Annotated in this window: 106 protein-coding genes, 2 tRNA genes and 2 pseudogenes (2 of these 110 running past the window's edge); 51 read left to right on the forward strand and 59 right to left on the reverse strand. The window is 67.3% G+C overall.

The window, feature by feature from the left end:
• Positions 1-1,101, forward strand: the 3' portion of a protein-coding gene (gene pknB, locus AC5Y46_RS09320; protein WP_499990825.1) for a Stk1 family PASTA domain-containing Ser/Thr kinase. It extends 777 nt beyond the left edge of the window; the window shows 1,101 of its 1,878 coding nt (coding positions 778-1,878); its start codon lies off the left edge, out of view; its stop codon occupies positions 1,099-1,101.
• On the opposite strand, the gene AC5Y46_RS09325 is transcribed toward pknB, so the two are convergent.
• Together AC5Y46_RS09325 and AC5Y46_RS09330 are read right to left on the reverse strand one after the other, a co-directional pair.
• Positions 1,079-1,786, reverse strand: coding sequence for an aminodeoxychorismate/anthranilate synthase component II (locus tag AC5Y46_RS09325; RefSeq protein WP_499990827.1), 708 nt, complete (start codon positions 1,784-1,786; stop codon positions 1,079-1,081). The two genes, pknB and AC5Y46_RS09325, sit on opposite strands and share 23 nt — an antisense overlap.
• A gap of 35 nt (positions 1,787-1,821) precedes the next feature.
• Positions 1,822-2,577, reverse strand: a complete 756-nt coding sequence (locus AC5Y46_RS09330) for a DUF881 domain-containing protein (RefSeq protein WP_499942989.1) — start codon at positions 2,575-2,577, stop codon at positions 1,822-1,824.
• Positions 2,578-2,734: 157 nt separating this feature from the next.
• Between AC5Y46_RS09330 and crgA the strand changes: the two genes are divergently transcribed.
• Both crgA and AC5Y46_RS09340 read left to right on the forward strand, forming a co-directional pair.
• Complete coding sequence (gene crgA / locus AC5Y46_RS09335) at positions 2,735-3,016, forward strand: cell division protein CrgA (protein WP_499942990.1); 282 nt, start codon at positions 2,735-2,737, stop codon at positions 3,014-3,016.
• Positions 3,017-3,171: 155 nt separating this feature from the next.
• Complete coding sequence (locus AC5Y46_RS09340; RefSeq protein ID WP_499990828.1) at positions 3,172-3,585, forward strand: PH domain-containing protein; 414 nt, start codon at positions 3,172-3,174, stop codon at positions 3,583-3,585.
• Between the two features lie 88 nt (positions 3,586-3,673).
• Here AC5Y46_RS09340 and AC5Y46_RS09345 read toward each other — a convergent pair whose 3' ends face one another.
• Complete coding sequence (locus AC5Y46_RS09345) at positions 3,674-4,222, reverse strand: peptidylprolyl isomerase (protein WP_499942993.1); 549 nt, start codon at positions 4,220-4,222, stop codon at positions 3,674-3,676.
• Positions 4,223-4,342: 120 nt separating this feature from the next.
• Between AC5Y46_RS09345 and cwsA the strand changes: the two genes are divergently transcribed.
• Positions 4,343-4,783, forward strand: coding sequence for a cell wall synthesis protein CwsA (gene cwsA, locus AC5Y46_RS09350; RefSeq protein ID WP_499942994.1), 441 nt, complete (start codon positions 4,343-4,345; stop codon positions 4,781-4,783).
• Positions 4,784-4,886: 103 nt separating this feature from the next.
• Here the strand turns inward: cwsA and AC5Y46_RS09355 are convergent, their stop codons facing one another.
• Complete coding sequence (locus tag AC5Y46_RS09355; protein WP_499990831.1) at positions 4,887-5,804, reverse strand: TIGR03619 family F420-dependent LLM class oxidoreductase; 918 nt, start codon at positions 5,802-5,804, stop codon at positions 4,887-4,889.
• Positions 5,805-5,891: 87 nt separating this feature from the next.
• Here AC5Y46_RS09355 and AC5Y46_RS09360 point away from each other — a divergent pair, with 87 nt between their 5' ends.
• Positions 5,892-6,245: a VOC family protein gene (locus AC5Y46_RS09360; protein WP_499990834.1), complete on the forward strand. Its 354-nt coding sequence runs from the start codon at positions 5,892-5,894 to the stop codon at positions 6,243-6,245.
• A gap of 20 nt (positions 6,246-6,265) precedes the next feature.
• Here the strand turns inward: AC5Y46_RS09360 and AC5Y46_RS09365 are convergent.
• The 9 genes from AC5Y46_RS09365 to dnaA all read right to left on the reverse strand — a co-directional run bounded on the left by AC5Y46_RS09365 (position 6,266) and on the right by dnaA (position 18,501).
• Positions 6,266-6,338, reverse strand: a tRNA-Ala gene (locus AC5Y46_RS09365).
• 162 nt (positions 6,339-6,500) lie between these two features.
• Positions 6,501-6,574, reverse strand: a tRNA-Ile gene (locus tag AC5Y46_RS09370).
• Between the two features lie 59 nt (positions 6,575-6,633).
• Entirely contained in the window at positions 6,634-7,497 is an 864-nt protein-coding gene (locus AC5Y46_RS09375) for a DUF3566 domain-containing protein (RefSeq protein ID WP_499943000.1), read from the reverse strand.
• Between the two features lie 71 nt (positions 7,498-7,568).
• On the reverse strand, positions 7,569-11,339 hold the full coding sequence (gene gyrA, locus AC5Y46_RS09380) for an intein-containing DNA gyrase subunit A (RefSeq protein WP_499943002.1): 3,771 nt from the start codon (positions 11,337-11,339) through the stop codon (positions 7,569-7,571).
• A gap of 36 nt (positions 11,340-11,375) precedes the next feature.
• A complete protein-coding gene (gyrB, locus tag AC5Y46_RS09385; RefSeq protein WP_499990835.1) occupies positions 11,376-13,409 on the reverse strand; it encodes a DNA topoisomerase (ATP-hydrolyzing) subunit B in 2,034 nt (677 codons plus the stop codon).
• Positions 13,410-13,629: 220 nt separating this feature from the next.
• Positions 13,630-14,184, reverse strand: a complete 555-nt coding sequence (locus AC5Y46_RS09390) for a DUF721 family protein (protein ID WP_499943004.1) — start codon at positions 14,182-14,184, stop codon at positions 13,630-13,632.
• The gene (gene recF / locus AC5Y46_RS09395; RefSeq protein WP_499990927.1) at positions 14,181-15,320 is read right to left on the reverse strand and encodes a DNA replication/repair protein RecF; all 1,140 of its coding nucleotides are present in this window, start codon (positions 15,318-15,320) and stop codon (positions 14,181-14,183) included. Before recF ends, AC5Y46_RS09390 begins: the two co-directional genes overlap by 4 nt.
• A gap of 17 nt (positions 15,321-15,337) precedes the next feature.
• A complete protein-coding gene (dnaN, locus tag AC5Y46_RS09400) occupies positions 15,338-16,534 on the reverse strand; it encodes a DNA polymerase III subunit beta (RefSeq protein ID WP_499943008.1) in 1,197 nt (398 codons plus the stop codon).
• Between the two features lie 497 nt (positions 16,535-17,031).
• Positions 17,032-18,501, reverse strand: a complete 1,470-nt coding sequence (dnaA, locus tag AC5Y46_RS09405) for a chromosomal replication initiator protein DnaA (RefSeq protein WP_499990837.1) — start codon at positions 18,499-18,501, stop codon at positions 17,032-17,034.
• A 529-nt stretch (positions 18,502-19,030) separates the two neighbouring features.
• Here dnaA and rpmH point away from each other — a divergent pair.
• The 9 genes from rpmH to AC5Y46_RS09450 all read left to right on the forward strand — a co-directional run bounded on the left by rpmH (position 19,031) and on the right by AC5Y46_RS09450 (position 25,542).
• The gene (rpmH, locus tag AC5Y46_RS09410) at positions 19,031-19,174 is read left to right on the forward strand and encodes a 50S ribosomal protein L34 (RefSeq protein ID WP_180916038.1); all 144 of its coding nucleotides are present in this window, start codon (positions 19,031-19,033) and stop codon (positions 19,172-19,174) included.
• Positions 19,175-19,197: 23 nt separating this feature from the next.
• Positions 19,198-19,572: a ribonuclease P protein component gene (gene rnpA, locus AC5Y46_RS09415; RefSeq protein WP_499990839.1), complete on the forward strand. Its 375-nt coding sequence runs from the start codon at positions 19,198-19,200 to the stop codon at positions 19,570-19,572.
• A 65-nt stretch (positions 19,573-19,637) separates the two neighbouring features.
• Positions 19,638-19,886 (forward strand): membrane protein insertion efficiency factor YidD, encoded by a 249-nt coding sequence (yidD, locus tag AC5Y46_RS09420; protein WP_499943168.1) that lies wholly within the window; start codon positions 19,638-19,640, stop codon positions 19,884-19,886.
• Positions 19,870-20,985 (forward strand): membrane protein insertase YidC, encoded by a 1,116-nt coding sequence (gene yidC / locus AC5Y46_RS09425; RefSeq protein WP_499943011.1) that lies wholly within the window; start codon positions 19,870-19,872, stop codon positions 20,983-20,985. The genes yidD and yidC overlap by 17 nt, the downstream gene beginning before the upstream one ends.
• A 94-nt stretch (positions 20,986-21,079) precedes the next feature.
• The gene (locus AC5Y46_RS09430; RefSeq protein ID WP_499943012.1) at positions 21,080-21,634 is read left to right on the forward strand and encodes a Jag family protein; all 555 of its coding nucleotides are present in this window, start codon (positions 21,080-21,082) and stop codon (positions 21,632-21,634) included.
• A gap of 82 nt (positions 21,635-21,716) precedes the next feature.
• On the forward strand, positions 21,717-22,448 hold the full coding sequence (gene rsmG / locus AC5Y46_RS09435; protein WP_499990841.1) for a 16S rRNA (guanine(527)-N(7))-methyltransferase RsmG: 732 nt from the start codon (positions 21,717-21,719) through the stop codon (positions 22,446-22,448).
• Positions 22,445-23,482, forward strand: coding sequence for a ParA family protein (locus tag AC5Y46_RS09440; protein ID WP_499990843.1), 1,038 nt, complete (start codon positions 22,445-22,447; stop codon positions 23,480-23,482). Before rsmG ends, AC5Y46_RS09440 begins: the two co-directional genes overlap by 4 nt.
• A gap of 3 nt (positions 23,483-23,485) precedes the next feature.
• Positions 23,486-24,469: a ParB/RepB/Spo0J family partition protein gene (locus AC5Y46_RS09445; protein WP_499943015.1), complete on the forward strand. Its 984-nt coding sequence runs from the start codon at positions 23,486-23,488 to the stop codon at positions 24,467-24,469.
• A gap of 314 nt (positions 24,470-24,783) precedes the next feature.
• The gene (locus AC5Y46_RS09450) at positions 24,784-25,542 is read left to right on the forward strand and encodes an acetyltransferase (protein WP_499943016.1); all 759 of its coding nucleotides are present in this window, start codon (positions 24,784-24,786) and stop codon (positions 25,540-25,542) included.
• Positions 25,543-25,562: 20 nt separating this feature from the next.
• Here the strand turns inward: AC5Y46_RS09450 and AC5Y46_RS09455 are convergent, their stop codons facing one another.
• From AC5Y46_RS09455 to AC5Y46_RS09490, 8 genes are all read right to left on the reverse strand, one after another.
• Positions 25,563-26,789 (reverse strand): N-acetylmuramoyl-L-alanine amidase, encoded by a 1,227-nt coding sequence (locus tag AC5Y46_RS09455; RefSeq protein WP_499943017.1) that lies wholly within the window; start codon positions 26,787-26,789, stop codon positions 25,563-25,565.
• A 167-nt stretch (positions 26,790-26,956) separates the two neighbouring features.
• Complete coding sequence (trxA, locus tag AC5Y46_RS09460; protein WP_499943018.1) at positions 26,957-27,310, reverse strand: thioredoxin; 354 nt, start codon at positions 27,308-27,310, stop codon at positions 26,957-26,959.
• Positions 27,307-28,299 (reverse strand): thioredoxin-disulfide reductase, encoded by a 993-nt coding sequence (gene trxB, locus AC5Y46_RS09465; RefSeq protein WP_499990845.1) that lies wholly within the window; start codon positions 28,297-28,299, stop codon positions 27,307-27,309. Before trxB ends, trxA begins: the two co-directional genes overlap by 4 nt.
• A gap of 115 nt (positions 28,300-28,414) precedes the next feature.
• Complete coding sequence (locus AC5Y46_RS09470; RefSeq protein WP_499990846.1) at positions 28,415-29,104, reverse strand: RsmA family anti-sigma factor; 690 nt, start codon at positions 29,102-29,104, stop codon at positions 28,415-28,417.
• A gap of 104 nt (positions 29,105-29,208) precedes the next feature.
• A complete protein-coding gene (sigM, locus tag AC5Y46_RS09475; protein WP_499990847.1) occupies positions 29,209-29,781 on the reverse strand; it encodes an RNA polymerase sigma factor SigM in 573 nt (190 codons plus the stop codon).
• Positions 29,782-29,818: 37 nt separating this feature from the next.
• Positions 29,819-33,463 (reverse strand): murein biosynthesis integral membrane protein MurJ, encoded by a 3,645-nt coding sequence (gene murJ, locus AC5Y46_RS09480; RefSeq protein WP_499943022.1) that lies wholly within the window; start codon positions 33,461-33,463, stop codon positions 29,819-29,821.
• Positions 33,460-35,847 (reverse strand): DUF6049 family protein, encoded by a 2,388-nt coding sequence (locus AC5Y46_RS09485; RefSeq protein ID WP_499943023.1) that lies wholly within the window; start codon positions 35,845-35,847, stop codon positions 33,460-33,462. Before AC5Y46_RS09485 ends, murJ begins: the two co-directional genes overlap by 4 nt.
• Entirely contained in the window at positions 35,844-36,578 is a 735-nt protein-coding gene (locus AC5Y46_RS09490; RefSeq protein ID WP_499990849.1) for an NUDIX hydrolase, read from the reverse strand. The genes AC5Y46_RS09485 and AC5Y46_RS09490 overlap by 4 nt, the downstream gene beginning before the upstream one ends.
• Before the next feature lie 322 nt (positions 36,579-36,900).
• Between AC5Y46_RS09490 and AC5Y46_RS09495 the strand changes: the two genes are divergently transcribed.
• The 12 genes from AC5Y46_RS09495 to eccA (AC5Y46_RS09550) all read left to right on the forward strand — a co-directional run bounded on the left by AC5Y46_RS09495 (position 36,901) and on the right by eccA (AC5Y46_RS09550) (position 48,890).
• Entirely contained in the window at positions 36,901-38,340 is a 1,440-nt protein-coding gene (locus AC5Y46_RS09495; RefSeq protein WP_499990850.1) for a CCA tRNA nucleotidyltransferase, read from the forward strand.
• A gap of 42 nt (positions 38,341-38,382) precedes the next feature.
• Positions 38,383-38,616, forward strand: a complete 234-nt coding sequence (locus AC5Y46_RS09500; protein WP_499990851.1) for a type II toxin-antitoxin system Phd/YefM family antitoxin — start codon at positions 38,383-38,385, stop codon at positions 38,614-38,616.
• Positions 38,613-39,014, forward strand: coding sequence for a type II toxin-antitoxin system VapC family toxin (locus AC5Y46_RS09505; protein ID WP_499990852.1), 402 nt, complete (start codon positions 38,613-38,615; stop codon positions 39,012-39,014). The genes AC5Y46_RS09500 and AC5Y46_RS09505 overlap by 4 nt, the downstream gene beginning before the upstream one ends.
• A gap of 45 nt (positions 39,015-39,059) precedes the next feature.
• Positions 39,060-39,569 carry a pullulanase gene (locus tag AC5Y46_RS09510; protein ID WP_499990854.1) on the forward strand — a complete coding sequence of 170 codons (510 nt, stop codon included), beginning with the start codon at positions 39,060-39,062 and terminating at the stop codon, positions 39,567-39,569.
• Positions 39,570-39,767: 198 nt separating this feature from the next.
• Entirely contained in the window at positions 39,768-40,094 is a 327-nt protein-coding gene (locus AC5Y46_RS09515; protein ID WP_499943029.1) for a WXG100 family type VII secretion target, read from the forward strand.
• 57 nt (positions 40,095-40,151) lie between these two features.
• Positions 40,152-40,442, forward strand: coding sequence for a WXG100 family type VII secretion target (locus AC5Y46_RS09520; protein ID WP_499943030.1), 291 nt, complete (start codon positions 40,152-40,154; stop codon positions 40,440-40,442).
• 62 nt (positions 40,443-40,504) lie between these two features.
• On the forward strand, positions 40,505-41,338 hold the full coding sequence (locus AC5Y46_RS09525; protein ID WP_499990856.1) for an ESX secretion-associated protein EspG: 834 nt from the start codon (positions 40,505-40,507) through the stop codon (positions 41,336-41,338).
• 35 nt (positions 41,339-41,373) lie between these two features.
• Positions 41,374-42,387, forward strand: coding sequence for a MinD/ParA family ATP-binding protein (locus tag AC5Y46_RS09530; protein WP_499943032.1), 1,014 nt, complete (start codon positions 41,374-41,376; stop codon positions 42,385-42,387).
• Entirely contained in the window at positions 42,387-43,868 is a 1,482-nt protein-coding gene (eccD, locus tag AC5Y46_RS09535; protein ID WP_499943033.1) for a type VII secretion integral membrane protein EccD, read from the forward strand. Before AC5Y46_RS09530 ends, eccD (AC5Y46_RS09535) begins: the two co-directional genes overlap by 1 nt.
• The gene (mycP, locus tag AC5Y46_RS09540; RefSeq protein WP_499943034.1) at positions 43,865-45,511 is read left to right on the forward strand and encodes a type VII secretion-associated serine protease mycosin; all 1,647 of its coding nucleotides are present in this window, start codon (positions 43,865-43,867) and stop codon (positions 45,509-45,511) included. The genes eccD (AC5Y46_RS09535) and mycP (AC5Y46_RS09540) overlap by 4 nt, the downstream gene beginning before the upstream one ends.
• Positions 45,508-47,046: a type VII secretion protein EccE gene (gene eccE, locus AC5Y46_RS09545; protein WP_499943035.1), complete on the forward strand. Its 1,539-nt coding sequence runs from the start codon at positions 45,508-45,510 to the stop codon at positions 47,044-47,046. The genes mycP (AC5Y46_RS09540) and eccE (AC5Y46_RS09545) overlap by 4 nt, the downstream gene beginning before the upstream one ends.
• The gene (gene eccA / locus AC5Y46_RS09550; protein ID WP_499943036.1) at positions 47,043-48,890 is read left to right on the forward strand and encodes a type VII secretion AAA-ATPase EccA; all 1,848 of its coding nucleotides are present in this window, start codon (positions 47,043-47,045) and stop codon (positions 48,888-48,890) included. The genes eccE (AC5Y46_RS09545) and eccA (AC5Y46_RS09550) overlap by 4 nt, the downstream gene beginning before the upstream one ends.
• Positions 48,891-48,901: 11 nt before the next feature.
• Here eccA (AC5Y46_RS09550) and AC5Y46_RS09555 read toward each other — a convergent pair whose 3' ends face one another.
• The 4 genes from AC5Y46_RS09555 to AC5Y46_RS09570 form a co-directional block, all read right to left on the reverse strand.
• Positions 48,902-49,294 (reverse strand): type II toxin-antitoxin system VapC family toxin, encoded by a 393-nt coding sequence (locus AC5Y46_RS09555; protein ID WP_499943037.1) that lies wholly within the window; start codon positions 49,292-49,294, stop codon positions 48,902-48,904.
• The gene (locus AC5Y46_RS09560; protein WP_499943038.1) at positions 49,291-49,560 is read right to left on the reverse strand and encodes a type II toxin-antitoxin system VapB family antitoxin; all 270 of its coding nucleotides are present in this window, start codon (positions 49,558-49,560) and stop codon (positions 49,291-49,293) included. The genes AC5Y46_RS09555 and AC5Y46_RS09560 overlap by 4 nt, the downstream gene beginning before the upstream one ends.
• A 32-nt stretch (positions 49,561-49,592) precedes the next feature.
• Positions 49,593-50,768, reverse strand: coding sequence for a thiolase family protein (locus AC5Y46_RS09565; RefSeq protein ID WP_499990859.1), 1,176 nt, complete (start codon positions 50,766-50,768; stop codon positions 49,593-49,595).
• A 302-nt stretch (positions 50,769-51,070) separates the two neighbouring features.
• Entirely contained in the window at positions 51,071-51,409 is a 339-nt protein-coding gene (locus AC5Y46_RS09570; protein ID WP_499990861.1) for a hypothetical protein, read from the reverse strand.
• Between the two features lie 229 nt (positions 51,410-51,638).
• Here AC5Y46_RS09570 and mycP (AC5Y46_RS09575) point away from each other — a divergent pair, with 229 nt between their 5' ends.
• The 6 genes from mycP (AC5Y46_RS09575) (at position 51,639) to AC5Y46_RS09600 (ending at position 59,518) form a co-directional block, all read left to right on the forward strand.
• Positions 51,639-52,991 carry a type VII secretion-associated serine protease mycosin gene (mycP, locus tag AC5Y46_RS09575; protein WP_499990863.1) on the forward strand — a complete coding sequence of 451 codons (1,353 nt, stop codon included), beginning with the start codon at positions 51,639-51,641 and terminating at the stop codon, positions 52,989-52,991.
• Positions 52,988-54,376 (forward strand): type VII secretion protein EccE, encoded by a 1,389-nt coding sequence (gene eccE, locus AC5Y46_RS09580; protein WP_499943042.1) that lies wholly within the window; start codon positions 52,988-52,990, stop codon positions 54,374-54,376. The genes mycP (AC5Y46_RS09575) and eccE (AC5Y46_RS09580) overlap by 4 nt, the downstream gene beginning before the upstream one ends.
• 80 nt (positions 54,377-54,456) lie before the next feature.
• Positions 54,457-55,860, forward strand: a complete 1,404-nt coding sequence (gene espB, locus AC5Y46_RS09585) for an EspB family ESX-1 secretion system-associated protein (RefSeq protein ID WP_499943043.1) — start codon at positions 54,457-54,459, stop codon at positions 55,858-55,860.
• 5 nt (positions 55,861-55,865) lie between these two features.
• Positions 55,866-56,204 carry a YbaB/EbfC family nucleoid-associated protein gene (locus tag AC5Y46_RS09590; protein ID WP_499943169.1) on the forward strand — a complete coding sequence of 113 codons (339 nt, stop codon included), beginning with the start codon at positions 55,866-55,868 and terminating at the stop codon, positions 56,202-56,204.
• A 124-nt stretch (positions 56,205-56,328) separates the two neighbouring features.
• Positions 56,329-58,629 (forward strand): EspK C-terminal domain-containing protein, encoded by a 2,301-nt coding sequence (locus tag AC5Y46_RS09595; RefSeq protein WP_499943044.1) that lies wholly within the window; start codon positions 56,329-56,331, stop codon positions 58,627-58,629.
• 91 nt (positions 58,630-58,720) lie between these two features.
• Positions 58,721-59,518 (forward strand): hypothetical protein, encoded by a 798-nt coding sequence (locus tag AC5Y46_RS09600; protein WP_499990867.1) that lies wholly within the window; start codon positions 58,721-58,723, stop codon positions 59,516-59,518.
• Between the two features lie 30 nt (positions 59,519-59,548).
• Here the strand turns inward: AC5Y46_RS09600 and eccD (AC5Y46_RS09605) are convergent, their stop codons facing one another.
• The 14 genes from eccD (AC5Y46_RS09605) to AC5Y46_RS09670 all read right to left on the reverse strand — a co-directional run bounded on the left by eccD (AC5Y46_RS09605) (position 59,549) and on the right by AC5Y46_RS09670 (position 76,872).
• The gene (gene eccD / locus AC5Y46_RS09605; protein WP_499943046.1) at positions 59,549-61,084 is read right to left on the reverse strand and encodes a type VII secretion integral membrane protein EccD; all 1,536 of its coding nucleotides are present in this window, start codon (positions 61,082-61,084) and stop codon (positions 59,549-59,551) included.
• Positions 61,081-63,174, reverse strand: coding sequence for a MinD/ParA family ATP-binding protein (locus AC5Y46_RS09610; protein ID WP_499943047.1), 2,094 nt, complete (start codon positions 63,172-63,174; stop codon positions 61,081-61,083). The genes eccD (AC5Y46_RS09605) and AC5Y46_RS09610 overlap by 4 nt, the downstream gene beginning before the upstream one ends.
• A gap of 116 nt (positions 63,175-63,290) precedes the next feature.
• Positions 63,291-63,578: a WXG100 family type VII secretion target gene (locus tag AC5Y46_RS09615; RefSeq protein WP_499943048.1), complete on the reverse strand. Its 288-nt coding sequence runs from the start codon at positions 63,576-63,578 to the stop codon at positions 63,291-63,293.
• Between the two features lie 39 nt (positions 63,579-63,617).
• Positions 63,618-63,920 carry a type VII secretion system ESX-1 WXG100 family target CFP-10 gene (gene esxB, locus AC5Y46_RS09620; protein ID WP_036362402.1) on the reverse strand — a complete coding sequence of 101 codons (303 nt, stop codon included), beginning with the start codon at positions 63,918-63,920 and terminating at the stop codon, positions 63,618-63,620.
• A gap of 100 nt (positions 63,921-64,020) precedes the next feature.
• A complete protein-coding gene (locus AC5Y46_RS09625; RefSeq protein WP_499943049.1) occupies positions 64,021-65,127 on the reverse strand; it encodes a PPE family protein in 1,107 nt (368 codons plus the stop codon).
• 203 nt (positions 65,128-65,330) lie between these two features.
• On the reverse strand, positions 65,331-67,085 hold the full coding sequence (gene eccCb, locus AC5Y46_RS09630) for a type VII secretion protein EccCb (protein ID WP_499943050.1): 1,755 nt from the start codon (positions 67,083-67,085) through the stop codon (positions 65,331-65,333).
• Positions 67,082-69,325 carry a type VII secretion protein EccCa gene (gene eccCa, locus AC5Y46_RS09635; RefSeq protein WP_499943051.1) on the reverse strand — a complete coding sequence of 748 codons (2,244 nt, stop codon included), beginning with the start codon at positions 69,323-69,325 and terminating at the stop codon, positions 67,082-67,084. The genes eccCb and eccCa overlap by 4 nt, the downstream gene beginning before the upstream one ends.
• 13 nt (positions 69,326-69,338) lie before the next feature.
• Complete coding sequence (gene eccB, locus AC5Y46_RS09640) at positions 69,339-70,784, reverse strand: type VII secretion protein EccB (protein ID WP_499943052.1); 1,446 nt, start codon at positions 70,782-70,784, stop codon at positions 69,339-69,341.
• A 3-nt stretch (positions 70,785-70,787) separates the two neighbouring features.
• Positions 70,788-72,509, reverse strand: coding sequence for a type VII secretion AAA-ATPase EccA (eccA, locus tag AC5Y46_RS09645; RefSeq protein WP_499943053.1), 1,722 nt, complete (start codon positions 72,507-72,509; stop codon positions 70,788-70,790).
• Positions 72,506-73,057, reverse strand: a complete 552-nt coding sequence (locus tag AC5Y46_RS09650; RefSeq protein ID WP_499943054.1) for a DUF2694 domain-containing protein — start codon at positions 73,055-73,057, stop codon at positions 72,506-72,508. The genes eccA (AC5Y46_RS09645) and AC5Y46_RS09650 overlap by 4 nt, the downstream gene beginning before the upstream one ends.
• Before the next feature lie 27 nt (positions 73,058-73,084).
• On the reverse strand, positions 73,085-73,945 hold the full coding sequence (locus AC5Y46_RS09655; RefSeq protein ID WP_499943055.1) for an ESX secretion-associated protein EspG: 861 nt from the start codon (positions 73,943-73,945) through the stop codon (positions 73,085-73,087).
• Between the two features lie 2 nt (positions 73,946-73,947).
• Entirely contained in the window at positions 73,948-74,256 is a 309-nt protein-coding gene (locus AC5Y46_RS09660) for an ESX-1 secretion-associated protein (protein WP_499943056.1), read from the reverse strand.
• A gap of 88 nt (positions 74,257-74,344) precedes the next feature.
• Entirely contained in the window at positions 74,345-75,586 is a 1,242-nt protein-coding gene (locus AC5Y46_RS09665) for an EspA/EspE family type VII secretion system effector (protein ID WP_499943057.1), read from the reverse strand.
• A gap of 206 nt (positions 75,587-75,792) precedes the next feature.
• Complete coding sequence (locus AC5Y46_RS09670; RefSeq protein WP_499943170.1) at positions 75,793-76,872, reverse strand: helix-turn-helix domain-containing protein; 1,080 nt, start codon at positions 76,870-76,872, stop codon at positions 75,793-75,795.
• A 435-nt stretch (positions 76,873-77,307) separates the two neighbouring features.
• Here AC5Y46_RS09670 and AC5Y46_RS09675 point away from each other — a divergent pair, with 435 nt between their 5' ends.
• Complete coding sequence (locus tag AC5Y46_RS09675) at positions 77,308-77,598, forward strand: WhiB family transcriptional regulator (RefSeq protein WP_499943058.1); 291 nt, start codon at positions 77,308-77,310, stop codon at positions 77,596-77,598.
• 22 nt (positions 77,599-77,620) lie between these two features.
• On the opposite strand, the gene AC5Y46_RS09680 is transcribed toward AC5Y46_RS09675, so the two are convergent.
• Positions 77,621-79,135 (reverse strand): MinD/ParA family ATP-binding protein, encoded by a 1,515-nt coding sequence (locus AC5Y46_RS09680; protein ID WP_499943171.1) that lies wholly within the window; start codon positions 79,133-79,135, stop codon positions 77,621-77,623.
• A gap of 875 nt (positions 79,136-80,010) precedes the next feature.
• On the opposite strand from AC5Y46_RS09680, the gene gltB reads away from it, so the two are divergent.
• Together gltB and AC5Y46_RS09690 are read left to right on the forward strand one after the other, a co-directional pair.
• A complete protein-coding gene (gltB, locus tag AC5Y46_RS09685) occupies positions 80,011-84,594 on the forward strand; it encodes a glutamate synthase large subunit (protein ID WP_499943059.1) in 4,584 nt (1,527 codons plus the stop codon).
• Entirely contained in the window at positions 84,587-86,053 is a 1,467-nt protein-coding gene (locus AC5Y46_RS09690) for a glutamate synthase subunit beta (RefSeq protein ID WP_499943060.1), read from the forward strand. Before gltB ends, AC5Y46_RS09690 begins: the two co-directional genes overlap by 8 nt.
• A 320-nt stretch (positions 86,054-86,373) precedes the next feature.
• Here AC5Y46_RS09690 and AC5Y46_RS09695 read toward each other — a convergent pair whose 3' ends face one another.
• Positions 86,374-87,222 carry an LLM class F420-dependent oxidoreductase gene (locus tag AC5Y46_RS09695; protein WP_499943061.1) on the reverse strand — a complete coding sequence of 283 codons (849 nt, stop codon included), beginning with the start codon at positions 87,220-87,222 and terminating at the stop codon, positions 86,374-86,376.
• Between the two features lie 39 nt (positions 87,223-87,261).
• Between AC5Y46_RS09695 and AC5Y46_RS09700 the strand changes: the two genes are divergently transcribed.
• Positions 87,262-87,687 (forward strand): hypothetical protein, encoded by a 426-nt coding sequence (locus AC5Y46_RS09700; RefSeq protein ID WP_499943062.1) that lies wholly within the window; start codon positions 87,262-87,264, stop codon positions 87,685-87,687.
• A complete protein-coding gene (locus AC5Y46_RS09705) occupies positions 87,687-88,697 on the forward strand; it encodes a PHP domain-containing protein (protein WP_499943063.1) in 1,011 nt (336 codons plus the stop codon). Before AC5Y46_RS09700 ends, AC5Y46_RS09705 begins: the two co-directional genes overlap by 1 nt.
• Here the strand turns inward: AC5Y46_RS09705 and dinB are convergent.
• Positions 88,694-89,893 (reverse strand): DNA polymerase IV, encoded by a 1,200-nt coding sequence (gene dinB / locus AC5Y46_RS09710; protein ID WP_499990880.1) that lies wholly within the window; start codon positions 89,891-89,893, stop codon positions 88,694-88,696. The two genes, AC5Y46_RS09705 and dinB, sit on opposite strands and share 4 nt — an antisense overlap.
• A gap of 119 nt (positions 89,894-90,012) precedes the next feature.
• Between dinB and AC5Y46_RS09715 the strand changes: the two are divergent.
• The 3 genes and pseudogenes from AC5Y46_RS09715 to AC5Y46_RS09725 all read left to right on the forward strand — a co-directional run.
• Positions 90,013-90,111 (forward strand): annotated as a pseudogene (locus tag AC5Y46_RS09715) (DUF2510 domain-containing protein); the annotation flags it as partial.
• 108 nt (positions 90,112-90,219) lie between these two features.
• Positions 90,220-90,762 (forward strand): hypothetical protein, encoded by a 543-nt coding sequence (locus AC5Y46_RS09720; RefSeq protein ID WP_499943176.1) that lies wholly within the window; start codon positions 90,220-90,222, stop codon positions 90,760-90,762.
• A gap of 50 nt (positions 90,763-90,812) precedes the next feature.
• Entirely contained in the window at positions 90,813-92,282 is a 1,470-nt protein-coding gene (locus tag AC5Y46_RS09725; RefSeq protein WP_499943065.1) for a flavin-containing monooxygenase, read from the forward strand.
• Between the two features lie 10 nt (positions 92,283-92,292).
• On the opposite strand, the gene rraA is transcribed toward AC5Y46_RS09725, so the two are convergent.
• The 8 genes from rraA to AC5Y46_RS09765 all read right to left on the reverse strand — a co-directional run bounded on the left by rraA (position 92,293) and on the right by AC5Y46_RS09765 (position 96,838).
• Entirely contained in the window at positions 92,293-92,778 is a 486-nt protein-coding gene (rraA, locus tag AC5Y46_RS09730; protein WP_499943066.1) for a ribonuclease E activity regulator RraA, read from the reverse strand.
• A gap of 8 nt (positions 92,779-92,786) precedes the next feature.
• Positions 92,787-93,248, reverse strand: coding sequence for an Rv3852 family protein (locus tag AC5Y46_RS09735; protein WP_499943067.1), 462 nt, complete (start codon positions 93,246-93,248; stop codon positions 92,787-92,789).
• Between the two features lie 80 nt (positions 93,249-93,328).
• Positions 93,329-93,505, reverse strand: coding sequence for a hypothetical protein (locus AC5Y46_RS09740; protein WP_499990886.1), 177 nt, complete (start codon positions 93,503-93,505; stop codon positions 93,329-93,331).
• Between the two features lie 7 nt (positions 93,506-93,512).
• Positions 93,513-94,169 carry a DUF6474 family protein gene (locus AC5Y46_RS09745; RefSeq protein WP_499943069.1) on the reverse strand — a complete coding sequence of 219 codons (657 nt, stop codon included), beginning with the start codon at positions 94,167-94,169 and terminating at the stop codon, positions 93,513-93,515.
• 99 nt (positions 94,170-94,268) lie between these two features.
• The gene (locus tag AC5Y46_RS09750) at positions 94,269-94,667 is read right to left on the reverse strand and encodes a transcriptional regulator (protein WP_499943070.1); all 399 of its coding nucleotides are present in this window, start codon (positions 94,665-94,667) and stop codon (positions 94,269-94,271) included.
• A 561-nt stretch (positions 94,668-95,228) separates the two neighbouring features.
• Entirely contained in the window at positions 95,229-95,762 is a 534-nt protein-coding gene (locus AC5Y46_RS09755; RefSeq protein ID WP_499943071.1) for a peptidase, read from the reverse strand.
• Positions 95,763-95,934: 172 nt separating this feature from the next.
• On the reverse strand, positions 95,935-96,558 hold the full coding sequence (locus tag AC5Y46_RS09760; protein ID WP_499990888.1) for a superoxide dismutase: 624 nt from the start codon (positions 96,556-96,558) through the stop codon (positions 95,935-95,937).
• Between the two features lie 127 nt (positions 96,559-96,685).
• Entirely contained in the window at positions 96,686-96,838 is a 153-nt protein-coding gene (locus tag AC5Y46_RS09765) for a hypothetical protein (protein ID WP_499990890.1), read from the reverse strand.
• Positions 96,839-97,262: 424 nt separating this feature from the next.
• On the opposite strand from AC5Y46_RS09765, the gene AC5Y46_RS09770 reads away from it, so the two are divergent.
• Positions 97,263-98,297, forward strand: a complete 1,035-nt coding sequence (locus tag AC5Y46_RS09770) for a DUF4328 domain-containing protein (RefSeq protein ID WP_499990894.1) — start codon at positions 97,263-97,265, stop codon at positions 98,295-98,297.
• A gap of 4 nt (positions 98,298-98,301) precedes the next feature.
• Complete coding sequence (locus AC5Y46_RS09775) at positions 98,302-99,120, forward strand: glycerophosphodiester phosphodiesterase (protein WP_499943075.1); 819 nt, start codon at positions 98,302-98,304, stop codon at positions 99,118-99,120.
• Here the strand turns inward: AC5Y46_RS09775 and AC5Y46_RS09780 are convergent.
• The 3 genes from AC5Y46_RS09780 to AC5Y46_RS09790 all read right to left on the reverse strand — a co-directional run bounded on the left by AC5Y46_RS09780 (position 99,117) and on the right by AC5Y46_RS09790 (position 101,782).
• Positions 99,117-99,671, reverse strand: coding sequence for a ferritin (locus tag AC5Y46_RS09780; RefSeq protein ID WP_499990895.1), 555 nt, complete (start codon positions 99,669-99,671; stop codon positions 99,117-99,119). The two genes, AC5Y46_RS09775 and AC5Y46_RS09780, sit on opposite strands and share 4 nt — an antisense overlap.
• Positions 99,672-99,811: 140 nt before the next feature.
• Positions 99,812-100,948, reverse strand: coding sequence for an LCP family protein (locus AC5Y46_RS09785; protein WP_499990897.1), 1,137 nt, complete (start codon positions 100,946-100,948; stop codon positions 99,812-99,814).
• A gap of 48 nt (positions 100,949-100,996) precedes the next feature.
• A complete protein-coding gene (locus tag AC5Y46_RS09790) occupies positions 100,997-101,782 on the reverse strand; it encodes a DUF2470 domain-containing protein (protein WP_499990898.1) in 786 nt (261 codons plus the stop codon).
• A 97-nt stretch (positions 101,783-101,879) separates the two neighbouring features.
• On the opposite strand from AC5Y46_RS09790, the gene pheA reads away from it, so the two are divergent.
• Both pheA and AC5Y46_RS09800 read left to right on the forward strand, forming a co-directional pair.
• Complete coding sequence (pheA, locus tag AC5Y46_RS09795) at positions 101,880-102,803, forward strand: prephenate dehydratase (RefSeq protein ID WP_499990899.1); 924 nt, start codon at positions 101,880-101,882, stop codon at positions 102,801-102,803.
• A gap of 2 nt (positions 102,804-102,805) precedes the next feature.
• On the forward strand, positions 102,806-103,516 hold the full coding sequence (locus AC5Y46_RS09800; RefSeq protein ID WP_499990900.1) for a histidine phosphatase family protein: 711 nt from the start codon (positions 102,806-102,808) through the stop codon (positions 103,514-103,516).
• Here AC5Y46_RS09800 and AC5Y46_RS09805 read toward each other — a convergent pair.
• From AC5Y46_RS09805 to AC5Y46_RS09815, 3 genes and pseudogenes are all read right to left on the reverse strand, one after another.
• Positions 103,493-103,705, reverse strand: a complete 213-nt coding sequence (locus tag AC5Y46_RS09805) for a hypothetical protein (RefSeq protein ID WP_499943081.1) — start codon at positions 103,703-103,705, stop codon at positions 103,493-103,495. The genes AC5Y46_RS09800 and AC5Y46_RS09805 overlap by 24 nt on opposite strands.
• A pseudogene (locus AC5Y46_RS09810) lies at positions 103,702-104,119 on the reverse strand (metallopeptidase family protein). Before AC5Y46_RS09810 ends, AC5Y46_RS09805 begins: the two are co-directional and overlap by 4 nt.
• A 4-nt stretch (positions 104,120-104,123) precedes the next feature.
• Positions 104,124-105,542, reverse strand: coding sequence for a septum formation family protein (locus tag AC5Y46_RS09815; protein ID WP_499990901.1), 1,419 nt, complete (start codon positions 105,540-105,542; stop codon positions 104,124-104,126).
• 89 nt (positions 105,543-105,631) lie between these two features.
• On the opposite strand from AC5Y46_RS09815, the gene serS reads away from it, so the two are divergent.
• Both serS and AC5Y46_RS09825 read left to right on the forward strand, forming a co-directional pair.
• The gene (gene serS, locus AC5Y46_RS09820) at positions 105,632-106,891 is read left to right on the forward strand and encodes a serine--tRNA ligase (protein ID WP_499990902.1); all 1,260 of its coding nucleotides are present in this window, start codon (positions 105,632-105,634) and stop codon (positions 106,889-106,891) included.
• 87 nt (positions 106,892-106,978) lie between these two features.
• On the forward strand, positions 106,979-108,115 hold the full coding sequence (locus AC5Y46_RS09825) for a GGDEF domain-containing protein (protein ID WP_499990903.1): 1,137 nt from the start codon (positions 106,979-106,981) through the stop codon (positions 108,113-108,115).
• Here AC5Y46_RS09825 and AC5Y46_RS09830 read toward each other — a convergent pair.
• Entirely contained in the window at positions 108,112-108,606 is a 495-nt protein-coding gene (locus tag AC5Y46_RS09830) for a DUF2834 domain-containing protein (RefSeq protein ID WP_499990905.1), read from the reverse strand. The two genes, AC5Y46_RS09825 and AC5Y46_RS09830, sit on opposite strands and share 4 nt — an antisense overlap.
• Before the next feature lie 72 nt (positions 108,607-108,678).
• Between AC5Y46_RS09830 and AC5Y46_RS09835 the strand changes: the two genes are divergently transcribed.
• Positions 108,679-109,290: a TetR/AcrR family transcriptional regulator gene (locus tag AC5Y46_RS09835; protein ID WP_499943086.1), complete on the forward strand. Its 612-nt coding sequence runs from the start codon at positions 108,679-108,681 to the stop codon at positions 109,288-109,290.
• A 60-nt stretch (positions 109,291-109,350) separates the two neighbouring features.
• Positions 109,351-110,931 carry a phytoene desaturase family protein gene (locus AC5Y46_RS09840; RefSeq protein WP_499990906.1) on the forward strand — a complete coding sequence of 527 codons (1,581 nt, stop codon included), beginning with the start codon at positions 109,351-109,353 and terminating at the stop codon, positions 110,929-110,931.
• 65 nt (positions 110,932-110,996) lie between these two features.
• Here AC5Y46_RS09840 and AC5Y46_RS09845 read toward each other — a convergent pair whose 3' ends face one another.
• Positions 110,997-111,335, reverse strand: coding sequence for a hypothetical protein (locus AC5Y46_RS09845; RefSeq protein ID WP_499990907.1), 339 nt, complete (start codon positions 111,333-111,335; stop codon positions 110,997-110,999).
• On the reverse strand, positions 111,332-112,882 hold the full coding sequence (locus AC5Y46_RS09850) for a Rieske 2Fe-2S domain-containing protein (RefSeq protein ID WP_499990908.1): 1,551 nt from the start codon (positions 112,880-112,882) through the stop codon (positions 111,332-111,334). The genes AC5Y46_RS09845 and AC5Y46_RS09850 overlap by 4 nt, the downstream gene beginning before the upstream one ends.
• A 98-nt stretch (positions 112,883-112,980) precedes the next feature.
• Here AC5Y46_RS09850 and AC5Y46_RS09855 point away from each other — a divergent pair, with 98 nt between their 5' ends.
• The 3 genes in view from AC5Y46_RS09855 to AC5Y46_RS09865 are tightly spaced (at most 32 nt apart) and all read left to right on the forward strand, a layout consistent with a single transcriptional unit that may run on beyond the window.
• The gene (locus tag AC5Y46_RS09855) at positions 112,981-113,754 is read left to right on the forward strand and encodes a lysophospholipid acyltransferase family protein (RefSeq protein WP_499943090.1); all 774 of its coding nucleotides are present in this window, start codon (positions 112,981-112,983) and stop codon (positions 113,752-113,754) included.
• Between the two features lie 3 nt (positions 113,755-113,757).
• Entirely contained in the window at positions 113,758-114,501 is a 744-nt protein-coding gene (locus AC5Y46_RS09860; protein ID WP_499943091.1) for a lysophospholipid acyltransferase family protein, read from the forward strand.
• Between the two features lie 32 nt (positions 114,502-114,533).
• Positions 114,534-114,708, forward strand: the 5' portion of a protein-coding gene (locus tag AC5Y46_RS09865) for a lysophospholipid acyltransferase family protein (RefSeq protein WP_499943092.1). It continues 629 nt past the right edge of the window; only the first 175 of its 804 coding nucleotides appear in the window; its start codon is at positions 114,534-114,536; its stop codon lies beyond the right edge, outside the window.

Here is a 114,708-nt window from a genome sequence, read left to right on the forward strand (position 1 = left end):
GAGAACCGGTACCAGACCGCCGCCGAAATGCGCACCGACCTGGTCCGCGTGCACAACGGCGAGGCGCCCGAGGCTCCCAAGGTGCTCACCGGCGCCGAGCGCAAGGCATTCATGTCCTCCTCGGGTCCCGGCCACGGCGGTCCGCGGACCGACCCGCTGCCCCGGCAGAACTTCGACGAGTCCGACACCGGCGGTGGTGCCTCGGTGGGCCGCTGGATCGCCGTGGTCGCGGTGCTGGCGGTGCTGACGATCGCGGTCACCATCGCCATCAACACCTTCGGCGGCAACACCCGCAAGGTCCAGGTTCCCGACGTGCGCGGACAGGCATCCGCCGACGCGATCGCCGCGCTGCAGAACAAGGGCTTCAAGACGCGCACCCAGCAAAGGCCCGACTCGACGATCCTGCCTGACCATGTGATCGGCACCGACCCCGTCGCCAACGCGTCGGTGGGCGCCGGCGACGAGATCACCGTCAACGTTTCGACCGGTCCCGAGCAGCGCGAAGTGCCCGACGTGTCGTCGCTGACCTATGCCGAAGCGGTCAAGAAACTCACCGCCGCCGGCTTCAGCAAGTTCAAGGAAGCCAAGTCGCCGTCGACCGCCGAGCAAGCCGGCAAAGTGATCGGCACCAACCCGCCGGCCAATCAGACCCAGGCGATCACCAACGTGATCACCATCATCATCGGCTCGGGTCCGGAGACCAAGCAGATTCCCGACGTCGCGGGCCAGACCGTGGAGATGGCGCAGCGCAACCTCACCGTCTACGGGTTCTCGAAGTTCAGTCAGTCGTTTGTGGACAGCCCCCGCACCGCCGGCGACGTGATCTCCACCAATCCGCCCGCAGGCACCACGGTGCCGGTCGATTCGGTCATCGAATTGCAGGTGTCCAAGGGCAATCAATTCGTGATGCCCGACCTGTCCGGGATGTTCTGGACGGACGCCGAGCCCCGGCTGCGGGCGCTGGGCTGGACCGGGTTACTGGACAAAGGCCCCGACGTGGACGCCGGTGGCGCCCAGCACAACAAGGTCGTCTACCAGAGCCCGCCGGCCGGTACGGGAGTGAACCGCGACGGCGTGATCACGCTGAAGTTCGGTCAGTAGCCCCGGCCTGACCGGCCACCTCGGCCGGGAAATGCGGCCGCACCGCGGTGAGGACCTCGTTTTCCAGTCGGCGCACCAACGTGTCGTCGCGCGCCCAGCCGCAGTAGGCCAGCCAGTTGGCCAGCATCCGGTGACCGCCTTCGGTCAGGATCGATTCGGGGTGGAACTGGACGCCGTGGATGGGCAGCGCGGTGTGCCGCACGGCCATGATCACGCCGCTGGGGGTGTGCGCGATCGCCTCCAGCTCGGTTGGCAGCGACTCCGGCAGGATGGTCAGGGAGTGGTAGCGCGTTGCGGTGAAGGGATCCGGAAGTCCTTGCAGCACACCGGCATTGGTGTGGATGACGCTGCTGGTCTTGCCGTGCAGCAACTCCGGTGCGCGGTCGACGGTGGCCCCGAACGCCACCCCGATCGCCTGGTGTCCGAGGCATACCCCGAGCAGCGGCGTGCCGGCCGCGGCGCAGGCATGGACCATGCTGATCGAGGCGCCCGCGCGCTCGGGGGTGCCGGGGCCGGGACTGAGCAGCACACCGTCGAAGTCGGTGGCGACGGTCTCGGGGCCTTCGGCCCCGGTGAGTCGCGCGTCGTCGTTGCGCCACACGGCGGCCTCGACGCCCAGCTGACCCAGGTACTGGACCAGGTTGAACACGAAGCTGTCGTAGTTGTCGACGACCAGAATCCGCACCGTGACAGGTTACCGCCCGGGTCCGATGACCGTTGTCAGTAGCCGATCGGCCCCATCGGCTTCGCGTAGTGCAGGCGGACCGGTTCGGCATGGCCGACGATCTGGACGTCGGGCTTGACGTCCTCGCGATAACCGAGCCCGAACCGCACCACGTACTGCTTGTACAGCGTGACCAGAGGAGCGGCGGCCAGGGCGTTCTGCATTGCGGTGGCGTTGCCGATCGCGGTGATCGAATAGGGCGGGCTGTAGGTACGGCCGTTGAGCAGCAGCGTGTTTCCGACGCAGCGCACCACCGAGGTGGCGATGATGCGCTGGTCCTGCATCTGGATCGCCTCCGCCCCCGCGCTCCACAGCGCGTTGAGGACCCCGTCGATGTCCTGCTGGTGCACGACCAGGTCGTCCGGAGTCGCGTCGCGGGGGAACCGGCCGTTGGCGTCGCGCTGCGCGTCGTTGAGGACGACCACGAGGCCGGGCCCGTGCACCGGATTCATGTCGGCTTCGCCGGCCAGCTCGGCGGCCCGCCGCAACATCGCGCGCAGCGCGGTGTCCGCGGAGCGGCCGTGCGCGGTGTCGAGCTTGCCAGTCAACTCCTCCCGTTCGGCGTCCAACCGGATCACCGAAGCCCGGGCCTCACGCACCAGGTCGACCAGGCGCGGCGCGTCGCTGCGGCGGATCTCGCTGCCGCCGGACACTCCGTGCGTCGCGGCCAGCAGCACCCCGGCCAGCAGACACACCACCGGGACGCCGAAGCGCCACGGCGACCGGCGCTGGTCGGCTCGCTGATCGGCCAAGGCTGTCTCCGTCTCCTGGTCGTGGCTGCCGGTGAGCTAATCTCGTACCCGAGATCCGCCTGCAGCTGCAACCGTAATCGTTGCACTTGTCCCGTTCGTTCGATTACCAGTCGCTTCGTTCGATTACCACTCGCTCGTCCAATATCAGAGGTAGCAAATGCCGAAGTCCAAGGTCCGCAAGAAGAACGACTTCACCGTCAGTGCGGTAAGCCGCACCCCGGTGAAGGTCAAGGTCGGGCCGTCGAGCGTGTGGTTCGTTTGCCTGTTCATCGGTCTGATGCTGATCGGCCTGGTGTGGCTGATGGTTTTCCAGCTGGCGGCGTACGGGCCGCAGGCCCCGGCTGCCCTGCACTGGATGGCTGAACTGGGTCCGTGGAACTACGCGATCGCGTTCGCCTTCATGATCACCGGGTTGTTGCTGACGATGCGTTGGCACTGACCGTCAGCGCAGGCGTAATGGATTCATGTCGTGTGCGTCGTGTTAGCACGCCAGCAACCATCCGGACACCCAATCACACGCGTGTGATTCATCCCCACTGTTGATAGCTGCTGTGGATAACCGTATCCGTGGTGGTGAAAGGGTCCAAAGAGGGCATGCAGCAAACTGAATGGTCGCCGCGTACCGCCGGAATCGCAGCGTGCGGCGTTGGCGGTGCGATACTAGCTATCGCCGCTGTGACCCTGGTCACAGATCCTCCGGGGCGTTTCATCGCCGGAGTTGCCGCGGTGGGTCTGCTGCTGTTTGCCGGCGCGTCGTGGCGGGCGCGACCCAAGCTGGCAATCACCGCCGACGCCCTGCTGGTGCGCGGTTGGTTCCGCACCCAGGTACTGCGCCGCGAGATGATCGAGATCATCAAGATCAGCGAGTTCCGCCGGCACGGGCGCCGGGTGCGGCTACTGGAGATCGAGACCGTCGGCGGGGGGCTGATCGTGCTGTCCCGATGGGACCTGGGCACCGACCCGCTGGAGGTACTCGACGCGCTCACCGACGCCGGCTACGCCGGTTAAGCCGGTCGGGGCCACGTTTCGGCCGAGCAGACGCAAAAGCACCCGATTTGGCCGGTCTAAGGGGGCTTTTGCGTCTGCTCGGCAGGGTTCAGGAGATGGTGATGGACTCGATCGCGACCGCTTCGAGGGGGCGGTCGCTGCCGTCGGTGGCCGTCGACGCGATCGCGTCCACGACGCGCTGCGACTCCGGGTCGACGACCTCGCCGAAGATGGTGTGCCGCCTGTTCAGGTGCGGGGTCGGGCCGACGGTGATGAAGAACTGCGAGCCGTTGGTGCCCGGGCCGGCGTTGGCCATCGCAAGCAGGTAGGGCCGGTCGAACTGCAACTCGGGGTGGAACTCGTCGGCGAACTTGTAGCCCGGGCCGCCGCGCCCGGTGCCGGTGGGGTCGCCGCCCTGGATCATGAAGCCCCGGATCACCCGGTGGAACACCGCGCCGTCGTAGAACGGTCCCGACGGCCCGCCCGACGCGTTCTGGGTCGAGTACTCCTTGGTGCCTTGCGCCAGGCCGACGAAGTTGGCGACGGTCTTGGGCGCGTGGTTGCCGAACAGGGCGACCTTGATGTCTCCCTTGTTGGTGTGCAGCGTGGCGCTGGCGGTCTGATTAGGGCTGTTGGTCACGGGATCACAGTCTGCCATCACCCGCGGTTCGCGCGTCAGCCGGTGCCACTGGCATCTGTTTGATGTCGGTACTGGCTCGACGACCCGGTACCTGATAGGACTGCGTAGGACTCGAGCGGTAGACAGAGAGGCGGCGCGATGAGCGTGAAGTCCGACGGCACGGTCGCATCCGGGCTGACCCCCCGGGAGCGGCTGACCAGAGGCCTGACCTACTCGACGGTGGGACCGGTGGATGTCACCCGCGGCCTCGTCGGGCTCGGGGCGCAGGGCACCCGGTCGACCGCGACGGAGATTCGTCGCCGCTACCGGGAGGGCCGGCTGGCCCGCGAACTCGCCGCGGCCCAGGAGACGATCGGCCAGGAGCTGGCAGCCGCCCAGGAAGTCGTCGCCAACTTGCCGCAGCTGCTGCAGGAGGCCCGCCGTAATCAGCGCCGCAGCAAGAAGCCCTGGGTGATCGCGGGTGCCGCTGGTGTCGCGGTCCTGGCCGCCGGTGGTATCGCGTTCAGCATCGTGCGCCGCTCGTCGCGTCCGGACCCGTCGCCCCTTCCGCCCAGCGTCGACGTCCAACCCCGTCCGTAGTCGCTGCCGCGGCCCAGGCGAGGGGCCGCAAAATGTACGGCGAAGCACCGGTTTTCTGACATTTTGGGGACCCTCGCGCACTCAGCCTCGCCGACGATGCCCGTCACAGGTGCGGTTTGACGTCCTCGGCCACCCACTGCGCGTAGTCCAGATACTCCTGAACTCCCCGCACCCGCGGGACCGGCACCGAGCTGTACGTGACGCCCTGCGCGGCAAGCCAACTCAGCCGGTCGATAAGTTCGGCGGCGCTCTTTCCGGCGCGCGCATCGGGGTCGTCGCGCACCACATGTCCTTCGCCGACACGGTTGGTCCCCAAGCCGTGCACGACGTCGAAGGCGCGGCCGTCGTAGCCGGGCTGGGACTTGATGAACTCGATCCGTTCGGCGATGTGGTGCGGCGGCGTCAGAAAGCACCACCACCCGGTGGCGAAGCGGGCCGCGCGACGCAACGCGGCGTCGGAGTCGCCGCCGATCCACACCGGAAGATGCGGCCGCTGAACGGGTTTGGGTTCGAAGGCCACGTCGCGGAAGGACACGTACCGGCCGTCGAAGCTGGGGCTGTCGCTGGTCCATAACTCGAGGATGGCGGCCAGATATTCGTCGGCCATCCGGCCCCGCTCGTGAAACGGGACTCCGAGCAATTCGAATTCGGGCTTCAGCCAACCGATGCCGAAGGTGACCGTGATGCGCCCGCCGCTCATCCAGTCGGCGGTGGCCAGGGCCTTGGCGAGCACGATGGGATGCTGCAGCGGCAGCAGGGTGACCGCTGAGCTGAGCCGGATCCGGTCGGTGGCGCCGGCGAGGTAGGCCTGCGCCACCGTGGACTGCAGGAAATGCGGGCCGGACAGTTCGACGTGCTCGGTGGGTATGACGTAGTGCTCGGGCACCGCGATCATGTCGTAGCCCCACTGGTCCGCGTATTTGGCCATCCGGGTCTGCTCGGCGCCGGTCACGTCGGCTTCCCACGGTTGCATCATGGCTTTGAGCCGCATGGTGTGGGGGAGCGGGAACAGTAATTTCACAGCCGCGACGTCCTTTCCCGGACCGAGTGACTCTCGGCCCTGGCCGGTGCATTGTCTACCCGTACAGGATGGCCATGAGGAGGCCCAATGAGCGAGCACGATGTACGCATGATCATGCTGTCGACCGACGATCTGGACGAATCGATCCGGTTCTACAGCGAGACGCTTGGGATGGCGGTCAAGTTTCGCGACGGAACCCATTTCGCGGCGTTGGACGGCGGATCGGTGACGCTGGCGCTGGCGACCGCGGTGGACCATCCGATCCCCGGCCAGGTCGTCGTCGGGATCAAGACCGATGACGTCGACGCCGCGGCGAAAGCCGTCGAGGCCAGTGGCGGCGGCATCGTGAACGGTCCGTACGACGACGCGCACGAGCGGCGGGCCGTGGTCTATGACAACAAGGGCAACGGATTGGTGTTCTACAGTCCGCTGAGGCGCTGAACAGCTGCTTCGAAAATTTGTGGAGCCTAGGGGAATCGAACCCCTGACACCCGCCTTGCAAAGGCGGTGCTCTACCAACTGAGCTAAGGCCCCTCTGGGTGACCGGGTGGGTGATCAGAGGTTGGGTCGGGCGCCACGTGCCAGACTTCGACATCGCGCCGCGAGCGGACTACCGCCGCAGTCGCCGCGCCGAGGGCGGCGGTTACTGCCAGCGGCAATGCCAACTTCACACGACGTCTTGACGGGCTCATGTCGTGGGCCTAGGAGGACTCGAACCTCCGACCTCTTCGTTATCAGCGAAGCGCTCTAACCGCCTGAGCTATAGGCCCGTACTGCGCGTACGGCCGAGCAGCGAGATTACCGCACCGGCCGCCCGACTCCCAAAACGCTAATCCCGATCCGCCAGTGTGACTTCGATACCGCCGATCAGATCGGTCGTCAGGTTGTAGACGAACGCGGCGATCGTGGCCATCGCGGTCATCAGCACGATGTTGACCAACCCGATCAGCACGGCCCCCCCGAAGATGGTGCCGCTGGAGACGAGTTCGCCGCTGCTGCCGCTGGTGTTGTTCAGCAGGTCGCCGACGTTGCTGTTGAGCTTGGCCCACACACCCATACCGCCGAGCACCAGATAGAGGAACGCGACCGCGATCATCCACACGAAGAACAACGCCACCGACAGCAGCAGCGACACCTTCAAGGTGCTCCACGGGTCGATCCGGCGGATCTGCATGCTGGCCCGTACCGGCCCCCGCGCCCGGCGGGACCCGACGGCGACCCGAGACTCCCGCGCCTCACCGCTGGACCGGCGGGTGCCCGACGAGGTGGCGGTGTCCGAGCTGCGCTCGGAAGTGGATTTGTTCGACGTCGCCCGCGGGATCGGCCCGGACAGGTCGGGCAGTTCGCTGGCGTACGCCTCGTTGGGTGAATTCTCGCTACGCACTGCTTGGGCCTCCGCCTGTGAGCCGGTGGTCGGGGCCGACCCTCCGGAGATGAAGCGATTCAGCCGCGCCTCGGGATTGGTGGGCGGGCGGACATCGGTGGGCCGGTCGGCCGCGGGCCGTGGCCCCGATTGGGATCCGGATTGGGACGAGGCTCGAGCAGCTCCGCGCTGCCAGGGCGGCGGATCGCCGGCATCCGGCACGCGGCCCGGTCCGGTCGTGGCTCGGTGTGCGCCGGCACGTTCACCGGACCCGTCCCCGTTCGGGTTGTCACCCGGGCTGGGTGCACCCGGCTCGTTCGGTGAACTCACCCCGACTCCTAACGTGTGTTCTCGAGTAGCCGAGTCTATGCCGGGTCGGCAGGGCGCCGATCCACCGCCCGCTAGGTGGCCGAACCCTCGTCGCTTTCGCCGTTCTCCTCCGCGCCTTCCTCGGCGTTGCGGGCGATGGCCAGCAGCGTGTCGCCTTCACCCAGGTTCATCAGGCGGACACCCTTGGTCTGGCGTCCCGCCTTGCGCACCTGGCGGGCCGTGGTCCGGATGACGCCGCCACCGGAGGTGATCGCGTAGAGCTCGCTCTCGTCGTCGACGATCAAAGCGCCGACCAGTCGGCCGCGCCGCCGGTCGTACATGATGGTCAGCACACCCTTGCCGCCGCGGCCCTGCACCGGGTACTCCTCGATCCCGGTGCGTTTGGCGTAACCGCCCGCGGTGGCCACCAGCAGATAGGTGCCTTCGCGGACCACGTTCAGCGACAGCAGCCGGTCGTCGGCGTTGAACCGCATGCCCTGTACGCCGGAGGTGGCGCGGCCCATCGGTCGCAGCGCCTCGTCGGTCGCCGAGAACCGGATGGATTGCCCGTTCGCCGACACCAGCAACAAGTCGTCGTCTGCCGAGCACAGCACGGCCCCGACGAGTTCGTCTTCGCCGCGCAAGTTGACCGCGACGATGCCGCCTGAGCGGTTGGAGTCGAAGTCGGTGAGTCGGGACTTCTTCACCAGGCCGTTGCGGGTGGCCAGTACCAGGTACGGCGCGTCTTCGTAACTCTTGATCTGGATGACCTGGGCGATGCGCTCCTCCGGCTGGAACGCCAGCAGGTTGGCGACGTGCTGGCCGCGCGCCGTGCGCAGCGCCTCGGGCAATTCGTAGGCCTTCGCCCGATATACCCGGCCCTGGGTGGTGAAGAACAGGATCCAGTCATGGGTCGAGCAGACGAAGAAGTGTCGCACGATGTCGTCTTGCTTGAGTCCGGCACCTTGCACGCCCTTGCCGCCGCGCTTTTGGCTGCGGTACAGATCGGTCTTGGTGCGCTTGGCGTAGCCGGTTTCGGTGATGGTGACGACGACGTCCTCACGCGCGATCAGGTCCTCGTCGCTGACGTCGCCGTCGGCGGCGACGATCCGGGTGCGACGGTCGTCGCCGTGTTTTTGCACAATCTCGTCGAGCTCTCCCCTTACGATGCCGCGCTGCCGTTCGGGTTTGGCGAGAATGTCTTCCAGGTCGGCGATTTCGGCTTCGATCTTGGCCAGGTCATCGACGATGCGCTGCCGTTCCAGCGCGGCCAGCCGGCGCAGCTGCATGTCCAGGATGGCCTGGGCCTGGATCTCGTCGATGTCGAGCAGTTCGATCAGGCCCTGGCGGGCGACGTCGACGGTCTCCGATGCCCGGATGAGCGCGATGACTTCGTCCAGCGCGTCCAGCGCCTTGACCAGACCACGCAGAATGTGGGCCCGCTCGTTGGCTTTTCGCAGCCGATAGGTGGTGCGACGGACGATCACGTCGAGTTGGTGCTCGACGTAGTAACGGATCATCTGGTCCAGGCGCAGGGTGCGCGGCACCCCGTCGACGATGGAGAGCATGTTGGCGCCGAAGCTGGTTTGCAGCTGGGTGTGCTTGTAGAGGTTATTCAGCACCACCTTGGCCACGGCGTCGCGTTTGAGTTCGATCACGATGCGCAGCCCGACCCGGTCGCTGGACTGATCCTCGATGTTGGCGATGCCGGTCAGCCTGCCGTCCCGCACCTGCTCGGCGATCGAGGTGATGAAGTTGTCGTGGTTGACCTGATAGGGCAACTCGGTGATCACCAGCGACGTGCGTCCGCGCGAATCCTCTTCCACCTCAACGACTCCGCGCATCCGGATGGAGCCGCGACCGGTGGTGTAGGCGTCGGAGATGCCTTGCGATCCGACGATGAGCCCGTGCGTGGGGAAGTCAGGCCCCTTGACGCGTTCCATGACGGCGGCCAGCGTCGCCTCTTCGTCGGCGTCGTGGTTGTCCAGGCACCAGAACACCGCCTCGGCGAGCTCGCGCAGGTTGTGCGGCGGGATGTTGGTGGCCATACCGACCGCGATCCCGCCCGAGCCGTTGGCCAGCAGGTTCGGGAACCGGCTCGGCAGTACCGTGGGTTCCTGCACCCGGCCGTCATAGTTCGGGATGAAATCGACTGTCTCCTCGTCGATTTCGCGCAGCATCTCCATGGCCAGCGGCGTCAGGCGGGCTTCGGTGTTGTGACTGACAAAACCGTTGGTCAGGAACGCATGGTCGTCGGTGTCGACGCGGAGGCTGTAGACCGGTTGCACACCGGCGTCGGTCACCGAGGCAACTTTGGCGTAGTAGAAGCGGCCGTCGGTGAGGTCGGTCGCGATGGCGCGTACATCGGGATCAGCAATGCGCGAGAGGATTTCGTCGCCATCGCGCCGCCAGCGGCCGAGTCGATCGATGTTGTGCTTTCGCAGCCATTCCTTGTCGACCCAACGGCTCGCGCAGTGCTTACGAATGAACTGCGCCAGGCCCGGAACGTGATCGCTGTCCATGCCCGCGCACGGCGGCATGGCTGAGAGGATATTGGTCAGCTTCTTTTGCTTGGCGCCACCGAATCCGACTTGGGCTGCGAATGATCCGGCTTGGGCCCGGTTGGTGATGACGACCTTGTACTCGCCGACGGCGTGCAGGTAGCGGCGGGATATGACGCCGAATTCGAGCAGCAGCTGCTGCACGTCAATGGCTAGCTGCTTGCTGCGCGTCGAGTAAGAGATCTGGATCGTGTTGCGCGGGAGTGCTGAACACGATCCGTCGCCTTCGAACAGTGCTTGCAGGAAGGCGCGCTTGACGGCGGCGGGGGAGCGCCACAGCCATGCCGGTACTGCCATGTCCGCCGAACGCTGACCAACTAGTTCGCAGAGTCGTGTACCTCTGAAATTGGTGAGGTTTTGGATATCCAGTTCATGGAGGGTCGAACCGGACGCGATAGTGCGTGAATACACGTAGCGCCGCCCACCCACAATCGCGTCGTACGCGGCGACGACCGTGTTGAAGTAGGCTCGGTCTACGTTGTTGAATCCGGCGCGCTTCTCCGAGACGAACCCTTCGCTGATAAAGGCGCCCAGCAGCAGTGCTTCCATCGTGTCGTGCCAGTCGGCTGGCCCGAACTCCGTTGGTGGCGTGCGTTGTAGCACGACATAGTCGTCAGGGGTTACCTCCTCGATCAACTTCCACAACAGCGTCGGCACGCCGCCCACATCAACCAGGCAAAGCAATGGGTGATTCGCGGTGCCAGTGACTTGATAGCCTTCGGCGGTGCGCACCGTGTAGGTCTGGTGCTCACCCGAATGGAACAGGCGGTCGGCGGCGACGGGGTTTCCGTGCCGGTCGAGAACCTTCAGATCGACCTCGTTGTCGGAATTCGGCCGAGCCCCGGCGACGATGTCGGCGATGCGAACAGATTGCCCGAAAGGCAAGCGCACCAACGCATCCCCGGAACAGCAATACCTCATCGCCGCCGGCGGGTCGTTGCCCGGCGAGCCGAAGTTGCCCTGCCCGTCGACCAGCGGGTACCGCAGCGACCACGGCTGCGCCATGCGCACCAACGTGTCGTAGATCGAGGCGTCGCCGTGCGGGTGGTAGTTACCCATCGTCTCGGCGACCGAGCGCGCCGACTTGGCGTGGCTGCGGTCCGGGCGGAATCCCGAGTCGTACATCGCATACAACACCCGGCGGTGCACCGGCTTGAGCCCGTCACGGACCTCTGGCAGCGCGCGCCCAACGATGACGCTCATCGCGTAATCGATGTAACTGCGCTGCATCTCGTGCTGGATGTCGACCGGCTCGATCCGGTCGACCGAGTCGTCACCAGGCGGCAGCGTCGTGTCTGTCATGAATTCCTCGTTTGTCTGGTCAAAACGTGGATGGGACTAAACGTCCAGGAAGCGAACGTCTTTGGCGTTGCGGGTGATGAAGCTGCGGCGGGCTTCGACATCCTCACCCATCAGGATGGAGAACAGCTCGTCGGCCGCGGCGGCATCGTCGAGGGTGACCTGCCGCAGCACCCGCACCGACGGGTCCATCGTGGTTTCCCACAGCTCCTTGGCGTCCATCTCACCGAGACCCTTGTAGCGCTGAATGCCGTCTTCCTTGTTGATCTTCTTGCCGGCCTTCAGGCCCGCCTCGAGCAGGCCGTCGCGCTCGCGGTCGGAGTAGGCGAATTCGGGTTCGGTGCGCTGCCACTTCAACTTGTACAGCGGCGGCTGTGCGAGGAACACGTGCCCGTTCTCGATCAGCGGACGCATGAAGCGGAACAACAAGGTCAGCAGCAGCGTCGAAATGTGTTGTCCGTCAACGTCTGCATCGGCCATCAGCACGATCTTGTGGTAGCGCAGCTTGGTCAGGTCGAACTCGTCGTGGATACCGGTGCCGAGCGCGGTGATGATGGCTTGCACTTCGGTGTTCTTCAGCACCCGGTCGATGCGGGCCTTTTCGACGTTGATGATCTTGCCGCGCAACGGCAGGATCGCCTGGAACATCGAGTCGCGCCCGCTCTTGGCCGAACCGCCGGCCGAGTCCCCTTCCACCACATACAGTTCCGACTTACGCGGATCTGTCGAGTGGCAGTCGGCCAGCTTGCCGGGCAGACCGCCCAGATCGGTGGCGCTCTTGCGGCGCACCAGCTCTCGCGCTTTGCGCGCCGCGATCCGGGCCTGCGCGGACGAAACCGCCTTGTTAACCACCGTTTTCGCCTCGGACGGGTTCGCCTCGAACCAGTGCGTCAGCTGCTCGTTGCACACCTTCTGCACGAACGACTTGACTTCGGTGTTGCCCAGCTTCGTCTTGGTCTGACCCTCGAACTGCGGTTCGGCGACCTTGACAGAGATGACCGCCGCCAGCCCTTCGCGGATGTCGTCACCGGTGAGGTTGGGGTCCTTGTCTTTCAACAACTTCTTGTCTTTGGCGTACTTGTTCACCACCGACGTCAGCGCGCTGCGGAAACCCTCTTCGTGCGTCCCGCCCTCATGGGTGTTGATGGTGTTGGCGAAGGTGTGCACCGATTCGGAGTAGCCGCCGTTCCACTGCATGGCGATCTCGACCTCGTGGCCGGTGCCCTTGCCGTCGAAGTCGATCACGCTCTGCTGAATCGGGCTCTTGGTGCGGTTGATGTGCTTGACGAAATCCACCAGGCCGCCGGGGTAGTGGAAGGTGCGCTTCTTGACCTTCTGCGGCGCTTTGGCTTCTGCTTCGATTTCTTCCGCGGACTTGGGGGCTTCGGCGTGGTCGCTGACCACCTCGTCGACGACTTCGTCCTGCTCCACCCGCTCGTCGGTGAGGTTGATGGTCAGCCCCTTGTTCAGAAACGCCATCTCCTGCAGCCGACGGGCCACGGTCTCGAAGTCGTATTCGGTGGTTTCGAAGATGTCCGGGTCGGCCCAGAACCGGATGGTGGTCCCGGTCTTCTTGGTTGCTTCACCCTGCTTCAACGTGCCCGGCACGGCGCGGTCGTAATACTGCGACCACTGGTGTCCGTCGCGCTTGATGTCGACTTCGAGTCGGGTGGACAGCGCGTTGACCACCGAGACGCCCACGCCGTGCAGACCACCGCTCACGTTGTAGCCGCTGTTCTCCCCGCCGAACTTGCCGCCGGCGTGCAGCTGGGTCATTACCACATCGACGGTGGGCGCTCCGGTGGCGTGCATGGCGACCGGGATGCCGCGGCCGTTGTCGGCGACTTCGACGCTGCCGTCATCGAGCAGCTTCACGTCGACCTGGGTGGCGTAGCCGGCCATCGCCTCGTCCACCGAATTGTCGACGACTTCCCACACCAGATGGTGCAGACCGCGCTCACCGGTGGACCCGATATACATGCCCGGGCGTTTACGGACGGCCTCCAGACCCTCCAGAACGGTGATGGCCGAAGCGCCGTATTCGTCTTGTGCCTTCTTCTTCTGGGCAGCCACTGGCGGGACGCTCTCCTTGGGGTTCGCAGACAAGCGGCCCAACACCGCTCACGGATCCCTCACAGTCTACCGTCACCCACCGTCAGGACTGACTCTGCGGCGGCGTTTCCACACACCTAATCGTGCCGTGCGTGGAATTTCTCGATTCAGGATAGGGTTGACCGCTTCGGGAGGTAGCTGGCCGCGTTCTGGCGGCTCTCAGGCAACACCCCGGGTGGCCCTATCCGTAGGTGTCGCGGGGCCCTTTACCGCCGGGTGCGCGCAGGGGCCCTTTCCGCCAAGACGGCGCGGCGGGCCCGGTGATCTTCAGCGAGGTCACGACACCGTTGCCCACGGCGGCGGCGATTTTCGCCAGCAGCTGGGCCTGCATGAGCCGCAACTGGGTGGCCCAGGCGGTCGACTCGGCCGTCACACTGAGCACCCCGTCGTTGAGCGCCGCTGGGGTCGCATGGTCGGCGATCTGATGACCGACGACCGCATTCCACTGACCGAAGACCATGCCTTCGGCCACCTGAGTGGTCCAGCCCTGTTGCTTGGCCAGGTCGCGGGTCAACCGGCCCAGGGGTTGCGGGTCGCGGGAATCCGGGCCGGGACCCGACCACCGACGGCGTGATCCCGCGCCGCGGCGCCCCCGGGGCTCGACGGGTGCGGCCCGGCCCCGGCCGGCGTCCTGTCCGCGCGCGCGTGCGGCGGAGCGGGCTTCTTCCAGCGTGCGCCGGACCAGGTCCAGGCCGCGCTGGTTCACCTCCCCCTGATCTGCCGGCTCGTCGGTCACGGTTGCACCTCCGACACCGGACCGGAATCGCCGTCGCGCAACTCGATACGCACCTGTCGAGCCTCCCAGCCGTCGGGAATGTCTTCCGGCACCGCCGCGGTCACCAGCACCTGTTCGGCGGACTCGGCGACGGCGGCCAACGCCTGACGCCGCTTGGTATCCAGTTCGGCGAAGACGTCGTCGAGCAGCAGCACCGGGTCGCTGCCGTCGGTACGCAACAACTCATAGGCCGCCAGTCGCAGCGCCACCGCGAACGACCACGATTCGCCGTGGCTGGCAAAGCCTTTCGCGGGCTGATCGCCGAGTCGCAATTCGAGGTCGTCGCGGTGCGGACCCACTAGACACACCCCCCGTTCCAGTTCGGCGTCACGGCGCGCGGCCAACGCCGTCAACAACGCGCTTTCCAGCAGCTCCCGATCCGCCACCAACGTGTCCGTGCTGGAACGGTAACCGATTGCCGCCGAACGTGATTCGGGTGCCAGCAACCGGTAGGCCTGCTCTACCTCCGGGGCCAGTTGGTTCACCAGGTCGATGCGGGCGGCCATGAGCTGGGCGCCGTGCTCGGCCAGCCGGCTGTCCCACACCTCCAGCGTGTCCAGTGCCCCCCGATCGCCTCGAAACCGCGCCCCGGCCAACGATTTCAACAACGCGGTGCGCTGCCGGAGCACCTTGTCGTAGTCGGCGCGCACGCCGGCGATCGTCGGCCGGCGCACCGTCGCCAAGTCGTCGAGGTAGCGACGCCGATCCGCCGGGTCGCCGCGCACCAGCGCCAGGTCTTCCGGAGCGAACAACACCGCGCGCAGTACGCCGACGATCTCGCGCGTGCTACGGACCGGGGACCTGTTCAACCGCGCCTTGTTCGCCCGGCCCGCGGCGATCTCGAGGTCGACGGCACATTCGCGGCCCTCGTTCACCACGATGGTCGACACCACAGCCCGATCGGCACCCGTGCGGATCAGCGGTGCGTCGGTACCGACCCGATGGGACCCCAGGGTCGAGGAATACCACAGCGCTTCGACAAGATTGGTCTTCCCGAAACCGTTGCGGCCGACGAAAACCGTGCGGCCGGGCGCCAATTCGAGGTCCACCCGCTCCCAGGACCGGAAATCACGCAAGCCCAGATGCCGGACGTACACGTGTGCGTCCAAGCGATTCAGCCCGGCAGCCGCACCGGCATCAACAAGTACACGTAGTCCGTCGGCACCGCAGCGAACGGCCCGCTGCCAGTCGGCACCTCGTCGTCGGCAGAAGCGGGCCGCAGCAGCGCGGGCTTGCCCGGGGTGGTGAAACCGAACGACACCCGCTCGGAGTGCAGCGAACCCAGTCCGTCGGTCAGGTAAGTCGGGTTGAACGCGATGGTCAACGGTTCTCCGGCGTAGTCGACCGCGAGATCTTCTTCGGCACGCCCGACATCGTCGGCGCCGGCCGACAGCCGCAGCATGCCCTCGGCGAACTCCATGCGAATCTGCGCGCCACGTTCGGCCACCAGCGCGACCAGCTTGATCGCCTCGGTCAACTCGGCCACGTTGATCGTGGCCACCGCGGTGTGTTCGGCCGGCAGCAGCTGGCGGAACTTCGGGAACTCGGCATCCAGCAAGCGGGTGGTGCTGCGCTTGCCGTTGCCGCTGATCCCCAGCAGGCCGTCTTTTCCGACCGCGGACCCGGCACCCAGCGACAACCGGACTTCAGAGCCGTCGGCGCCGGCTTTGGCCGCCTCCGCCAGTGTCTTGGCCGGCACCAACACCGAGGCCTCGATGTCTGGGGACAATGCCGACCAGGTCAGTTCGCGCACGGCCAGCCGGAACCGGTCGGTGGCCGCCAAAACCACCGTCTCACCGGAGATCTCGACACGGATGCCGGTCAGCATCGGCAGCGTGTCATCCCGGCCGGCGGCGATGGCGACCTGGCCGATGGCTTCGGCGAACAACTCGGCCGGCAACGTCCCGGTCTCCTCGGGAAGGGTCGGCAGCGTCGGGTAATCCTCGACGGCCATCGTCGGCAGCGAGAACCTGGCGCTCCCGCAGGTCAGGGCGACCCGGTTGCCGTCGACGTAGAAATCCACCGGTTTGTTCGGCAACGCCCTGGTGATGTCGGACAACAACCGCCCAGACACCAAAACACTTCCCGGGGAAGCGATTTCGGCGGGAACTTGGACCTCGGCGGAGACTTCGTAGTCGAATCCGGAGATGGTCAGGCCGTCCTCGGTGCCGTTCAGCAACACCCCGGACAGCACCGGCACCGTCGGCCGTGACGGCAGGTTCTTGGCGACCCACGACACCGCATCGGCGAACGACTCCCGGACCAGACGAAACCTCAAGTCGGTGACAGCACGTGTCGTAGCCGCGTCCATTGCGTCCCTTCACCTAACAGTGAACTTCAAATCCATGGGCCAGCTCCCCCGCCGGCGTCGGGGACTGCGCAACGGCAGTCGAAGAACAACCGTAGAGCTTCTCGAGCCAACTTGAAAGCTAATCGCCGACGCCGACAAACCGACGCCGGGACCGGTCTGCGGGCACCGAAGACGAGCTGTCCCCAACCGTGTACTTCAAACCAGAAACGACGAAGAGATCTCAATATCAGTATTAAGGGGTGTGCAATCTGGGGACAGCTGGGTCTTCGCGCTGCTAGGGCGCGGGCGGCACTGTGCATGACGGGGCCTGCGGTTGTGAGATCCGTGGTGGACAACTGGGGATGAATCACCGATGTGCACCGGACGGCCGGTGGTGCACGGCAGTTTTCCCGGTTTGTGCACAGACCTACACACACCGCGACGGTGGGACGGTTGTGACTCGAGGGGGCAAAGTTTTTTGCAAATAAGTGCCCGGAGGGCGCCGGACCGGATCGGTGTCAGCGCTTGGAGCGCTGCCGGATGCGGGTGGTGAGCTCTTTGACGTTGTCGAAGATCTCACGCCGCTGCGCCATTTCCCCGCGGATCTTCTTCTCCGCGTACATCACCGTGGTGTGATCGCGGCCGAACGCCTGCCCGATCTTGGGCAAGGACAGGTCGGTCAGCTCCCGGCACAGGTACATCGCGATCTGACGGGATTGGGCCAGCGGGCGGGCCTTGCCGGGGCCGCGTAATTCCTCGACGGTGGTGTCGAAATACTCCGCGGTGGCCGCCATGATGGTGGCCGCGCTGATCTGCATGCCGCTCGCGTCGGCGATCAGGTCGCGCAGCACGATCTCGGCCAGCGCCTTATCGATCGGGGTCTTGTTCAGCGACGCGAACGCGGTGACCCGGATCAGCGCACCCTCGAGCTCGCGGATATTGCGTTCGATGCTGCTGGCGATCAGTTCCAGGACGTCGTCGGGCACCGCCAGCCGTTCCACTTGTGCTTTCTTGCGCAGGATGGCGATGCGGGTCTCGAGGTCCGGCGGCTGCACGTCGGTGATCAGTCCCCACTCGAACCGCGTCCGCAGCCGGTCTTCGAGGGTGGCCAGCTGTTTGGGAGGACGGTCCGAGGAGATGACGATCTGCTTGTTGGCGTTGTGCAGCGTGTTGAAGGTGTGGAAGAACTCTTCCTGGATCCCGTCCTTGCCTTCGATGAACTGGATGTCATCGACGAGCAACACGTCCACATCGCGATAGCTGCGCTTGAAGGACACCTTGCGGTCGTCACGCAGCGAGTTGATGAAGTCGTTGGTGAATTCCTCGGTGGAGACGTACTTGACCCGCATGCCAGGGAACAGGCGCTGCGCGTAGTTACCGGCGGCGTGCAACAGGTGCGTCTTGCCCAGGCCGGACTCGCCCCAGATGAACAGCGGGTTGTACGCCCGGGCGGGTGCCTCGGCGATCGCCAGTGTCGCGGCGTGCGCGAACCGGTTGGAGGAGCCGATCACAAACGTGTCGAACGTGTAGCGCCGGTTGAGGCTGGTGCCGCCGGCCGCCGCGGTGTCGCTGGTGTGCGGGCGCGCGCTGAAATAGGTCGGCCAGCTCTGGGCGTCGCCGTCGTCCTCGGCTTCGTCGGCATCTCCGGCGGGTGGTGGCGAAGTGTCGTTCGGTGGCAACGCGCCGTCGTCGTCCGGGGGTGGGGCGATGCGCACGCCGAGTTGGATCTGCTGTCCGAGCCGGCGGCTGAGTGCATCGGTGATCGGGTTACGCAGGTGACGTTCGATCTCGTTCTGCACGAACACACTCGGGACCGACAGCAACGCAAAGCCCTCGACGATGGTCAGCGGTTGCACGAGGTTGAGCCACGCGCGCTGCTGGGGAGTCAGGGGAGTGGTGAGGGGGGATCCGTTGCCGGAGTCACCGTTGAGTTCGGCGACAACCGCGTTCCACACCGTGGCGAATCCGGAACCGGGGTCATCGGTCAACGACGCATCTCCTGGTCCGACGGTCGAGGTACAGCGGGGTCCCGGCGACGAGCAGCTGTCCACATGGTTATCCACAGGTGTGGAAGGAACGGTCGATAACGTGCCGCAGCATTTGCGCCGCGGTTCGCGATCTCCGTGCTGAAGACAACCATGAAAGCTGTCCACTCAGCTAGTCGATCCGCCATCCTCGCTTCATTGTCGACAGAGCTCCAAGTCCGCCCCGGCTTGGAAACTACACCCCGCGAAGCTAACAGTTTTCGTTGCGGCTGCCAACAGTTCTTTTTTGTATTCCGGTGGGCTCCTTGATGTTCTGGCGGGCCGGGTCCAGGACCGAGGCGGTGTGGGCAGGTTTGACCAGGCGAAGTCGCATCAGTACCCTCAAACAGTCGCCCGAAAGTCGGCGATACGGCTGCGACCCGGGGCCAGAACCCGGGGACCGCGCCGGCCAGCAAGCGAGACACTCTCCGACCGACGAGCTGTTAGGCCTCAGCGGGCGGATGGTTATGCCGAACACAGCGAGGAGAACGCCGTGGCCAAGGGCAAGCGGACCTTCCAGCCGAACAACCGGCGGCGAGCCCGGGTTCATGGTTTCCGGCTGCGGATGCGCACCCGTGCCGGACGCGCCATCGTTTCCAACCGGCGCAGCAAGGGTCGCCGCTCTTTGACTGCCTGATCGCAAGATCGGGCTTTCCAGCGGTGCTTTCTCCACGCAACCGCATGAGGCGGTCGACGGAGTTTGACGCGACAGTGAAGTACGGCATGCGCACGGTGCAGCCGGATGTCGTCGTCCATGTACGCCGGGGCACTGAGCCCGAGGGCGCAAGGCAGGAAAGTCGCGGCCCCCGGGTGGGATTGATCATCGCCAAGCGGGTAGGCACGGCGGTCGAACGTCACCGGGTGGCCCGTCGGTTGCGCCATGTGGCGCGGCCGATGCTGGACAGTCTGCATCCGCTCGATCAGGTGGTGATCCGCGCACTGCCCAGCAGCCGCCATGTCTCCTCGGCGTGGTTGGAACGACAGTTGCGCAGTGGCCTGCGGCGGGCTTTCGAACTCGCGGGTACCGAGCGGTGAAGGTCTCGGAGCTCGGCGCCCCGGTGGTTCGGACGGTGGTCTACCTGATCCAGCTCTACCGGCACATGGTGTCGCCGCTGCGACCGCCGTCATGCCGGTTCATGCCTACCTGTAGCCAGTACGCCGTCGAAGCGCTGACCGAATACGGGGCGATTCGCGGGGGGTGGCTGGCGGTGGCCAGACTCGCCAAGTGTGGTCCCTGGCATCGGGGAGGATGGGACCCGATCCCGGAGCGCCACGAGCGCCGGGCTGACTTCGACGACGCCGCGGTCGACGGTGCGGCAGAGCAACGGGAGAGTGGAACTTTTGTTTGATTTCTTCAGCCTCGACTTCGTCTATTACCCGGTGTCGTGGATCATGTGGCTCTGGTACCGGGCATTCGCCTACGTGCTGGGACCCGACAACTTCTTCGCCTGGGCGCTGGCGGTGATGTTCCTGGTGTTCACCTTGCGGGCGCTGCTGTACAAGCCGTTCGTCAAGCAGATCCGCACCACCCGGCAGATGCAGGAGCTGCAGCCGCAGATCAAGGCGCTGCAGAAGAAGTACGGCAAAGACCGGCAGCGGATGGCGATGGAGATGCAGAAGCTGCAGCGCGAGCACGGCTTCAATCCGATCCTGGGCTGCCTGCCGATGCTGGCTCAGCTCCCGGTGTTCCTGGGTCTGTATCACGTGCTGATGTCGTTCAACCGGACGCAGTCCGGGATCGGCCGGATGGGCCTCTCGGTCAAGGAAAACCGCGAACTGGGCAACTACGTGTTCAGCGCGACGGACGTCGGACACTTCCTGGACGCGAACCTGTTCGGGGCGCCGATCGGTGCGGCGATTCGCCAGACCACCGGTCTGGACGCGTTCAGCCAGTTCGATCGGGGGATGCTGATCGCCGTGAGCGTGCCGGTGATGATCCTGGCCGGTATCGCCACGTACCTGAACAGCCGGGCGTCGGTGGCGCGGCAGAGCCCGGAGGCGGCCGCCAACCCGCAGACCGCCATGATGAACAAGCTGGCGCTGTACGTGTTTCCGCTCGGGGTGTTGATCGGACCGGTCCTGTTCCCGATGCCGCTGGCGATCATCCTGTATTGGTTCGCCAACAACATCTGGACGTTCGGTCAGCAGCACTACGTGTTCGGGATGATCGAGAAGGAAGACGAAGCCAAGAAGCAGGAAGCCATCCAGCGCCGCGCCGCCAATGCGCCCGCGCCGGGTGCCAAGCCCATTCGCAACAGGCCGACTCCGCCCAGCGCGAACAGTTCGGCCGGAGAGACCGGGTCGTCGGACGCGACAGTCGGCGCGGTCGAGGAGGACACGGTGGAGACCGCGCCCTCGCCGCCCGAGAAGCCGAATGCAGGGAGCCGACCTAATCAACCGGGCCGCACACCACGCCCCGGCGCACGACCCAAGAAGCGCAAACGTTAGCTCGCTCGGTCCGCGGTGCGCCGCGGAGAGCGACTGAGGAACCATGCGGCGCACCAGCCGCGAATACCCACAGGGAATGAGGGGAGAGAACGCTATGACGGATGCTGACATCACCGATGTCGACACCCAAGACCAACCCGAGACCGAGGCGGCGAACGGGGCAGCGGTCGACGACGGCGAGGACCTGGAAGAGCGCTTGGTCGCCGAAGGCGAGATCGCCGGGGACTATCTGGAAGAGTTGTTGGACCTGCTGGACTTCGACGGCGACATCGACTTGGACGTCGAAGGCAACCGCGCGGTGGTGAGCATCGACGGCAGCGACGATCTCAACAAGTTGGTCGGCCGCGGGGGCGAGGTGCTGGACGCGCTGCAAGAGCTCACCCGGCTGGCCGTACACCAGAAGACCGGCGTGCGCAGCCGGCTGATGCTGGACATCGCAAGCTGGCGCCGTCGGCGCCGGGACGAACTGGCGTCGCTGGGTGACAAGGTGGCCCGCCGGGTAGCCGAGACCGGTGAGCGCGAGGCCCTCTCGCCGATGACACCGTTCGAGCGCAAGATCGTCCACGACGCGGTCGCTGCCGTGCCCGGGGTGCACAGCGAAAGCGAGGGCGTGGAACCGTCCCGCCGCGTCGTCGTGCTGCGTGACTGATTCGTAGGACGACTGTGACCCGGCCGCGATGACCGGAGTTACAGCGGTGTAGTTCGGTCGGGTCGGACGCGGGAACGGAGGAATGTTTCACGTGAAACATGTCGATCCGTTCCCATTGCGACCCGACGACAGCGCTTCAGGAGCCGACGCCAGTGCCGCCACGGCAGCGGCGGAGGCGGTCTTCGGTCTACGGATCGAGCTGGCGCGACGCTACGCAGACATCCTGGCGACCGCGGGGGTGGAGCGCGGGTTGCTGGGTCCGCGGGAAGTCGCACGTCTGTGGGAACGCCACATCTTGAACTCCGCGGTCATCGCGGAACTGCTCGCCCCGAACGATCGGGTCATCGACATCGGCTCGGGAGCCGGGTTGCCGGGCGTGCCGCTGGCAATCGCCCGACCAGACTTGCATGTCGTCCTCCTGGAGCCGATGCTGAGGCGCACCGACTTTCTCCGCGAGGTCGCCGAAGAGTTGGACCTGCCGGTCGAGGTGGTACGTGGCCGCGCGGAGGAACCCGGCATTCGCAAGAGGTACGGCGGCAGCGATGCGGCGGTTTCACGGGCCGTCGCCTCGCTAGACAAACTGACGAAGTGGAGTATGCCGTTGCTGAGGCATGAGGGACAGATGATCGCCGTCAAGGGCGAGCGTGCTCAGGAAGAGGTCGAGGAACACCGGCGTGGGATGGCTGCGTCCGGTGCGGTCGATGTCAGGGTGGTGGCGTGTGGCGCGACCTATTTGGAGCGGCCCGCGACCGCGGTGGTGGCGCGGCGCGGCAAGCCGGTCCGGCGTACGCGGGCGTCCGGGGGAGCGGCATGAGGTGGAGTCGTAACGCAGCCGCGCCGACAGAGCAACCGGGCCGGCCGGTGGCCCCGTCAGCCACCGATCCAGGAGCCCAGGAAGGCGTGTCCCCGGTGGCGGCGACGCCGTCGCGGGCGCAGAATCCCACGGTGAATGTTTCACGTGAAACATCGACCGAATTCGACACTCCCATCGGAGCCGCCGCCGAGCGGGCGATGCGAGTACTGCACACCACCCATGAGCCGCTGCCACGGCCTCGGCAGCGCCGCGTCTTCACCATCGCCAACCAGAAGGGCGGGGTGGGGAAGACGACCACCGCCGTCAACCTCGCGGCCGCACTCGCGGTCCAGGGCCTCAAGACGCTCGTCGTCGACCTCGACCCGCAGGGCAACGCCAGCACCGCACTGGGCATCACCGATCGACAATCGGGCACACCGTCGTCCTACGAAGTGCTGATCGGTGAGGTGGCCCTGCGGGATGCGCTGCGCCGCAGCCCGCACAGCGAACGGCTCTTCTGTGTGCCGGCCACCATTGACCTCGCCGGCGCGGAGATCGAATTGGTCAGCATGGTGGCGCGGGAGAACCGGTTGCGCAACGCCTTGGCCGAACTGGACAGCTTCGACTTCGACTACGTCTTCGTGGACTGTCCACCGTCGCTGGGTCTGCTCACCATCAACGCCCTCGTTGCGGCACCCGAGGTGTTGATCCCGATCCAGTGCGAGTACTACGCCCTCGAGGGTGTGTCACAGCTGATGCGCAACATCGAAATGGTGAAGGCTCACCTCAATCCGCAACTCGACGTGACGACGGTGATCCTCACGATGTACGACGGTCGGACCAAGCTTGCGGATCAGGTGGCCGAAGAGGTGCGGCGGTACTTCGGGGACAAGGTTCTGCGCACGGTTATCCCGCGCAGCGTGAAGGTTTCCGAGGCACCGGGCTACAGCATGACGATCATCGATTACGATCCCGGTTCGCGCGGGGCGATGAGTTATCTGGACGCCAGCCGCGAACTCGCCCAACGTGATCGACCACCAGCCGGGAGGGAATAACTGATGACGACACCGTCACGCCGCAAGGGCGGCCTGGGCCGCGGCCTGGCTTCGCTGATCCCCACCGGTCCCGCCGACGGCGACTCCGGTCCGTCGACACTGGGTCCGCGCATGGGGTCCGCAGCCGCCGACGTGGTGATCGGCGGCCCGTTACCGGACGCCGCCGCGATGGGCGCGGTATACCGGGAGATCGCACCGACCGACATCGAGCCCAACCCTCGTCAGCCGCGACAGGTCTTCGACGACGAGGCGCTCTCGGAGTTGGTGCACTCCATCCGCGAATTCGGGCTGTTGCAGCCGATCGTGGTGCGCGCGGTCCCGGGCGCGACAAGTGGTGCCCGCTATCAGATCGTGATGGGGGAGCGGAGGTGGCGCGCGGCGCAGGAGGCGGGCCTCGCCACGATCCCGGCCATCGTGCGCGAGACGGGCGACGACAACCTGTTGCGCGACGCACTGCTGGAGAACATCCACCGGGTCCAGCTGAACCCCTTGGAAGAAGCGGCGGCATACCAACAGCTGCTCGACGAGTTCGGGGTCACCCACGACGAACTGGCCGCCCGCATCGGCCGGTCACGCCCCCTGATCACCAACATGATCCGGTTGCTCAAGTTGCCGATACCCGTTCAGCGTCGGGTGGCCGCGGGTGTGCTGTCCGCCGGCCACGCGCGGGCTCTGCTGTCCCTGGAAGCCGGACCGGAGGCGCAGGAGGAACTGGCGAGCCGGATCGTCGCGGAAGGCCTCTCGGTGCGCGCCACCGAGGAGGCAGTCACGTTGGCCAACCGGGGGGACGGCGCCGCACCGGCACCGCCCCGGCGTAAGCCGATCCAGATGCCCGGGCTGCAGGATGTCGCCGAGCGACTGTCGAATGCCTTCGACACCCGGGTCACCGTCGCGCTCGGAAAGCGCAAGGGCAAGATCGTGGTCGAATTCGGCTCGGTCGACGACCTGCAGCGGATCATCGATCTGATGACCGCGACGAAGGCGTGAGACGGCTCGACCCGACATACCAAGCAATTACGTCACTGTGACACCGACCTGGTTCCGGGACCCGTCCCGGTCGACTCGAGGCGCCGTCGATAACGGAGATCTGTTGTGCGTCAAGTTTTTTCGGACTTCGACGAGCCGGCCGACTGCGACACTGGCCCGATACCGGCCGACTCTCCTATTCTGGAGGGGTTGCCGGAGTACGTCAGGCCGGGGAGAGCGGGGACGAGCCACATCGGCCGTGCTACGTCGCGAGGACGCCGGGTGGCATGCGCAAGGTCGTCGGGCGTGAGCACCGCACGGAGACTAGGAGTCTAGTGTCAGCTCGGATTACAGCGCTGCGGCTCGAAGCCTTCGAGCAGCTCCCCAAGCACGCGCGGCGGTGCGTGTTCTGGGAGGTCGATCCGGCGACGCTCGGCAAGGACGAGCACCTGGCCGATCCTGAATTCGAAAAGGAAGCATGGCTGTCGATGGTCATGCTGGAATGGGGCTCGTGCGGACAGGTTGCCACCGCGGTCCCCGACGAGCGCAGTCAGGCCGAACCGCCGTGCGTGGGGTACGTGCTCTACGCGCCACCGCGGGCGGTGCCGCGGGCACATCGCTTTCCGACCGCGCCGGTGTCGGCGGACGCGGTGTTGCTGACCTCGATGGGAATCGAGCGCGGGCACACCCCCTCCGAGATTCTCGACGACCTGCCGGCCAGTCTGATCGCCCGGGTCATCGACGAGTTGGTGCGCCGCGGCGTGCGGGCACTGGAGGCATTCGGCCGCACCGAGGCGGCCACCGAGTTGCAGCCGCCGATCGACCCCGATATCCAGCCGGTGGTGGAATCGCTCGGGGACTGCTCCGTCGAGCACTGCATCATCGACGCGGACTTCTTGCTGGACGTGGGGTTTGTGGTGGTCGCGCCGCATCCCTACTTTCCGCGGCTGCGCCTCGAACTGGACAAGGGGCTGGGCTGGAAAGCCGAAGTCGAAGCCGCGTTGGAGCGCCTGCTGGAGAATGCGCAACTGGAACAGCCGGTCGGGGCGGGGACGGCGGGCAATACCCTCGAAGCTCGGCGCCGGTCCGGTTAGGAAGCTCGGTGCCGGTCCGGTTAGGACCCGGTGATCCTGCTGGCCCGTTCCCGCTCGACGCTCAACTCGTGGGCGAGCAGTTCGGCGAAAGTGAAAGTGCCGGTGGGCCGGTCGTTCTTACCCAACAGGTAGAGCCGCTTCACCGCGGCGAGAATGCCTTCGGCGATCGCGTCGCGGGTGCGGGTCGCGATCAGCATGTCGCGATCGCCGGGATTGGTGATGTAACCGACATCGACCTGGACGGTCGGCATCCTGGTCAGCCGCAGCAGATCCCAGGTGCGGCCGTGCACCCGGCAGTCACGTAACCCGGTGCGGGCCACCACTTCTCGTTGGATGAAGTCGGCCAAGTTGCGGCCGATGGTGGACACCGAACCGTGCGAGTTGCCGAAGTGGAACGACGCTACGCCGTTGGCCGAAGGGCTGCTTTGGGTTTCGCAGCGCAGGCTGATCATCAGGTCCGCGCCAACGGAATTGGCGATCGCCGCACGTTCGGCGTCGGAGGGGCTTCCGTTGGTCGGCCGGGACAGGAACGTCTCCATGCCGATGGCCGTCATGCGACCTTCGAGCCGACTTGCCAAGTCCCACAGCACGTCTGCTTCGCTGATCGGACCGCCCGGCCCGTTGGTGATCAGGCCGTGGTCGTTGCCGCCGCGGCCCGGATCGATGATGATGCGCTTGCCCGACAGCTTGGGCCCGGACCGGCGGACCAGTTCCTCTTCACGGATCGCGTGCGGTGAGCCACCAGAGACCCGGGAACTGAGAAAGTACAAGGAGCGCAACGTTTCCGGGCCGCAGATGCCGTCGGCCGACAGTCCGTACTCACGCTGATAGGACATCAGTGCGTTGTGGGTCTGCAGGCCGAAATGCCCGTCCACCAGACCGGTGTAGAAACCGAGATCCTGCAGCCGGGCCTGCAGCGTGGCGACGTCGTCACCGTAGAGAGGCGCACCGAACTGGTGATACAGGGTGCGGGCACCGAGGCGGTAGGAGGCTTCCTTCAGCGCGCGGTAGGTCGCCTCCCCGACGACGCCGTCCACCAACAGACCGCGGTGCTGCTGGAAGGCGCGGACGGCGTGGTCGAGTTCGCCGTCGAAAACGTCGGCCGCGACATGGCGGCCGGTGTCCAGGTCTTCGTCGGGGTTGTCCAGCATTCCCAGCGCGGCCAGCGCCGCCCGGATTTCGGTGACCGCGGCGCCGCGGTCGCCACAGCGCAGCGCGTCGCCGTCTTCGCGGCGCGGATCCGGCATACCAAGGGCCCTCCGGGACTAATTGACATCGCCGCCAAATGCAGCGCAGTTAACCGGTATTGTCGCAGATCCTCGCCCAGATCAGGAAAACCCCAGGCCAGTCGGGGACTCGTTTCGGCAACAATAGCGGCGCCACCCGGACGCCGGACGGAGCGATATGCGGTCGGTCAGGCCAGCTCGGGAACCGCGTCGGAGAGTTCGCGCAGCAACGCCGCTTTGCCCTTGGCGCCGACGATGCGTTTCACCGGCTGACCGTCCTTGAACAGGATCAGGGTGGGGATCGAGACGACGTCGAACTCGACCGCGGTCTGGGGGTTGGCGTCCACGTCGAGTTTGGCCACGGTCAGGTCGGCCGAGCGTTCGGCGGCGATCTCTTCGAGCACCGGCGCCACCATCTTGCACGGACCGCACCACGTCGCCCAAAAGTCAACCAGCACAGGCTTGTTGCTGGACAGCACGTCGGTGGGGAAGGAGGCGTCGGAGACCTCGATCGTGCCGGATTTCTTCTCGAGGTCACTCATCGCTTTGCTCCAATCAATTCGGTGCTGTCGGCCGGTCCAACCGCTTGGTGTCCCGCGAGCCACCGTTCGGCGTCGATAGCAGCCGCGCAGCCGCTGCCCGCCGCGGTGATGGCCTGCCGGTAGGTGCGGTCCACCAGGTCTCCGGCGGCGAAGACGCCGTCCAGGGAGGTGCTGGTGGTGCGTCCCTGAACCAGGACGTAGCCGTCCGGGTCGAGGTCGACGGCGTCGCGCACCAGCGCCGAGCGTGGCTCGTGGCCGATCGCGACGAACACCCCGGTCACCGGCAAGGTGGTCTCCTCCCCGGTGCGGGTGTCGCGCAACCGCAGGCCGGTCACCGTGTTGTCGCCGTCGACTCCGAGCACCGCCTTGTTGGTGAGGATGGTGATCTTCTCGTTTTCCACGGCCCGGTTGAGCATGATCTTGGACGCGCGGAACTCTTCGCGCCGGTGAATCAGGGTGACGCTGCGGGCGAACCGGGTCAGGAAGGTAGCTTCCTCCATGGCCGAGTCGCCGCCCCCGATCACGGCGATGTCCTGGTCGCGGAAGAAGAACCCGTCGCAGGTGGCGCACGAGCTCACGCCGCGGCCCAGCAGTTCCTGTTCGCCGGGGACGTGCAGGTAGCGTGCGGCCGCACCCATCGCCAGGATGACGGCGCGGGCGCGAAACGTCTCGCCTTCGGCGGTCACCACGGTCTTGACCGGGCCGTCCAGCGACACCGATTCGACGTCTTCCATGCGCAGGTCGGCGCCGAAGCGCAGCGCCTGCTCGCGCATCTGGTCCATCAGTTCCGGGCCGGTGATGCCGTCGCGGAAGCCGGGGTAGTTCTCCACCTCGGTCGTGGTCATCAGCGCCCCGCCGAACGAGGTGCCTTCGAAGACCAGCGGCTTCAGTTGCGCCCGGGCGGTGTAGAGCGCCGCGGTGTAGCCGGCCGGACCGGAGCCGATGACGATGACGTCGTGAATGGTGTCTGGGGAAGCGGAAGCGGTCATGCGTGCCTTTCGGGCGGAAACCGGTCACATGGGGACATAGCTCTGCAAAGTCTACGAACGCCAGACTAGGCAGTGCTGTTCCCGGTGGTGGCGCACGACACTAGGCGCGCGGCACTTAGCCGCGGGGAATCGTGGTGGTGGCCAGCAGCCCGGTGTCGGCGGCGCTGCAGTTCTGCGCCACCGCGTAGGCCGTCACGGTGTCGGGGGTGTCGCCGGGCATGACCAGCAGCACACCGGGGCGCGCGTTGACCTCCACCGGCTGTGCGCCCAACACCTGCACGGATGCCGGATAGCCGAGCCCGCTGAGGCACGAGGCGCGTTGGGCGGGGTTGGCGAGGGTGCCGAAGTCGGGTGGGCGGCGCAGCAGTTCCAGGATGTCGGGATCCGACAGCGGTATCACCGGGACGGGCGTGGAGACGGTGATGTGCCCGGCGGTCGGCCCCAGATCCGGTTGCGGCGCAGGCTCGTTCAGCAGCGCGAGGGTCCCGATGGCGACGGCGGCGACGACCGCGCACACCCCGGCGATGCCGGCCAACAGCCGCCCCGGACGCACGGGTGGCCGTGCCGCGTGGGCGGCGCCGCGGGAGCTCTCGGCTCCGCGAGTCCCGTCCGCGGACTCGGCACCGAGGTCCGCCAGGTCGCGGCGCACCTGGTTGAGGGCCTGCAAGGCTTCGGCGGCCTGCGGGTCGGTGCGGATCCGGCTGCGAACTGCGGCGGCGGTGTCGTCGTCGAGCAGCCCGGCCTGCAAGTCGGCGAGCAGTTCGACACTCAGCCGCGGGTCCGGATCGTTCTGGGCACCAGTCATCGGACCCAGTGTCCGTCATGGGCACGTCGCGGTCGGCGCCCGCCCGTACCCACGGGGCGCGTCCGGGCCGGGAATGCGGTTGCGGGACAGGCGAATGTCGAACTCTAGCAACCTAGTTCGCAGGTATCGAGGTACCCGAGCAAGTAGGCGAGCCGGGCACGCGCGCGGGCGCATCGGCTCTTGACGGTGCCCTCGGCCACACCCAGCAACGCGGCGGTCTCGGCGATCGAACACCCCAACATGTCGACGGCGACGACGGCCGCCCGGTGCTCGACGGACAGCCGCATCAGCGCCCGTTGCACGACGATCGTGGTCTCGACCTGCGCGGTGCGGTCGGCGACGGGATAGTCGTCGTCCAGCGGCACCGCCGGCCGGGACTTGGCCCGGCGCAGCCGATCCAGGCACGCGTTGAGCACGATGCGGTGTAACCACGAGCCGACCTCGGCGTCATAGCGGAACGCGCCGGCGCTGCGGTGTGCCGACAGCATCGCGTCCTGCAGCGCGTCGTCGGCGTCCTCGGGGCTCACGCTGGTCAGCCGGGCCAGCCGGTAGAGCCGTCGGTGGTGCCGTGCGAAGAGTTCGGCGAAGGCGTGACGGTCCCCGGCGACGTGCGCGGCCAGCAGTTCAGCGTCGCTGTCGGGCTGTCGTCTCGCGTCCCATCTACCCCGGAAACCCACCCGCCGGAACGTAGCCGAACGGCGGCGGCCGGGCACTTCAGGAAGCGGCTTGGATGGTGATTTCGGAGATCGCGGCCTGGTTCTTGCCGTCGGTGGTGCCCAGCGTGGAGATCCACACCAGCAGGTTCGAGGTCGGGGCGGACGCCTTGACCTGAATGGTGTTGTGGCCGGGCTTGAGTGCGGTGGCCGGCGTCAACACGGTGGTGTCGCTGAGCTTCGACGGGTTCGGCGAGGCCGAGGAGCGGATCTCGACCTTCGTCCCGGTGCTGGAGATGTCGATCGTCACGGTGCCGACGACGGTGGGTTTGGGTAGCTGCAGCAGCAATCCGACCCCGTTCTTGAAGTTGGGGAACGGCACCGAGTCGGTGTACGGGTCGGTCTGCCACGAGGTGGCCGGATTGCCGTCGATCGCGTTCCCGGCGTCGGCGGCGGCGTCGGCGTCACCTTCGGGGGAGAAAACGGTCGCCTTGGTGGGTTTGACGGTGCTGCCCGACGGTGCGGCAGGGCCGGGGGATTCCGAAGCCGACGAGGACGACGGGTTGTTCAGCCCGAGCTGATCGCCCTTGAGCCCGCTGCCGACGTCGCCGAAGATCTTGCTCACCACCGACGCCAGCACCAGCAGCGCGACCAGCAGCACCGCCGCACCGGCGCCCAGCCCGATCAGCAGGTTGCGGCGGCGGCGGGAGTAGACTTCGCCGCCGCGCTCGGCTGCGGCGCGGCGCGGGGAGGTGGGCGCGGGCACATCGTCGATCGGACTGATCACCTCGGTGCGGTCGGCGACCGCGGTGGCCTGTTGAAGTAGGTTCAAAAGCGTTGAGGCGCTTCGTATTCCGCCGTCCTCCTGGACCGAGCGCACGGCGACGGCGGAAATCTGGAACGGGATGTCACGGTCGACGACGGTCGGTTCGACGGGCTGGCCGCCGGCGTCGCGTTCGGCTGGGGCCAACCCGCTGCGCACCCCGGTCTCCGGCAGCGGCCACCGGTTGACCAGCAGGGCATACAGGGCGGCGCCTATCCCGCGGATATCGTCCTGCGGGTTGGCGTCGGGCATGGTGGCCGGGTAGGCCAGCACCACGTCGCCGTCGATGCTGACCCGCACCCGGCTCGGGTGGTCCAAGGACAGCGCGACACCGGCGCGGTGCGCGGCGTCGGCGGCGGCCGCCAGCGACTGCATCGCCCGGATCGCGCCGACCGGCGACGGCGAGGTGTCCGCGACTTCCTGTAGGGAGCCCCCGCGGATCCACTCGGCGACCACCAGGCCGCCGGTTTTGGTGTGGACGACGTCCAGGACGCGGGCGATGCCCGGCTTGTCGATCCGGCTCAGCCGCAGCGTGCGCGACAGGATTTCCTGCAGCACCTCGTCGGGCAGCGCACCCTCGGGATCGACGAACGTGAGCGCGACCTGGCGGTCCAGGGCGGTGTCCAGCGCCTGCCAGAAATGCAGCGGCGGTATGCCGCCGTGCGAGATCAGCAGGCGGTAGCGGCCGTTGGCGATCCGCCCCCCGGGCACCAGGTGGGAGTCGTCCTGCGGCGCCGCCGGTTCGGGTCCGCGCTCTCGGGGCGCGTCGAACGGGATCGGCCCCCGCGTCTCGGCAGGCGGGCCACCGTTGACCTGGTCGCGCGGTGCACTGCGGTCGTGACCCGGCGGAATGTCGGGCTGGAAGTCGTCGGCTCGCGGCGGCTGTTCTTGACCGGCCTTCGAGGTGGGCGAGGCACCGGCCGAGGCGCTGTCCGAAGTGCGGTCGGTCACCCCCAGTCCTTTCGCCAGGCCGGCCCCGCCAGGTCTGCGCCGGATGGGTTCCGGGACCGCATTTCCCCTCGGCAGGGACGGATTTCTTTGCTCAGGGTACGTGACCGGCGGGCGCTCGGACGACACCGTCGCCTTGGCCGGCGGCGGCTGAGGCCCGGGACGTCCCAGCCGGCGCCGAATCAGATCGAGGGCGGCGCGGGCCTCCGGGATCCGGGCGCCGAGCATCACCGCGGCCAGGATCGGCACCATGATGGCCGCCAGGGCGAACAGGCGCAGCAGCGACGCCATGCCGCCGTGCGCGGTCAGCCGGTCCAGTCCCAGCAGCCGGTCGGCGACGTGGGCGATCAGCCCGGCCAGCAGCGATGCCGAAATCGTCACCAGGATGGTCCGCACTTCGGCCAGGCCGATCAGCCGGCCGCCCTTCGGCCGCAGGCTGCGGCGCAGCAACAGGTGACCGACCAGCGCCCCGGCGAGGAAGCCGAGGCCGTTGGCGGTTCCGAGATACCCGGCGACCAGTTGCGGGTTGCTGGTCAGATGCGGTACGGAGAGCGAGCCCGCGATCTTGACCGCGGTGATGACGACAATGATGACGATCGGCGTCCACGGTTGCTCGCGGGCGTAGAACACCCGCAGCTGCAGCAGCACCAACGCGTAGGGGATCAGCGTGAACGCCGACAGCGCGATCGCGGCGCCCAGGTAACCGGCGTCGACCTGACCGAAATGCCCATAGGCGAACAGTGCGCTGCCCATCGCCGAGCCGCCGACGGTCATGAACGCGACCGCGGGAATGAGGGTGATCATGGTCAGCCGGGTCGCCAACGACAGGTCGGCCAGCACCGCCGGGATGTCGTCGGCGGCGGCGTTGCGGCTCAGCCGCGGCATCACCACCGTCAGCACCGTCACGCCGATCATGCCGAACGGCAGCATCAGCACCAGCCAGGTGTAGTTGTAGATCGCCGGACCGGAGGCGGCCGAGGTGCTGGCGATCTGGTTGCCGACGACCAGCCCGAGCTGGCTGATCAGCACGTAGAGCACCATCGCGGCGGCCATGGTGCCGAAGCGTTTGAGCCGCTCGTCGATTCCCCACAGCGGGCGCAGGCTGATGCGCTGGCGCCGGATCGCCACCAGCAACACCGCGGTCTGCGCGAACACCCCCAGGCTGGTGCCGACGCCCAGGACCAACAGCTTGGCGTTGCCCATCTCGACGGGGTCGACGGACAGCTCACCGGGGACCAGCAGGTAGACACCCAAGGTGGCGATCGCGACGACATTGTTGACGACGGGCGCCCAGGCCGGTGGCCCGAAGATGTTGCGGGTGTTCAGGATCGCCATGAACACCGACGACAGGCCGTAGACCAGCACCTGAGGCAGCAGCAGGTAGGCGAACGCGGTGGTGAGGGATTCGTTGACCTCGGGATTGCGGCCCAGCATCAGTCGGACCAGGAGCGGCGCGGCCAGTACCGACAGCGCGGTGGCCAACAGCAGCAAGGTGGTGGCCAGGGTGACCAGCCGCCGCATGAAGGCCGCGCCGCCGTCGGGGTCGTCCTGCTCGGCGCGGGCCAGCACCGGCACGAAGATCGCGGTGAACGTCGCCTCCAAGACGAGCGCGGCGACCAGGTTGGGCAGCTGATTGGCGACCGAGAAGGAACTGGACAGGGCCGCACCCAGGATCGCGGCCAACAGCACGATCCGGGCGAAACCGGTAAGACGGCTGATCAGCGTCGCGAACGCCATCCCCCAGGACCGCTTCACCAGCGCGGCGTCGGAAAGTTCGGGTCGACGGCGCGGCTGTCCGGCGGGTGGTTGCTGCGGGGTCCAGCCGGGGCGGGGCGGCAGGCCGGGCGGCGGCACGGGAGACCGGGGCTGGGAGAGCGGCGGACGCTGCGACGGCCGGTGCGGCCGTGGTTGCACCCGCCGGGGTGCGGGGTTCATACGCGATGCTCTTCGTGAGCCCGACGTTCGGTTGCCCGGTGCTGCTCGACGGACCGGCCGTGGGCGGGCGGATCGGGCCGATCCAGGTCGGCGCGGTCGGGCTGGCCGCGGAAGCGGTGCCACAACCGCCGTCCGGCCAACGCCACCAGCACCGCCGCCGCGGTGAGGGTGATCGCGAACAGCACCTTGCCGTAGGCGTTGGAGTGCACCGACAACCGCACCGGCTCGCCGAGCGCCGCTCCGTCCGGGGTGCGCAGTCCGACGTCGACGGCCACCCGCTGGGTGAAGTTGACTTCGACCGGCACGCGCAGCGGCAGATATCCGGGCGGCAGTTCGATTTGCCCCACGTCGGTGACCGTCATGCCGGGCGGGGCGTCGACCTGCAATCGCACCCGGACCGGCACCGCGAGTCCGTTGTGCAGCGCCAACGGCAGCGGACTGTGCTCGGTGGCCAGCGTGTAGGAGCCGCTGGGGTTGACGATCGTCACCGCGCCGAAGAAGTCGTTGATCGTGGTGCCCACCACCGCCAACCGCTGTTGGGCCAAGCCGTTGCGGGTGTCGGGCGGCATCGACTGGCTCAACGAGCGCAGCATGTCCTCGCGCAGCGGCGCGGTGTACTGCTCCCCGGTGAGTCCGGTGCGGTCGTCGGTCATCATCGCCGAGGTCAGTTTGGACAGCCGGCCGACCTGTCCGGCGATCTGCGCGGTGACCTCGTCGCTGAAGCGGCCCCGCGCCGAGTTGTAGGCACCGGGTAGCTGCGGTGGCTCGGTGTGCGCCGCGGCCTCGGCGACCAGCGCCGGCAGCGGGCGCGGCACGGCCAGCCCGGAATGGACGGCGGTGGCCAGCGCGGTCAGGATCAGCTGCGCGTCGTCGCCTTGCAGCGTCCACGACGCCGGTGGCACCAGGATCTGGGTGCGCGGCGCGGCGTCGGGGGACAAGCCGCGCCACAGCATCGCGCCCAGCGCGTCCTGGCGGCGTGCGGTGACCGAGTCGTGGTTGATGCGCACCGCCAGCGACGGGTCCAGGTAGGTGGGCATCACCGGGTTGGTGCCGGCCGCGGCCAGCGCGGCGCCGATGGCCGGGTCGAACGGTGCCGTCACCACCCGGGTGGACAGCCGCCGCGGTGTGATCTCGGCGCTGCCGGTCGCGGTGGCGGCGTCCTGCGGCGGGAAGTCCGCGGCCGCTACCGCGACGGTGCTGTCGTTGGCGTCGAGCAGGCTGACCGCGCGGCTGGTGAGTGGGCCGTCGGGCAGCACGGTGGCGCCCCGGACCGAAGCGACGTCCAGGATGCGGTCGACGATGTCGCCGGTGCTGACTGTGGCGGTGGTGTTGAGGCTGGGATTGTTGACCCGCGCCAGGGCGTCCAGGTCGGCCTGGGCGTAGGGCAACGGCACCACACAGGTGCGGTGCGCCAACGCGCGCAACCGGTTCAGCCACAGGTTCGCCGGGGTCTGGCCGGTGCCCGGATGCGTCGGTTTGCCCGGCTGTTGGGCCGGGCCGTCGGGTGAATTGGACACCACGTAGCCCGCGGTCATCGCGTTGACGGTGACGAGCAGGTCGGGATCGACGGCCAAGCACAACGCGCGCCCCACCGCGCCGTCGGGATCGATGTCGCGGCTGGTCGCCAGCTCGGCCGCGGACAGCAGGGTGTCCAGCCGTCCCCCGGGGGCCAGCGACCCGGCCAGCTCGTCGTCGACCAGGCGTACCGGGATGGTGCCGCCGGGCACGCCGGGAGCCAGCCGGGGGCGGTCGGCCAACGGCCACAGCATGGTCATCCACACCGGCTTGCCGGTTTCGGGTGCCACGGCCGCGGCGATGTCACCGGCCTTGTCGGGCGGAACACCCACCACTGGCAACAGGAACCGGGCATTGTCCAGGCGCGCCGGCGCGCCGTAGTCGGGTGTCCCGTTGACGTTGACCAGCACGGGGAAGATGCCGGGCTTGTCGATTTCCAGCGACGGACCGGTCAGCGACCGCAGCGGGGCGGACAGGCTGAATCCGGCCTGCTGCCCGCGCTGCAGTTCGGGGGAGACCGTGAGGAAGTCGGCGGCCGGCTCGTACTGGTCGGTGTTGCCGTCCAGGGAGGTGCGCAGCGCGGACGAGGAGGTGACGGCGCCGGCGTGCTCGAGCCGGACCATCACGTCGTGCACCGGCCGGTCACCGATGTTGGTCACCATGCCGCTGACGGTGACGACGGGATCGCTGGAGGTGGTCACGATGTCCGGGGTCACCTGGTCGATGCGTACCTGCACGAACGGGGTCGGGGCGGGTTCACCGGCATTGGCGGGCGGGGGAGCGGTGAGCGCCATGCCGAATCCGGCCACGATGCCCGTCACCGCGGCGAGACGCACCAACTTGGCCCACCGAAGTCGTGGCGCGATCACGGCCCCTGCCCGTGACCGTTCTTCCGGCCCGGAGCGGAGTCGTTGGCGTGACGGGTGCGCGAGTGTGTCTGCGGGCGTCTGCGCGGCGAGCTCGGCGGCAGCGGCGGCAGCGCCTCCTCGCCGTCGCTCTGCAGCTTGCCGATCAGTTCGTCGGCGACCTCGGCCAGTTTGCGTTCGTCGGCGTAGGCGAGCCGGGACGGCAGCTCGTGAATGGGCACCCACGCCACCTCGGCGACCTCCAGGTCTTCGTCGGAGAGCTCTCCGCCCAGGAACCGCATCAGATAGTGGTGCACGGTCTTGTGCACCCGGCGGCCGTCGGTGACGAACCAGTAGTCGATGCGTCCCAGGGCGGCCAACACGCTGCCCCGGATACCCGTCTCCTCGGCAACTTCACGGATCGCGGTCTGCTCGGCGGTTTCGCCGAGCTCGATGTGCCCCTTGGGCAGCGACCACAACATCCGGCCGCGACGATCGACCCGACCGATCAGTGCGGCAACCTGCTCGTCACGCGGGCCGTCGATTCCGTCGATGACCAGGCCTCCGGCCGAGGTCTCGTGCACGGTACGCATCCGGTCGGGGCCGCGCCGGACGCGGCGCTTGGCCGCGGTCGCCGGGCTGGGCGCGGCGTCGGCCGCTGGGGTGTCCGCGGTGTTCTCGGCCGGACGCGGGCCGCCACGACCGCGACGCCGGCCCCGGCGCCTGCGCGGTCTGGCCTGTTCGCCCTCCGACATTCAAGCGATATTAGCTGGCCGACGTGGGTGTTCTGGACTCACTCGCCGTCCGGGGGGCCGGGTCGTTGCCGGTCGGGGATGGCCCTCTTCGTGACGTGGGCCACTCGCATCAGGTGCTGCCGGCCCGGCAATGAGTGTGAACCCACGGTTTTGCGGGTGAGTCCAGGGCGAAGATTCGGCGATTTTTCCGCCCTGGTTACACCCGCAAAGCCGTCATTGCACTCCACGCTGCACGACGGCCCGTCGACCCCGACTGGTTGGATTGTCGGACTCCTCACGGGCCGGCCCGGCCCGCATCGTCGTCCGACTAGGCTGACCGAACGTGGCCGAACCCGCCCAGGATGCCGAACTGCTGACCGCGGCCGCGGTCGCGCTGCACCAGCACGCCGCGGTGCTCGGCGAACTGGGCTCCGCGTTCGGCAGCGCCGGTCACCAGCTGTACCTGGTCGGCGGTTCGGTACGCGACGCACTGCTGGGCCGGTTGAGCCCGGATCTGGACTTCACCACCGATGCCCGGCCCGAACAGATACAGAAGATCGTGCGGCCACTGGCCGATGCGCTGTGGGACACCGGCATCGAGTTCGGCACTGTCGGGGTGGGCAAAGGCGAGCACCGACTCGAGATCACCACCTTCCGCGCCGACACCTACGACCAAGTGTCACGCAATCCGGAGGTGCAATTCGGCGATCGCCTGGAAGACGACCTGGTGCGCCGCGACTTCACCGTCAACGCCATGGCAGTTCGTGTCACGCCGACGGGTGCGGGAGAGTTCCTCGATCCGCTCAACGGACTGGCAGCGCTGCGCGCCCGAGTGCTGGACACCCCGTCGTCCCCGGAGATCTCCTTCGGCGACGACCCGCTGCGGATGCTGCGCGCCGCCCGGTTCGTCTCCCAGCTCGGGTTCACCGTCGCGCCGCGGGTGCTGGCGGCCATCGAGGAGATGGCGCCGCAGCTGGCGCGGATCAGCGCCGAGCGGGTGGCCGCGGAACTGGACAAGATGCTGCTCGGCGCGCATCCGGTCGCCGGGATCGAGCTGCTGGTGCAGTCCGGGATGGGTGCGGTGGTACTGCCCGAGATCGGCGGCATGCAGATGGCCATCGACGAGCACCACCAGCACAAGGACGTCTACCAGCATTCGCTGACCGTGCTGCGCCAGGCCATCGAACTTGAAGACGACGGCCCCGACCTGGTGCTGCGCTGGGCCGCGCTGCTGCACGACATCGGCAAGCCGGCCACCCGCCGGCATGAAGCCAACGGCGGCGTGAGCTTCCACCACCACGAGGTGGTCGGCGCCAAGATGGTCCGCAAGCGGATGCGGGCGCTGAAGTACTCCAAGCAGATGGTCGAGGACGTGTCGCAGCTGGTGTTCCTGCACCTGCGGTTCCACGGCTACGGCGAGGGAAAGTGGACCGATTCGGCGGTGCGCCGCTACGTCACCGACGCCGGTCCGCTGCTGCCGCGGCTGCACAAGCTGGTGCGCGCGGACTGCACCACCCGCAACAAGCGCCGGGCCGCCCGGCTGCGCGCGTCGTACGACCGGCTCGAGGAGCGCATCGCCGAGCTGGCCGCCCAGGAGGACCTGGACCGGGTGCGCCCGGACCTGGACGGCAACGAGATCATGCGGCTGCTCGACATCCCGGCCGGCCCGCAGGTGGGGGAGGCGTGGCGGTTCCTCAAGGAGCTGCGGCTGGACCGCGGGCCGCTGTCCAACGACGAGGCGACCGAGGAACTGCTGTCCTGGTGGAAGGCGCGCCAGCACTAATCGGACTAGTCGTACTAGTCCGATCTCGATATCGTGGCCCGTATGAAGACCGTCTCCAGCACGGAGGCCAAAGCGCGCCTCAACGCGCTTTTGAGTGAAGTGCAGCGCACGGGCGTGTCTGTCACGATCACCAGCCATGGCCGACCGGTCGCTGTCTTGTCCCCGGTGAATCCGGTGCCGCGGAAGTTCGGTCAACTGCCCATGCTCGAGGTGCCGGACAACTTCGATGATCCGTTGCCAGAGTCCGAAATCGCCCGGTGGGAAGGAAGCTTGTGATCGCTGCGGTGCGTGTTCTGCTGGACACTCACGTGCTGCTGCGGCTACTCAGCGCGCCCCAGAGGGTCAAAAGTTCGACCCGAGAGCTCCTGCGCGATCCCCAAACAGAGGTGCTGATCTCCGCCGCGTCGGCATGGGAGATTGCGATCAAGACGCGGGCGGGCCGTCTGGCCGGCCAAGTGCTGCTGTCAGCTTGGAACGACGTCGTCTCGGATCTGCGAGCCACCGAGCTGGCCATCGGGGCCGATGACGCAATCTTGGCCGGGGGGTTGTCCTGGGATCACCAAGATCCGTTTGATCGGGTGCTCGTTTCCCAAGCCATCCGGCGGAATCTGGCCATCGTGACGGTCGACCGCCAAATTCTGCGCTCAGCACTCGCCCCCACGATCGAAGCCTGACCAAATCGAGGGAACCGCCCGCGCCGACCTTGCGTCGAAACCATCGTGGAGTACTGCCTGAGCGGTGACGACGGCGCCGCCGCGATCTGGAATCGCCCGCCGGATCTCGACCTCGACGGCGACGGCCTGTTCGACGCACTCGGACTGGATCTGGACGGCGACGGAATGCGCGACGACGCGCTGGTGGATCTCGACGGTGACGGTATCGCCGACCACGCCGTACTGGACGTCGACAACGACGGCACGCCGGAAAGCTATTTCGTCGACGACGGAACCGGCACCTGGGCGGTCGCCGTCGACCGTGGCGGCCAGCTGCGATGGTTCGGACTCGACGGCGTCGAACACACCGGTGGCCCGCTGGTCGACTTCGACGGGCAGGGCCAGCCCGATGACCGACTCTTCGATTCCGACGGCGACGGCCTGGCCGACCAGGTGCTGTGCACCGGCCCGTCCGGCGTCACCGGATACGTCGACACCGACGGCGACGGCCGCTGGAATGTCCGGCTCACCGACACCGACGGCGACGGCACCGCCGACGGCGCGGGCACCCTTTAATTTCAATGCCTGTGAGCACAGCTAACTATTCTCGGCATATGCCCGCCGTTTGACACAAGGTCCATTCTGGTGTGCACTAAACAGCCTGTTCCGCCCGCATAATGCCTGGCAACGGGTGAAGTGACAGCCGGGGGCAGCTGGTCTAGTTTTACGCAGACCCTGGCTCGGCGAGTCCAAATAATTGAGGGAGACGTAAATATGGCAAACGCAACAGTTGTCACTCCAGAGTTACTGCGCAGCACGCAGCAGCGTATCGAAGCGCGATTGCAGGAGGCGGCCGCGATCGCCAACCAGTACCTGAGCGGGCACGAGAACATCATCAGCGGCACGGGCTGGGCCGGCGACGCCGGCAACACCTCGTTGAACACCGCGGGTCAGATCCACCACGACCTGCAACAGATCATGACGGGCGGTCAGCGGTTGGCGCACGGCCTGGGCCAAGCGGCAGTTCTGATGGAAAACCACGAAGCCGACGCGGCGCACAACCTCAACGGCGTGTTCGGCGGAGGGACCCAAGCGGTCTAGGCAATTCGTCCGACGAGTCCAATCCGCTGACCATTCTCGAGTAAGGAACCAACCGTCATGGCAGATCACATTGTCTACAACCACGGCGCCGTCATCGGCTTCGCCGGTGAAGTCGGGTCGCAGGCCGCCCAACTGATGGAAATCCACAGCGACGTCCTGAACCTCACCCAGGCGCTGGGCGACTTCTTCCAAGGGCACGGCGCCACCGCCTTCTTCGATGCCCAGCAGCAAATGCTGCACGGGCTGGAGGACATGATCCAGACCGTCAGCCGCCACGCCCACACCGTCCACAGCGTCGACGAGATGGCCCAGGCAACCGACGCCCAGATGGGCAATTTGTTCACCTAGCCACATTGATCGGCCCGGGGCGCATGCGATGCGTGCGCCCCGGGCCTATATCAAGGAACACCGTGTTAACCACCACCCTCGACGGTCTCTGGGCCCTGCAGGTGCTCACCGGCATCGAGACCATCGCCCCCGAGCTGGGGCTGCGACCCCACCTGCCCAGCGTGGAATCCCGGCTGCTGGCACTGCAACACCCCGTCACGGCCGAGTTGCGCGACGTCGGGGTGATCGACCAGACGGGCGCGGTGGACAGCGCCGTCGTCGAATGGCTGACCGTGTTGTCCCGGCGCGACATCGCGTTGTTCATCCAGATCCGCACGCCCGATCAGGACGAACCCGCAACCGCGCTACTGGCCCGGTTCGCCCAGTGGTGGGTCGTCATCGAACGCTCCGCGGACCTGATCCGCATCAGCGGCGCCGGCACCGCCAGCGCGGAAGGGTCGGCGAGCGCGGTGCTCGAGGCACAGATCGAGCGGTTGTGCGGTCAGAACGCCCCGGCGGCGTTGCGGCCGGTCACCCTCGACGCGGACGCCTTGCGCGCGGCGTCCACCGACAGCGCTGCCCTGAACCGTTTCCTGACCGAACAGAAGCTCGAAGCAGATCAGCTGAAAGGCCTGACACTCGCCGCGGATCCGGACCAGTCCGCCCGGGCCTCGGTTGTGGCGATCCAGTCCGGGGTGGCCGGCGGCCGATCCGTGAGAACGCACATCGAGGCAAGCGCGGTGACGATCATCGATACCCCCGACGGGCGATTGCTCGCCGAAGAGGTCGAATCCGGCGGACGGAAGTGGATGATCATCGCGCCCGGGACGACGAGCAACATCGCCGCGGCGGTCAGCCAGATGGTGCGGCGGCTGCCGGCCGAGCAGGAATGGTTTTCGTACCGAAAAGTCGTGTGATCGAGAGGTATTACTCAAGTGTTAGTGGTGGCGTCGTGACGAATTCGTGGAACGCAACGTCGAATTCGGCGGAACAGGTCGGGGCACCCCCGGTGCGCTATCAGCATCAGGAGTCCGTCTCGGGCACTCTGCGAATCTCCGACATGGTGGCCCCGCGCCGAATCCCACCCGGATCGGGCTGGCGAAAGTTCTTGCACAACATCTCCTTTCGCACGATCAACCTCGGCGAGTCCCCGGCCGAACGGCACTACCGGGAACTGCAGGACCGGATCCGCCGGCACATTCGCAAGCAGTACGTGATCGGGGTCGTCTCGGGCAAGGGCGGCGTCGGTAAGACCACTATGACCGCGTGCATCGGCGGCGTCTTCCGGGAGTGCCGGCCCGACAACGTCGTCGCCATCGACGCCGCACCCGGATTCGGGACGCTGGCCGGCCGGATCGACGAATCCCCACCCGGTGACTACTCGGCGGTGCTGAACGACACCGACGTCCAGGGCTACGCCGACATCCGAGAGCACTTGGGGCAGAACAGCATCGGGCTCGACGTGTTGGCCGGCAACCGCGCCTCGGATCAACCGCGGCCGCTGGTTCCCTCGATGTTCACCGGCGTGCTGTCGCGGCTGCGCCGTACCCACACCGTGATCGTGGTGGACACCTCCGACGACCTCGAACACCCGGTGATGAAGGCGGTTCTGGACGCCTGCGACGCGTTGGTGTTCGTCTCGGGCCTGACCGCGGACACCTCGCTGCCGGTGACGCGCGCGATCGACCTGCTGCGGTCGATGGGTTACCACGAATTGGTGTCCCGAAGCACCGTCGTCCTCAACGACAGTCGCAACAAGTACGACCCGGACGCCCGCGCATACCTCACCGAACGGTTCAAACAATCCGGGGCGACGGTCGAATTCATGCCCTATGACCCCTATCTGGCCAAGGGCGGCATCATCGACACCCGGCACGAACTGAAGAAGAAGACGCGACTGCGCCTGTTCGAGATCGCCGCGGCACTGGCCGACAAGTACATTCCGGACGCCGACAGGCCGCGTTAATGGCAAAGGTTTCGTTTCCTGCCCGCTGTGCGGTCGCCGTCGTCTGCGGTGAGCACCTGCTCTCACAGGTGTACCCGGCCTCGGTTCCCATCGAGGTCTTCATCGACAACATCGTCGAACTGCTCAACGACGAACTCAAGCGCCGGGGTGTGCCCGGACTGGCAGCGGGCGTCGGATACGAACTGCACAAGGCCAACGGGGTGCGCCTCGACGTCACCAAGACCCTCGACGAACTCGGTGTGGAGGACGGCGCGACCCTGACGTTGGTGCCCGCCGTCGAGGGCGAGTCGTTCGAGCCGCAGTACGAGTCGCTGTCCACCGGCCTCGCGCGGGTCGGCAAGAGACTCTTCGAGCCGGTCACCGCACAGACCGCCGCGCACACCGCGCTGGCGATCGTGGCGATGGTCGCGCTCACGGTACTGGGATTGGCTGTGCGGCAACGCCTCTCGCAGGACTCGCTACTGCCCGCTGTCGTCACCGCCGGGACGGCAGTGGTGGTCGCAGGCGGCGCCGCGGCGGTGTGGCGTTGGTGGCCGCACCGCAGCGACATGCTCGACGGGTTGGGCTGGCTGGCGGTGCCGCTGCTCGCGGTGGCGCTGGGTAGCAGTGCACCGGGCAAGCTCGCTGCGCCGCATCTTTTCATCACCGCGTTGGCGACTGCGGTGTTGACGTGCGGAGTCGCCGCGGCGACCCAACGCCATGTCGACGCCGCAGCGGCCGTGGTGACCCTGAGCGCGGTCGGCGCCACGGTGTCGGCGGTCCGGATGTGGTGGCCGGTCCCGCCTCAGTGGCTGGGGATGTGCACCCTGGTGGCTTTGCTGCTGCTGCTGACCCTGGCGCCGACGATCGCGCTGTGGGTCGCCCGGATCCGGCCACCGCATTTCGGCTCGATCACCGGGCGAGACCTGTTTCGGCGCAGAGACGGGATGCCGGTCGACGCGGTCACCCCGGTAAGCGAAAGTGCCGAAGAGGACGTCGATCCCGACCCCACCCCGCGCGGTGCGCAGATCGCGACGGCGGCGATACGAGCCAACGATGTGCTCACCGGGATCTGTGTGGGGGCGGGCTCGACGCTGCCGTTCGCGGTGTGGGCGACCCTGATGCCCGGCCGCGACCGGGGCACGGCGGCCGCGGTGCTCGCCGGATTGTTCGTGACGATCTTCGTCAGCCGGGGCCGGGCCTTCGCCGACAAACGGCAGGCGGTCGCCCTGGTGGTCGGTGCCGCGGTCGCCACCTGCGTCGGGGTCGTCAAATACGTGGTGCACGAACCGGTGTCGTCCGGAGAAGCATTGGCCTCGGCGGCGGTGCTGCTGGCGGCCTTCGCCGGCGCCGGGCTGTTGGCGGCGCTGCTGGTGCCGATCACCAAGTTCACGCCCCTGGTGCGGATGGCCGCCGAATGGCTGGAGATCGTCGCGATCATCGCCGCCTTCCCGCTGGCTGCCTGGATCGGTGGCCTGTTCACCTGGGTGCGCATGCGATGAGTCAGCGAGCTAGCGCCGTCCGCCGACTCGGCGCGTTGACCCTGACTTTGTTCGTGTTGACCGTATTCATCAACCCTCTTGCCGCACAGGCGGTTCCACCTCCCGTGATCGATCCCGGACGGGTGCCGGCAGACGGCAGGCCGGGGCCGGACCAACCGATGCGGCAGAGCAACATGTGTGCTCGGACCATCACGGTGGCCGACCCGAACGTCTCGGTCACCGCCCCGGGCTTCACGATGCTCAATGTCAGCAAAGCCTGGCAGTACTCGACCGGCAACGGGGTTCCGGTGGCGATCATCGACACCGGCATCAATCCCAGTCCGCGGCTTCGGGTCGTCGCCGGCGGCGACTACATCATGAGCGGTGACGGGCTGATGGACTGCGATGCGCACGGGACCGTCGTCGCTTCGGTCATCGGCGCTGCGCCGCAAGGCAGTCCGATGCCGGCGCCGATGCCGAGCGCCCCAGCGTTTGCAGCTCCGGCCGGGCCGCCGGCAGTCGACTCCGCGCCGGCCCCGCCCGGGGGGCCGCCACCGCCACCGGCTGCACCGCCGCCGCCCACTCCCGTCACGGTCACCGAGACCAAACCGGTGCCTCCGCCGCCACCCCCGCCCGACGAACCTGCCAACGGGCCAGGAGATCCGGGCACCGGGAACACCGACGTCCCGGAGGTTCCCGGTCCAGCGCCTGGCGCCCCGGACGGGGTCGTGGGCGTCGCACCGCACGCGGTGGTCATCTCCATCCGGCAGTCGTCGCGCGCCTACGAACCGGTGAACCCCGGACCCGGGGACTCGGAGGTGCGCAAGAAGGCGGGTTCGATCGCGACGTTGGCTCGGGCCATCGTGCACGCCGCCAACATGGGCGCCAAGGTCGTCAATATCAGTGTGACGTCGTGCGTTTCGGCGGCCGATCCGATGGACCAGGCCGCTCTCGGCGCCGCCGTCTGGTACGCAGCCACCGTCAAGGACGCGCTGATCGTCGCCGCGGCGGGCAACGACAGCGAGGACGGTTGTGCACAGAACCCGTCGTTCGATCCGTTGAGCGTGTCAGACCCGCGGGACTGGCATCAGGTCAAGACCGTCTCCTCACCGTCGTGGTTTTCCGACTACGTGTTATCGGTTGGGGCCGTGGACAATACGGGCGCACCGATCAGCAAGAGCCTGGCCGGTCCGTGGGTCGCGGCCGCGGCCCCCGGCGTCGGCATCATGGGGTTGTCCCCGCAGACCGGGGGTCCGGTCAACGCCTACCCGCCGATCCGTGCGGGGGAGAAGAACATGCCCATCTGGGGCACCAGCTTCTCGGCGGCATATGTCAGCGGCGTCGCGGCGTTGGTGCGGGCGAAATACCCCGCCTTGTCCGCGCACCAGATCGTCAACCGCATCATCCAGACGGCACATCACCCGCCGCGGGGGGTCGACAATCAAGTCGGATACGGCGTCGTGGACCCAGTGGCCGCACTGACGTTCGATGTGCCTGCCGGAGACAGGCTTCCGTCCCCGGCGCACAGCCGGATCGTCACCCCCGCGGCACCTGCACCGCCGCCCGACCACGGCGCTCGCGATGTCGCGCTGATCTTCGCCGCCGCGGTGATCGTCGGGGTCGCGGCGGTGGCACTGATCGCGCGGGTACGGCGCGAGCGATGACCGCGACGACCAAACTGAGCATCGTCGTCGGCGTCTTCGCCGCCGCTGTCGCCGGACTCGCCGTCGACGGATATCGCGGCGCCGCAGCCGGTTTGCTGATCGGGGTCGCGGTCAGCGTCGTTCGGTGGCGGGGTCGGACCGCCTGCTCGTGGCTCCTGCTGTGGTGGCGGCGAAACCGGCCGATTCGTTGGACCCCGCCGCGCACGGTGGCCAATGACCGCGCCGGCGGCGGGGTCCGATTTCAGGACGGCGTGGCGGTCGCAGCGATCCAACTCCTGGGCAAGGCGCACGTCCCGACGCTGTTCACCGGTTCGACTTCGACTCACACCGAGAACGCGCTCGACATCGCCTCATTGCAACCGCTGTTGCGGCAAAGCCTTGGGCTGTCGGTTGATTCGCTGAGCATAGTCAGCACGGGTGCCCGGCGGCGCAGCACCGGAGACTATCCCAGGGTCTACGACACGCTGATCGGCACGCCGCCATACGCCGGGCAGCGCGAAACGTGGGTGATCGTGCGGATCGCCGCGCTTGCCAATGTGGAAGCGCTGCAGCACCGTTGCTCGATCGGAACCGCGACACTGGCCGCCGCGCAGCGGATCAGCGCGGCGATGCGTCAACAGGGGATACGGGCGAGGGTGGCCACCGCCACCGACATCGCCGAGTTGGAACGCAGACTGGGCCGGTCGGGCCTGGAAGTGCCGAATCGCCGCTGGCATTCGGTGCGCGGCGACGGCGGGTGGCTGACCACCTACTGGTATCGCCCCGCCGAGATCACCGCGGCGGCGCTGTCGCAGGCATGGTCACTGCGCGCCGACCAAATCACCCAGAACATCACCCTTTTCGGGGACGGCAGCGCCGCGGCCACCCTGACGGTATGCAGCGCCCAACCCCCGACCGCTCCACCGAGCACCATGCTGCAGACACTGCCGGGCGAGCAGGCCGACGCCGTCGCAGCCAACCTATGTGGCCCGCTGCCGGTGTTGGGTGGGATCCGCCGCGGCCGCTTGACGCATCCGCTCGTCGTCCCGATAGGTCCATCGGGAGTGCTGCTGGGCAAGGCCGGCGCCGGAAACCGGATGGCGTTCCCGCTGAGCGATCCCGGTGAGTTCAGCCGGGTGCACATCGCGGCCGACGATGTGCTGGCCAAGCGGATCGTGGTGCGGCTGGCCGGGGCCGGTGAACGGGTCACGGTACACACTCGCGACGTCGAACGGTGGGCCAGCGTTCGAATGCCCGATGTCGCAGTCACCGATTCGGTCAAACCGATAGCCGGCACCACCGTCAGTGTCGTGGACGGCACCGTCACGCCCGCGCCCCGCCCCAATACCGTTGTCTCCGTGGGCGAACCGGACGCGCCGCACCGCGGGACCGCCGACGTACTGATCACCCAGAAAGGTCAGGCGACGGTTGAGGTGGTGACCGGTAGTCGAACGCACACCGTCGAGATCGAACTGTTCCGCGCCGAGAACCGCTACGTGTCGACCGAACCGACCAGCCTGCGAAGTGGCGAACTCGAGCTGGCGGAATCGCCATGACCAGCGCCACCAGCACAGCCGCCGCACGCAAACGGTTCGATCAGGCGATGACGTTGCTGGACAACGACGTTGCCGCCGCGAGAACCCGGTTTTTGGAAGCCACCGACATCGATCCGTCGATGGCCGACGCGTGGCTCGGCCGGATCGCCGCCGGTGACGAAGCGTTGTCGACCGTAGAGCAGCTGTACACGTTCGGTTCGCGACTGCACCGGGAGACGAACCGGCTCGGTGTGAGGCTTTCCGCGCCGATCAAAGCAGGTCCGTATCTGTCGATCTCGGTGACCGAGGCATCGCATGCCGGTTTGGCATTGGCGAGCGCGCTCGTCGACGACCGGCAGTACGGCAAAGCCGAGGCGCTGCTGGCGGATTCGTCGTTGCTCGATACCTGGGAAAACCATCAATGGCAGCAGCACATCGAGGCCTATCTGATGTTCGCCACGCAACGCTGGCCGGACGTGATCTCCGTCGCGGCGGCCATCCTGCCGCCGCAGGCCATCATCATGTCGGCCGTGACGGCAGCGACCTGCGCCCTGGCCGCGCACGCCGCGGCACACCTGGGCCAGGCGCGGGTCGCGCTGGATTGGGCCGACCGGGTCGAGGTGCACGGCAGCGGCGGCCAGGCGAGCCCGTCGCAGACGCGACGCCGCCTCACCGCAGCCGCGATAGACTCCGCCGAGTTCCCGTTGATAGCAGCGGATTTGGCCTATATCCGGGGGATGGCGCACCGTCAGCTCGGCGACGAGCATGAGGCGCAGGTGTGGCTGTCCAAGGCGGCGATCAACGGCGCGCTGATGGAGTCGGCCAAGCGCGCACTGGCCGACACCGGTCTGCAACTGGTTGTCACCGACGAGGAAGCGATCGGGACCCGGACGGATAAATGGGACGTCAAGACCCAGCGATCGGTCCAGCAGCGCACCGAAGCCGAACACGCCGAGCGGCGTAACGAGCTGCTGGTGCAGGGTCGGGCGCTGCTGGACAACCAGGTGGGGTTGGCCGAAGTCAAGCGCGCGGTGGCCGAGCTGGAGGACCAGATCGAGGTGCGCGCGCTGCGGCTGGCGGCCGGGCTGCCGGTGGCCAACCAAACCAATCACATGCTGCTGGTCGGACCTCCCGGTACCGGAAAGACCACTACCGCTGCAGCTTTGGGCAAGATCTACGCCGGTCTCGGCATCGTGCGCCACCCCGAGATCATCGAAGTCAAGCGGGCGGACTTCTGCGGCGAGCACATCGGGGCGTCCGGACCCAAAACCAACGAGCTGATCAACCGGTCGCTGGGCCGCATTCTGTTCATGGACGAGTTCTACTCGTTGGTGGAGCGTCATCAGGACGGCCGCCCGGACATGATCGGCATGGAAGCCGTCAACCAGTTGCTGGTCGCGCTGGAAGTCCACCGGTTCGACTTCTGCTTCGTCGGCGCGGGATATGAGAAAGAGGTCGATGAGTTCCTCACGGTGAACCCGGGTTTGGCCGGCCGATTCAATCGCAAGCTGCGCTTCGAGTCGTACTCTCCTGACGAGCTGGTTGAGATCGCGGTGCGCTACGGCGGTCCGCGCGCCACCATCATCGAGGCGGATGCCGCCGACGCGCTGAACGCCGCGTGCGCGACGCTGCGCGCTTATCGCGCCGCCGACGGCACGCACGGCATCGACGTGATGCACAACGGGCGCTTCGCGCGCAACGTCGTCGAGCGCGCCGAGCGGCTGCGGGATTCGCGGGTGGCCGCACAGCACCGCAGCGCCAAGGGTTCGGTGACGGTCGAGGATCTGCAGGTGCTGCGGTCCCAGGACGTGATCACGGCGGTGCGTGACGCGTGCGCGGAAAAGCATGTGCCGCTGGAACTTTGAGGGCGGGCAGATCAGCAGGCAGAACGAATGTCGGTGTGGGTGAAATCGTCGCCGCGAAACAGCAGCGGTTCGCCGGTCACATGAGCCAATGCGTAGCTGTAGGTGTCTCCGAGGTTGAGCCGAGCGGGATGCCCGCTGCCGCGGCCGTAGTCGCGGTAGGCCTGCGCGGCGACGCGGGCCTGTTCCCGATCGAAGGCCTCGACCCGGATTCCATAGGCGTCCAGCAACCTGTCGACCAACCGGCCGATCTCGGGCCGGTCCCGGCGCTGCATGACGGCGCACAGCTCCACGTAACTGGGTGCGGACATCCGGGAATCGGTCGAGCGCACGAGCGCCGCCTTGAGCGCGTCGGTGTCGGGTTCGCCAAGCGCGATGGCGACGATCGCCGACGTATCGACAATCACCGCGGCAGACCGGCCTCGTCGTACATCTCAGTCTCGCGTTTACCGATCGCGCGCTTGTCCTTCTTGCTCAGCAGCCTGGCGAACTCGCGGAGTACCTCGTCAGCGGCGGACTGACGAGCGGTAGCACGCGCCTGGTCCTCGTGGTCGAGCGCTTCGAGGCGGCGTGCGACCGCATCCTCGATGGCCGCCGTCTGGTTGGTGCCAGTGCGCCGCGCGAGTTCACGTACCAGCGCGACGGTGCGTTCACTCTTGATGTTCAGGCCCATGGTAGAAGGCTACCCATGGGAGGGTAGACGAGCTACACCTCGACGACGACCGCCCCGCCCTGCCCGCCGCCGGCGCACATCGCGGCAACGCCGATACCGCCGCCGCGCCGGGCCAATTCGTAGGTCAGGGTCGTGACCATCCGCGCCCCGGACGCGGCGATCGGGTGGCCCAGGCTGCAGCCGCTGCCGGAGAAGTTCACCTTCTCCTCGTCGATGCCGTACTCGCGGCACGCGGCGATGGGCACCGAGGCGAACGCCTCGTTGATCTCCCACAGCGCGACGTCCTGCGCCGACAGACCGGCCCGCTGCAGCACCTTGCCGATCACCTTGACCGCGCCCAGCCCACAGTCGCGCGGGGGCACACCGGCGGCGGCCCAGGCCCGCACCTTGCCCATCACGTTCAATCCCTCGGCGCTGGCGTAGTCGGCGTCGACCAGCGCGACCGCCGCCGCCGCGTCGTTGGTGCCGCTGCTGTTGCCGGCGGTGATCGAGAAGCCCTCGATCTCCGGGTGCAGCACCTTGAGCCCGGCCAGCTTCTCCACGGTGGTGTCGCGGCGCGGGTGCTCGTCGACGGAGAAGTCGACCACGGACCCGTCGTGCACGGTGATCTTCAGCGGCAGGATCTCGTCGGCGAACTTGCCGGCGTCCTGCGCGGCGACGGCACGCTGGTGCGAGCGGGCCGCCCACGCGTCCATCTCCTCGCGGGTGATACCGACCGACTGCGCGGTGTTCCAGCCGACGGTGATCGACATGTCCTTGGCCGGTGCGTCCGGGGTTTCGACGTGGGTGGGCGGCATCCACCGCTCCTCGAACTTCAGCTCCGGGCCCGGGATGCGCCAGTTGGTCAGCGGCGTCATCGACAGTGACTGCACACCGCCGGCGATCAGCACCCGCTCCATGCCCGAACCGATCTGCGCGGCCGCGTTGCCGATCGCGGTCAAGCTGCCGGCGCAGTGCCGGTTCACCGATTGGCCGGGCACGTGCTCCAGACCGGTGGCCGTCGCCGCGTACCGCGCCAAATCGCCACCGCCGTAATGGGATTCGGCGAAGATGATGTCGTCGATGTGCGCTGGGTCGACGCCGGAGCGGCGGACCACTTCGGGCAGTACCGCGGTGATCAGCGTTTCGGGCGGGGTGTTGACGAGCGTGCCCTTGAAGGACCGGCCGATCGCCGTCCGTACGGCGCCAACGATTACGGGTGTGCCCATCTTCGAACCTCGCATTTTCTGGTGGGGAGTCGGGGCAATCGTAGCAAGTACCGTATTTACAATAGTGGTGAGCTATGTAACGCAGTCCGGGTGCGGTCCGCGGGCAAGCGACGACCTCATTGGACCTCAACCCCGCCTGCGAGCGCGGCGGGGGCGCCACCTCCCACGAGAAGTTCTTTGCCCGCCAGAACACCGAGGGCCTCGCCGTGGGGCTGCCGCTCGTTGATCCGGATTCTTCCGCTGCCGAGCGGGCGGGACCGGCACACGTTCGGTCGTGGGACGAAAGACGTTGTCGGCGTCCACTATTGATGAGGCGGGGAGTGGTGACCGTCTGGCCAGGAATGGTTCTGCGGATCTGCCGAACGACGACGGTAGGCGCGGACCATCCACACCAAACCGACGATCAGCGAGACGGGACCGAGACCGAGCATGAACCAGGCTTTCTGGTGTTTGTTGTCAAGCTGCTCGTCAAACGAACGCAGGGTGATACTGCCGTTGCGACTGACTATCCGACAGGTATCACCGTTGCGCATCGCCTTGCCGTGGCACGTCACCGAGTCGTCGGCGATAGAAGTGACGCCCATGATCAGCATGGAAAGGCCGACGACGACCAACAGACCTGCCAGCACCAGGTTCCGCATGTTCGAACGGTACCGCCGTGTCACCGGTGAAATTGATTCCGCACGGGAGCCGGGAAGCACGATGCCGTTCGAACTTTGAGCGCCCGTCGGTCATTGCAGGCTTCGCCGCGGTGGTGACGGTGATACAGCCGCTACGAACCCCGACGCGAATAGCGCCGTTTACGCACCGCTTACGTCTAAACTGCTCGCAGATCGACTCGGCAAACTCAATGAACGGAGTGATTCGGCGGTGCACCGGATCTTGCTGATGACGGTGGCGCTGGCTTTGATAACGGCACCGTTGACCGCGCCGCCCGCATTGGCAATCACTCCGCCGCCGATCGATCCGGGAGCGCTGCCGCCCGACGTGACGGGCCCCGACCAGCCGACTGAACAGCGCGTCCAGTGCTCGGCGCCGACGGTCCTGCCGGACTCCACCTTCCACGACCCGCCGTGGAGCAACGCCTACATCGGGGTCAGCGAAGCCCACAAGTTCGCCACCGGAGCCGGTGTGACGGTCGCCGTCATCGACACCGGCGTCGACGCCTCGCCGCGGGTCCCCGCCGAACCGGGCGGTGATTTCGTCGACGCGGCCGGTAACGGGCTGTCCGACTGCGATGCGCACGGCACGTTGACAGCGGCCATCATCGGCGGCCGTCCCGCTCCCACCGACGGATATGTCGGTGTCGCGCCCGACGCGCGTCTGCTCTCGCTACGCCAGACCTCGGAAGCCTTCGAGCCTGTCGGCTCCCAACCCAATCCGAACGACCCCAACTCCACCCCGGCGGCCGGATCCATCCGCAGTCTGGCCCGGGCGGTCGTGCACGCCGCCAATCTCGGGGCCGGCGTCATCAACATCAGCGAGGCCGCCTGCTACAAGGTGACCAAGCCGATCGATGAGGCCAGCCTGGGCGCGGCGATCGACTACGCCGTCAACGTCAAGAACGTCGTGGTGGTCGTCGCGGCCGGCAACACCGGCGGCGACTGCGCGCAGAATCCGCCACCGGACGCGGCCAACCCCGCCGACCCGCGCGGCTGGAACAAGGTGCAGACCATCGTCACGCCCGCCTGGTACGGAGATTCGGTGATCACCGTGGGCGGAATCGGGCAAACCGGCGTGCCCAGCTCGTTTTCCATGCACGGACCGTGGGTGAACGTGGCGGCACCCGCGGAGAACATCATCTCGCTCGGCGACCAGGGCGAGCCGGCGAACGCGTTGCAGGGCAAGGAAGGCCCGGTTCCGATCGCGGGCACGTCGTTCGCCGCGGCCTACGTCTCCGGTTTGGCCGCACTGATCAGGCAACGCTTCCCGCAGCTGACTCCGGCGCAGGTGATGAACCGCATCCAGGCCACGGCGCGCCACCCGGGCGGGGGAACCGACAACCTGGTCGGGGACGGCGTGGTCAACGCCGTCGCGGCATTGACGTGGGACATCGCGCCCGGGCCGGCGCAGATCCGGTATGACGTCCGACGGATGCCGCCGCCGGTGATGGAGTCGGGACCGGACCGTCGGCCGATCACCATGGTGGCGGTGGCCGTCGGGGGTCTGATGCTGGCGTTGGTCCTCGGCGCGCTGACGGCGAGGGCGCTGAGGCGCCGATGAGCAGCCCAATCCGGTTGCGGTTCAGCACCGGTCACACGTTGATCTGGGCGGTGTCGGCGCCGCTGGCGGTCCTGCTGTTCCTGCCGACGCGTTACTGGTGGGCGGGCATCGCGCTGGTCGCCGTCGGTGCCGTCGTCGCCTTCGTCACGTTCTACGGGCGGCGGATCACCGGGTGGGTGGCGACGGTGTTCGCCTGGCTGCGGCGCCGCCGCACACCGCCGGACGTGCCGTCGGAACCGGAGGTCGGCGCCACGGTGAAGCCGGGGGACCACGTGGCGGTGCGCTGGCGCCGAGACCACCTGATCGCGGTGATCGAACTCAACCCGCGGCCGTTCACGCCTACCGTCATCGTCGACGGGCAGGCCCACACCGACGACGTGCTGGACACCCGGCTGCTCGAGGAACTGCTGTCGGTGCACTGTCCCGACATGGAGGCCGATATCGTCTCGGCGGGCTTCCGGGTGGGCCGCACCGCCGCCCCGGACGTGGTGAACCTCTACCAGCAGGTGATCGGCGCCGACCCCGCCCCGGCCAACCGGCGGACCTGGATCATGCTGCGGGCTGACCCCGAGCAGACCCGGCGGTCCGCGCAGCGACGCGACGAGGGTGTCGCCGGCCTCGCCCGGTATCTGGTCGCCTCGGCGACCCGGGTCGCCGACGCGTTGGCCAGCCACGGCGTCGACGCCGTCTGCGGACGCAGCTTCGACGACTACGACCACGCCATCGACATCGGCTTCGCGCGCGAGAAGTGGTCGATGATCAAGGGTCGCGACTCCTACACCGCGGCCTATACCGCGCTCGGTGGCCCGGACCTGTGGTGGTCGGCCCGCGCCGACTACACCATCACCCGCGTCAGGATCGCTCCCGGCCTCGCGCCCCAGGCCACTGTCCTGCTCACCACCGCCGGCAAACCGAAAACCCCGCGCGGCTTCACGCGCTTGTTCGGCGGTCAGCGTCCGGCGCTGACCGGCCAGGATCTCGTCGCCAACCGGCACTGTCAGATCCCGATCGGGTCGGCGGGCATTCTGGTGGGCGAGACGGTCAACCGGTGTCCGGTGTACCTGCCCTTCGACGACGTCGACGTCAGCCTCAATCTTGGTGACGCACAAACCTTTACACAGTTCGTGGTGCGCTCGGCGGCGGCGGGGGCGGCCGTGACGGTCGGTGCGCACTTCGAGGAATTCGCCCGGCTGATCGGCGCGCAGGTGGGGCCGGTGGCCAAGGTGGCATGGCCGCAAGCGACCACCTACCTGGGCCCGCACCCCGGCGTCGACAAGGTGATCCTGCGTCACAATCTGGTCGGCACGCCGCGGCACCGCGAACTGCCGATCCGGCGGGTGTCGCCGCCCGAGGAAAGCCGGTTCCAACTGGCGCTACCGAAGTAGTTCTATCCGGCGAATATTGCTGCAGGCGGCCTCGGCTTTAGCGACGATAATGGTTAGAGCATCAAGGAGGACGATCCGAAATGACTCAGCCGCAGACAGTGACGGTGGATCAGCAGGAGATTTTGTCGCGGGCTGACGAAGTCGAGGCGCCGATGGCGCAGCCGCCGACCGACGTCCCGTTGAGCCCCTGCGGTCTGACGGCGGCCAAGAACGCCGCCGAGCAACTCAAGCTGTCCGCCGAGAACATGCGGGACTTTCTGACCGCCGGGGTGCGCGAACGTGCCCGGCTGGCGACGTCCCTGCGCAACGCCGCCAAGGCCTACGGCGACGTCGACGAGGAAGGCGCGGCCGCATTGGACAGTGACGGCGGCGAAGTGGCCGGGGAATCGGCCGGCGGCGTCGGCGGCGACAGTTCCGCAGGCCTGCAGGACACCCCACAGGTGGCCGCGGCCGGCGGCGACGGATTCACCGACCTCAAAACCGCGGCAACCAAACTCGAGTCGGGCGACCAAGGCGCATCGCTGGCGGCGTTCGCCGACGGCTGGAACCAGCTCAGCTTCGGATTGCAGGGAGACAGGAAGCGGTTCCGGGTCTTCCAGAACTGGGACGGCGACGCGGCCACCGCGTGCGAGGCGTCGCTGGACCAGCAACGAGTCTGGATCACCCACATGGCGGACCTGGCGACGTCGCTGGCCAAACAGGCGACTTACATTGCGCAACTGCAGGTGTGGGCACGCCGCGCGCACCCGACGTTGGCCGACATCACCAAACTCGAAGAGCTGTCGAAGGATCCGGCGTACAAGGACCAGGCCATCAAGCTCTACGCGGAGTACCAGACCAAGTCCGAGCAGGTGCTCAGCGACTACAACAGCAAGGCTCAGCTGGAAGCGGTGAACCCGCCGAAGCCGCCGGCCGCCATCAAGATCGACCCGCCACCGCCGCCCCAGACGCCGGGTTTGATTCCCACTCAGGTGATGCAGGCGGCGGCGATGGCCGGCGGCGGTTCGGGCTCGGGGATGCAGACTCCGATGATGCCGCCGATGGGTGCCGGCGCGGGTAGCGGCGGCGGTATGCCGTCGGGCATCGGCGCCGAGATCGGTTCGGCGGGTCGCGACGCGGCCGCGAGTCTGGGCAAAGACCTTGGCGTCAAACCGATGTCGCTGGGCGGCGGCGGTGGTGGCGGCGGGATGCCGTCGATGCCGCTGGCCGAGGCGGGCGGCGCCGGCACCGGCATCTCGAGTGAATCGATGCGACCGGCCGGCGTGGGTGACATCGGCGGACTCGGCCAAGCGGGCGCCGGCCGCGGCAGCGGCATGGGTGGCGGCGGCATGGGAATGCCGATGGGTGCCCACGGCCAGGGCGGTGGGGGATCCAAATCCAAAGGCGCACAACAGGATGACGAAGCCCTCTACACCGAAGACAGGGAGTGGACCGAAGCGATCATCGGTCAACGCCGCCGGCAAGACATGAAGGAGCCGAAGTGACCCACATGGATATGGAACCCCACGTCGCCGCGGCGTTGGCCCTGGCGGCACGTTTCCAGCAGGCCCTCGAAGGCACGCTCAACCAGATGAACAACGGCGCGTTCCGCGGCGCCGACGAGGCCGGGAGCGTCGAGGTGACGATCAACGGACACCAGTGGCTCACCGGCGTGCGCATCGACGACGGTTTGATCAAGGAGATCGGTGCCGAGGCGGTGGGTGTGCGGATCAACGAGGCACTGCAGAACGCACAGTCGGCGGCGAGTAAGTACAACGCCGCGGCCGGCGAGCAGCTCACTGCGGCGCTCGCGGCTATGGGCAAAGCGGCCAACCCCGGACCCGCCTGACGTTGTTGCGCCGAATGTGAATCTCGCGACAGCGACTCGGCGTGTCGCGCAGCGAGATTCACACTCGGCCGCGGAATTGCAGTGTGCGGCAAGCGTTTATCAATGATCTTTGAAAGAGACGGCAATGGGTATCCCGAGACCGATCGGTGAGTATGCCGGTCAGATGCTGAGTTCGGGTGGTTGGCCGGAATCCGACGAGGACACGTTCTACGACCGTGCGCAGGAATACAACCGGATGCTGCGCAAAGTGACCGACGTGATGGATGCCGCCCGCCGCCAACAGGTCGAGGTCTTCGACGGCGGCGTCTGGTCGGGCGGTGCCGCCAACGCCGCCAACGGTGCGCTCGGTACGAATCTGACCGAGATGAGCACGCTGCAGGATTACCTGGCCACCGTCATCACCTGGCATCAGCACATCGGCGGCTTGATCGTCGCGGCGAAATCCGAGATCGGCAATAACGTCGACGGCGCTCAGCGGGAAATACTCATCCTGGAAAACGATCAGGAGCTGGAGCCAGAAGCGCGCCAGGCGGCCATCAATGCGCTGGTGCGGGAGACGCAGCAGGCCAACTCCAGTCTGGTTGCCGAGGCGGCCGAGCAGGTGCTGGCATCCAAGGACTGGAAGCCGCCGCACAACGCTCTGCAGGACCTGCTGCACCAGGTGACGCCCCCTGCCCCGGACGTCCCGACGCTGGTGGTCCCGACGCCGAGCACGCCGACGCCCGTCGTCCCCTCGCCGACGCCCTTCGAGCCGACGCCGGCCAATCCGTACGATCCGGTCGCGCCGGGCCAGCCGGTCACGCCGATCACCCCGACGCCGTTCGAGCCGACGCCGGCCAACCCCTACGACCCGGTCGGGCCGGGAGTTCCGGTGACCCCGGTGATTCCGTCCGACCCGGGCTCGCCCGTCACCCCCATCAGCCCGGTTCCGCCGGTGGTCCCGGTCAATCCGAGTCAACCGGTCACCCCGATCACCCCGATCCCGGGCAAGCCGGCGACCCCGGTCACTCCGGTCCGGCCGGTCAACCCGTCTCCCGCGCCGAGTCCGTCACCCGCGCCGAGTCCGTCACCGACGCCGAGTCCCTCACCGGCGCCGATCAACCCGACGCCCCCGACGCCAGCACCCGTCGGCCCCTCGCCGGACCAGCCGTCGATGCCGGCGGATCCCGGTACCCCGTCGACCCCGGCCGCCCCCAGCACCGATCCCGCGCACGTCAAGCCGGCCGCCGCCATCGACGCACCGACGCACCCCGGTCAGTCCGGGAGTCCCTCGGGACCGTCGCACCGCGGGGACGACGCCTCGCCCGCGATGGCTCCCGCAGCGGCCACCGGTATGGCGGCCCCGGCTCGGGGTGCCTCGGCCGGGGTGGGTTCGGCGGCTGCCTCCGCCGGAGCAAGCCACACCACCGGGGCGTCCGCGGCGTCGGGCGCCGGGTCGCGTGCCGCTGGTGGGCGCGCGCCGCTGGGTGCGGCAGGCAGGGCACCGGCCGCGTCGACCCGTGCGGCTGCGGCGCGCACGTCGGCGCCGGCACGCCCCGCGCCGCCGGACCGCACGGACGAGGCGCAGAAGGACAACAAGGAGCCGACACACGACGTGACGGCATTGCCGTCGGTGCCCGTTTCGGCGGCCCGGGCCGCACGCGATGCGGTGGCCGCAGCCTCCGGCGCCCGCGGGGCCAAGAAGGATCCGCTGCGCCTGGCCCGCCGGGTCGCCGCCGCGCTGAACGCGCACGACAGCGGCGGCGACGACGACTACGGCTTCTTCTGGATCACCGCCGTCACCACCGACGGCGAGATCGTGGTGGCCAACAGCTACGGGCTGGCCTACATCCCCGAGGGCGTTCAGTTGCCGGCCAAAGTGTTCATGGCCAGCGCCGACCGCGCCGTCCCGGCCGACGAAAAAGCCCGCACCGCAACGTATCCGGTGCTGGCCGTGCAGAGATGGGCAGCGTTCCACGATCTCACGCTGCGGGCGGTGATCGGAACCGCCGAACAGTTGGCCAACTCCGATCCGGGCGTGGCCAAGATCATCCTGGAAGCCGACGACATTCCCGAGAGCGGCAAGATGATCGGCCGGCCCCGCCTCGAGGTCGTCGACCCGTCGGCGGCCGCGCAGCTGGCCGAGACCGACGACCTGCAGCTGGTGGGCGTATTGCCGCCGGCGCCGGCCGCTGAGAGCGCACCCGACGACGAGCGGCACATGTTCTGGTTCGAGCTGATGAAACCCATGACCAGCACCGCCACCGGTCGCGAGATCGCGCATCTGCGGGCGTTCCACGCTTACGCCAACCACTGCCAGGAGCTGGCCCTGCATCAGGCCTACGGGGCAGCGGATGCGCAAGCGCAGCGCCCGGCGGTCGAGGAGTTCCTGTACTGGCGGTCGGTCGCGGGTCTGCTCGACAGCGCGTTGTCGGCGACGCCCTGAACGTAAAGCCGGCAAACGAAATTGCCGCAATGGGGGCGGTGTCACCCGGGGTAAAATTTCCGAGTGGGAAACGTACAGAAGGGAAGCGGCGATGGCTGAACCGCTGGCCGTTGATCCCACCCGCCTGATCGCCGCGGCGAGCAAACTCGGCGAGCTCGTCTTCCCGGCCCCGCCCGCGCCGATCGCCGCGACGGGTACCGATGCGGTGTCAGCGGCGATCAACGCGACGATGCCGGGCATCGAGTCCCTGGTTTCCGACGGACTGCCCGGCGTCACCGCCGCGCTGAAGCGGACCGCCGGCAGCATGACCGCCGCCGCCGACATCTACATCAAAGCCGATCAGTCGCTGGGGCAGGCGATGGCGCAGTACGGGTTCGTCGGCGACGGTCAGTCGTTGGGCGCCAACGCCGCAACGGCAGCCATGACCGGGCCGGCGGGCGCGCTCGGTGCCCAGATGCTCGGCGGACCGTCTGGTGCGGCACAACAACTGCTGGGCGCGTCCGGGGGTACCGCGGCCGCCGCGGGGGTGGGCCAGCAGCTCGGTGCGGCGGTCGGTGCGCAGGCAGCAGCATTGGCCCCGCAACTGCAGGCGACCGTGCCGCAGCTGATCCACCTGGCGCCGCTGGCCCAACAGATGGCACCGATGGGTCAGCAGGTCGGGCAGAGCGTGCAGCAGGCCGCGTCGCAGGCTTCCCAAGGGTCGTCGTCGGCGCAGCTCGCCAGTGACACCAAGCCCGACGACGAGGACAAGAAGGACGACGAATCCCAAGACGCGGCGGACGGCCAGCCCGACGGAGCCGCCGCGGGGCAGACCACGCTGGTCAGTGCGCCGGTGGCGGGCGCGGCCGGAGGCGCGGCACCGTCGGGATCGGTCGCCGCACCGATCTGAGTTGCGTCCTGGCGTCACCCAGATTGCAAGTCAGAACCGCAGATTCCGCACCATGTCGTAGACGCCGGTGACCCAGAGCAACAGCGGAATGACGGACGCGACGACCGCTCCGTCGACCAGCTCCGAAATCCGTTTGGCCACCGGCGAAATGCGGCGCACCGGTGCCATCGCACCGATGATCACCAGGGCGACCACCGCCAGCGCCAGATACCCGCTCAGGATCAGCCACGCCCAGTGCGGGTACCACAGACTGAGCCGCGCGGCCAGCCCGGTCGGAATGGCGACGGAGGCCGCGAGCAAGGCCCACGCGCACCAGCGGTCCACGTAGAGCCGCGACCGGAACCCGCAGAGCACCGTCAGCAACGCCGCGATCACCAGTGTGTGGACGAAGAAGTGGCCGTGCGTCACGACCGCGATCGCGCCGACGGCCAGAATCAACGTGCCCGCCGTCACGAAGCCGACCAGCAGTTGCTTGGCCAGCTGACTTCGCTCGGTCAGTCGTACTGCCGAGGCGGGCACCGAGGCGATGATCGCCTGCCAGGTAGGTGTTTCGTCCTTGGTCGTCTCGTCGGCGGCGACCGGGTCGAGCAGTTCCTCGTTGTCGACGGTTTCGCCGGGCACCGGTATCGGCGGCAGCGCGATGCGGGCCACGGCCACAGTCAGTTTGGCCGCCGTGGTCACCACGAACAGGCCGAACGCAATCGCACCGGCCGACACCCAGCGCTGATAGCCGTACCCGTAGGCGATCGCGGCGCCGATCACCGCGATCGTGGTGATGACGGCGAACGACGCCAGCTCATGCCGCCGGCGGGGCCCGCCGCGGGCCACCAGCGTCAGCACCAAGACGGCCGCCGCGGCGGCGGCGAGTTGCGGGGCGCCGAGCGAACCCACCCCTCTGGGCAGCGGGACGGCGATGGCCGCGGCCGCCGCGATCACCGGTATCGCCGCGATCAACAGGCATTCGGAGAGCTGGGACTTGCGGTAGAAGCGGTTCGCCACGAACGAACCGGCCAGCACGGCGATGCCCACCAGGCCCAGCGCCAGGCTCCAGTACCAACTGCGCCCGGTCAGCCACCACGCGCGTAACGCGACCGCGGTCATCGGCACGGCCAGAAGCGGGATCGCCACCGCGACAAACCGATTCAGCGCCGTACGGTCGAACTCCGGCGATTCGTCCAGCACCGCAATCGCATCGATGACGTCCTCGACGAGCGGTCGGTACCGTTCGGTCCGGCTGGCGGAGACCAGGGTCAGCAAGGATCCGTCCACCACGCCGGCCTCGTCGAGCGACTGGTCGAGTTTCAGCGGCGGCGACCCGGGCCTCGCAAACGTCCACACCCCCTGCGCGGAGAAGTCGAACCCGGCCAGGATGTCGGGCGGCGTGTCCTCCAAAAGATCGGCCAGCACCGCGACGGTCTCGTCGATGTAGGCGGACATCGGTGTCGCCGCCGGCAACACCAGGTCGGTCATCCGCCGGCCGGTGAGAACCGTGACTCGCGTGGTCGCGGGTCGTGCGGGACCAGACCCCGCGGCGGTCGAACCGGTGGCAACAGCAGGTGCGCTCAACGACGTCCAGCCCTTTCGAAATCGTCGGACAGAGCCGCGGCCAGCTCGAGAACCCGGCGCTTGTATACCGGGCCGATCTGGTCGAGGCGAATCTCGGTCCCGGCGGCGATGTGCTTGTCCCACGGCAGCAGCACCACCCGGTCGGGTCGAACCAACTGTTGAAACTGTCGCACCAATTGCTTGTCCGGCACGTTGGTGTCCCCGACCGCGACGTGATTGATCACCACCACGACGCGATCGAGCAGATCTTGATAGCCGTTGTGCCGCAACCATTCCAGTGCGCTTTCGGCTTGTCGGGCGCTGTCCAGCGACACGTTGGTGACGATCACGATCGCCGACGCCGTCTCCAGCACACCGCGGGTAACCGGGTCGAACAGGCCGGGTCCGCAGTCGGCCAGGACCAGGTTGTAGAACTTCGACACCGTGTCGACGGCGAAGCGCAGGTCGTCTCCGCTGAGTCCGCGTGCGGCGGTGGTGTATTCGGCGGTCGGCAGAATCTCGAGGTTGTCCGCGTTCACGCTGGTGTGGGCGCGGACGTCGTTGTAGTGCGACACATTTCTGTCGGCCAACAGATCCACGATGGACGACGGCGATGTGCGTCCCGCCCGTTCGGCGAGATTCCCGCAACCGGGATCCGCGTCGAGCACCAGGATCCGATCGCCGCGCACCTGGGCCAGCATGGTGCCCAGCGTCACCGTCGTGGTCGTCTTGCCGACCCCGCCCTTCAGGCCCAGCATGCCGATTTGGTAAGAGCCCCGGGGCTTTCGGGCGACCCTGGCCCGGAGGTCGTGTTGGAGTTTCTCGTCGCGGGACAGGCCGAGATTGATCCGCGTGAGTTTGTAGACGACGCGGCGCCAACCTCGTTGCGGCACGGGTTTGACGGGCTTGACAGGCTTGACGGGCTTGCCGGGCGCCGGCGGCGGAGCGGTCGGAATGCCCGCCGTCGCCTCGGATGGCGGTGCGGCCGGCGGATGCGGTTGTGCGGCAACCGGTGTCGGCGCCGACGGCGGCATCGGGACCGGGATCGGTCCCGACGGGGCCCGACGCCGGCCAGGACGGTCGCCCGGCGGAGGCGGCGCGGGCGCATCTCCGGCTGGGCGGGCATCGGGCATCGGGACCCGGAAGTACGGGCCGGCCGTGGGATCGGGTGCACCGGATTCGGGGTCGGGCAGATAACGGTGTCCGCGTCGCGCCCGCCGCGACGGCTCCTCGGCTTCGGGCCGCTGTTCGGTCGGTGACGGCTGCTCGCCGCGGGGTGGTGGTTCGGTCGGCCGCGACGGCTGCTCGGGTTGGGGTCGTGGTTGGGTCGGCCGTGACGGCGGGCGTTGGTTACCGCCGAGCCGCACCCGAGGATTCGACCCCGCCGCAGGCCGCGACGACGGAGGCTTCGGTGGCTGCGGTACCACAGCGGGCGGCCGGTCGCGTGGTGCCGGGGCCACGTTCGACGCCGGACCGGGGTCCGCTCCGCGGGTTGCTCGCGGTGGTGGTTCGGTCACCATCGGGGGCGGAGCATCCTCCGAAACATGTTGCGGTTCGGGGGGTTTCGGTGACGGTCCGGGCGCCGCGGGCGGCGGTCCCGGCGGCCTGCCGATCGGCATGGGTGGTCGCGTCGGTGCTGGGCGCTCGGGCGCCGCCCTCGGGGGTTCGGCCGGTGACTCGAACACAGCTGGTTCGGCTGCCGGCGGCGCCTCAGACGGCGGCGCCTCAGACGGCGGGGCGACCGGCGGCTGGGGCGAGTACTGCGGGAGTTCGGGCGGCGGGGGCGGTGGTGGTCCACCGATCGGCATCGGCGGCAGCGGAGACCTGCTCCCCGCGGCCGGCGCGGCGGACGCTTGGGGGAGCTCCGCCGAGAAATCGGGCGGTGTCGGTGGCGGCTGGGGTGCGGGCACGCCGATCGGCCCGGGGGGTGCTGCGGGTGAGGAGGCCGGAGTAGGCGGCTGGGACCAGTCGATGGCCGGCGCGGCATCGCCGTTCGCTTTGGGCGACGACGAATAACCCGCATTGGGATCGAAGAAAGTTTGCCCCGTGTCGTCGTCGGGCGAATTGGAATCCTGGGCGGGCCGAAAGAGCTTGTCGTAGTCGGCCGGCATCAGAACCTCTCAGAAGTTCGTCAAAAGGACAAAGCACGAGAAGGGGCGAGATCCCCCGGATGGGTTGAACTCGCCCGATCTCGTGCTTCGGGATTCTACGCGTAAAGAAGCCTTTGTCAGGCGAACATTCCCGTCACGCTGCCCTCGGTCGACTGCATGGCCTGCCCGGCCTCGCTGATCGTCCGGGCCAGGTTCTGCAGCGAGTTGTTCAGCTCCTGTGCGGTGCTGTCCCACTTCTGCTGAACGCCCTGGTAGGCCTCCGAACCACTGCCGCCCCACGCCGCCGCAAGCTTGGTCAGCGACTGCTTGCCCTCGTCGAGCAGGGAGTGGATCGTGGTCACGTTTCCCTGAATGGTGCTGGCCGCGGCCTCGATGCCGGCGAAATTCCACTGCTGTTCCGTCATTTCGATTGCTCCGTTTCTTGGTGGTATTGGGGAATTGGATCAGAAGCCCATTTGCGAGGACAGCGCCTGCTGCTGCTCCTCGTCGGCACGCTGGTATTGGACGCCGGCCTGACGGATATTCGTCGAGATCTCGTCGAGTTCGGCCTTTTGCTTGTTGGCGGCTTCCTGGAAACGCACCACGGCGGCCTGGGCGGCCTGACCGGCGGCACCCTGCCACTGACCCTGCAATGACGCTGCGGTGGACTCGACCTGGTCGATCTGGGTCTTCAGATCACCCGAGATTCGCTCGAAGTTACCTGCCTCTTGCGCGAGGGCAGCGGCATCAGTCTTCATCTCTGCCATGCTGGACTACTTTCTCTCTTTCCATTCCTCGCCGTGGTTGGCAAGTCTTCCGGCCCGGTTTGGCCGGGAAGTCTGTTGTGGGCCTGAACGATCGAGACAATCACCAGTCGTCCTCGTCGTCCCACAGGTCTGGCTCGGCGTCTTCGGACTCTTCGGCAGCCGCGGTCGGGACGGCTAGGGCGGTCCGGGTGCCGCCGCCGGCCGCAGCGCCCTGGCCCATCGCACCGGCACCCACGGGCGCCGTGCCACCGGTAGCCGCTTCGCCGGCGGCCGCCGCGGGCATCATCGCGGGGCCGACGGGCTTGTCGATCAGTCCGGTCATCAACGGGGTGCGGGTCAATGTCCCACCCGCGCCCGGGAGTGCTTCCCCGCGTAGCAATCCCGAGCCAACGCTGGCACCCGAGCCACCAGCGAGGGGGTGGTTCGACAGAGGGCTGGCACCGAGCAAGCCCATCTGCGCCTCATCGTCAGCCAACCCGGGCCCGGTACCGCCCGAACTGCTGCCCATCTGACTGAACATCGAGGTCATCTGCTGCGCCGGTTGAGCGAGCTGCTGCATCGGGCCGCTCAGTTCGGCGGCCTGGCCGGCTGTCGCGGACAGCTGACCCGGCGTGACACTGCCGAGCTGAGTTGGCATGCCCAGCAACGGGTTTGACGCCATCGCGCTCTGGCTCATCCCCGGGTCGAGGATGGCCGTCATCGGCTCGATCTTCTCGAACATCGTGTTGGCCAGCGTCTCGGCCTGGTAGATGTCCATCGCCACGGCCGCCTGGGTCCACATGCGGACGAAGTAGTCGATCTCGTTGAAAGCGATCGGCACGGTGTTGATGCCGAAGAAGTTGGTTGCGGTCAGGATTGCGGTGGTGATGTGGTTCATCGCGATCTCGGGCAACGACGGTGTGGTCGCCATCGCCTGCTCGTAAGCGGCGGCTTGGGCGGTGGCCTGCAGGCCGCGCGTCTTGGCCTGCGTCGAGGCGGTCTGCAACCAGGTCACCATCGGCAGCGCCGACGCGATCGCTTTGTCGCTGCTGCCTCCGGTCCAGGCCTCGCCGAGAGAGTTGAGCCGCGCGGTCAGTTCGACCGCCTGAGCGTCCAGCGCCGCCGCCAGCGCCTGCCATCCCATGGCTGCCGCCAGCATCGGAGCCGCGCCCGCGCCGGCCATCAGCCGTGCGGTGTTCAGCTCCGGTGGCAGTGCGTGCCATAGCATGTGGACAATTCCCCTCTGGTCGCGCTTCATTCCTTATTGAAAGCGATATGAAGGCCATTGATTATGTCGCGATTATTGGCGCTCCGGCCCAAACTTCGTCGGTTATCGCCGGAATTCCTTAAGGCCCGATTATCAGGTGTTCTCCGAGCCCATTGAAGTGCGTTGCAATAATCCTAACCGGGGTTCGGGGGTGGTCCGAACACTTATTCTCCGACCTCGTCCGGGGGCTCGATGTAGGGCGCCTGGATCACCTCCTTCCCGTCGGGCGAGACGAGAAATGCCTGGCCAGGGGGCCGGCGCTTGACCTTGAACTCGCTGGATGGGAACTCCTGCTTCTCCCCGGAGAGGAACATCGTCGGTGCACCCGACCCGAACGCGGCGCCGACGAACTTGTCCATCGTGGCCTTGTACGCCTGACTCATCTGGCAGGTGACAATGATGTGCAACCCGATATCCGCCGCGGCCGGCAATAACGGCGCCAGCGGTGCCATTGGCGGCATGCCGCTGGCGGCCCCGACGATCATGTGCCAGTCGTCGACGAGTAACACGACATCGAATCCGCTCCACCATGATCGGGAACGTAATTGCGCGGTGGTCAGATCGGTCGGCGGCAGCCGCTTCTTGAGGTTCACCGCCAGCGCCTGAACCGCCTCGTCCAGGCTCGCGCTGTTGCGGTTGATCGCGCCGGCTTGCAGCAAGTGCGACTGCGGGACGGCGTCCAGCAGACCCGAGCGGTAGTCGGCCAGCATGAACCGCACCTGCTGTGGACTGTTGCGGGCACAGATGGCCCGCGCGATCGCGTGCGCGATGGTGGTCTTGCCCGACTTGGCCGCACCGAAGATCAGCAGATGCGGGTTAGTGTGCATGTGGCTGTAGGCGGGCGTGAGGTCCGCCTCGCGCAGCCCGATCGGGATCTCCCAACGGGTGCGGTAGTCCGCGTCGGGCCCGGGCGGGTTGGGGTCGAGTTCGTAGAGATGGATCCGTTCGGGCAGCACCCGCACCGGCGGGGCCTTCTCGGTGGTCTGGGACGCGATGTGATCGACCCCGACGGTGATCGCTTCGACGAGATTGTCGGTGCTGTGCACACCGTCGAACCGCGGTACCCCGATCATCAGATGGTGTTTTTCCATCGACACCGCGCGTCCGGGACGGTTGGCCGGGATCTCCCGGGTGATGCGGTCGATCTGGGTTTCGTTCACGTCGCCGAGCCGGAACTCGATCTTGGTGCCCAGATAGTCACGGACGCGTGATTTCAGTTCCGTCCACCTCGGCGTGGAGATGACGACGTGGACGCCGAACGCGAGGCCCTGCGCGGCCAGATCCTGTACCGCGGATTCGAGTTCGTTGAATTCGCTGACGAACCCGGGCCACCCGTCGATGATCAGGAACACGTCACCGTAGGGGTCGGCCGCGACGGGTTGGCTCGGGTCGTCGCGCAGTTGGCGGTACATCGCGATCGAGCCGACCCGGTTTTCTTTGAACAGCTGCTCCCGTTGCCGCATCACCGCCTGCATCTCGGCGACCACGCGGTAGACCTTGTCGGGTTCGGAGCGGTTCGCGATGCCGCCGACGTGCGGAAGATTCTCGAGATAGATCAGGCCACCGCCTCCGAGGTCGATGCAGTAGAACTGCACGTTGCGCGGTGAGTGGGTCGCGGCCGCCGACATCACCAAAGTCTGTAGCAGCGTGGACTTTCCGGTCTGGGGTGCGCCGCCGATGCCGATGTTGCCGCCCGCTCCGGACACGTCGACGCCCCACGTCTCCTGCAGATGCCGGCGCGGCTCATCCATGATCCCGAGGGCGAACCGCAACGGCTGGCGCCGGTCGCGGGCGATGAGTTCGTTCAGCGGTGTCGGATCGGCCAGCGGCGGCAGCCACATCTTGTAGGCGCGCGATTCGCCGGTGCCCAGCTGGTCGAGCACCACCTCGCGCAGCGCGCGCACTTCCGTTTCGGTCACGACGTCAGCACCTCCTCATCGACGACCGGCGCCGCGGTGAACTGCCGGATCCGCACCGACTGCTTGCCGACTTGCGCTCCGTCGCGCCCACTTTCGCCGTTGGTGTCCGCGCTGGCCGGCGGAATGTAGGGGGCGCCGATATAGAACGTGCTGAACTTCACCGGATCCTCCATGCCGACCCGCAGGAACCCGACGCCGCTCTCCTTGTTGGTGATGTACTGTGCCTCCGGCGTGCCGATGACCGCTTTGGACTCGTGAGAGCTGGTGGTGCGCAACGCAATTCGGTAGGTGAGGTTGGGTTCCAGCTTGTCGATCCGGACCCCGCCGGTTTGCAGCGACTGGGTGGCCAGCAGCAGATGCACCCGCAGCGACCGGCCCACCCGACAGATCCGGTCGAACAGGCCGATGAAGTCGGGGTGACTCTGCAGCAGCTCGGCGAACTCGTCCACCACCACGAAAAGCGTTGGCAGCGGCGCCAGATCGGCACCGCGCTCGCGGAACTTCTCGTACTCGGCGACCCCGGACAGCGCGCCGGCCGCACCGACCTGCATGCCAGCCTGCCGCAGGATGTTCTGGCGCCGGTCGAGCTCGCCGGTCAATACCTCGCCCATCCGGCTCACCAGCTCGGCTTCCTCAGCCATGTTGGTGACGACGGCGGCGGTGTGCGGGAGTTTCTCCATCCCGAGGAAGGTCGAACCGCCCTTGAAGTCGGTGAGCAGCAGGTTCACCTGGTCCGGGTGGGTCATGGCGACCAGCGACAGGATCAGGGTGCGCAGGAACTCCGATTTGCCCGAGCCGGTGGTGCCGATGAGCATGCCGTGCGGCCCGCCGCCGAACTCCGCGCCCTCCTTGATGTCCAGGTACATCACGTTGCCGGTCTTGAGTTCGTGCCCGAACGGGATCTTGAGCCGGTCCCGGTCGGTGTCGGTGTACATCCGCCAGCGGCTCGGCGTCACCTCCTCGACGCTCTTGGCGCCCACCAGTTGATGCCACTCGCTGGCCACCTTCTTCTGCACGCGCTGAGTCCGGTCCAGGATGGTCCCGGTGATGGACCAGCCGGCCAGCTTTCGGGCCACCCGGTTGGCCTCGGCGGGCGACATGCCGTCGGCCGCCGACACCACCAGTCGGAATTGCTGTCCGGGCAGCCGGTCGTCGGCCTTGCCGTCCTCGTCGACCCGGATCCGGTAGGACGAGCCGCGGTGATTGCCCAGCGTGATCACCGTGACCCCGGCCCGGCCGTCGGGCGGGAACCCCGCCTTGCCGCCGGTGAGGTCGACGACGACGACGTAGGGCCCGGTGGGCAGGGCGTCCGGCGCATGCGGTCCACGCGCGGCCAGATCGGCCAGACCGTCGGGGCGGGTGTAGATCATCCGGACCGGGCCGGCGGCGTCGGTCTCGGTCTGGTGCGCAACGTGCGGCAGCCACTTCAGCCAGGACCAGTCGGGATCGTCGGGATCCTCGGTGAGGACCCGGATCTGCAGCAGGTCCGGCGGATGGAACACCGCCAGATGGCAGATCATCGCGGCCAGCAGCCGATCGGCACCGGGCCGGTGACCGCCGAGGGCGATCGTCGGAAAGGTGCGCAGCTGCAACAGTTTCGGACAGTCGTGGATCAGGCCGTGGGTGCGCAGGAACTTCACCACCCACATGTGGCTGACCGGCTCCAGGTACGGCTGAGGTGCCGCGGTCGCCGCCGCCAATTCGCCGCCGACGGCCGGCTTCAGCAACCGGTCCACCGCGGGCTGGTCGCCGATCCCGATGCGGGTGGCGGCGTAGAAGTCGCTGTTGGCCGGACGCGACCACTGTCGTTGCGTCCCGACGATCGAGAGCAGATCCTCGGGATGCGGTGCGTGATAGGAGAAGAACGCCACCTGCGAGCTGGCCGACGCGGTGACCCGGCTGCGCAGCCCGGCCAGATAACGCAGGTACTCCTTGCGGTCGGCGTTGATCTCGGGCACCTTCTTGCCGCCTCCGCCGGTGCCGCCGGCCATACCGCCGACCATCATCATGATCATCATCAGCGGCATCATCAGCATGTAGGGCGACAACTGCTTGGTGCCGCCGGCCAGCATGATCGCGATCATGCCGACCATGCAGCCGCCCATCACATACGGAAGTGCCTTCTGCACACCGGATGGCGGGATGTCGATACCGAGGTCGTCGGGAGGGGTCAGGCTGATCTCGCCGGGCGTCAGGCGGGGGCCTCGGGTGATGGTCGGGGTGAACTTCTTCGTCGTCATCGTTCTTCCACTGTCACGAGGGCGCTCCCGGGGTGCCGGCTGGAACTTTGCGGGGTGTCGGGTCCGCGGGCAGCGTCTCGTGCTCGAGCATCGCGGCATCCTTGGACAGCACCGGACCGTCGACCAGCAGCCGAATGACTTCCCAGGGCGCGGTTTTCGGCGAACCGAGGCCCAGCGCCTTGGCCGAGTCGGCGTTCGGCACCCCGTATCGCACCCCTTCGGGGTCGATGTAATACATGGATTCGCCGTACCGCGGATCCGGCGACTGGAGCCGGACGAACTTGCCGCCGTCGATGTAAATGGTTGCCGTGCCCTGGATCTGCTTGATGCCGGTGTTCATCAGGTTCGGTGCTATCGGCAGATGCCGGCCCGACAGCACCGCCTGCTTGGGGGCCTGGTCACCGGTGGCGCGCTCCCACGTCCAGCACAGCGTGGGCTCGTCGGGCCGGGACAGGATCTTGAGCTGTTCGTTGGGCAACGGCGAGGGGTACACCTGCTCGGGGATCTTGACCACGACGCTGGGGACCACGGCCGGCGGTTCGACCAGTCCGTGGGATTGGCTGGCGCGTAGCGCGGATGCGGTGGTGGAGTTCACCCGCGCGATGCCGTCGGGCAGCACCACGTAATACTGCGGACCCTTCTCGGCGCGGATCTGGAACACCGCACCGATCACCAGCTCGTCGGGCAGCCCGAGGGTGTTGGGGGCGCCGGCACCCGGTATCGGCGGCAACTGCCAGGCGCCTTGGCTGGGCAGCGCATTGAACATGCCCTCGGAAATCGGGACGGCTTTGGCGGTGACCGGGATACCCATCGACGACGTCAGCGCACGGTCGTTGAGATCGATTGAGTGCCTGCCCTTTTCGGTGACAATCCACTGCTGGCCCTGGTATGTGGCCAACAGCGCCTCGTTCGCGTCGACCGGGTCCACCGTGGGATCGATCTGCAGAGGCATGGCAATTATCGAGGTTTGTATCACCGGCGAGGCGCTGTCGGCGCGGGATACGGTGTCGCACAACGTCCAGACCGAGTCGTTGCCCCCGGACGTCGGCGTGGCGTAGGGGGCCCCGGGAATTCCGAGGGTCTGGCCCAGCGGCAGCCTGGTCAGTTCGGAGGACTTGACGGTGGCCGGGTTGGACGGATTGCCCAGCACGAGCCGCGCCGAAGTCAAGTTGTAGACCGGGTGCAGCTGGCCCGAGACGATCACATACAGCTCGTTGGTCGCCCGGTCGGTGAGAAGGGTTGTGCCGCCTAACTTCCCCTGGGGTTTGAAGTAGGCGAGCAGAACTGCACCCACCAGGACCACGACGGCGATGACGACACCGAGCCAGACCGACCGGCTGTAGAACTGCAAGGGATCGTCGAACATGCGGGTGTCTCGCCGCACGATCGCGTGCTCGACGCGGCGGAGCAGGAAGCGCCAGCCGCTGACCTGAACCTTGGTGGTCAGGCGTAGCCCCATGGGTCACTCTCTCATGTTGAGGTGGGCATGGACCGTGGCGATCGCCTCGGCCATGTCCGCGCTGTCGATCTCTTGTAGTCGGTCCACATCCAGGGCCTCGATGTCAAGACCCTGCGCCAGCCGCATGTCGCGGCACTGCTCGGCGGCTTCCACCAGTTGCCGCGCGTAGCGGCCGTTGCCGGCGATGTCGAGGGCCGGGCGGCCGCGCAACGTGCGATCGTGCAACACCTTGGCCGCCTCCACGAACGCATCGGCCGCCTCGGGGCTCAGTGTCGAGTCATTGCCCGCGGCAATGACTTTCGCGATCTCGAGAAGTTCTTCGGGTGAGTAGGTGTCGAACTCGATGCGGGTCGCGAAGCGCGACCGCAGGCCCTCGTTGGTTTCCAGTAGCCGGTCGATGTCGTTGCTGTATCCGGCGATGATCACCACCAGCCGGTCCCGGTCGTTCTCCATCCGGGCCAGCAGGGTGTCCAGCGCCTCCTGGCCGAACGGGTCGGTGCGGCCGTCCCGTTCCTGCACCAGCGCATAGGCCTCGTCGATGAACAGCACACCGCCCAGGGCGTGGTCGATGGTCTTGGTGGTCTTGACCGCCGACTGGCCCTCGTACTCGGCGACGAAGTCCTTGCGGGAGGTCTCGACGAGCTTGGGTTCGCCGATCACCCCGAGTCCGGCCAGCATGTTCGCCACCACCCGGGCGATGGTCGTCTTGCCGGTGCCGGGTGGGCCGGTGAAGATCATGTGCTTGCTCGGCTGGGCCACCTTCATGCCCTTGGCGGCGCGCACCCGCGCCATCAGGGTCGCCGCCCGATAGCGCTCGATCTGCATCTTGACCCGGGTCAACCCGATCTGGCGGTCCAGTTCGGCCTGCGCGTCGGCCAACAACGCCTCGCGTCCGGAGTTGTCGGTCACCACACTGCCCGCATCCCACGGGTCGGCGCGCGAGGCGATCTGCTCGGCCGTCGTCGTCTTCAGCCGGTAGGTCGGATCTTTCAGTGCCGCCGACACTTTCGGGTCCGGGTGGGTGGTCTGCAGCCATTCCAGCAGCGCCACCGCGGCGTCCTCGTTGCCCTGGCTGCGCCGCGCCATCGCAAGGAACCAGGCGATGGCGCGTGCGCAGGCCTCACCGGCCGGGGAGTCGTTGGCTTCGGTCAGCCGGCGTTCGGCTTCGGTGAACAAACCGAGATTGGCCGCCGCCACGCCGTGTGCCACACCGGCGGCCCCGGCCAAAAACTTGTCCGGCCACTTTCCCGCGCCTTTGACTTCGTCGATCACGTCGGTCCATCGTTCGGCCGCGCCGTAGATCACCGCTCTGAGCCAGGCCACCAGATGCTCGGACCCGGCGACGGCGCCGGCGTCGATCGCTTCCAGCGCGTCGGCGTAATTGCCTTGCGCCGCTTCGGATGCGGCGAAACCCATGGTGACCGCGAGGGGCGAGGTGACCGGATAGGTGATGTCGCCGTACAACCCGCCGATGGGGACCCGGGCGTTGAGCGCACTCATCGAAATCTGTGCCGCCCCGGACAGTTGCCCGAAATTACGCCGCGAATACCAGGATCGGAACAGCGTCACCCGATCCGTGTCACCACACCGGACCCGACCCACCCAGGCATCGCACGCGGACTCGTCGTAATTGGTGATCTCGGTGAACAAGTCCAGAGACCGTGCCTCCGACAACGGCAGCATGCCGACGGCACTGTCGAACAGACCGGCCAGGCGATCAGTCATCGATCACCGTTGTACCGGGCCGTGTAGTCCACGTCGTAACGGGAGGCGAACACCTGCTCTTCGTACGCGGCGGCCTCTTCCGGCGTCGGCAGATTCAGTGTGGCGCCGACGAACTCGTGCAGCAGCGCATTCTGTTGCGCACCGTCGCCGGTCATCTCACCCATGTTCTCGACCATGAAGGTGTGCTGTGCGGCCCGCGCTTTCTGCCGGGCCAGGTCGGCGATGACGAAAATCTCTTCGGCCAAACCGGATTCGGTCATGCTCGATGCCTTGTCGGTCACCGTGACCTGCTGGACGCGGCCGTCCATCAACGCCGTCACCGACACCGACCCCTGCGGGTTGGTCACGGTGAACAGCGCCAGCTCCGGCTCGTCCTCGTGCTCGGTCAGCCCGCTGAGCGCGTCGAGGTCCGTTCCGGAGTCCCCGGATCCGGAGGGCGGCGCGTACTCTTCGAACGCCTCGAGTGAGGACTCTTCGACGGCGCTGCCGCCGGAGAAGTCCAGCGCGCCGAGATCGTTGTTGTCGTAGTCATTCCCGGGCAGGTCCACGGTGGCGTCCCTTTCTCAGATCTCGTATCAGGCTGGTGCGGAGGCTTCCGCGTGGTCTAACCAGGCACCGGCGGGCAGCAACTCCAGCAAGCTGTCCAGCGCGCGCTGCAGATTCTGCTGCGTGCCGGGGAGAAAACTCCCGTACAACTCGCCACCCACCCGGCGCGGCAACGACACCAGTCGGCCGTGCTCGGAGTCGAGGACACCGGCCGCCGCCGGGGTAAGGGTCGTCGTTCCGCCGGAATGGCGTTGGCTCGCGACGATCTCGACCCAGCTGGTCGGGTTGCTGACGATCTCGCTGTAGATGCGAGCTTGCGCGGGCGGCACGCCGTGCCGAGTCAGCTGAGCCGCCGTCGTGCACTCGGCCAGTTCGCTCGCCACACCCGTCAACGGTTCGACATTGGCGGGATCGGCCGGGCCCAGCACGGTCGTCACCATGCCTGCCAGACCGACCTGCGGGGCCACCAACTGCAGCACCAGCATGTCGTCGTCGCGCGCCGCGACCACATGGGTATCGCCCCTGCGGCACACCACGAATCGCACCATCACGCCGCCGGCCGAATCGCCCCGGTCGCGCCGCCACCAGCGGCACTCCAACGTGCGGTCGGCCCTGCTGATGGTGTCGACCATCGTGGCGACCGCCGGATGCGGTTGTCCGTTGTGGTCCAACACCCCCTGTGCGGTGAGGTCGCGCTGCACCTGGTCCCACACGATGTCGCGCAGATCTTCTTGAGGGATGTTGGGCCGAATCCCAAGTGCGACCGGGAAATCGACCAGGTGCAGCCTGTCGGCGATCACCAGCATCCCGTCGATGGTGACTGATACGCCAACCACTTGGTCGATCAGGCCGGCGAGGCCCGCGCGACCGGATGCGAGCGGACCGGTCATGATCAGCCGAAGATCTTGTCGATGATGCCGGCCAGACCTTCGTCGGACTTGAGGTACGCCGCGGCGGCCGAGAGCAGGTTGGTGGCGAGCCCGGAACTGACCGCCTGCACACCTTTGCCGGTGTTGGTGCGGTTGGTCTCGACGTCCCGCAGCGCGTTGTTGAACTTCGACGTGAACGAACCGTGGGTGAGCGAGACGCGCCCGCTGATCCCGTTGACCGAATTGGTCGCGGTTCCGAACTGCCCGGCGATCTCGGTCTGCATGCCCGACAGCACCTTCAGGAACGAAGGGACGACTTCGAGAACTGACATGGGGGAGACCCTCCTCTACGGTTAACGTTTTACTCGCTATGGCTTTGGCTTGGTATGGGTTTGGCCGTTTACAGGCCGACTGTTTGTACTAGAGGACGGTCCCCGGCTGGCCTTGCTGGCCACCGACTCCGGCGTCGACCGGTGCGCGCTCGCCGCCTGTCGATCCGGCGCCCGCTCCGGCGCCTTCGTCACGCTGGTCGTCGTTCTGGCCGGCTTGCTGTGCCTGCGACGAAATCATCTGCGCCTGCTGCCCGGCCATGCTGCCCAGTTGGCCCGGGCCGCCGCCGGCCGACATCAGTTGCTGCAACTGGCCCATCGTCGAGGTGATCTGTCCGACGCCGGGCAGCTGGGCAAAGCTGAGCAGGTTGCCGAAGCTCAGCACGGGCAGGCCGGCGAAGCCGCCCAGGAAGTCCGGCAGAGCGGCCAATTCGGTCCAGGTCGGCAACTTGCCGAGGTTGCCGACACCCGGGAAGAGTTCGCCGAGCCCGGGCAGCCCGGGGAACAGGTTGGGGATGCTGGGCAGGCCGGGCAGACTCGGGAAACCCGGGATGAGGCCGCCCAGCTCGGGGATGAGCCCGCCGAAGTCCGGCAGGCCGGGGATGGACGGCCACTGGAACTCGGGCAGACCCGGGATCGGCAGGTTGAAGTCCGGGATGCCGACCTGCGGCGGCCAGGTGAATTCGGGCAGGCCCGGAATATTGGGGAGGCCCGGGATCGGAATGTCGGGCAGCTTCGGCGGCCACAGGTCGCCGATGATGCCGCCGATGATGTCGGGGATCAGCCCGGCCAGCTTGGGCAGGTTCGTCAGGATGTCGAGCAGCCGGCCGCCGAGTCCGATCATGGCGGCCGCGTTCATCGCCGTCATGATCGTCAGGTAGAGCAGTGCCCCGCCGACAACGGCCATCGCGAACGCGCACGACGGGATGGCCAACGCCACCGACAACGCGTCGCCGACGATCCACAGGTTGTCCTCCAGCCATTTGCAGGCCTTGTAGACGCCGTCGATCATGTTCTTCATCGCCCGCAGGACACCACGCGTATCCGAGACGTGTTCGGCCTGATTGGAAATGAGATTGCCGGTCAGGTCGTCGATTTCACCCATCAGTTTGGCGCGCAGCTCCTGGGCGGTGTTCTGGTTCAGATAGGCGTCGGCGGCCTGGCCGATCCAGTTAGTGCCCGGGATGGCCAAACCGATCTTGTCGGCCACACCTTTGAACAATGAAGAACCGGCGTTGAAAATGTCACCCGGGTCGGGAATGCCTTCACCCAGCAAAAACAACTGCGCGTAAATGAAGTTGCTGGTGGTCTTGCACATTGCGCTACCCGACATTGGAGTGGTTCCTTACGTTTGGCTATTTGGAGTGCATGGTCATCTCGGTATGCACCTTCGCACCGTGAAATGAGCTTAACAGCGCTCTGGCAGGGGTAGATGCACGAATTTTCCGGTGGGAGTGGCGCTTTCGCGGGCACGACAATGCCGCGCGCACACCGGGATTCCGGGGCGACGACACCGCTCCCCGGACCATCCCATTCATCTCAATTGATCTGAGTGATCAGCGTTTCGATCGCGTCGGCAACCTCGGCCGGCAATGGTTCCTCCGCCTCGGCGCGAACGATCATTTCCTCGTCAACTCCGGCGGCCTGCGCCGTCTCCAGTGTCGAAAGATTCGCTCGCCGGCGTGCGGCATATAAACGCTGCGCCAGGGTCGCGCCGGGCGCCGTGGCGCCCAGCGTCATCAATTCATCGTGATATCGACGCACCGCTCCCATGGCTTTGATGAGTTCGGGGGTGATGCGGCTGATCCGGGTGGCCTGGACGGCGATTCCCTCGAGTTGACGCAGATCGGCCAGAATGGGCGCCGCCCGCTCGGTGAATTCGGGATCCTGGGGCGAGGGCAGCGCGGCGATGGCCAGACTGCAGGTATCGACCGCGGCGGCCACGGCTTGCGCAATCAGCGACGCGGGCCCGCCGTCCGGGGACGGGGTCTCGGGTGCGGCGCTGACGGTGGGCGCCGGGGCGGACGGCGAGGCGACAGTCTCGCCGTCGCGGATGCGCGCGATTGTCCCGGCCGGCCATTGCAGTACTTCCTCGAGCTTGGCCCGAGTTCGTTCGCGCGGCCAGCTGCGGCCCTTCTCGAACGCGATCAGCGCACCCGCGTTGATGATTCCGTCAGCCGCGAGGCTGCGTTGACTGATGTCGAGTTCGCGGCGGCGCGCGGCAGCGGCCGCGCCGGCCCGAACGACACCGGGGTCAAGCTCTGACGGGTCCGTCGAGTCTGGGTCGGCCCGACGGTCCCGAGCGGGCGCTTCAGGCGGATTCGCCGGCCTGGTGACTTCGAACGTCAACGCCTTGCCTCCAGTGAGTTGGCCGAACCGGACGTTTCTGTTGTCGTTGACGGTCGGCGAGCTTTCGCTCAGTCCGCCGACGAACCTACCGTTCGGGTGGTCGCCACCGTTGCGACGCCGACGGCCATCGGACACCGCTCGCAGCTGAACCCCGGGTGCCGGCGTGGTGCCGACGGTGACGATGCCGTAGCCGCAAGTGAGCGCCATCGGCGTGACGCTGCCCAGCACGGCCAGCGCGGCCGGGCCGACAGTCGATTCAGCGTCAAGCATCTGGACGGGTTCCTCGCTCGGGTTGGCCACAGCGGGCAGCAGTACGCGGCTTCCGCTGACCAACATCGTAACTGTTGCACCCTTCCATCGCTACACCTTCGCTACGCTTTTCGCGGCCGGTCGTCACGGCGGAGCGGCTGATCAAAACCGGGCTACCGCTACGGTTAACCATACCGTCTACTGTCGCATCCGGCGACACTTTGCGCCATGCCCCAGGCTGGCGACTAGCTGTTCAGCAGCCGACTCACAGCTAACTGACAGCTAATACAGCCTGGTAATCCAGCATTTCGTGAGTACAGTTCCCATCGCGCCACAAAGCTGTAGCACCTGTAGCGCACCACCCAAAACAAACTGTTGCACCGCAATGGTTAGTGCTATATGGTTCCGAACCAGGCAGGCACAACCTGCAACGCTTTCACGGAGGAACGTAACGACATGACCGCAACGACTCTGTACGAGGTCCCGCAGCTCGGTGTGTGCACCCAGGACCCCGACCGTTGGACGACGACTCCCGACGAAGAGGCCAAGACGCTGTGCCGGGCCTGCCCGCGCCGTTGGTTGTGCGCCAAGGAAGCGGTGGAATCCCCTGGAGCCGAGGGCCTTTGGGCCGGCGTCGTGATCCCGGACTCGGGTCGGGCGCGGGCCTTCGCGCTGAACCAGTTGCGGTCGCTGGCCGAGCGCAACGGTTTCCCGGTCCGCGAGCGGGTGACCGCCCAGTCGGCATGAGCGGTCCGCGTCGGTGCGCCGATCAGGTCCGTTCGGTTCGTGATCCGAAGTAGCCCGTAATGGTCGCCGCGACCTGCAGGAACTTCAGGCGCGTCGCCGGAGCCATCTCGTTGGTCACGTCGATGACGCCGCCGGGACGTAGGTGGGGATCGAAGGGCACCTCGACCACCGGCTGGCCGTGGTCGACGAACTCGCGGGCCAACAACGCCCGGGTGCGTTTGTCGGCGTGGCCGTCGGAGTCGTTGAGCACCACCACGCTGCGTTGCAGCAGGTCCCGTAGATCGTGGTCGGCCAACCACTCGACCGTCTTGGCGGCAGCGGCGGCGCCGTCGGCCCACGGCGAGGACACCACGATCAGCGCGTCGAGATCGCGCAGGACTTCCCGGGTGACCGCGGCATCCATCGTGGAGCCGCAGTCGATCACCGAAATCGCGAAATGGCGGTCCAGTCGCAGGGCGGCCTCCCGGTAGACGGCCGGGTCGAGCACCCGGCGCGGGCCCGACACCGGCTCACCACCCAGCACGTACAGTCCGGCGGCGTTCCGGCCGACCCGCGCGGTCATGTCGGTGAACGACTGCAGGTTCTTGTCGGCCGTCAATTCCCAGAACGAACCGGTGGTGCGCGGGTCGATCCGACTGCTCAACCGCCCGAAGGCGGTGTCGGCGTCGATGGCGACGACACGGTCCTGCTGGCGCAGTTCGGCAAGGATCGAGCCCACGCTGGCGGCCACCGAAGTCTTTCCCACGCCACCCTTGCCCAGCACGCCCACCTTGTGATTGCCGTGCAACGGGGTTCGGATCGTCGCCTCGAACTGCGCGACGTCGCGTTGTGCGGCCGAGGGGCCCGGGTCGACGAGCCCGAAGGTGGCGGCCCGCACCACGCGACGCCACCCACGCTGCGGGGGCCGCGACCGCGCGCGGGCCGGGTCCGCTCGGCCACCGGCCCAGGAACGGGGCGGCGGTGCCCCCTCCGGTGGTCGCGCGGCTCCGGGGAACGGCTGTGACGGAGCCGACGGCGGGTGCGGCGGTGCCGACGGCGGGTGCGGCGGAGCCGGTCGATATTGCGGGGGCGGATAGGTCGGCGGGCCGGCATGGGTCGGTGGGCCGGCATGGGTCGGCGGGCCGGCAGGCGGCCCGGCATGGGGCGGCGGGGGCGGCGGTGGTGGCGGGGGAGCGGGCCTGGGAACAACCGCGGTGTGTGCCGGGGATTCGTCCTGAGCACTGGCGGGCCCGGCCGACGTCGTCGGCGGGGGATCGGTCTTGGCGAATACCGCGGTGTGTTCCGGGGATTCGGCCTGCGCGGGGGCGGGAGGGACCGGCGGCGCGGGTGCCGACGGCGCGGGATCGCTGTCGGGAGGTACGTCGGTGGGTGCCGGGGATTCGGCGGCCGGCGGCGCCGGACTGGCCGGGGGCGGTGGCGGCGCCTCGGTCTGCGGGGGTGCCGCGGGTCGGGCAGGCGCCACAGCGCGCGGCGGCGGGGGAGCGAACGTGGCCGGTGGCGCGGCCTCTGGCGATCGGGCAGCGGGCCGCTGGGGCAGCGGCGGACGCGGCGCCGGCGGGCGAAATCCCGAGGGCGGGGCCGGGCGCTGTTGCGGCGGCCGCGGGGCCGCCGGAGCCGGCTGATCGGGCCGCACCCGGTTGCGCAGAAACTCCTGGGGCTCGTTCATGGGCTCCTCGGGTGCAATGGCGACGGACCGTCGCGTCCGCAGCCGACACCGTTCAGCGTGATGATTCCCACGCTCTGCCGGTCGCTACGGACGCTGCAGTCCAGTATCGGCCACCCGCCCGCCGGTCCGAACCCGGTCGCGCCTGTCCCTGTGCATCGACCTACCGGTTTCGGGTTCCTGTCAACTCTGCGCAAACTCACTCTGGCGGCTGCGGCGGCGGTGGCGCGACGCCCGGGACGCGTCGTGCGTCGATCCGGCGTCATTGCTGCCACGCCTAATAGCGCGCCATGTTGCCGATGTGAAGACTGCCGTCGAACCTGCCCGGAGCTCCCGACCGGGTGCGCCGGCGTCGTCAGCAAAGTGACCGGAAAAACTGACGCTGCCGGCCCACCGACGCCGAATGCGTTCCGGCCCCGCTGCCGCCCCGTCGGCCGAGGCCCGTGTCGCAAGGCCGTCAAGCGGCCGTAACAGCGAATTTACGGAGCCGCGAGCTGGCAAGTTAGTATTGGCAAGTTGGCATGTCAGGCGGTTTTTGTCCTATCGTTTTAAGACTTGTCGAAACCAGGTACAGGATCACCGTTCAGCGATGCACGGACGAAGTCCTGACCGGATTATCTCCGCGTGGCGGACAGCCAATCGATGAGACCGACGGGGCCGAGCCCGCAACCTCCGGGTGCGGCCCCAATATCGGAGAAGTCGATCCGCAAAGCGGCGGTGCAGAAAGTCTGCTGAAGGGTTAGGTGGGTATGGCGCCCAGGCGCGTCGGGCTTTACAACCCCGCATACGAACACGATTCGTGCGGGGTCGCCATGGTCGTGGACATGCACGGCCGCCGCAGCCGCGACATCGTGGACAAGGCGATCACCGCGCTGCTCAACCTCGAACACCGTGGTGCGGCCGGCGCCGAGCCGCGCAGTGGAGACGGCGCCGGCATCTTGATCCAGGTGCCCGATGCCTTCCTGCGCGAAGTCGTGGACTTCGAACTGCCGGAAGCGGGCAGCTACGCCACCGGCATCGCGTTCCTGCCGCAGTCGTCTAAGGACGCCGCGGCCGCCTGCGCGGCGGTCGAGAAGATCGCCGAATCCGAGGGCCTGCAGGTCCTGGGCTGGCGCAACGTGCCCACCGACGACTCGTCGCTGGGCGCCCTGTCGCGCGACGCGATGCCCACATTCCGTCAGGTGTTCATGGCCGGCGCCTCGGGCATGACGCTGGAACGTCGCGCCTACATCGTCCGTAAGCGGGCCGAGCACGAACTCGGCACCAAAGGCCCCGGCCAGGACGGCCCCGGGCGCGAGACCGTGTACTTCCCGAGCCTGTCCGGCCAGACGTTCGTCTACAAGGGCATGTTGACCACGCCGCAGCTCAAGGCGTTCTACCTCGACCTGCAGGACAACCGGGTCACCAGCGCGTTGGGCATCGTGCACTCCCGGTTCTCGACGAACACATTCCCGTCCTGGCCGCTGGCGCACCCGTTCCGGCGGGTCGCGCACAACGGTGAGATCAACACCGTCACCGGCAACGAGAACTGGATGCGTGCCCGCGAGGCGCTGATCAAGACCGACGTCTTCGGATCCGAAGAGGACGTGGAGAAGCTGTTCCCGATCTGCACCCCCGGAGCGTCGGACACCGCGCGCTTCGACGAGGTGGTCGAGCTGCTGCACCTGGGCGGACGGAGTTTGGCCCACGCGGTGCTGATGATGATCCCCGAAGCCTGGGAACGCCATGAGTCGATGGACCCAGCCCGGCGGGCCTTCTACCAGTACCACGCCGCGTTGATGGAACCCTGGGACGGACCGGCGTCCATCACGTTCACCGACGGCACGATCGTCGGCGCGGTGCTGGACCGCAACGGCCTGCGCCCGTCCCGGATCTGGGTCACCGATGACGGCCTGGTGGTCATGGCGTCCGAGGCCGGCGTGCTGGACCTGGATCCGTCCAAGGTCGTCAAGCGGATGCGGTTGCAGCCGGGCCGGATGTTCCTGGTGGACACCACGCAGGGCCGCATCGTCGCCGACGAGGAGATCAAGGCGGAGCTGGCCGCCGAGCACCCCTACCAGCAGTGGCTGGACGACGGACTGGTCCCGATCGAGAAGCTGCCCGCCAACAAGTACGTGCGGATGCCGCATCACCGGCTGGTCATGCGGCAGCAGGCTTTCGGTTACACCTACGAGGAACTGAACCTGCTGGTCGCCCCGATGGCGCGCACCGGCGCCGAGCCGTTGGGATCGATGGGCACCGACACCCCGATCGCGGTGCTGTCGAAGCGGCCCCGGATGCTCTACGACTACTTCCACCAGCTGTTCGCACAGGTGACCAACCCGCCGCTGGACGCCATCCGGGAAGAGGTGGTCACCAGCCTGCAGGGCACCACCGGCGGGGAGCGCGACCTGCTCAGTCCCGACGAGACCTCGTGTCACCAGATCTCGCTGCCGCAGCCGATCCTGCGCAACTACGAGTTGGCGAAGTTGATCAACCTCAACCCCGACGACGAGGTCAACGGACGGCCACATGGCATGCGGTCCAAGGTGATTCGCTGTCTGTACCCGGTCGCCGACGGCGGCGCGGGCCTGGCCGCGGCGCTGGACGACGTGCGCGCCCAGGCATCGGCAGCGATCGCCGACGGCGCCCGGATCATCATCTTGTCCGACCGCGACTCGAACGAGGAGATGGCCCCGATCCCGTCGCTGCTCGTGGTCGCAGGCGTGCACCACCACCTGGTGCGGGATCGGACCCGCACGCACGTCGGACTCGTCGTCGAATCCGGTGACGCCCGCGAGGTGCACCACATGGCGATGCTGATCGGGTGCGGCGCCGCCGCCATCAACCCCTACCTGGTGTTCGAGTCGATCGAGGACATGCTGGACCGGGGTGTGATCGACGGAATCGAACGCAACAAGGCGCTCAACAACTACGTCAAGGCCGCCGGCAAGGGCGTGCTCAAAGTGATGTCCAAGATGGGCATTTCGACGTTGGCGTCCTACACCGGCGCGCAGTTGTTCCAGGCCGTCGGCGTCTCCGAGGACGTGCTCGACGAGTACTTCACCGGGCTGGCCTGCCCGACCGGCGGGATCACCCTGGACGACATCGCCGCCGACGTCGCGACCCGCCACGCGCTGGCGTATCTGGACCGCCCCGACGAGCGTGCGCACCGCGAACTCGAGGTCGGCGGGGAATACCAGTGGCGCCGCGAGGGCGAATACCACCTGTTCAACCCGGAGACGGTGTTCAAGCTGCAGCACTCCACCCGCACCGGGCAGTACTCGATCTTCAAGGAATACACCCGGTTGGTCGACGACCAGAGCGAGCGGATGGCGTCGCTGCGCGGGCTGCTGAAGTTCCGTGCCGGGGTACGACCTTCGATACCGATCGACGAGGTCGAGCCGGCCAGCGAGATCGTCAAGCGCTTCTCGACCGGGGCCATGAGCTACGGCTCGATCTCCGCCGAGGCGCACGAGACGCTGGCCATCGCGATGAACCGGCTGGGCGCCCGCTCCAACAGCGGCGAAGGCGGCGAGAACGTCAAGCGCTTCGATCCCGATCCCAACGGCGACTGGCGGCGCAGCGCGATCAAGCAGGTCGCCTCCGGACGGTTCGGCGTCACCTCGCACTACCTGACCAATTGCACCGACATCCAGATCAAGATGGCACAGGGCGCCAAACCCGGTGAGGGAGGCCAACTTCCGGGCCACAAGGTGTACCCGTGGGTGGCTTCGGTGCGGCACTCCACGCCTGGTGTGGGGTTGATCTCGCCGCCGCCGCACCACGACATCTACTCGATCGAGGATCTCGCGCAGCTGATTCACGACCTGAAGAACGCCAACCCCTCGGCGCGGGTGCACGTCAAGTTGGTGTCCGAGAACGGCGTCGGAACGGTTGCGGCCGGGGTCTCCAAGGCTCACGCCGACGTGGTGCTGATCTCCGGGCACGACGGCGGCACCGGTGCGACCCCGCTGACCTCGATGAAGCACGCGGGTGCACCGTGGGAGCTGGGTCTGGCCGAGACCCAGCAGACGTTGTTGCTCAACGGTTTACGTGACCGGATCGTGGTCCAGGTGGACGGACAGCTCAAGACCGGACGCGACGTGATGATCGCGACGCTGCTCGGTGCGGAGGAATTCGGTTTCGCCACTGCGCCTTTGGTGGTGGCCGGCTGCATCATGATGCGCGTCTGCCACCTGGACACCTGCCCGGTCGGGGTTGCCACCCAGAACCCGCTGCTGCGGGAGCGGTTCACCGGCAAGCCGGAGTTCGTGGAGAACTTCTTCATGTTCATCGCCGAAGAAGTCCGGGAATACCTGGCGCAGTTGGGCTTCCGCACCATCAACGAAGCCGTCGGCCAGGCCGGCGCCCTGGACACCACGTTGGCGCGTGCGCTCTGGAAGGCCCACCGGCTGGACCTGACCCCGGTGCTGCACGAGCCCGAGTCGGCGTTCATGAACCAGGACCTGTACTGCAGTTCGCGACAAGATCACGGCCTGGACAAAGCGCTTGACCAGCAGCTGATCGTGATGAGCCGGGAGGCGCTCGACGCCGGTTCCCCGGTCCGTTTCTCCACGACCATCAGCAACGTGAACCGCACGGTAGGAACCATGCTCGGTCATGAGGTCACCAAAGCCTATGGCGGACAGGGACTGCCGGACGGAACCATCGACATCACCTTCGAGGGATCGGCCGGCAACAGCTTCGGGGCGTTCGTGCCCAAGGGCATCACCTTGCGTATCTACGGCGACGCCAACGACTACGTCGGCAAGGGCTTGTCGGGCGGCCGGATCGTGGTGCGCCCGTCGGACAATGCGCCCGAAGACTATGTCGCCGAGGACAACATCATCGGGGGCAACGTGATTCTGTTCGGCGCCACCAGTGGGGAGGTCTACTTGCGCGGCGTGGTCGGCGAGCGATTTGCCGTCCGCAACTCCGGAGCCCACGCCGTGGTGGAAGGCGTCGGTGACCACGGTTGCGAGTACATGACCGGCGGACGGGTAATCATCCTGGGCCGCACCGGCCGCAACTTCGCCGCCGGCATGTCCGGCGGGGTGGCCTATGTCTACGATCCCGACGAGGAACTGTCGGACAATCTCAACACCGAGATGGTGGACGTCGAGACCTTGGACGACGAGGATGCGGAATTCCTGCAGGCCACCATCCAGGCGCACGTCGATGCCACCGATTCCGCTGTCGGGCAACGCATTCTGTCCGACTGGCGGGACCAACGGCGGCACTTCGTGAAGGTTATGCCGCGGGACTACAGGAAGGTGCTGGAGGCGATCGCCGACGCCGAACGCGACGGCGCCGATGTCGACAAGGCGATCATGGCGGCGGCTCATGGCTGATCCCACAGGCTTCCTCAAGTACACCCACCGCGAACTGCCCAAGCGGCGCCCGGTCGAGTTGCGGTTGAAAGACTGGCGCGAGGTCTACGAGGAATTCGAGACCGAGACGCTGCAGGAGCAGGCGACGCGCTGCATGGACTGCGGGATTCCGTTCTGTCACAACGGCTGTCCGTTGGGCAACCTGATCCCGGAGTGGAACGACCTGGTACGGCGGGGTCGCTTCCGCGACGCGATCGAGCGGCTGCACGCGACGAACAACTTCCCCGACTTCACCGGTCGGCTGTGTCCGGCGCCGTGTGAACCGGCGTGCGTGCTGGGCATCAACCAGGATCCGGTGACCATCAAGCAGATCGAACTGGAGATCATCGACCGGGCCTTCGACGAGGGCTGGGTGGAACCGGTGCTGCCGCACTGCGACACCGGCCGGACGGTTGCGGTGGTGGGCTCGGGCCCGGCCGGATTGGCTGCGGCGCAACAACTTACCCGGGCCGGTCACAAGGTCACCGTGTTCGAGCGCGAGGACCGCATCGGTGGGTTGCTGCGCTACGGCATCCCCGAATTCAAGATGGAAAAGCGCGTCCTGGACCGGCGGCTGGAACAGATGGCCGCCGAAGGCACCGAGTTCCGGGCCGGCGTGAACGTCGGAGAAGACCTCACCGCCGAGCAACTGCTGGCCGATTTCGATGCGGTCGTGTTGGCCGGGGGCGCCACGGCGTGGCGCGAACTGCCGATCCCGGGCCGGGAGCTGGATGGCATCCATCAGGCGATGGAGTACCTGCCGTGGGGTAACCGGGTGCAGGAAGGCGATGACGTCCTCGGTGAGGATGGGCAGCCGCCGATCACGGCCAAAGACAAGAAGGTCGTCATCATCGGTGGCGGTGACACCGGTGCCGACTGCCTGGGCACCGCGCACCGGCAGGGCGCGGCCAGTATCCACCAGTTCGAGATCATGCCCCGTCCGCCGGAGACGCGCGCCGAGTCGACGCCGTGGCCGACGTACCCGCTGATGTACCGGGTCGCGTCAGCGCACGAAGAAGGCGGCGAGCGGGTGTTCTCGGTCAACACCGAGGAATTCCTCGGGCAGGACGGTCACGTGTCTGCGCTCAAGGTGCACGAGGTGACCATGAAGGACGGCAAGTTCGTCAAGGTCGAGGACACCGATTTCGAGCTCGAAGCCGACCTGGTGTTGCTGGCGATGGGATTCGTCGGACCCGAACAGCCGGGCCTGCTCTCCGAGCTCGGGGTGAAGCTGACCGAGCGCGGAAACGTCGCCCGCGGCGACGATTTCGACACTTCGGTTCCGGGTGTGTTCGTGGCCGGTGATATGGGTCGTGGCCAGTCGCTGATCGTCTGGGCGATTGCCGAGGGCCGCGCCGCGGCCGCCGGCGTGGACCGCTTCTTGATGGGTTCGACCGCGCTGCCGGCGCCGATCAAGCCGTCCGCAGCACCGATGCGCTAGTCACACCAGTCCCACCAGAAACATTTGATAAATTCGCGGCGTGCCGCGAAAGGTTTGCCAGGACTTGGGTGTCTAATAACTGACTGTGGGCCTCGTCACACCAGGGCACATTTCGGGTCGCCCAGAGTCCCAGTTGCGTTAACCCGATCGCAGGAGTGGTTACTGTGTATATGAACCCCGTTCCCAGGTCAAAGGTGGGCCGGATCGCCTGGTCGCTGTTTCGGCACCCCGTGAAGAGCCGTGAGTTTCCCGCCCGCAACGAGCGACTGGTGACGGCCGAAGATCTACTACGGTTCGCTGTCTAGCGACCACTTGTTTGCTCAGTCGGCAAGTCCCGAGTCCCGAATCGCCTCGGCCAGCGGCGCGATGACGGCGCGGTCGTGCGGCGGCGCGATGTAGACGATGCCCAGGTCCAGTCCTTCGGCCCCGAGCGCGGCCGCCGTGTCGAGTAGTTGTCCATAGTCACGGTCGGGACCCAGACCCAGGTGCGCCGACATCGTGATCTCCTTCGGGTCGCGACCGATGTCGGCGCAGCGGGCGGCGAGCACGTCGCGTTTGCGGGCGAACTCCTCCGGTGTGCCGCCGGCGAAATTCCAGTGCTGCGCATAACGCGCGGTGATCGGCAGCGTGCGCTTCTCGCCGCTACCGCCGATCGCGATGGGCGGATGCGGCCGCTGCGGGCCCTTGGGTTCGTTGCGCGCGTTCTCGAGTTGGTAGAACTTGCCGTGGAAATTCGTCGTCTCCTGGCTGAGCAGGCTGACCAGTACCTGACAGGCTTCTTCGAACCGATCGAAACGCTCCTTGACGGTGCCCAACTCGATGCCGTACGCCCCGGACTCCTCCTCGTTCCAGCCGGCGCCGATGCCCAGCTCGAGCCGGCCGCCGGAGATGATGTCGAGGGTGGCGGCCATGTTGGCCAGCACGGCGGGGTGACGGTAGTGGATGCCGGTGACCAGGGTGCCGAGGCGGAGGCGCTTGGTGGCTTGAGCCAGCGCGGTCAACGTGGTCCAGCCTTCCAGGCAGGGCCCGGTGGAGTCGGAGAAGATCGGGTAGAAATGGTCGAAGGTCCAGCCGGACTCGAAGACGTCGATCTCGTCGGCGGCCTGCCAGACGCCCAGCATGTCGGACCAGGTGGTGTTCTGCGGTGAGGTCTTGAACGCGAATCGCATGAACCCGACGGTAGTCGCGCAATTAGACTGGGCCGAACGATGACTCTTGGACTAGACACCAAACTCACGCTGCTGGCGGCCGGCCTGATCTTTCTGCTCGCGCTCGGTCTCGGGGTGTGGAAATACCGCCAGATCATGGTCTCCGACGACCACCGCGCACACCCCTACGTCGACATCGCACACCGCGCGGCGCTGCTGTACTCCTTCGCCACGCTGCTGTTCGCGCCGTTCGTCGAGCTCAGCGCCTGGCCCACCTGGGTGAACCTGGTCGCGACGATGGTGGCGGTGTTCTTCTTCGTGGCCGCCATCGGCAGCTACATCCTGCACGGAGCCAAGCGCGACACCGAGAACCAGTTCGACCCGCCGGCCCCCGGAACGCGTCTGGTCATGACGCTGCTCATCCTCGGTGAGATGGGCGGCTTCGCCGTCGTCCTGGCCGGATTCGTCGTCGAGCAGTTGCTCTGATGGACCCGGTCGCCGCGCTGCGACAGATCGCGTACTACAAGGACCGCAGCCGTCAGGATTCCCGACGGGTGATGGCCTACCGCAATGCCGCCGACATCCTGGAGAAGCTCGACGAAGCGGCGATGGAGCGACACGGCCAGGCCGACAGCTGGCAGTCGATCCCGGGCATCGGACCCAAGACGGCGAAGGTCATCGCACAGGCCTGGGCCGGTCGCGAACCCGACCAACTGGTCGAATTGCGTTCCAGCGCTGAAGATCTCGGCGGCGGCGAAATCCGGGCCGCGCTGCGCGGGGACCTGCACCTGCATTCGAACTGGTCGGACGGGTCCGCGCCGATCGACGAGATGATGGCCGCCGCCGCGGCGCTGGGCCACGAATACTGCGCGCTGACCGATCATTCGCCGCGGTTGACCATCGCCAACGGCCTGTCTCCGGATCGGTTGCGCAAGCAGCTGGACGTGATCGACGGGCTGCGGGATCAATTCGCGCCGATGCGGATCCTGACCGGCATCGAGGTCGACATCCTCGACGACGGCAGCCTGGACCAGGAGACCGAACTGCTGGACCGGCTCGACGTCGTGGTGGCAAGCGTGCACTCGAAGCTGGCGATGGAGCCCGCGGCGATGACCCGGCGGATGGTCAACGCGGTGAGCAACCCCCACACCGACGTGCTGGGCCACTGCACCGGCCGGCTGGTCACCGGCGGTCGCGGGATGCGCCCGGAGTCGAAGTTCGACGCCGAGAAGGTGTTCACCGCCTGCCGTGACCACGGCACCGCCGTCGAGATCAACTCTCGCCCCGAGCGCCGCGACCCGCCCACCCGGCTGCTCAACCTGGCCCGAGACATCGGCTGCGTGTTCAGCATCGACACCGACGCCCACGCGCCCGGCCAGCTGGACTTCCTGGGCTATGGCGCGCAGCGCGCGCTGGACGCGGAAATCCCGGCGGAACGCATCGTCAACACCTGGCCGGTCGAGCGGCTGTTGGACTGGGCACAATCAGCCTCCTAATCCGGTAGGTGCGGCATCTCCAGGCCGGGATCCCGGCCGACCAGCACCGCACGGGTCAGCGCCGACTTGCCGTAACGGCGGTGAATCGCGTCGACGGCGGCATCCACTGCCGGCGATTCCCCGTCGAACGGCAGCGTGAGCTGCTGCGCGCCGCTGCGGTCGATCCCGGATACCGCGAACCCCACCAGCGTCAGACCCCGCTCGGCGATCAGCGGCGCGGCGGCGGCGACCAGGCGCCGGGCGGTGGCCAGGATGGGCTGCGTCGAGGCGGTGGCCCACGGCATGGTCTGCGATCGCGTGGCGCGGCTGAAGTCCTCGAACCGCAGCCGCAGCACCACCGTGCGTCCGGTACGTCCCGCGGCGCGCATCCGGCCGGTGATCCGGTCGATCAGGTTGACCACCACGGCGTCGACCTCGGCAGGTGACATGGCGGTACCTGCCCGGCCCAGCGCTCGCTGGGCACCCACCGACCGGCGGCGGACCCCGGTGATCACCCGGCGGCGGTCGATGTTCCGGGACAGCGCGTAGAGCTGGTGCCCCATCCCGGGACCCAACATCGAGGCCAGCATCGATTCGCTGAGCTCGGCGACCTGCCCGACCGTCGTGATGCCGTGGGCCTGCAGCTTGTCGGCGGTGACCGCGCCCACCCCCCACAGCCGGCGCACCGGCAGCGGGTGCAAGAAGCCCAGCTCTCGATCGGGCGGCACCAGCAACAGTCCGTCCGGCTTGGCTTCCTGGCTCGCGACCTTGGCCAGGAACTTGGTCCGCGCGATCCCGACGGTGATGGGTAGCCCGACCCGCTCGCGCACCTCGGAGCGCAACCGCGCCGCGATCCGCACCGGCGGACCACGCAGTCGGTGCAACCCCCCGACGTCGAGAAACGCCTCGTCCACCGATAGGGGTTCCACGACCGGCGTGCAGTCGCGGAACACCTCGAACACATCGTCGCTGGCCTTGGAGTAGGCATGCATCCGCGGCGGGACGACCACCGCGTCCGGACACAGCCGGCGCGCCTGAGCCCCGCCCATCGCGGTGCGCACCCCGTAAGCCTTGGCCTCGTAACTGGCGGCCAGCACCACACCGCCACCGACGATCACCGGACGACCCCGCAGCGCCGGATCGTCGCGCTGCTCGACGGAGGCATAGAACGAGTCCAGATCCGCATGCAGGATGGACGCCTCGACTCGCACGAACATATGTTCGCATGGGGATCCGACAAGTCTTGGTGCCCGCGTCGCGAACGCCCTTCCGTAGCGCCTCGTCGTGAAGTAAGTCTTTGATACGAACACGCTCAGACACTTCGTGGGGGGTTGCGATGTCAGCACCGACGCCTGGTTGGTACGCCGACCCCGAGCGCCGCGGTAGCGAAAGATGGTGGGATGGCCGGCGTTGGACGGAGCACCACCGATCGAGCGTCTCCACCCCCGAACAACGCCCGCAAGCTAGCGGCGTGCCGCACCACCCTTCGTCGCACAGTACGACGACGGCGACAGATGTTGTGATCAAGCCGAAATTTCCCGCATTGCTCATCTTGATCCCGATTGTCGCCGTCGTCGCTCTTGCGAGGATGGCGTTCGCCCACGTGTATGCGGCGTTGGCCGTGGTGACGCCAGTATTTGTCGCGCTGCTCGTGATGCTGTTCATGTATGCGCTGCGTCCCCGGCTGGCCCGCCGCGGTGAAACCCTTGTCTATTCGGATTGGCTGGGCCGAAGGCATGCGGTGCGGCTCGGCGACATCTACTCGGCGGCCCTGGTGCACGTGCCCGACATCGGCCGCTACGTGATATGGCGGCTGATACTCGGCCGTCGTGACGGTGCGCCGCTGGAGATCACCCTCGGTGAGTTGTATTGGGACATCGACGAGATTGCCCGGTTTCTGGCGGCCTCAGGGATCAGGCTGGCGCTTTACGGGCCTGCCGCCCGGCAACAGGTCAGGGACACGATCCCCGGTGCCTATTCGAAATGGCCGGACCGCCATCCGGTGCAGAAGAATGTGCTTGCGTTCGTCGGCGGACTGGTACTTTTCGTTGTCATTGTCGGCTTGCTGTTCTTGCTGACCAGCTGATCGCAATTCCTCGGGATCGCGGGGGGACCACGGCGGGTAGCGTGACGACTATGACTGAGCACCTCGACGTCGTCATCGTCGGCGCCGGCATCTCGGGAGTGAGTGCCGCCTGGCACCTGCAGGACCGCTGCCCGACGAAGAGTTACGCCATTCTGGAGCGCCGGCCGCAGATGGGCGGTACCTGGGACCTGTTCCGCTATCCCGGGATTCGTTCCGACTCCGACATGTACACGCTGGGCTTCCGGTTCCGGCCCTGGACCGAACGTCAGGCGATCGCCGACGGCAAGCCGATCCTCGAATACGTCAAGAGCACCGCGGCCATGTACGGCATCGACAAGCACATCCGGTTCAATCAGCGGGTGGTCGGCGCCGACTGGTCGTCTGCGGAGAACCACTGGACGATCCAGGTCGAGAGCAACGGCGCGACGAGCACGCTCACCTGTTCGTTTCTGTTCCTGTGCAGCGGCTACTACAACTACGACGAAGGCTTCACGCCGAAGTTCGTCGGATCCGAAGACTTCACCGGGCCCATCATCCACCCGCAGCACTGGCCACCGGACCTGGACTACCAGGACAAGAACGTGGTGGTGATCGGCAGCGGCGCCACCTCCGTCACTCTCGTTCCGGCACTGGCGAATTCGGGAGCCAAGCACGTCACGATGCTGCAGCGCTCGCCCACCTACATCGTGTCGCAGCCCGAGGAGGACGCCATCGCCGACCGGCTCAACCGCGTCCTGCCCGAGAAGGCGGCCTATACCGCCATCCGGTGGAAAAATGTTGCCCAACAACGGATCATGTACGCCGCCTGCCAGAAGTGGCCACGACGTATGCGCAAGATGTTGATGGGCTTCGCGCAGCGTCAGCTGCCGGAGGGCTATGACGTGCGCAAGCACTTCGGTCCGCATTACAACCCGTGGGACCAGCGGCTGTGCCTGGTGCCCAACGGGGACCTGTTCCGCGCCATCAGACACGGAAAAGTCGACGTGGTCACCGACACCATCGAACGGTTCACCCCGACCGGCATCCGGCTCAACTCGGGTCAAGAACTCCAGGCCGACATCATCATCACCGCAACGGGTTTGAACCTGCAACTGTTCGGGGGCGCCACCACTACCATCGACGGACAGTCCGTCGACCTGACCAGGACGATGGCTTACAAGGGCATGATGCTGTCGGGCATCCCGAACATGGCGTACACCGTCGGTTACACCAACGCATCCTGGACGCTGAAGGCCGACCTGGTTTCGGAGTTCGTGTGCCGATTGCTGAATCACATGGACGCCAACGGATTCGACACCGTTGTGGTCGACGAGCCGGCAGCCGACGTCGAAGAGCGGCCGTTCATGGAGTTCACCCCGGGGTACGTGCTGCGCTCCCTGGACGAGCTGCCCAAGCAGGGCTCGCGAACCCCGTGGCGGCTCAACCAGAATTACCTGCGCGACATCCACCTGATCCGGCGAGGCAAGGTCGACGCCGAAGGTCTGCGGTTCGCCAAAAAGCCTGCCGCCGTAGCGGTTTAGCCCGTCAGAGTCAGTCTGCTGCGGCGATGACGACGATGCCGTCGTCGTCGCTGTAGGCCACATGGCCCGGCACGAAAGTCACACCGCCCAGCGCCACTTCGACGTCGCGTTCACCGGCGCCGGTCTTGGTGCTCTTACGCGGATTGGTGCCCAATGCCTTGATGCCGATGTCGAGGCCGCGCAACGCGGCGGCATCGCGCACCGCTCCGTTGACGACCAGGCCCGCCCAGTCGTTGGAACGGGCCAACTCGGCGATGAGATCACCGACCAACGCGGTGTGCAGCGAGCCGGCGCCATCGATCACCAGGACCCCGCCCGAGCCGGGCTGTGAGAGCACCGATTTGAGCAGCGCATTGTCCTGGAAACAGCGCACCGTACTGATCGGACCGGCGAACTCGGCACGGCCGCCGAACTGACGGAACTGCAGGTCACAGCTGCGCACGTCGGGACCGATGTCGTCGACCAGGTCGGCGGTCGGTCGAAAGGATATGGGCACCGCGTCGCTCAACGGCGGCGCAACTGCCGGACCAGCAGCAGCGCCAGCAGGCTCAGGACGATCGCCACCGCCACCGGGACGGGAGACTGCAGCGTGGACGGAACGGGCTGCTCGGCCGGCAGCGGGTTCTTAGCCTGTTCCACGGTCGACTTGGCTTGCGCGGCCGCATCTTTGGCTGCAGCCAACTGCCCGTTGGTCTCGGCGCGCTGGGGCGGTAACTCCGCGGGCTTATCGGCCGCTGCCTCGACCGGCTTCGGAGCCGGTTCGGCCACCACCGGGGGTACCTTCTTGGCCGGAGCTTTCTTGGCGGGCGCCTTTTTCGCCGTCGCCTTCTTGGCGGGGGCTTTGGCGGCCTCGCCCGGGACCTTCTTGGCCGGCACTTTTTTGGCCGGTGCCTTCTTGGCCGGGGCTTTCTGGGCCGGCGGGTTGGCGTCGGATTCGCCCTCGGGTCGATCCTGCGGGTCTGCCATGCGGCCGCTCCTTTGTGGCTACTTCGTCGCTCGGGTCGCTCAACACTCGGGTCCCATCATGCCAGCCGGGTCCGGTTCGGCTACGGTCTGCGCCGCACCTGCCAGATGGCCGCGACACCGACGGCGACGACGGTCCCGAGCACGAACGGCCAGACCGGCATGTCCGCGCCGGGGTCCTGCGGGCTGGCCGAGGTCGCGGCGGTCACCGCCAAGACGGCGCACAGCAACGCAAGCGCGACGAACACCTTCGACGGCACGAGCGCGTCAGCCCAACCCGAGACGCGCCAGCAGGTCGGCCTCGATGCCGTCGAGTTGCGACGAGATGGCGGCGTGGGCGGTCCGGCGCCGCGCCGTGGGCATGTTCTCCGCCGCGGTGACGGCGGCGGACAAGTCGGCGAGCCGTTCGGTGATGGCGGCCACGAACTGTTTGGTCTCGGCGTCCTTGGGCTTCTTGTCCTGCACGCTGCGCAGCGACTGCTCGGCCCCCGCGATCCGCGCCGAGAGCCGGGCACCGGGACCGGAGAACTGTCCGATCTGGGCCAGTGGAATTCCCAACCGGTCGGCTCGGCGCTGATCGATCAAACCGCGGGCGGTGATGGCCGCCCGGTAGACCAACGGGGTCAGGATCGGGGCCAGCAGGCGGGAAACGGTCAGCACCCGACGGACTCGGGTGGGAGAGAACAACTTCCCTTCGCGCACCGCCTTGAGCTCGGTCTCGGCGATCTTCAACGCGGCCCGGTCGCTGTCCTTCTGCGCCCTGAGCTGCGCTTTGAACGCCTTGTCGGCGGCCTTCTGGGCGGACTTGATACGCCGTCGTTCGTTTTTCGCGGCGAGCCGAGCCTCCAGCTTGGCGCGGGCCTTGATCGCGCGGGCTTCGGCGCGACGTGTCGCGCGGCTCTTTCGCTTGCCGAACAGCCCCATACCCTTCCCGCCTCCCGATATCTCGTGGCTCAGCGTGCGCACACGCGAGCACTGGGCCAACCCTAATCTGGGCAGGCCGTCGGCGGTCCGCCAGGTCAGTTAGGAGTCGATACCCTCGGCGCGGCGCAGCTCGTCGATCCGGTCCAGCACCTTCTGCTGTGCCTCCAACGGCAATGCGTGCGCCCGAACGGCGATACGGCGAACCGCGTCGTCACGCACCATGGCGTAGAACTGCAACTCGGTGTCGAGCTTCTCGTAGTAGTCGTCGTCGGTGAAGTAAGCCGGCTTGATCCGAAAGAAGTTGGCGAGGGCGGTCATGGTCGCAGACGACGGGTTCGTGCGGTTGCCGGAACGTAGCTGCGAGAGGTAGGGAGCCGACATCGTGATGCCCTCCGCCTTGAGCGCGGCGATCACCTCCGCCGACGTGTGCGGACCCCTCCCGGGTGGATACACCGTGTCGAACAGGCGGTTCAGGCGGGCAGCGAACGTCGTGCTCATCGATATGACCTCCACCGGGGCTAATCAGACCAATCGGTACCTCTAGGTATTTGCTGATCATGGTAGCGACGTTGTCGTCCACAAACCAAGTGCAAACCCGGAGGTATTGGGTACCCGCGTTTCGGGCAATCGCGCGAGACACCCCCGACGAGCATCCGAACGAATCGGCTCGGTGTCCACAAAATGACCGGATTCACAGGTTATCCGCAGAATACACCTCAAGCGCGGACCCGGTGATTCGCGGTCCACAAGCTCGATGAGCGAAGCGACTAGCCCGGATCCGACGCGAACGCCCGACTCTGGGCAACCAGGGCACGACGCCGATGCCGCAATCGGCTACTTTGCTGTCTGACCCCGCGAAGTCCACCGGACCCGACCTGCGGCGCCGCCGGGAGGCCGTCGGCACGACCGCGCCGCGACCGCCGGCACGGCTTCGGGCGATGCGCAGCCGTCGAGTTCCCGCCCGAGCGACAACCGGTGTTGGCCACGCCGCCGCCGAGACGAAGCGACCGTGTCGCGGGACTGCCGAAAAGTTTGCGCCGTAGCGAACGCCATCGTGCCCTATGCGGCGAGCAGCATCGCCAGGATCGCGGTATCGGGGTGGCTGATCGGGTCGACACCGACCCGGCTCACCATCGACGTGATGGTGCCATCGGCCTCCGCCTCCACCCAGGCTGCCCGGTGCTCCAAGCCCAGATAGGGCAACCCGGGCAGCAGGACACAACCCGACGCCGCACCCGTGCACTCCGGCAACGACGGCATCGTTTCCGACGGCGGGTGCAACATCAGCAGCGCCGGAGGTTGGTGCTCCGCGAAATAGCCGGGCTGGATCGCCTTTTCCCCGAACACCGTGCCCTCGGCCAGTACCAGGCCGACGGTCCCTGGTTCGGGTTCGTCGGGCAATTCTTCGCGGGCTCCGAATACTGTTGTGGTGGAAAGCAACCCGGGCAATGACGCGACCCGGACCGCCACCATCAACAGTTGGGCCCACTCTTTGGTGGAATCTGGCCAACGTCCAGAGATGACAAACCCTTTCAGGGCACCGCGGGAATGAAAGGGAGCAACGCCGATAGGTCCACCGGATTCAGCATCCATCTCGCCCTCCGAATCGCGTCCATCCGAAGTAACCACGCTGGTAATGCTCAACTAAATGTAGCCCGAGTAACTAAGAATGCGCGGGCTTTTTGTGCCGTGCAACTCGACACGTCGCCGACAAAGGACAAGGGCGCCGCGCAATTCGCGCGACGCCCCAGTCCGAAACAAGCAATCAGGGGAAGATCAACCCCGAACTCTTCGAAGTCGCCGCCGCGTACCGGTCCTGCACGTCGGCCCAGTTGACGACGTTCCAGAACGCTTTGACGTAGTCGGCCTTGACGTTCTTGTACTGCAGGTAGAACGCGTGCTCCCACATGTCGACCTGCAGCAGCGGGATGATGCCGAGCGGGACGTTGGCCTGCTGGTCGTAGAGCTGGAAGGTCAGCAGACGCCCTCCCAGGGTGTCGTATCCCAGCACCGCCCAGCCGGATCCCTGCAGGCCGTTGGCCGCGGCGCTGAACTGCGCGCGGAACTTGTCGAAGGACCCGAACTGATCGTCGATTGCCGCGGCGAGGTCACCGGTCGGCTTGTCACCGCCGTTCGGCGACAGGTTCTTCCACCAGATGCTGTGGTTGACGTGGCCGCCCAAGTGGAAAGCCAGGTTCTTCTCGTTCAGGAAGATCGCCGCGTGGTCGTCCTTGGCGCGGGCCTCTTCGAGCTTGGCGACCGCGTCATTGACACCCTTGACGTAGGTGGCGTGATGCTTACTGTGGTGGATCTCGTTGATCTGACCGGAGATGTGTGGTTCCAGCGCTGCGTAGTCCCAGTCCAAGTCGGGCAGGGTGTATTCAGCCACGGCGTTCCTTCCTTCGATGAGCCGATCATCTGACGTGTCGTTCGCAGGATTCCGCCGCACGGCGGCCTCACCTATTCAACCCTGCTCTAAGACCGCCTAGGCCGCAAGGACGACCCGGTAACCGGATTCAGGACAGCGCGATGAGTGCCAGCACGGCCAACAGCGCCAGCGCGATCAGACCGGCGCGCAGCCCCGCGACGACATAGGCGTGGCTCCAGGCGGGCGATCCGGTATAGGAGTTCGACGGGGTCGAGCCCGGGCCGAACGAGTGTGTGGCCATCAGACCCCCTCCACCTGCACGTTCACTCCAGCCCCCGGGATGGTCCTCGAGACCCGCGAGTGAGGTGAGTCACATCCGAGGTTGTGTTCGCGATCATAACGCCTGGCGCGCGGCGTGGAAAACCAGGCGGCTTCGGCACCCGAAAACGGGTCGTTGACGCCGGTTTCGATCGGCCCGAAACGGGGTACGCAGCTTTGTTAGCGCTGCAATGCATTTCGCTCGGGGTGCGCTCTGGGCTGTCGATGGCGCGCTTTGTTACCGCAATGTTATCCACAGTCGCCGCCCGATCGGGCCGATAGAGGCTGTCTCCGCCACTCACCACTGGTGTGGATAAACCTGTGGAAATTGTGGATAGCTATTGGTAGCTGTGGTCTACGTCACGTGCCGGGGCGTCCGGGTGTTCCACCGCGGTTAGTCTGGTGCGGTGATTCAGGTGTGCTCCCAGTGCGGCACTCGGTGGAATGTGCGCGACAGGCAGCGCATGTGGTGCCCGCGCTGCCGAGGCGCGCTGATGGCACCGCTTCCGGACACGTCACCACCAGCAAGTTCCCAGTGGGGTGCACCACGACCGCCCGCCGCTCCCGTCGCTCCGCGCGTGGCGCCCCGCCTCCCGCCGGGATTCCGCTGGATAGCGGTCCGTCCTGGTGCCGCACCGCCGATTCGCCGCGGCCGACGACCGCTCGGCCCGACCCCCCGCTACGCGGCGATACCTCGGTGGGGCCTGGTGGACCGGGTGCCCGAACTGGCTCCCGCATCAGCGGACGCGCCCGCGAAGACAGGGCCCACCCCCGAGTTGGTGCGTGCCCTGATGTTCGCCACTCAGCTGGTGCTGGCCGCCGCGGCGCTGATGTACGCGGTGCGCTACGGACTGCTGATGTACAACCGAGACGCGCTGCTGAACTCGCTGCTGGCCGGCGCGGCGGATTGGCTGGGTATCGCCGCCAGCGTGGCCGTCCTGGCGGCGATGCTGGGCGGCTTCGTGGTGCTGGTCAAGTGGCTGATCGCGCGGCGCGCGGCCGCTTTCACCCATCACGGGATACCCGAGCATCGTCCGCCCCGGCGATTGTGGGCTGGATGCCTGCTGCCGTTCGCCAACCTGGTGATGGCACCCGTGTACGTCATCGAACTCGCTCTGGTCGAGGACACTTACGAGCGGCTGCGCAAGCCGATCACCATCTGGTGGCTCGCCTGGGTCGTCAGCTATGCGGTGTCGCTGTTCGCGATCGCAACCTCCCTGGCCAGCGACGCGCAGGGCATCGCGAACAACAACCTCATGGTGGTGCTCGGGTACCTGGTGGCGGCGGTCACCGTCGGTGCGGTCGCGCGGGTCTTCGAAGGCTTCGAGCGCAAGCCGGTCGAGCGGCCTGCCCACCGCTGGCTCGTCGTCGAGCCGGATCAGCCGAACAGGTCCGTGCCTGCCGCTGCGGTTGAGCCGGAGGGACAGGAACCGGCAGCATAGGCATATGACGCGGGCGGACGAAGTCCTCGCCGGGCACCCCTTCGTGGTGGCCCACCGCGGTGCGTCGTTCGTCCGTCCCGAGCACACGCTGGCCGCCTACGACCAAGCTCTCAAACAGGGTGCTGACGGGGTCGAATGCGACGTACGGTTGACCCGCGACGGCCACCTGGTCTGTGTGCACGACCGCCGTCTGGACCGCACCTCCTCCGGAGAGGGGCCGGTCAGCACCGCGACGTTGGCCGAGTTGCGTGAGCTGGACTACGGCTCCTGGCACGACAGCTGGCGCCCGGACGGCGCGCACGGGGACACCAGCCTGCTGACGCTGGACGCCCTGGTCGCATTGGTGCTGGATTGGAACCGTCCGGTCAAGATCTTCATCGAGACCAAGCATCCGGTGCGCTACGGCTCGTTGGTGGAGAACAAGCTGCTGGCGTTGCTGCACCGCTTCGGCATCGCCGCGCCGCCGTCCGCGGACCGGTCCCGGGCGGTCGTCATGTCCTTCTCGGCCGCCGCGGTGTGGCGGATCCGGCGTGCCGCGCCGATGCTTCCGACCGTGCTGCTCGGTAAGACCGGTCGCTACTTGAGCAGTAGCGCCGCCACCGCGGTGGGCGCGACCGCGGTGGGACCCTCGCTTGCCGCGTTGCGCGACTATCCGCAACTGGTCGACCGATCCGCCGCTCAGGGCCGGTCGGTGTACTGCTGGACGGTCGACGAACACGCCGACGTCGATTTCTGCCGGGAGGTAGGGGTGGCCTGGATCGCCACCAACCACCCCGGCCGCACCAAGGCGTGGTTGGAGGACACGAACGAGAAGAGCGGTTAGCCGCTCGCCAGGTGACCGCCTGCGGCGTGCGGCGCATCCGGCCCCGTCGGTGCCTTGGACACCTCGCGGGCGACGAAGGTCTCGAGTTCGAAGAGGTTGGCTCCGGCCCGGTCCGCGACCCGCACCAGCGTGGACATCAGCGCCACCTCTTCGATCTGTTCCTTCAGGAACCACTGCATGAACTGCTCGCCCAGGTGATCGCCCTCGTCGCGAGCCGCCGCAGTCAACCGGCTGACCTGGTCGGTGACGGCACGTTCCTGATCGAGGGCCAGCGCCAGCGCCTCACGGGGCCGGTCGAACTGGTTGCGCACGGCATCCACCCGCGGGATCTCCACCCGCAGGTCGCGATCGAGCAGATGTTGGACGAGCATCATCGCGTGATTTCGTTCCTCGACCGCCTGCGCGTAAAAGTGCTTCGCCAATTGCGGGAGGTCTTCGCTGTCGAAATAGACCGCAATTGCGACGTATTGCTGCGCGGCGGTGAATTCGTTGAAAATCTGCTCCTGCATTAATGCGTGGAATTTGGTCCTGGGACCGTCATAATCCGTCATGTAAAGCAGGTTAGTCCAGCTAGAAGGCCACCGGCAACGAAGGATGTGCTTAGTCAGGAGAGGTTTTCCTAAGCGATTGTCCGCAATTAAGTCATGCTCAGATAGGCGAGCTTTGCCTAATTAATATGCCGAAAAATGTGTCACGGTTGGCTGTCCAGCGCGGCCACCGGCACCGGCGCGTCGGCGGCCAGGGCGTCGAACAACGCACTCGCCGCGTCGTGATTCCACACCACGACCGCACCGGAGCCACTGTCGGTGAACTCGCCGATCGGCACGGTCATGGCAGTGGCGCGGCCGTGCAGCGACCAGCCGAGCCGCGCCAGGTCCCACGCGTGGTCGCCGCGGTCCACCGTCAGGGCCCCGGCGGCGGCACGCGGAACCGAATACCAGCGCCACGGATTCAGCCACACCGCCGGGCTGGCTGCGCGCTCCAGCAGCGCCGACATGAACTGCCGCTGGTGGATCATCCTGTCCAGATCCGCCCGCGGTGTAGCCCGGGACCGGACGTAGCCCAGGGCGCTGCGGCCGTCGAGCTGCTGGCAGCCGGCGGGCAGGTCGAGGCCGGCCAACGGGTCGTGGATCGCCTCGGCGGGGCACACCCGCACACCGCCCAGCGCGTCGACCAGCACCGCGAATCCGGCGAAGCCGACTTCGGCGTAGTGGTCCAGATGCAGGCCGGTGGCTTGCTCGACCGTCTGCGCCAGCAACGGAGCCCCACCCAGCACGAACGCGGCGTTGATCTTGTCCCGGCCGTGGCCCGGGATGGGCACGTAGGAATCACGCGGAATGGAGACCAGCGTTGCCGGGCCACCGGACCCGAGACCGGACACGTGCACCAGCATGATCGTGTCGGTGCGGCCGGAGCCGACGTCGCCGCCGGTGGCCAGGTCCTGCTGCTGTTCGGCGGACAGGTCCTGACGGCTGTCGGAGCCGACCAGCAGCCAGTTGGTGCCGCGGCCCGGACCCGGTCGGCCGGGATAGTCGGTGAGCACCGTCGCTCGGTGCACCGCCGAGTCGAACCACAAGGTGAGTCCCAGCATGCCGGCGGTGGCCAGCAACACGAGGACCAGCAGACTCAGCGCGAACGTCCGGAGCCGGCGACGTCTGCGGCGCGGGCGCGGTACGCGAGGAAGCGGGGGAGGGGTCGTCGGCGGTGCCGGGCGCGGCGGCAGGGGTCCCGGGCTACTCTGGCGGCGAATCACCTGCGAGGGTTCCGGCGGGGCCGGTCTGGCGGGACCGCGAAAGTGCGGGCGCTGCGGTGATCGATCGCCGTTCACCCGGACAATTTACGCGGCCGGGCCCGCGCCGGGTAGCCGGCTGGGGCGCTACCGGCGGGCGCGCAGGCCGTTGACGAAGGGGCAGCCCATCAGGACGCGAATGGCTTGGCTGAGCCCGTTCATGTCGTCGACCGGCTTGTGGAACGGCAGCCGGATGTCGTGGTCGCCGTCGTTGCCCTCGATCCGAAACCGCACGCCGTAGCGGTCCAGACCGAGTGGCCGGATGTGGCCGCGCCGTAGCGGCGCGGGCAGTCGGGACACCAACCGCGCGACGACGTCGTCGTGCGCGGTTGCCAGGTGCCACAGCAGCGTCGATTCGATCTCACAGAACGGGTCGGGTCGCGCGGCGAGCAGGTCGTCGACGCTGACCGGCTCGGCCCCGGTGGCGTCGGTGACCACCACGGAGTCGATTTCCAGCCGCAGCAGGGTGTACCGCGTCTCGTCGGCACTCGGTGGCCCCGACCTGGGCGTATCGACCTGCAGCAGCGCCGGATTGGGGTTCTCGGTGGCGATCAGGTCCAGCAGCTTGCTCACCGCCCCAGGTGGAACCCGGTGCAGCCGGCCGCGCACCCAGACCAGGGACCGGACCGGTTCGCGTACCGGCAACGGCGCATAGTCGGTCAGTTCCAGCAGCGCCTGCGACCCACAACCCTCGTCGCAGCCGGCCGTGCCGTTGGGAACCGCGACCGCGAAGGTGCCGTCGTAAAGCAGGTGGTGCACAGCCGTGGCCACCGGATCCGCGCCCTCGACCGCCAGCAGGGCGCCGCCGGCGCGCACGCAGGCGCTGCGAATGCGCTCAGCCGTCGTCGGCGTAGGGTTTGTGACCGGTAGCACCGTTACCTCCTATTTTTAGGTAAGGCTAAGGTAACTTAGGGTCGGGTAAGTCGCAAGAGCCGATACTCCCGGGCGGCGCGCCGTTAGGGTTGTGGCTGTGGCCCGCATCGCTTACCTCGGACCGGAAGGGACGTTCACCGAGGCAGCGCTGCTGCAGATCGCCGATGCCGGGTTGGTCCCCTCGCACCGTGACGTGTCGGGAATGCCGGTAGACAGCACATCTGCGGCTCTGGACGCGGTGCGCACCGGCGCCGCTGACTTCGCCTGCGTGCCGATCGAGAACTCGATCGACGGGTCGCTGGCACCCACCCTGGACAGTCTGGCCATCGGATCGCCGCTGCAGGTGTTCGCCGAGACGACGCTGGACGTCGCCTTCACCATCGTCGTCAGGTCCGGCCTGACCGCCGCCGACGTACGCACCCTGGCGGCCTTCCCGGTGGCCGCCGCGCAGGTGCGTCAGTGGCTCAACGCCCATCTGCCCGGCGTCGAGCTGTGCCCCGCGTATTCCAACGCCGACGCCGCCCGTCAGGTCGCCGAGGGCCGAGTAGATGCGGCGGTCACGTCGCCGTTGGCGGCCGCGCACTATTCGCTGCCGGCGTTGGCCGAGGGGGTTGTCGACGAGTCCAACGCACGGACCCGGTTCGTCTTGATCGGACCACCCGGCCCGCCTCCCGCCCGCACCGGAGCCGACCGGACGTCGGCCGTGCTGCGGATCGAGAACGCGCCCGGCGCGCTGCTGAGGGCCCTCACCGAGTTCGGCATCCGCGGAATCGATCTGACCCGCATCGAATCCCGGCCCACCCGTACCGGACTGGGCACCTACATGTTCTTCGTCGATTGCGTCGGCCACCTCGACGACGACGCCGTCGCCGAGGCGCTCAAGGCGCTGCACCGTCGTTGTGCCGACGTGCGTTATCTGGGTTCCTGGCCGACCGGCCAGGCAGCGGGGGTGCTGCCGCCGTCGTCGGACGAGTCGACGAGCTGGCTGGAGCGGTTGCGGGACGGACGGGGGGAGGCATAGCGATGGGTGGCCGGTTGGTGTTACTGCGCCACGGACAGTCCTTCGGCAATGTCGAGCGCAGGCTGGACACTCTGCCGCCGGGAGCGGCACTGACGCCGTTGGGCCGCGATCAGGCCCGGGCATTCGCGCACGGGGGCTTGGGCACGCCTCGCAAGCCCGGCATCCTGGCGCATTCGGTGGCCATCCGGGCGTCGGAAACGGCGGCGGTGATCGGCGGGGAACTCGACCTTGCGGCCGTGGAGCTGTCCGGCATCCATGAGGTCCAGGTGGGCGAACTGGAGAACCGCAACGACGACGAAGCGGTGGCCGAGTTCACTGCGGTCTACAAGCGGTGGCACCTCGGCGAGCGAAACGTTCCGTTGCCCGGCGGCGAAACCGCCGACGACGTCCTGGACCGCTACGTACCCGTGCTCACCGACCTGCGGATGCGGTACCTGGACGACGACGCCTGGGACGGCGACATCGTCGTGGTCAGCCACGGGGCGGCGATCCGGCTGGCCTCGGCGGTGCTGGCCGGCGTGGACGGCACCTTCGTGCTGGACAACCCGCTGAACAACGCCGAATCGGTGGTGTTGACCCCGATCACCGACGGGCGCTGGAGCTGCGTGCAATGGGGTGCGCTGACCCCGCCGTTCTACCCGGAACCGGCCGCGACGCCGGTGCAGGACGCCCTCCAGACCAGCACCTCGTCAGGCACCGATCCAATGGGCTGACCTGCCCTCGTCGGACTGCTGCGAGCACGCGCACCCGACCGCATCGCAGTCGATGACGAAAACGTGCGTGAACAGCTCGGGGATCGCACAGTCGGTGTCGGTGCATTCCGGGCGGCTCAGGGAATGAATGATCAAAGTGCCGTGGCAATGGTCCAAGTTTGCCCGGCAGTCGCGGCAGCCTGCGCTCATAACTCGTTCATAACACCAGGCGCCGACAAATGCGGGATCCCCCGCGGATTCAGGGCGAAAACTTCAGCCCCAGCCCAACTCGTCGAGCCGGTCGTCGTCGATCCCGAAGTGGTGGGCGATTTCGTGGACGACGGTGATCGCCACCTGTTCGACGACCTCGTCGTCGGATTCACAGACATCCAGCAGCGCTTCGCGGTAGATGGTGATCGCGTCCGGCAGCGCGCCGGCGTAGTCGGAGTCGCGTTCGGTCAGCGCAATTCCCTCGTAGAGGCCGAGCAGATCGTCGTCCTGCGGATGACGGTCGGCGACCAGTATCACGACGTTGTCCATGGCCGCCGTCAACTGTTCGGGAATCAGGTCGAGCGCATCGGAGACCAGTTCGTCGAACCGCTGCGGGTCCATCCGGACGGGCACGTGGCTAGCTCGGTGGCGGCGGCTCGGCGGGTGCCGGGACGTCCGGTGCCTGCGGCGGCGGCGCGCCGCCATCGGCCGGGGGCGCTTGGGCCGGGGGAGCCTGGGCCGGGGGAGCCTGGGCCGGTGGCGCTTGGGAGGCCGGCGAGGACGGCGCCCGGGTCGGTGTCACCACCGGCTGTTGGTTGGGCAGGTGCTGATTACCCGGCGGGGCGCTGGGGGTCTGTTGCTGCTGGGTCGGCGCCGCCGGCTGCTGAGTGGGCACCTGGACCGGAACCTGCGGAAGGGTGAGCCGCTCCTGGGGGATATCGGGCGGCGGTACCGGCGGCTGACCGTTGATCAACAGCGGGCCCTTGGCGCTATTGAGCAACGTCGCCCAGCCGCCGTTGCCCAGCGTCGCGCCGATGCTGCAGGCGACTTCGCGGCTGCCGGCCGCCCAGCTGGGCAGCGACACCGTGGGGTAGATCAGGGTCAAGGTCGTGGTCCGCAACTTGACCGGGGCCAGGTAGGCGTCGGTCATCCGGGTGCACGCGTCCTTGATGAACCCGTCCTGCTCGGCCTCGGCGGGCATACCGGTCGGAAATTTCTCGGCGAGGTTGACGGTGCCGGTGACTTCCATGGCGTGCGGTGCCGTGCAGTCGACGGGGACGTCGACCGGCTGATTGGTGACCGAGTCGATGCCCAGGCAGGTGCCGGCCGGCCAAACCTTGGACTGGTCGATTTCGGCGACCTTGCCCTTGAACGCGACCTGCAGGTTGTTCGGCCCGGGCAACTGCAGACCGCACAGCATGCGGCGTTCGCCGCCCTGACGCCACGCGCGGTCACCCGACCACAGCATGCTGACGGTGAACTTGCTGTTGGGGTCGAACTTGGTGCCGAGGTAGCGGCGCACGGCGGGTTCGCACTGCTCGGTGTTGATCTGCTGAATCCGGGTCGGCGACGGCGGAGCGGCGTTCGGGCCGTATTCCGAACCCGGGAAGGTGCGCAGGTCGACCGCCTCGGCGACCTCGAACCGATGGTCCTCGGCGCAGTTGACGACGGTGGCGGATTCCGGTGTGCCGTCCGGCCAGTTCAGACAATCTCCGCTGGTGGCGCGGCTGAAGGCGCCGCTGCTCTTGGATCCCGTGCTGGGCACCGGGTCGCTGTCGAGATAGCCGACCAGGCGTCCCGATCCGGTGCCGATGGTGGGCAGTGCGGTCACCAGCCCGGCGATCAGCAGGCCACCGAGAGCGGTCAGCAACAGCGCCCGTCTGGTGGCGGACGGCTGCAGGCCGCGCGGCCACCGAAACCCGTCCGGGGGTTCCGGCGCCCGGTCGGTGACAGTCGCGTCCGGCTCGTCCGCCGAAGCCTCGTCGACCTCGTCGACCTCGTCCACCTCGTCCGTGACCGCGGGTGGTTTCTTTCGCAGATCCAACATCGGCTCCATTCTGACAGGGCCGCGCGGGTGCTGTTACGAATGTTGCAGTTGTGAGACCAGGACGAACCGGCCGCCGTGACGAAAGTAGTCTTGCGGCCGTGATCGACCTGAAGCTGCTCCGGGAAGACCCCGACGCCGTTCGACGTTCCCAACTCAGCCGCGGCGAAGACCCGGCCCTGGTGGACGCCCTGGCGGACGCCGATGCGGCGCGGCGGGCGGCGATCTCGGCCGCAGACTCGCTGCGCGCCGAGCAGAAGGCCGCCAGCAAATCCGTGGGCAAGGCGTCGGCGCAGGAGCGGCCGGCACTCCTGCAGCGCGCCAAGGATCTCGCCGAACAGGTCAAAGCCGCCGAGGCCGAGCAAGCGGCTGCCGAGTCGGCCTTCACCGCGGCGCACATGTCGATCTCGAATGTGATCATCGACGGCGTTCCGGCCGGTGGCGAGGCAGACTTCGCCGTCCTCGACGTCGTCGGGGAACCACCCCAGCTGGATCGTCCGAAGGATCACCTGGAACTGGGCGAGTCGCTGGGCCTGATCGACATGCAGCGCGGGGCCAAGGTCTCCGGGTCCCGGTTCTACTTCCTGACCGGCCGCGGCGCGCTCCTGCAATTGGGGCTACTGCAACTGGGGTTGCGGGTGGCCGTCGAGAACGGCTTCATCCCGATGATCCCGCCGGTCCTGGTACGTCCCGAGGTGATGAGTGGCACCGGCTTCCTGGGCGCCCACGCCGACGAGGTGTACCGGCTCGAGGCCGACGACCTCTATCTCGTCGGGACTTCGGAAGTGCCGTTGGCCGGCTACCACTGCGACGAGATCCTGGACCTGTCCGCCGGCCCGTTGCGGTACGCGGGCTGGTCGTCGTGCTTCCGTCGGGAGGCCGGCAGCTACGGCAAGGACACCCGCGGCATCATCCGGGTGCATCAGTTCGACAAGGTCGAAGGTTTTGTCTATTGCCGGCCCGAGGAGGCCGAGGCCGAGCATCAGCGGCTGCTGGGCTGGCAGCGCGAGATGCTGGCGCACATCGAGGTGCCGTACCGGGTGATCGACGTGGCCGCCGGCGACCTGGGCTCGTCGGCCGCCCGCAAATTCGACTGCGAGGCGTGGGTGCCGACCCAGGGCACCTATCGGGAACTGACCTCGACGTCGAATTGCACGACGTTTCAGGCCCGGCGGCTGGCCACCCGGTACCGGGACTCGGGCGGCAAGCCGCAGATCGCGGCGACGCTCAACGGCACACTGGCCACCACGCGGTGGCTGGTGTCGATCCTGGAGAACCATCAGCTTCCCGACGGCAGCGTCCGGGTTCCCGCGGCGCTGGTGCCGTTCGTCGGGACCGAGCTGATCGAACCCGCCAGCTAATAGTTCGCTCAACTAGACAATTTGTCGCGCAGCTGTTTTCCTGAGATCTGCCCCCGCAAGGGGATTTGGGGGAATTGGGAGTAGGCGATGAGTTGGCTCGCGCGTTGGTGGCGGCAGTCCGACCACTACGAGCAGCTGAGTTCCCACCTGCGCACCCGAGGTATGGAGGTCCTGACCCGGACCACGATCACCACGATTGCCGCATCCCTGGCGCTGATCGCCGTGGCGACGATCTGGACGCCGACCGGACCCCGAGGGCCCCTGCAGGTCGCCTGCGCCGTTGCCGCGGGCGCCGGCGCCGCCCTGGGCGCAGTCATGTGGGCGCTGCGCTGGCCCACCCGTGCGCAGGCCATCCGGTTCGTGGTGCTCTCCGATGTCAGCATCGCGCTGGCCGCGCTGTCCCAAAGCCACCCCACCGCCGGCTTGCTGACGTGCACGGCGTTCGCGACGATGGCTACCTACACGGCGATGTTCCACCCCGCTCGGTTGATGGCGTACAACTTCCTCGTCACGGCGGCGGTAGGGGCGTTCGAAGTCGTCCGGATGGCCGCGCTGTACAACCCGATGGCCGCACTGTGTGGATACGCGTTGCTGTTGACGCTGAACCTGGCGGTGCCGTTCGGCATCCAGGCGGTAGTGCACACGCTGGGAACCGATGCCGTGCGGGCCGAGCGCGACCAACTCACCGGGCTGCTCAACCGGCGCGCGTTCTATCGGCGGGCGCGGCGCTACTTGTGGCGCGATGCCTCCGCGCCCGCGCACCTGGTGGTGACGGTGATCGACCTGGACCGCTTCAAGCAGCTCAACGACCGGTACGGGCACAGCGTGGGAGACGACGCGCTGATGGCAGTGGCCCGCGCGTTACAGGAGAACACCGACGACACCGCCGTCATCGGCCGGGTCGGCGGGGAAGAATTCGTGATCGCCGACATCTGGCTCCCCACCGAAGTGCAGCGCCGGTCGCAGGCCATCTGCGACGCCGTAGCGGCGCTGCCGTTCATGCTGACCGCAAGTGTGGGCACCGCCAGCGTCTATTGCAGCGGCCGCGATCCGGCCGACGACGACCTGCTGGTCGAACTGATCTCGGCAGCGGATGCCGCGATGTACACCGCCAAACGGGGCGGCGGCAACCGGGTCTGCCATCACCGTCCGGCGCCGGGCCGCCGCGACACGACGCCGCTGCCGCGCGACGCCGGGTACTTCGGCGACGAACTCAGCGCCTAGACCGCCACCTTCGCGCCGGCCCGCTCGTGCCGATGCTGGCGCTCGATGGTGGCGAAATAGAACGCGAACGCGAACGCGAAGCTGGTGAACAGGCTGCTGACGAAATACAGCCACGGGCGTTTGAGGCCGCGTCGGTATCCGTCGACAATCGAAAACAGCGGCAGCAGAATGACATTGGCGATGGTGTAGTCCTGCCCCGCCGAACCCGCCGCCGGGTTGACGAACATCAACTGGATGTACTGCGTCCAACTCCCGGGACCCCAGATTGGGTTGTGCGTCCCGCTGACCCCGTGCGGGGCGTACCCCTGCACGAAGCGGAAGTTGAAATACCAGCCCAGCGCGATCGAGGCGATACCGACCCCGTAGTACACCAGTTCCAGTGTGGAGAAAAGCGGGCCGTCGGCGGGCCGTGCGTAGACCGCCGGATTCGACTTGACGATCCAGCAGATGACTGCGATACCCAGGACAGCGTGCACGATGAGCGAGACCATGGGCGCAGTCTCACCCCGGGCCAGAAGTTTTGTCAATATTGTCAAAACAAATGCTGAAGGTAGGTTACCCAGATGGTCCGACCCGCGCAGACCGCGCGCAGTGAACGCACCCGCGACGCACTGCGCCAGGCGGCGGTGGTGCGCTTTCTGGCCCAGGGCGTGGCGGACACGACGGCCGAACAGATCGCCGCCGACGCCGGCGTTTCGCTGCGGACCTTCTACCGGCACTTCGGTTCCAAGCATGACCTGCTGTTCGCGGACTACACCGGGCTGAACTGGTTCCGCGCTGCGCTGGAGGCCAGGCCCGTCGACGAAGCCGTCATCGACTCGGTCCAAGCGGCCATCTTCGCGTTCCCGTACGACGTGGAAGCGGTGACGAAGATCGCCGCGTTGCGGGGCGGCGAGATCGACCCGGGCCGGATCGTCCGGCACATCCAGGACGTCCAGGCCGATTTCGCCGACGCCATCCAGGTGCAGTTGCAGCGGCGCGGCCGAAGTACCGAAGAGCCCGACGCCCGGCTGCGCATGACGGTGACCGCCCGCTGCATCGCCGCCGCGGTGTTCGGGGCGATGGAAGCCTGGATGCTCGGTGCCGACCGCTCGCTCGGGGAGCTGGCCAGGGTGAGTCAACTGGCGCTCGAGTCGTTGCGGGCCGGCATCACCGACACCTGGGCCGCCGGCTGAAGTTTCGTCATAATTGACAAAACTTTGGGGGCGTGCCAGCCTCCATGCCGGGAGGTCGGCATGGCTGATTCTGAAACCACATACGACGCGATCGTCATCGGAGCCGGGCACAACGGCCTGACCGCCGCGGTGCTGCTGCAAAGAGCCGGGCTGCGCACCCTCTGTCTGGACGGCAAGCTCTACGCGGGCGGCATGGCCTCGACCGTCGAGCTGTTCGACGGCTATCAATTCGAGATCGCCGGCTCGGTGCAGTTTCCGACCTCGGCGGAGGTGATCAGCGAGCTGGGCCTGGACGAGCTGCCGACAGTCGACCTGGAGGTGATGTCGGTCGCGCTGCGCGGCGTCGGCGACGACCCGCTCGTCCAATACTCCGATCCGATGAAGATGTTCGCCCATCTCAACGAGGTGCACGGCGCCGACGCCGTCGCCGGCATGGGTGGACTGCTGATGTGGGCACAGGCGCCGACGCGAGCATTGGGGCGCTTCGAGGCCGGCACCGTGCCCAAGACCTTCGACGAGATGTACGCCTGTGCCACCAACGAATTCGAGCGGTCGGCGATCGACGACATGCTGTTCGGTTCGGTCACCGAGGTGCTCGACCGCTATTTTCCGGACCGGGAGAAGCACGGCGCCATCCGCGGGTCGATGACCATGCTCGCGGTGAACACCCTGTATCGCGGGCCGTCCACACCGGGCAGCGCCGCCGCGCTGGCCTTCGGTCTCGGCATCCCCGAGGGTGACTTCGTCCAGATGAAGAAACTGCGCGGCGGCATCGGCGCGCTCACCGCACATTTGGCACACGTGTTGGAGGGGAACGGCGGGGAAGTCCGGTTGCGGTCCAAGGTGAGCGAGATCCTCGTCGCCGACGGCCGGGTCCGTGGCGTACGCACCGAGGCGGGGGACACCCTTTTCGCCCCGATCGTCGTCTCGGCGATCGCCCCTGACGTCACAGTCAACGACCTGATCGATCCCGCGCTGCTGCCCGCCGATATCCGCGAGCGGTACGCACGCATCGACCATCGCGGCAGCTACCTGCAGATGCACTTCGCGCTGGACGAGCCACCGCAGTTCGCCGCACCCTACGAGGCACTCAACGACCCCACTCTGCAAGCCTCGATCGGAATCTTCTGCACACCCGAGGAAGTTCAGCAGCAATGGGAGGACTGCCGGCGCGGCATCGTCCCGGCCGACCCGACCCTGGTGTTGCAGATCCCGTCCGTGCACGACCCGGACCTGGCGCCCGAAGGCAAGCACGCCGCGTCGGCGTTCGCGCTGTTCTTCCCGATCGAGGGCGGGTTGCAAGAAGAAGGTCGCTACGGTCAGGCCAAGGTCGAGATGGGTCAGCGGGTGATCGACAAGATCACCCGCCTGGCACCCAATTTCGAGCGCAGTATCATCCGGCACACCACGTTCACGCCCAGACACATGGGGGTGATGTTCGGGGCGCCCGGCGGCGACTACTGCCACGGGCTGCTGCACTCCGACCAGGTCGGACAGAACAGACCCGGCCCCAAAGGCTATATCGGCCAACCGATTCCGGTCGAAGGACTGTACCTGGGGAGCGCGGGTTGCCACGGCGGACCGGGCATCACGTTCACCCCCGGCTACAACGCGGGCCGGGCCGCACTGGCCGATCGCTGATCTTTCGCCGAGCGTGTTCCAGTTGCGAAAAAGCAGCCGGAAATTCGCAGTACCAACACGTTCGGTTAGCCGCGCTGACCCAACAACTCGTCCAGGCAGGCCAAGAACTCGTCTGGGCGCGCGGGGGTGAACGCCGGCTTTGATCCCGGTATGTCGAGAGTGACCAGCGTCGACTTCAGCGGCCGGTAGAGGTCCAACGGCAGCCAGCGCCGGAAATCCGGGCTTCCCCACAGGTTGAACCGGACGGTGAACAAGCCAAGCGCCTCGGCCTTGTACTCGCGAATCTGGTCCAACCCGATCACTTTGGCCGTACCAGACGGAAAGTGGTAGCGCCGCAACGTGATCGCCATCCGATCCAACTGGACCACGCCGTCGTCGTAGCACCAGTCCGTCGTGCTGCTCATGCTTTTTCGCTCCGCAACTCGTGCCCCCGAGTGGTCAGGCAGCGACCGTCTTGCAGCCGCCACTGCCAACCGTGCAGGTTGCACGTCAGCGTATCGCCCTCGATCACACCGAATTTGGACAGATCGGCCTTGAGGTGCGGGCACCGGCGCTGAATCTCCCAGCCGTCCATGGTGATCGACGCGGTGTCGTCATGCGACTCGGCGAACCAGCCGTCGGCGTAAGCGATCCGCTCGTCGGTCAGGCACTTGAAGAACGTGTACAGGTATTCGTTGTAACCGCCGACGCGCCACGCCTTGAACCGGGTGGACAGGAAGATTGTGTTGACCCAGTCCGGTTCCTCATCGCGCAGCACGGTCCGCACCAACGCCGGTTGGATGGCGAACCCGTAGCGCACCTTCTCGTCGGGAATGCGTTCGCGCACCGCGCGTTTCGGAAAGTCGAGGATCACCGTCTCGGGACCGATGACCAGTTCCACCGGATATCCGATGCCGTCGCAGATTTCGTTGCTCGCCAACATGATCGGCTCGAACAACGCGCGCAGCGGCTCCAGCAGCGGCTCGCCGGTGGCCGGTGCCCAACGGGCCTTCTCGGCAGCCAACACCGGCGCCATACGCTCGGCGAAGTCGGCGATGTAGGCCGCCTTGCCGGTGGTGAAGATCGCCTCGACCTCTTCGGTGGGCACCGGATGAGTCAGCGAATTGAGCCTCGAGCCGGTGAAATCCGCCGTCGATCCAGGGATCATCAGCAGGCCGCCTTCGTGACCGTGGCGGCGCATCTGGTCGAGGAACACCATCTGGTCGGGAAAGATGTTGGCCGGATCGCCATGGTCGTCGTTGAGGTGACGCAGCTCGGGGTCCAGAAAGCACGGCGGCCCGGCCGACGGCACCACCCACGTGGCGCCCACCTGTGCGATGTACTGGCGGGCGCGGTCCATCTGCCGCTGGCGCTTCTGGGTGCCGAATGCCTCCTTGGCGCGCGCCGGCATGTCGTAGACCATCGGGTACCAGATCGCGCCCGAATACTGCAGCAGATGCACGTCGATGTCGCCGAAGTCGGCGGCCAGCACGTCCAGATCGACCGGACGGGCGTCGTTCATGTTGAACACCGTGGTCTCCCCGTCGGAAACCACCAACGCCGAATCGCCGATGGGTCCGTCGGCGGGGGCCCGCAGCGCGATGACCATGATCTCGAGGTCGCCCTTGGGCCCGGACAGCCGGTGCTGGACGGAGTCGGTGGTCTCGAAGAACCGGTGGAACCCTAGTTTCTCGAGTTCGTTGCGCAGGTCCGGCACCGGGAAGTCGGGCAGCAGGACCACCGCGTCCTTGTTGACGTGGGCGGTGAGCAGCTTGGCGTCGAAGTGGTCTTTGTGCAGGTGCGAGACGTATAGGTAGTCGCAGTCGCCGAGGGCGTCCCAGTCCAGGCCGGTGTTGTCTGGGAAAGGGAACCAGGATCCGAAGTACGCCGGGTTGACCCAGGGGTCGCACAGGATGCGCCCTGCCCGGGTCTGGATCAGGAAGCCGGCATGCCCGACGCTTGTGACCTGCACAAATACCTCTCAGCTGACTGCGATTGCAGCCTCGAGCTTAGCTTGAGTCACGGGCCGGGGTCTCGCCGCAGCCGCCGGGAGCACTAGGCTGAATTGCTGTGGAACCGGCATATGGCACCGCCATTACGCTCGCCCGCCTGGTATTTCGGATACAGGGTCTCAAGATCACCGTGACGGGCGTCGAGAACTTACCGACCAGCGGCGGCGCCGTCGTCGCCATCAACCACACCGGATACCTGGACTTCACCCTGGCCGGTCTACCCGCATACCGGCAGGGTCTGGGCCGCAAGGTGCGGTTCATGGCCAAACAGGAAGTCTTCGACCACAAATTCACCGGTCCGCTGATGCGCGCCTTCCGCCACATCCCGGTGGACCGGGAGAGCGGTGCGGCTTCCTACGCCGCGGCCGTGGAGAACCTCAAGGCCGGTGAACTGGTCGGTGTCTACCCCGAGGCGACCATCAGCCGCAGTTTCGAGATCAAGGAGTTCAAGTCCGGGGCGGCGCGGATGGCGGTGGAGGCCGGCGTGCCGATCGTCCCGCACGTCATCTGGGGCGCCCAGCGGATCTGGACCAAGGACCACCCGAAGAAGCTGTTCCGCCCCAAGGTGCCGATCCAGGTGATCGTCGGCGAACCCATCCAGCCCACGCTGCCCACCGCAGAACTGACCGCCCTGTTGCATTCCCGGATGCAGCACCTGCTGATCCGGGCGCAGGAGCAATACGGACCGCATCCCGCGGGTGAGTTCTGGGTGCCGCACCGGCTCGGTGGAGGCGCACCGTCGATGGCCGACGCGGCCCGCCTGGACGCCGAGGAAGCGGCCGTGAAGGCCGCCCGCCGTGCCGAGCGTGCCGCCGGTCCTTCGGAGCATTGACCCGTGGCCGAACCCGTTTACCGTGCCAGCGAGTTCGTAGCGAGGACGTTTCTGCGAATCACCGGTAGCCGAGTCACTTATCTGGGCGACGAGAACGTTCCCGATCAGGGCGGCTGCGTCGTCGCGATCAACCACACGAGCTTTATCGACTGGGCACTGGCCGCGTTGGCTTTTCGACGGCCGGGCGGCCGGCGCGTGCGGCCGATGGTCAAGGTCGAATTGCAGAAGGTCAAGATCGTCGGCTTCATGATGAAGCACAACCGGGCCATTCCGGTCGATCGCAGCGCCGGCGCCGGCGCCTACGCGGTTGCTGTCGAGCGATTGCGGGAGGGCGAGGCAGTCGCGGTTTTCCCGGAGGCGACAATCAGCCGCAGTTTCGAGCTCAAAGACTTCAAGACGGGCGCCGCTCGGATGGCCGTGGAAGCCGACGTCCCGATCGTCCCGATCATCGTCTGGGGGTCCCAGCGCATCTGGACCAAGGGCCTGCCCAGGCAGTTGGGTCGCAATAAGGTGCCGATCACCGTGGCGATAGGTCCGCCATTGCGCGCCGTCCAGGACGTCGCACGGACGAACGAACTGCTACACGAGACGATGACTTCGCTGTTGCACCAGGTGCAACGGAACTATTCTCATCCAACTGGCGAAAATTGGGTGCCGCGGCGGTTGGGCGGCGCGGCGCCGACGTTGGAGGAGGCCGCGCAAATGGACGCCGACGAGAGTGCGGCGAGAGCCGCCGGCCGAAAATAGCTAACGTATTCGGTAGGGCAGGAGGTCAAAAAGTGGCTGAGCCAGTCTTCCGGTTTTTGGAGTATCTCGTGCCGTCGGCCATGGCGCTGAATGGCAACAAGATCACTTACTACGGCCTGGAGAACATCCCCGAGCGCGGCGGGGCGATCGTCGCCCTCAATCACACCAGCTACGTCGACTGGATTCCCGCGTCGCTGGCCGCCAAGG

It is taken from the genome of Mycobacterium sp. NGS59, from assembly GCF_059812345.1.

Excerpts from the sequence above, each read along its gene's own strand:
- AC5Y46_RS09360 (WP_499990834.1), top strand. The coding sequence starts at position 5,892 with ATGAGCGAGCACGATGTACGCATGATCATGCTGTCGACCGACGATCTG.
- AC5Y46_RS09600 (WP_499990867.1), top strand. The coding sequence starts at position 58,721 with ATGGCTGAACCGCTGGCCGTTGATCCCACCCGCCTGATCGCCGCGGCG.
- AC5Y46_RS09515 (WP_499943029.1), top strand. The coding sequence starts at position 39,768 with ATGGCAAACGCAACAGTTGTCACTCCAGAGTTACTGCGCAGCACGCAG.
- AC5Y46_RS09570 (WP_499990861.1), bottom strand. The coding sequence starts at position 51,409 with ATGCGGAACCTGGTGCTGGCAGGTCTGTTGGTCGTCGTCGGCCTTTCC.
- AC5Y46_RS09610 (WP_499943047.1), bottom strand. The coding sequence starts at position 63,174 with ATGCCGGCCGACTACGACAAGCTCTTTCGGCCCGCCCAGGATTCCAAT.
- eccD (WP_499943033.1), top strand. The coding sequence starts at position 42,387 with ATGGCAAAGGTTTCGTTTCCTGCCCGCTGTGCGGTCGCCGTCGTCTGC.
- AC5Y46_RS09660 (WP_499943056.1), bottom strand. The coding sequence starts at position 74,256 with ATGTCAGTTCTCGAAGTCGTCCCTTCGTTCCTGAAGGTGCTGTCGGGC.
- AC5Y46_RS09665 (WP_499943057.1), bottom strand. The coding sequence starts at position 75,586 with ATGTCGGGTAGCGCAATGTGCAAGACCACCAGCAACTTCATTTACGCG.
- dnaN (WP_499943008.1), bottom strand. The coding sequence starts at position 16,534 with ATGGACGCGGCTACGACACGTGCTGTCACCGACTTGAGGTTTCGTCTG.
- AC5Y46_RS09705 (WP_499943063.1), top strand. The coding sequence starts at position 87,687 with ATGGACCCGGTCGCCGCGCTGCGACAGATCGCGTACTACAAGGACCGC.
- AC5Y46_RS09455 (WP_499943017.1), bottom strand. The coding sequence starts at position 26,789 with ATGCCGGATCCGCGCCGCGAAGACGGCGACGCGCTGCGCTGTGGCGAC.
- AC5Y46_RS09595 (WP_499943044.1), top strand. The coding sequence starts at position 56,329 with ATGGGTATCCCGAGACCGATCGGTGAGTATGCCGGTCAGATGCTGAGT.
- AC5Y46_RS09735 (WP_499943067.1), bottom strand. The coding sequence starts at position 93,248 with ATGGCAGACCCGCAGGATCGACCCGAGGGCGAATCCGACGCCAACCCG.
- trxA (WP_499943018.1), bottom strand. The coding sequence starts at position 27,310 with ATGAGTGACCTCGAGAAGAAATCCGGCACGATCGAGGTCTCCGACGCC.
- AC5Y46_RS09340 (WP_499990828.1), top strand. The coding sequence starts at position 3,172 with ATGCAGCAAACTGAATGGTCGCCGCGTACCGCCGGAATCGCAGCGTGC.
- mycP (WP_499943034.1), top strand. The coding sequence starts at position 43,865 with ATGAGTCAGCGAGCTAGCGCCGTCCGCCGACTCGGCGCGTTGACCCTG.
- AC5Y46_RS09500 (WP_499990851.1), top strand. The coding sequence starts at position 38,383 with ATGAAGACCGTCTCCAGCACGGAGGCCAAAGCGCGCCTCAACGCGCTT.
- AC5Y46_RS09780 (WP_499990895.1), bottom strand. The coding sequence starts at position 99,671 with ATGACGGATTATGACGGTCCCAGGACCAAATTCCACGCATTAATGCAG.
- crgA (WP_499942990.1), top strand. The coding sequence starts at position 2,735 with ATGCCGAAGTCCAAGGTCCGCAAGAAGAACGACTTCACCGTCAGTGCG.
- AC5Y46_RS09670 (WP_499943170.1), bottom strand. The coding sequence starts at position 76,872 with ATGCTTGACGCTGAATCGACTGTCGGCCCGGCCGCGCTGGCCGTGCTG.
- yidD (WP_499943168.1), top strand. The coding sequence starts at position 19,638 with ATGGTGTCGCCGCTGCGACCGCCGTCATGCCGGTTCATGCCTACCTGT.
- rsmG (WP_499990841.1), top strand. The coding sequence starts at position 21,717 with ATGTTTCACGTGAAACATGTCGATCCGTTCCCATTGCGACCCGACGAC.
- eccE (WP_499943042.1), top strand. The coding sequence starts at position 52,988 with ATGAGCAGCCCAATCCGGTTGCGGTTCAGCACCGGTCACACGTTGATC.
- AC5Y46_RS09745 (WP_499943069.1), bottom strand. The coding sequence starts at position 94,169 with ATGGGGCTGTTCGGCAAGCGAAAGAGCCGCGCGACACGTCGCGCCGAA.
- cwsA (WP_499942994.1), top strand. The coding sequence starts at position 4,343 with ATGAGCGTGAAGTCCGACGGCACGGTCGCATCCGGGCTGACCCCCCGG.
- AC5Y46_RS09835 (WP_499943086.1), top strand. The coding sequence starts at position 108,679 with ATGGTCCGACCCGCGCAGACCGCGCGCAGTGAACGCACCCGCGACGCA.
- AC5Y46_RS09445 (WP_499943015.1), top strand. The coding sequence starts at position 23,486 with ATGACGACACCGTCACGCCGCAAGGGCGGCCTGGGCCGCGGCCTGGCT.
- AC5Y46_RS09695 (WP_499943061.1), bottom strand. The coding sequence starts at position 87,222 with ATGCGATTCGCGTTCAAGACCTCACCGCAGAACACCACCTGGTCCGAC.
- AC5Y46_RS09565 (WP_499990859.1), bottom strand. The coding sequence starts at position 50,768 with ATGGGCACACCCGTAATCGTTGGCGCCGTACGGACGGCGATCGGCCGG.
- gyrA (WP_499943002.1), bottom strand. The coding sequence starts at position 11,339 with ATGACAGACACGACGCTGCCGCCTGGTGACGACTCGGTCGACCGGATC.
- AC5Y46_RS09830 (WP_499990905.1), bottom strand. The coding sequence starts at position 108,606 with ATGGTCTCGCTCATCGTGCACGCTGTCCTGGGTATCGCAGTCATCTGC.
- eccA (WP_499943036.1), top strand. The coding sequence starts at position 47,043 with ATGACCAGCGCCACCAGCACAGCCGCCGCACGCAAACGGTTCGATCAG.
- AC5Y46_RS09800 (WP_499990900.1), top strand. The coding sequence starts at position 102,806 with ATGGGTGGCCGGTTGGTGTTACTGCGCCACGGACAGTCCTTCGGCAAT.
- AC5Y46_RS09560 (WP_499943038.1), bottom strand. The coding sequence starts at position 49,560 with ATGGGCCTGAACATCAAGAGTGAACGCACCGTCGCGCTGGTACGTGAA.
- AC5Y46_RS09675 (WP_499943058.1), top strand. The coding sequence starts at position 77,308 with ATGACCGCAACGACTCTGTACGAGGTCCCGCAGCTCGGTGTGTGCACC.
- AC5Y46_RS09470 (WP_499990846.1), bottom strand. The coding sequence starts at position 29,104 with ATGACTGGTGCCCAGAACGATCCGGACCCGCGGCTGAGTGTCGAACTG.
- AC5Y46_RS09755 (WP_499943071.1), bottom strand. The coding sequence starts at position 95,762 with ATGGATGCTGAATCCGGTGGACCTATCGGCGTTGCTCCCTTTCATTCC.
- dinB (WP_499990880.1), bottom strand. The coding sequence starts at position 89,893 with ATGTTCGTGCGAGTCGAGGCGTCCATCCTGCATGCGGATCTGGACTCG.
- AC5Y46_RS09765 (WP_499990890.1), bottom strand. The coding sequence starts at position 96,838 with ATGGCCACACACTCGTTCGGCCCGGGCTCGACCCCGTCGAACTCCTAT.
- AC5Y46_RS09440 (WP_499990843.1), top strand. The coding sequence starts at position 22,445 with ATGAGGTGGAGTCGTAACGCAGCCGCGCCGACAGAGCAACCGGGCCGG.
- AC5Y46_RS09840 (WP_499990906.1), top strand. The coding sequence starts at position 109,351 with ATGGCTGATTCTGAAACCACATACGACGCGATCGTCATCGGAGCCGGG.
- gltB (WP_499943059.1), top strand. The coding sequence starts at position 80,011 with ATGGCGCCCAGGCGCGTCGGGCTTTACAACCCCGCATACGAACACGAT.
- murJ (WP_499943022.1), bottom strand. The coding sequence starts at position 33,463 with ATGAACCCCGCACCCCGGCGGGTGCAACCACGGCCGCACCGGCCGTCG.
- AC5Y46_RS09615 (WP_499943048.1), bottom strand. The coding sequence starts at position 63,578 with ATGACGGAACAGCAGTGGAATTTCGCCGGCATCGAGGCCGCGGCCAGC.
- AC5Y46_RS09690 (WP_499943060.1), top strand. The coding sequence starts at position 84,587 with ATGGCTGATCCCACAGGCTTCCTCAAGTACACCCACCGCGAACTGCCC.
- AC5Y46_RS09725 (WP_499943065.1), top strand. The coding sequence starts at position 90,813 with ATGACTGAGCACCTCGACGTCGTCATCGTCGGCGCCGGCATCTCGGGA.
- eccCa (WP_499943051.1), bottom strand. The coding sequence starts at position 69,325 with ATGACGACGAAGAAGTTCACCCCGACCATCACCCGAGGCCCCCGCCTG.
- AC5Y46_RS09345 (WP_499942993.1), bottom strand. The coding sequence starts at position 4,222 with ATGGCAGACTGTGATCCCGTGACCAACAGCCCTAATCAGACCGCCAGC.
- AC5Y46_RS09805 (WP_499943081.1), bottom strand. The coding sequence starts at position 103,705 with ATGAGCGCAGGCTGCCGCGACTGCCGGGCAAACTTGGACCATTGCCAC.
- AC5Y46_RS09845 (WP_499990907.1), bottom strand. The coding sequence starts at position 111,335 with ATGAGCAGCACGACGGACTGGTGCTACGACGACGGCGTGGTCCAGTTG.
- AC5Y46_RS09655 (WP_499943055.1), bottom strand. The coding sequence starts at position 73,945 with ATGACCGGTCCGCTCGCATCCGGTCGCGCGGGCCTCGCCGGCCTGATC.
- AC5Y46_RS09815 (WP_499990901.1), bottom strand. The coding sequence starts at position 105,542 with ATGGAGCCGATGTTGGATCTGCGAAAGAAACCACCCGCGGTCACGGAC.
- trxB (WP_499990845.1), bottom strand. The coding sequence starts at position 28,299 with ATGACCGCTTCCGCTTCCCCAGACACCATTCACGACGTCATCGTCATC.
- AC5Y46_RS09520 (WP_499943030.1), top strand. The coding sequence starts at position 40,152 with ATGGCAGATCACATTGTCTACAACCACGGCGCCGTCATCGGCTTCGCC.
- AC5Y46_RS09625 (WP_499943049.1), bottom strand. The coding sequence starts at position 65,127 with ATGCTATGGCACGCACTGCCACCGGAGCTGAACACCGCACGGCTGATG.
- eccA (WP_499943053.1), bottom strand. The coding sequence starts at position 72,509 with ATGACTGATCGCCTGGCCGGTCTGTTCGACAGTGCCGTCGGCATGCTG.
- esxB (WP_036362402.1), bottom strand. The coding sequence starts at position 63,920 with ATGGCAGAGATGAAGACTGATGCCGCTGCCCTCGCGCAAGAGGCAGGT.
- AC5Y46_RS09490 (WP_499990849.1), bottom strand. The coding sequence starts at position 36,578 with ATGTCGGAGGGCGAACAGGCCAGACCGCGCAGGCGCCGGGGCCGGCGT.
- espB (WP_499943043.1), top strand. The coding sequence starts at position 54,457 with ATGACTCAGCCGCAGACAGTGACGGTGGATCAGCAGGAGATTTTGTCG.
- AC5Y46_RS09825 (WP_499990903.1), top strand. The coding sequence starts at position 106,979 with ATGAGTTGGCTCGCGCGTTGGTGGCGGCAGTCCGACCACTACGAGCAG.
- eccE (WP_499943035.1), top strand. The coding sequence starts at position 45,508 with ATGACCGCGACGACCAAACTGAGCATCGTCGTCGGCGTCTTCGCCGCC.
- AC5Y46_RS09750 (WP_499943070.1), bottom strand. The coding sequence starts at position 94,667 with ATGAGCACGACGTTCGCTGCCCGCCTGAACCGCCTGTTCGACACGGTG.
- AC5Y46_RS09590 (WP_499943169.1), top strand. The coding sequence starts at position 55,866 with ATGGATATGGAACCCCACGTCGCCGCGGCGTTGGCCCTGGCGGCACGT.
- AC5Y46_RS09700 (WP_499943062.1), top strand. The coding sequence starts at position 87,262 with ATGACTCTTGGACTAGACACCAAACTCACGCTGCTGGCGGCCGGCCTG.
- eccB (WP_499943052.1), bottom strand. The coding sequence starts at position 70,784 with ATGGGGCTACGCCTGACCACCAAGGTTCAGGTCAGCGGCTGGCGCTTC.
- AC5Y46_RS09775 (WP_499943075.1), top strand. The coding sequence starts at position 98,302 with ATGACGCGGGCGGACGAAGTCCTCGCCGGGCACCCCTTCGTGGTGGCC.
- AC5Y46_RS09430 (WP_499943012.1), top strand. The coding sequence starts at position 21,080 with ATGACGGATGCTGACATCACCGATGTCGACACCCAAGACCAACCCGAG.